We start from the raw sequence: 113,328 nt of genomic DNA, 5'->3' as shown, positions 1-113,328 counted from the left end.
GAGTCAGCCTTGATCCTCAAGCGGCGGACGTGCTGACTTTACAGCGGGTTGATCGATGAGTTGCGTGTTCTGCGCCATTGCAGCCGGTGAGTTGCCGGCTGAGCAGGTGTATGCCGACGAGCACTGTATCGCGCTGATGGATATTTACCCCTTACGCCCGGGTCATGTGTTGGTTATCAGTCGTGCTCACTACCCGTTTTTGGCACAGGCTCCGGATCAGGTCCGCGAGGCGCTGTTTCGCGTCACGCAAAAAGTGCAGCATGCCCAGCGGCAACTAGGTTGGGGCGTGCACGGCATCAATGTGTTGCTCAATGATGGTCCAGACTCGAATCAGCATGTGCCACACGTGCATTGGCATCAAATTCCCCGTGAACGCGGCGACACGCTGCGTCTGCTGTGGCAAGCGCTGATGCGTTTTGTGCCCTTGGGTCGAGCGGGGGTGATGCGTGATGTGCGTGTACGGGCGGAACAGTTGCGGCGCGTGCTGCAGGACTGAATGAGTGCTGGAGGTTAGCAAAACGCCCGACTGGCTGTGCCGAGTCGGGCGTTGTTGTTTTAGGGCGCCGTGGTGATGGGTAAATCGCCGTCGCCGGGTTGGGTCTCGGCGGTGGGCTCCTCACGTGGCGCGCCATTGCGTTCGTGGCGATAGGCGCTGACGGCCTCGTAAGCCGCACGGCGCAGACGGTTGATGCCGCCTAATGGCTGGTGCTCCGGCAGGCTATGCCATGGGGTAAAGGACAGGTTGTCGCAGAATAGATTTTGCTCGGGGCTATCAAAGTCCTGCGCTTCAATGCGTAAGTGGGCGATGGTTTCGAACGGCGCATCGCTTTCTAGCCATTCAATGCTGGTGTCTTCCAGCGGCATGAACTTGCTCGGATCTTGACGCTGTACTTGGATGGCAAAGCACGCGGGCACCTGATCAACACTGAGTTGTTGGTACAGGCTGCTGCGTAAAAAGTTTGGCAGGTTTTTGTTTTGCTCAGGCGCTGTGTAGCTGGGGCAGCGCTCGGGGTCTGGCACGGTGCGGTACTTGATGTTGTGCGGGCCGTACTTAAAGGGCGCAATGGAAAAGTACGAAGCAGTAAAAGGGCTTTCCGGCGGCGGGGACAGGGTTTTTAAGCCAATAATCAGGTGGCGAAATTGCCATGTGCGTGGGTCCCAACTGGGGAAGAAGGCTTTGATTTTTTGCCCTTCGGCTTGCGCGGCAAAGTTACTTTGGTATTCGGCTACATCGCTGACAAAAAACAGCGGCTGGTTAAACATCACCAAGTCTTGGGTTTGCGCGTCGGCTTCGCTGGGTAAGAGCTTCTTGCCTTCGACGTTCATCAGCTTAATCGCCATGCCACGCGCATCGCGGGCGCTATCAAATTGCGGATAAGCATTGCCGTTAGAGAAACGCACCCAAGCCGGATAGTGCTGGCCGGGTGTCTTGAACGCTCCTTGCTGCAGTGTTTCTGGTAGGTCTTCACGCACGGTGACATCGGCACGCACGCAGCCGTGGGCCTTGGCGTGGGCGTCACGCATGATGCGGGTGTTGTCTTTGTGTGACTCGATAATAAAAATCGCATCACTGATGATTTTTTGCGTCATCGCCGCTTCGCCAGGTGGGATTTCTTCCACGCTGGCCACCGGGCCGCGCCACGTGATGCTGTAATACAGCTCGGCAATCCCCCAGCCGGCCAGAACAATGAGCCCAAGAGCCAGTAGCAGTTTGGCGAACAAGGCGAGTATTTTGCCGAAAAAACGCTTAAGCATGATTACTGGGCCTCTACCAGTGGGATAAGTGCATCGCAGCTTGGGCCTTCGGTCCAAGGTTTAGCCGGCACGGGGGTGAGTTGTTGTTCAAGCTCGGCGTGGCCAAGTACCTTCAAGTACTCAATTAATGCCCAGCGTTCGCTAGGGCTGAGGTAACGACCGATGACCCCGCCTTGACGGCAGCCATCGCGGAACTCGTGACCGCGGTTGCTGTTGCCAGTAACGCTGGTGTCGAGCAAAAAGCTGCCGGGAAATTCTTGGGTTTCAAAGCCCACGTGTTTGGGGTCGAAGGCTAGGTTGCCGATGTGGAACTTGATCTCGCGCTCGGCTACGGGCGACAGCAGTTGGAACAGATTGGGCACCGATCCGTTGTGCAAGAACGGTGGCGTCGCCCAAATGCCGTCTAACGGCCTGGCTTTATAACCGCGCAGTTCGCGCACGCCGATTTTCAGGCCAAAGCCATCCATCCGCGCGCGTTCATCGCCGCGAATGCCAGCGTTTTTGTAAGCGCGATCTTCCACATAGGCGGTTAAATAGGCCAAGCCTTTGGCGGAAGACACCTCGGCTAAATCGACATCGGCTAAGGTGCCGTCACCGACGAGGGTCACGTCTTGTCCGGCTAGCTGGCCGCGCGTCCAGCCTAGGCGGCGCACGTCGTAACGGTTGTCGGCGATATTGTCAGCGGCGGTGGGGTCGGTGCCGATGATCCGTGTGGGGATAACTTTGAGCTTCCACTCAGGGTCGCGCTCTGGGGCCAAACGCTTGGCTTGTGGCTGCGGACGAGGGGCGTGGCAGTAGGCGCAGTTCTCTTCAAACAGGGCGCGACCTTTGCTGGCTTGTTTGAGGTTAATGGCGCCGAATAACTCTTCTGGCCATCTTGGCGGCTTGAGGGTTTTAAGGGTTTCTTCAATGCGGTACATGTCATGAATGCGCACGCTAGAGGCATAGCGCTCATTGATCGCCACCGGCTGACCGTTGTTGTTAAACAGCGTCAGGCTGGCGCCAACCCCTAAAGCCTCGCCGACATTGCGCGCCATGGGTTGCATGGCCGAGCCGTTCCACTGCACCCAGTCAAATTTCCAGATATCCCACAGGTGCGGGTAGTTCACCGGGCCGTTGGCGATGTGGTAGTTCTTTTCGTCGATCATGTCGCCGTACACGGTATTGGCAATCCGGCCAAAGGCGTCGGTGCGGCCGGGGCCTTCTTCGGTGGGGTACAGGCCACGTCGCCAGTCATTGAGTGCGGTCGCGGTAAAGCGATCGAGTACGGCTTTAAACTCAAAACGCAGCTTTTTGCGGTCGCGTTTCGCGTTAATGCCCAGCACCTTGTCGGCAAAGCGATCAAATTTGCTGGGGTTGTAATAGGTCAGTGCCATGGCAGCGCCTAGGGCTTGGCCAAAACTGCCGCCTTTAAGGGTGGGCACGGTGGAGGCCAAGGCATGCATGCCGGCACCGCCATCAATGCGCACCGCTTGTCCTTGGTAGCGCAGCTCGCCGGTATGGCAGGCAGCGCAGGTGATATCCACATACCACTGGCCCGTGTCAGCGTCTTGATGACGCGCCAAGCCCACCGGCAAGTTGCCCGGATTGGCATCGGATGGGGTTTGCTTGGGGTCAAACAGCAGGCCATAGCGGCCAAGGTTCTCTGGCGCGATAAAGCGCTTCTGATTAAACGGTTGCTCTAGGGCGACTAACCAGTCGTAGCGCAGCCCCTTCAGCGTGGTGCCTTGTGGGGTGTAGTAGTACAGCTGGCGAGCCGCCTCGTCCCACTGATTCAGGTAGAGCACCTGCTCTGGGGCTTGGTACGCAGGGACGTGCGGATTTTTTAGGTAATGCACGACAACCGCGATGGCTGTGCCAGCCAGTAGCAACACCAGCAAGAGCAAGCGAAGGACGAGGCGCATAGGACTTCCATGTTTATCTTATGGTGCGCACAGGGTAGGCAGCGCAAGGCAAGCTGACAAGCGCTGCGCGAAAAGCCATATGCATAATTATTCTGATTAATGGCTTTTTGATAGCCAAACAGTCAATGGCAGATAGTAGGGCTTGCTATCTTAGGGGGGCGCATAACTAATTGTTTTTTATTGGTTTTTCAAAAAAATGGCGTCAAGGAGTGGTCATGTCAGCCCAGTTGGATGGGGAAAGACGCTTGCTGGTGGTCAATCCCAGTGAAGCGTGCCGGCCGCTACTTTCCGGCCTAGAAGAATCAGGCTGGCTGTTGCAAACCTGTGGCTATGAACATGTCACCGCCAACGATAGCCAGATCGGCTTACTCGACTTAAACCACGAAGCTTGTTTACCGCCGGCGGCGCTTAAACCGATTTTGGAGCGCGGGGCCTGCGAGTGGATCGCTATTTTGCGTGCCGACATGCTGCATAACCGCGACATGGCTGATTTCGTCGGCGAATGGTTTTTTGACTATCACACCTTGCCGTGCGACCACGAACGCATGCACGTGGCTTTGGGCCGAGCTTACGGCATGGCGCGCTTGCGCAGTCGCCGCTTGGCTGAGCTGCAAGCCACGCCAGAGCTATTGGGAGACAGCCGCGTAATGCGCGAGTTGCGCGCGCTGCTGAGTAAGCTCGCGCCGACGGACTCATCGGTACTGATCACTGGCGAGTCGGGCACCGGTAAAGAGTTAGTCGCGCGCAGCCTACACCGTGGTTCGGTGCGGCGTGTTAAGCCCTTTGTAGCGATCAACTGCGGCGCCATTCCAGAGGCGTTGATCCAGTCAGAGCTGTTTGGTCACGAGCGCGGTGCCTTTACCGGCGCGGCGCAACGTAAGATTGGCCGTATCGAGCAAGCCAATGGCGGCACGCTGTTTTTGGATGAGATTGGCGATCTGCCGCACGAGATGCAGGTCAATTTGCTGCGCTTTTTACAGGAGCGCTGTATCGAGCGCGTTGGCGGCAATCAGATGATCCCTGTGGATGTGCGGGTGCTGGCCGCCACCCATGTCGATTTAGTCGCCGCCATGCGTGAAGGGCGCTTTCGCGAGGATTTGTATTACCGCCTCAATGTGCTGCCCGTGCATACCGCCGCCCTGCGCGAACGTACCCATGACATACCGCAGTTGGCGGAGTATTTTGGCCGGCTGTATAGCCAAGAAACCGGTCGCCGCCCACGCCGCTATTCGGCGGCGGCGCAGCTGGCGATGGCTCATCATGCGTGGCCCGGCAATGTTCGTGAGTTAGCCAATCGTGTGCGTCGCGGACAAGTGCTGGCCGAAGGTAAAGAAGTGCAGCCCGAGGATTTAGGGCTGGCAGATGCTGAGATCAATGTGTGCTTGCGCGGTAGTCTGACCGAATATCGTGAGCAGGCTGAGCGTCAGGCGTTAACTGATGCCTTGGCCTGTCATGCCAACAACCTCAGCGAGGCGGCGAGGGTGCTGGACGTCTCACGACCGACCCTCTACCGCCTGTTGGATAAACACGCCCTGCGCTAATCCGTGCGCAAGGCGAACCCCACTGTCGGGGGAAGTCGAAACTGACGCCAACCTTGCTATGAGTGTAGCTGTCTTACCAGCCGTAGATGCTCGACGCAGACGAGCTGCGTCTGGGCCATCAAAAGTAATAGGGAAACTTCAAACTAAAGGTGAAGTCCGGCGCATCGGGGGTTAAGCCGATGGCTAGGTTGGGCACTATGGTCAGGTCTTCGTCGTAGGCGAAGGTCATGCCGACATTGAAGTAACCGGCGCTGGCGTCGCTGCCGGTGATGGAGGTGAAGCTGCCGCCTTGCGCTTTGATTTTGCTTTTTTGGCTGATCAAGTGGGAAAACGAGAGTGACAAGCTCATGCGTTCATTCAAGGCGAAGGCGGTGCCTAAGCCGTATTGAATCCAGTCGCCTAAGCGCACCGTGCCCTTTTGTTTGACCCCGTCGGTGGGGCTGATGTCAGAGAAATCTTCTTCAAAGTTGTGGGTGTAGGCGATGTTGCCGAACAACACCGCAGGGTCGACGGTTTTGACCAGCGATAAGCCTGTGGTGAGTGCCCACACACCATTGCCGGTGGGCAGCTCGTCCGGCACAAACAAGTTGTTGTTGCCCGGTACTTGGCGCACTTTGATGCCGTAAGGGTCCCGACCGGTGGGCGCGCGCAAGCGCATGCTGACCACGGCGTCTGGGCTGCTGAGGGTCTCGTCGAGGAACTTGTACGACACGCCAAAACTGATGTCACCCAGCTCCGGGTCTTGCGTCACGCTTTGGTCGGATACCTGGGTGCTGGAGCCATTCGCGCCGGCAGATTCATAGGTGCTGGAGCGATAGACAAACGGCACGTTGATGTCGAACTGCCAGCGTTGATTCCAGTTGTAGCGCCCCGTGACGTCCATGGTCAGTAAGTCGGAGCCAATCTGATCGACACCCAGATTGCCTAAAAAGATCGAATCCAGCGCAAGAAAGCCGTTTAAAAACAGTTGGCGCGTATCGGCACGGCTGTAGGTGATGCCGGGTTCGAGGCTAAAGCTGCCGCCACCAAAAAAGCCGCTGGCTTCGTTGTAGAGATTTTCAACACTCTGTGGCGCTTCTTCGGTGCTTTTTAATGCGCTGCCGTAGCGCGTACTGTTGCTGGCCACCGCAGTGCCGCCTTGGCTGCTGGCAGCGTAGTTAGCAGGTGTGCGTGCTTCGACTTGGCGTAGGCGCTGCTCTAGCACCATCAACGCATTTTGCTGAGTCTGGTAGCGGTCTTGCATCGCTTTTAGCTCGGCGCGTAAGGCCGCTACTTCGGCATCGCTGGCCGCTTGTAAGGGCGCGCTAAAGGCGCAGCTGGCGGCAATCAGCAACAAGGTTGGGCGTTTTATCGGCATGGCAGGCATGGCAACGTCCTTGTGTTTTTATTGGTTGATTATTTTTTGATCAGTGTCAGCCTAGTTCAATAACCAGCCGGTCGCAGTGTTTGTAAGGTTTGCCACGCCTGTTGGCTGGCCGGTGAAGCACCTTGGGCGTCCTTTAGGGCAACGTTGAGTTGGGTCAGATTGCTGACGCGATTGAGTTGGCCGCTGATCGCCACGCCTTGATTGAGTCCGCCGCCGCCGAGGTTTTGCCACGCATTGCCTTGGCTGGCGGTATTCAGCGCTACGCGCAACCCGCCTTGGTCAATCGCTACCTGCACGGTGCCCAGTGCATTGGTGAGGCTGCGTTGCTCGCTGGCCGGCAGTGCGGCTGAGTTACTCGGCGCGGCGTTGCTGATGTTGAGGTGTAAACCATTGAGCGCGCTGTTGGCGCTACCGGCGACACGGGTGCTTTGTGCAATGCCTTGAACATCGGCCAGGGCGTTGCCGCCAATGATTTGCCCTTGCCCGGCCGGTAGCACGCCGTTACCCGCTTGGTCGATGAACTGAATGTTCAGTACCGGCTGAGCATTGCTTTGTAGATTAAGGCTCACCTGCGCGCCGAGCTGTTGGCCATTACTGGCGCTCCACAGGGTGGTCATGCTGATGCCGAAATGGACGATGCGGTCGGGCAGCACAAACTTGCCACGAATGTTGGCAAGGTCGGCGTCACTGACTTCGGCCGGGCTAAACAACTCTTGGGCCTGCACCATAGGCGCGAGGCTGAGGCTGGTGGCGAGTACAACGGTAATGACCTTCATGGTGAGACTCCCGAGGTATCCATGCCCCGTTGACTGGCCACACAAGGTGGCCATGTTAAAAAAGATCGCTGTGTAAAAAGCCGAACTCGACTAACTGGGCATCCTCGACCGGCTGAAAGCGGTTCAGCCGGTCGCGCGCGGTGAGCGGTTCGGGCGGGCTGAGCAGTGCGTTGTTGCGGTCATAACCTTGGCCGATGAGCGCAAACACAATGCCGTTCCAGCCTTTAGTAAACGTATCGAGGCTGTAGCGTTGATGGCCTAGTGCCGGGTCGCCGATGTAGACGTGCTCGCGACTGGCGCGTTGCAGCACCACAAAGTGTTTGTAGCCGCGAATCTCCATCAACACGATGGTAGGGATGCTGACTTGATGGAGCTGATCGGCGCGCAGCCGGTAGCCGCGTGCGCGCATTCCAAGGCTGGCGGCGTAGTGCTTCATGTCGAGCATGGAAAAGCCTTGCTGCTGCACCAGTTCAGCATCGGCCAACTTAAGCATGCCGTTGATGACTTCGGCCTCATCCACATCCCGCCCGTAGGCTTGTTGCAGCAGCGTTGCTACGGCGGCGGCGCCGCAGCTGAAATCAGTTTTTTGTTCAACCAAGTTGTGAAAGCGTCGTTCGCGCACGCTTTGCACTGGTTTAAAAATCAGTTGACCACCGGGTAGGGCAGCAAACGGTTTGTTGTCCGCAGCGCTGCTCAGGCCAGTAGAGGTCAGAAGCAGGCAGAGCAGTGACAGCATTAAATAGCGCATGGCGTTAGGCTCAAGGATCAAGGGGGCCGAACGGCTAGCCCCCTTTGATACTTAGCGGATCAATCGGCGCACACTTGGCAGCCCGCAGCAATCGCCAGCGAGTTGCTTTGCTGATTGCCACCGCCGGCAGCAATGTTGACGCCCACGTTGCCGCTGTTGCCATTAACCGAGTTGGTCAAGGTCGCACTGTTGGTGACGGGGGTGGCAAAGCCGTTGACCACGACGAGGCGACCAGAGGCGCTGCCAGCAAGCTCTAGCGTGCCTTGCTCAGCAAACTCAAACTTGTCGTTAGTGTCGCCTTGGTTGTCGTAGTCGATATGACCATAGAGGCCGCCACCATTGGGGTGGTCGCCGTCGAGATGAATATCCGGGTACACATCATTAGTTTGATTGGATGTTCCCTCGTAGCTGCCTTGCAGCCCCACATTGAGCGATACCCCAGCCACGCTGCGGTATTCCAAGGTGCCGTTGTTGTCGGTGCTATTGCCAGCAGAGGTCTGTGTGGCGGCACTCATCGCCGTAGCACCGCGTGCTGAACTGGAGACCGCAATGGCCGCATCGTTCTTTTGTTGGTTGTAGTTGCCCGCGGCAATGTTGGCGCCGACATTACCCGAGTTGCCGTTGATGGCATTGCTCAAGCTGGCGGTGTTGGGGTTGCTGTAGTTGTTGAGCGTGTTATTGCTGGCGCTTTGCTCGATGCCCACACCGGCAAAGACAAAGGCGGCATCCGCGCTCGACAGTGAGGCCGCATTGGCCTGTTGGTTGTTGTCACCGGCGGCCACGTTGGCGCCGACGTTACCTGAGTTGCTGTTGATGGCCTCAGTCAGGGTGGCATCGTTGATGGTGCCCTCGTTAGTCACTTCGTTATCACTGCTGCTCTGGCCATCGAGGACCACGGCCGCACTGGTGCGTTGAGGGTCAAACGGGTAAAGGTCAGCCCAAGCACCAGCCGAAAGGCCTAGTACCAGTGCTGCGGATAACGGCTTGAGGATGAATGAAGTTTTCATGGTCTGTCTCCTTGCGACAGTGGGTCGGTAATTCAGAGTCCTTCCAGGACTCTGATGCTGATGGTGTTGGCAGTACGGTTGCCGACACCGGCGCTCTGGTTGAGCTGCACCACGCCGCGACTGTTGACGAAGGCTTGCTCATCAAGCGCGACGCGATAGTCACCTTCAAGGGCGGGGGAGCTGGTATTGACTTGAGTTAAAGCGCTGGCGCTGGCGAGCTCTTGGTCATTCAGCGCGGTTTCAGCGCAGTGCAAAACAAACAGGTTGGCTTGCTGGTTGGCTGCTCCGGCACTCTGGTTAACGCTTAAAACTCCAGCGCTATTGGCAAAGGCGGCGCCTTCAATCTCGGCACTGGCTTGCCGTGCGGTATTGCTGATGGCATTGCTATTGAATTGATTGAGCTGGGCGCTAGGCCCTGCGCTGCCGCCTTGCTGAATCACCCGCTGGTTGCTTTGTTGGTTGTGCTCGCCAGCCGCTTGGTTGATCGAGACTAAGCCGCTGTTGAACTGACCGCTGTTGTGGATCAGGGCTTGGTCATTGATTGCGATTTCTTCAGCGCTAGCTAGCGCGGGCCAGAGTAAGGCGGCTAGCAGTGAGGTGCTGCACAAGCGTTTGTTCACTGTGCACCTCCGGCAAGGCCGCCCAAGTTGCGCAGTGGGCTAAGCCCTTGGCTTATGGCGCGATTAACGCTGCCGCTGATGTGATTGCCGCTGGCCGCATTGCCACTGCGTTGTTGTGTGCCTGTGCCGTGCTGCACCGTCTGCTGCAATGTGTTTAACGGCTGCTGGACTGTGCTGGGTTGTAGGCTGCGTTGGGTTTGGCTACTGACTTGGGCAAAGTCGGCATCGCTGACTTCTTGGCTATAGACCCCAGGGTTAACGGTGGTGGGGTTGGGGTCAGGGGTGAACCAATGTTGGCTGAGGGTGCGCGGTTGAACTTGGCGTTGAATCACTATGTCGCCGGGATCGGCTTGGCTGGGTGAGGTGCCAGCGATGAGCGTGGCAAACAGTGCGGTCAGGGTGAGCGCATGCCGATTCCTTGTGCGGGGGGTGTCCATGTTCCTGCTCGCCTTGCTGAGTGTGCGGGGTGTAGAGCAGGTGTTGTGCCGCTTTAATAAAGTCTTTTTAAATCAATTGGTTATGTTGCTAAAAGGGGTTAAAGAGACTGCCTTGGCGTAACGCGCGGCTATCACAACAGGGCTGGCAGTGAGCTTGTTGTGCGCGGAGCTGACTGTTTGTCGGGCGTGCACCGCGATAGCACAGCAAGCTGTTTCATCGATGAAACAGCTTGGGTACTTTTTTATGAACCTCAACGGCTGCGCGGACTGTAGCGGGCTGACCTGTAACGTCAGTGAGAATGGCCTGAGCAATGGTGGGCTAAAAACGCAACAAGCCGGCACAGGGCCGGCTTGTTGTCGAAGAGGCGAAAGCGTTATTGCGCTTTACTGTCTTCGGTCTTTTCAGCTTCAGCTTCAGTCTCAGCTTCTACGGCGGGCGCTTCGGCTGCTGCTTCGCTGTTGTTGACGGCTTCACTGGCTATGGGCGCAGCGACCTCAGCAGGCGCTGGGGCTGGCTCAGACTCAGTGGCAGGTGCCGCTGAGTCGTCAGCTTCGGCGGCAGGGGCGTCAACGGCAGCAGGTGCGGCTGCGGCAGCTTCGGCGGCCAGCTTGGCTTGACGCTCCGCTTCAAGGCGAAGACGACGACGCTCGCGCGGGTCGTTAGCCGCACGTGCGCCGGTGTTTTCTACCGCTGGTTCGGCGGCCACTGCTGGGGCTACTGCTGCGGTGGCTTGAGGCGCGTTGGCAACCGGTGCGGCTTCGGCAGTCACTGCTGCTGGCGCTTCGTGGCTGGCTTCTGTGGCGTTGTTTTCCGCAACCGGCACGGCAGTGCTTGGTGCGGGCACAGGCTCGTCACGATTGGCGGATGCTTCTGCTACGTTGCTAGTGGCAGTATCGGCGGGCGCTTCACTGCTGGTTTCATTGTTGAGCGCTTCTTTGCTAACGGCTTCGTCGCTCACGGCTTCATCGCTGGAGCGCGCTTCGCGCGGCTTGCGCTCACGACGCTCGCGGCGCTCACGTGGGGCGCGCGCAGGGCGTTCATTGCCTTCAGCAGCGGGTTCACTGCTCGCTGGCGTATTGTCGGCGTCAGTGTTGAGGGGCTCGCTGGTGGCAACAGCGGTCTCTGCGGCTGCGGCTGCGGCGATCGGTGCCGTGCTGTTGGCGCTTGCTTCGGCGTTGTTGCCATCGCTGTTGTCGCTGCCATCATCGTTGCCGTCTTCAATGCCGGCATCGCGCATGCGCTCGCGGCGGTTGCTGCGGCGACGCTGACCACGCGAGCGGCGACGTGGACGCTGTGAGTCGTTGTCATCGCTGTTGTTGTCGTTGTCTTGCGCATCATTTTGGCTGTCGCTAGCCGCTTGCTCGGTGCGCTCGTTGTCTTGCTCAGCTTTGCTTTGCTCGGCTTTGCGTTCGGCACGCTCAGCACGCTCGGCTTCGCGGCGCGCACGCTGCTCGGCACGGCGCTGCTCGTTGCGCTCACGACGCTCGCGACGTTCTGCTTCTTGCGCTTCGCTGTTGGCGTTGTTGCTGTTGTCCTGCTCGCGCGGCTCAGTGGTGTCGCGCTCGTTACGCTTGTCGTTGCGACGGTTACGGCCGCCACGCTCGCCGCGTTGCTCGTCACGGTTACGACGGTTGTTACGACCTTCGCGACGACGCTCGTTGCGCTCGCTTTGGCTGTCGTCTTGCTTGCTGGGCTTGGCTTCTGCTTGCGGCGCTTGTTCGCGGGCAAACAGACCAACCAGCGACTTGATCAAGCCTTTGAACATGCTCGGCTGCTCGGCAACCGCTGCCGCTGCCACAGGTGCTTCAGCTTGTGGTGTTGGTGGGGCGGTACGCGTTGGCGCCAAGCTTTTCACCGCCGCTTCTTGGCGAACCAAGGTGCGGGTGGCCGCCGGCGGCGCTTCTTGGGTGTGCTCATGCTCGTGCTCAGCCATTTCGTAGCTCAGCTGCAGGCTTTGCACTTCCGGGCTGTCGTCGCGCAGGCGCTGCACTTCAAAGTGCGGCGTTTCTAGCTGCTCGCTCGGCAGAATCACGATGCGCACTTTGGTGCGTAGCTCAGTGCGGGTAATGGCGTTGCGCTTCTCGTTGAGCAAGAACGCCGCTACTTGCAGTGGCACGTGGGCGCGAACTTCAGCTGTGCGCTCTTTCAGGGCCTCTTCTTCGATCAGGCGCAGAATCGCCAGTGACAGCGATTCAACGTCACGAATGATGCCTTGACCATTACAGCGTGGGCAGACGATGCCGCTGGTTTCACGCAGGGAGGGGCGCAGACGTTGGCGTGACATTTCCAGAAGGCCAAAGCGCGAAATGCGACCGACTTGCACGCGGGCGCGGTCGGCTTCGAGGCTTTCGCGGACTTTTTCTTCCACCGCGCGCTGGTTTTTTGCCGGCGTCATGTCGATGAAGTCGATCACGATCAAGCCGCCGATGTCGCGCAGGCGCAGTTGGCGGGCGATTTCTTCAGCGGCTTCAAGGTTGGTTTGCAGGGCGGTTTCTTCGATGTCGCCGCCTTTGGTGGCGCGTGCCGAGTTGATGTCGATGGACACCAAAGCTTCGGTCGGGTCGATCACCAACGAGCCACCAGAAGGCAGCTTCACTTCGCGGGCGAAGGCCGACTCAATCTGGCTTTCGATCTGGAAGCGGTTAAACAGCGGCACGCTGTCTTGGTACAGCTTGATCTTGCTTTGGTAATTCGGCATCACCTGCTGCACGAAAGCCAGTGCTTCTTCGTAGGCGGCGTGAGTGTCGACCAATACTTCGCCGATGTCCTGACGCAGATAGTCGCGGATGGCGCGGATGATGACGTTGCTTTCTTGGTAGATCAAAAACGGTGCGGCGCGCTGGGTGGATGCCTCACTGATGGCGCTCCACAGCTGCAGCAGGTAGTCCAAGTCCCACTGCAGCTCTTCGCTGGAGCGGCCGAGGCCGGCGGTACGGACGATCAGGCCCATATCGGCGGGGGTGTTCAGACCGTTCAAGGCCTCGCGCAGTTCGTTGCGCTCTTCGCCTTCAATGCGGCGCGAAATGCCACCGGCACGCGGGTTGTTGGGCATCAACACCATGTAGCGGCCGGCTAGCGAGATGAAGGTGGTCAGGGCCGCGCCCTTGTTGCCACGCTCTTCTTTCTCGACTTGCACGACGATTTCTTGGCCTTCGCTCAGCAATTCTTTAATGCTGGCACGACCGTCGACGCCTTTTTTGAAGTATTCGCGCGAAATTTCTTTGAGGGGGAGGAAGCCGTGGCGATCCGAGCCGTAGTCGACAAAAGCCGCTTCTAGGCTGGGTTCGACGCGAGTGATGCGCCCTTTGTAGATGTTGGCTTTTTTCTGCTCACGGGCACCGGATTCGATGTCCAAATCAAACAGACGCTGGCCGTCTACCAGTGCAACGCGCAACTCTTCGGGTTGAGTTGCGTTAATTAGCATTCTTTTCATGCGTTACCGTTGGGTTTCCAAGCTCGGGAAACCGCGACGGCACACACGATCCTTGCGGTCGCGTGTCAGGCGCGTTACTCAGCAGTCATGCTGCTTTGTGTCTAACCGTTTAACGTCAACGGCGACTACGTTCCTGCTTCTCTGTAGATCAGTACAGAAGCACTCATTTCAGGAGGAGGAATCAGTTGGCGGGCGGACGGAGAAACTCACGTCTTATTAATGCTTGAGTGCAACGCATGCCAACTGTGCATCTCCACCTGCACGAAACCTTTGAAGAATCGGGTGCCACTCACGGTTTGGGAGCGGTTAACAATCGCAAGCTGTGCCTGCGCGCTTTTTTTCATAACGTTTGGGGGCTTGGGTTGCAGGTGTCTCGGCGTTTGCCGGCTTTCCTGCGGGTCGAAGCCACGACCTATTGCATCAATAGTGTGTGCTAGTCGCTGTCATCAGCCAAATAACCACACAATAAAGCCCACTTTTGGCGGGTGTCGGCAGCTTAGCAGCTAATAGGAAGTGCTTCAATTACAAGAAAAAAGTATCATGCGTCGATGAATTCTAAGCCTACTAATGCGCAGTCAGTGCAGTTTCTTGAAGTCCCTGAAGAACTAGCCGGCCAGCGTATCGACAACTATTTGCGTACCCAGCTTAAGGGTGCCCCTAAAACATTGATTTACCGCATCTTGCGTAAAGGTGAAGTGCGGGTAAATAAAGGTCGGGTAAAACCTGAATACCGCATTCAAGGCGGCGATATTGTGCGCGTGCCGCCTATCCGCCTGCCTGAACCGAATGAAACGCCGGTGGTGGCTCAGCCTTTGCTGGAGCGGCTTGAACAGGCGATTGTGTATGAAGATAAAGGCTTGCTGGTGGTGAACAAGCCCGCTGGTATCGCGGTGCATGGCGGCAGCGGTTTGAGCTTTGGGGTGATTGAAGCCTTCCGCCAGTTGCGCCCTGAGGCCAAGGAACTGGAGTTGGTCCACCGCCTAGATCGCGACACGTCAGGTCTCTTGATGCTGGCGAAAAAACGCAGCATGTTGCGGCACTTGCACGCTGCACTGCGCGGTGATGGGGTGGATAAACGCTACTGGGCGTTGGTGCGCGGTCATTGGCCCACCGGCACGCGTAAGGTGCATGCGCCTTTACTGAAAAATACTCTGCGCTCTGGCGAGCGTATGGTGGACGTGAATCCCGAAGGCAAAGAAGCACTGACGTTGTTCAAAGTGCTGCGCCGTTTCGGCCGCTACGCCACGCTGGTCGAGGCAAGCCCGGTCACCGGTCGCACCCACCAGATTCGCGTGCATGCCAAGCATGCTGGGCATTCGATTGCGGGCGATGCTAAATATGGCGATGAAGGCTTCGACAAAGAAATCCGTGACTTGGGCGGCAAGCGGCTGTTCTTGCACGCGGTTTCACTGAACTTAACCCTGCCCGACGGCACGCCGCTGAGCCTCAATGCGCCGGTCGACGAGACATGGGAGCAGGTGATGGGGCAGTTGCAAGATGACTGAGCCCGTTCGCTTATTAATGCTCGACTGGGACGGCACCTTGGTTGACTCCATCGGCCGTATCGTTGAGTCCATGCACGTTGCCGCGACTGCCGTTGGGATCGCGCAGCAAAGTGATGCAGCGGTTAAAGGCATCATTGGTTTAGGGCTGCCAGAGGCGATTGCTGAGTTGTATCCGGAATTACTGAACGACTCGCGCTTTGAGCCATTTAAGCAGGCCTACGTGGGGCATTACTTGGCCTTAGAAGATGAGCCGTCGGCGTTTTTCCCTGGTGTTTTTGACATGCTGGAGTCGTTGCGTGAGCGCGGTATGCAGCTTGCGGTTGCCACGGGTAAGAGTCGTCGCGGCTTGGATCGCGTGCTGAGCAACAAAGGTCTGCAAGATTACTTTGTCACCACGCGCTGCGCAGACGAGACCGCCAGCAAGCCACATCCGCAGATGCTGCATGAAATCATGGCGCAGTGCGGTGTGGCGCCAAGCCAAGCCCTGATGGTGGGTGATTCTGTTTATGATTTGCGCATGGCGCGCCATGCTGGCGTTGGGGCTATCGCGGCTGCTTATGGGGCGATGCCTGCTGACACGTTGGCATTAGAAAAGCCCGATGCGTTACTGAACCAATTTGTTGATATCGACGTCTATCTCAAGCGTTTCCTCACCGAAAAGGCAGAACATGCACTCTGACGAATGGAATGAACCCACCCGTAACCCAGCAAAGGACGATGCTAAAGCGTGGCAGTTGCTGGAAAAGGTGTCCTTAGCTGGCTTGCAAGAACAAAAGCGCGCACGGCGCTGGGGCATCTTTTTTAAGTTTTTAACCTTTGCTTATTTGTTTATCGCCGTTGCCTTGTTTTCGCCTTTGGCCGGCTTGGGTGGTAAAGCGAGTCAAGGTGGCCCGCACACAGCCGTGATTGAAGTGCGCGGCGTGATTGCTGATCAAGAAGAAGCCAGTGCCGACAACGTGATCGGCAGCCTGCGTGCCGCGTTTGAAGACGAGAACACCAAAGGCGTGGTGTTGCGGATTAATAGCCCGGGCGGCAGCCCAGTGCAGTCCGGATATATCTACGATGAAATTCGTCGCCTGCGCAGCAAGCATGAGGACATCAAGGTCTATGCGGTTATTACCGACTTGGGCGCTTCGGGCGCGTATTACATTGCCAGCGCGGCCGATGCTATTTATGCCGATAAAGCCAGCTTGGTTGGCTCCATTGGTGTGACCGCGGCTAGCTTTGGTTTTGTCGAGGTGATGCAAAAGCTTGGCGTTGAGCGTCGTGTCTACACCTCGGGCGAGCACAAGGCGTTCTTGGATCCGTTCCAACCGCAAAAAGAAGTTGAGACGGAGTTTTGGCAGGGCGTGCTCAAAACCACCCATGAGCAGTTCATTAATAGTGTGAAACAAGGCCGCGGCGATCGCTTGAAAGCGGACGAGCATCCGGAGTTGTTTTCAGGTTTGGTGTGGTCAGGCGAGCAAGCGCTGAACTTGGGCTTGATTGATGCGCTGGGTAATACCAGTTACGTGGCTCGTGAAGTGGTGGGTGAAGAAAATATCGCCGACTTCACACTGCAAGACACGCCGCTAGATCGTTTCGCCAAGCGCTTAGGCGCCAGTATGGCCGAACACTTGGCGCTGTGGACGGGGATGACCGGCGCGCCTGCTTTGCGTTAATCCTGCTGTTATTGAGCCAATAAAAAACCGACGCATTGACCGTCGGTTTTTTATTGCGTGGCGTTGTTATTCGCTGGCGTGATGGCGCCGATACGGGAACACGTCTATCACGGTGCCGGCACGGATTTGTTCTTGCAGGCCTTGCCAGTAAGAGGCCTCAAACAGGTCTGCGTGCATCTTGCTAAACAAGCGCCTGAGCTTGATGTCGCTGAACAAGAACACCGGAAACTCTTCGGGGAATACGTCGTTGGGGCCGACGCTGTACCACGGCTCGCTGGCCATTTCGTCTTCGGGGTAGCGTGGCGGTGGAATTTTGCGGAAGTTTGCCTCGGTGAGGTAGCAAATCTCATCGTAGTCGTAGAACACCACACGGCCGTGACGCGTGACGCCAAAGTTTTTCAGCAGCATGTCGCCTGGGAAGATGTTGGCCGCGGCGAGCTGTTTGATCGCCATGCCGTAGTCGTCAATCGCGGCGAGGGTTTGGCTTTCGCTGGCGGTTTCAAGGTAGATGTTCAGCGGAATCATGCGCCGCTCGACCCACATGTGCTCAATCACAACGTGATCGCCATCCAGGCGGATGATTTCGCTGGCTACTTCGAGCAGTTCGGTTAAGCACTCGGTCTCGAATTTATCCTTGGGTACACGGATATGGCTGAACTGCTGGGTATCGGCCATGCGGCCAACGCGGTCGTGGCGTTTCACCAGATCGTATTTTTCTTTGACGATCTGTTTGTTCACCTCTTTAGGTGGGGCGAACTTATCTTTGATCACCTTAAACACGGTATTGAAGCCGGGCAGGGTAAACACACTCATCACCATGCCGCGCACGCCGGGGGCCATGATGAATTTGTCATCATGGTTGGCGAGATGGTTGAGCATGGCGCGATAAAACTCAGTCTTGCCGTGCTTATAAAAGCCTAGTGAGCTGTACAGCTCGGCAGGTTGCTTGCCCGGCAGAATCTGCTTTAAGAAAGCAACCAGCTCGGCAGGCACCGGTACATCGACCAAGAAGTAGGAGCGGGTGAAGGAGAAGATGATGGAGACTTCGGCCTCGTCGGTGATCACGGTGTCTAGGGCAATGCCGCGACCTTCGTGGTGCACCAACGGGATCACTAACGGCCACTGCTCGTCAGGGCTTTTGATGCGCCCGACCAAGTACGCACCTTTGTTGCGGTAAAACACCGGCCGCAAGAACTCAATGATCAGTTCGCTATCTTTTTGCACCCAATCTGGGAGCGCTTGCTGCAAGTGCGTCAGCAGCAAGTGGGTGTCGCGGGCGATGTCTTCATACGGCACGGCAAAGCGATAATCTTCGAGAATTTGCACCGCTACCCGGTCAAGCTCGCCACGGACTTGGTAGCGCCAGGTTTGTGGTAGACGGTTATGGCTGCGCATGGATGGGCGCGTGGTGTGCACAAACATGCAGCCATCGCTGATGTGATCGTGATGAAACACGCTACAGAAGATCGAGTTGAACCAGGTTTCTGACAGCTCATCGTCCATTCTGGGTTCGATCAACTGGATATAAGCATTCTTAACCAGTGGCCACTCTTCAAGGCTGTGCATGGCCTGATCGCCGTAGCGGGCGCTAAAGCGCTTAACCACTTCGTTGACCTTGGCTTCGTACAGGTTGATCCGCTCGGCGGAGGCTTGTTGCGCTTCTTGCCAGTGCGCTTGCTCGAAACGCTCGACAGCGCCGTGGGTGATCTCGCGAAAGCGCGCTCGGTAGGAATCAAAGCCATCCAGAATCAGCTGGGCAATATCGCTGGCTTGGTGCGGAGTAAGCATCAAAGGGGTCCTTCTAGCGCGGGCTATCGGCTAATTATTCGCCGCAGGCGGGTTCGCCGGCAATGTTGGGCATGGCGGCGGGCAGTTCGCGTGAGCGGCGTTGCGCGGCATGCAGTTGTTCGGTGCTGAGGTTGCTTTCAAGGCCATCGCGCAGGCTGATGACATCGGCATCACCGGCGCTGGCAGCTAAGTTCAACCAAGCGTAGGCCTGTTCGATGTCTTTGGGTAAGCCCAGCCCCACAACTTGCAGCGCGCCGAGGCGGGCTTGCGCTTGGCTACGCCCAGAGTGAGCCGCCAGTAGCCAGCATTGTGCAGCGCGCCGGTAAGCGGCGCGCTGGTAATACAGTTGCGCCAAGGACTCTGCTGCGGCGAGTGAGCCGCCACGCACGGCGCGGCGTAACCAGGGCTCGGCACGTTTGGCGGGCAGTTGTTTGGCCAGTTGCAGTTGTGCTTCTACCAGTCCGCCATTGGCGGCGAGTTCAAGCTCGCGCCGGGCGCGGTTATGGTCGCCGTTGCGCAGGGCTTGCTGTGCGCTCAGGTAGTGCTCTGCGGTGCCGGGCGCGAGCGTCGCCGCCCAAGCGGGTAGCGACACGAGCGTGGCGGTGAGGGCGACTATGGATAAAAGCCGTGGCAGCATTTAGGCGGTTAACTCTTGCTCGGTGAATAGGTCAGCAAACAGCATGCTCGACAAGTAGCGCTCGCCGGAATCCGGCAAAATCACCACGATAGTCTTGCCTTGCATGGCTGGCTCTTGCGCAACGCGCACTGCAGCTGCCATGGCGGCGCCACAGGAAATGCCGCACAGAATGCCTTCTTCACGCATTAAGCGCAGGGCCATGGTTTTGGCTTCGTCGTCGCTGACTTGCTCGACGCGGTCGACCAGTGACAAATCGAGGTTCTTCGGCACAAAACCGGCGCCGATGCCTTGGATTTTGTGCGGGGCAGGCTGCACCTCAGCGCCGGCGATGGTTTGGCTGATCACCGGTGACGTGATGGGCTCGACCGCAATTGAGGTTATTTTCTTGCCACAGGCTTGCTTGATATAACGCGAAACACCGGTGATGGTGCCGCCGGTGCCGACGCCTGAAACCAGCACATCAATGGCGCCGTCGGTGTCGTTCCAGATTTCTGGGCCGGTGGTTTTTTCATGGATAGCGGGGTTGGCCGGATTCTCAAACTGTTGCAGCAACAGGTATTGGCTCGGGTCGGCGGCGGCAATTTCAGCGGCTTTTTCGATAGCGCCTTTCATGCCCTTGGCGGCTTCAGTCAGGATCAGTTCTGCCCCCAGTGCCTTAAGTACCTTGCGGCGTTCCAAGCTCATTGACGCAGGCATGGTCAGAATCAGCGGGTAGCCGCGCGAAGCCGCAACAAAAGCCAGGCCGATGCCAGTGTTGCCGCTGGTGGGCTCGACTAAGGTCATGCCGGGCTTTAGGCGGCCGGAAGCTTCGGCGTCCCAGACCATGCTGGCACCAATGCGGCACTTGACTGAGTACGCCGGGTTGCGGCCCTCGTTCTTGGCCAGAATGGTTACGCCTTCGGGGCCTAAGCGATTGATGCGGATTAGCGGAGTGTTGCCGATGGCTTGCGAGTTGTCGGCGAAAATGCGGCTCATGGCTGGATTCCTTGCCTATCAAAAGGGTTAAGACTAAGTCGCTAACGCGCCAGCGTCCAGCGTCTATAGCGGGCCATCAGGCGATTGGATAAGGCTCTAATTGGCCCCTAGCCTATGGTCGGTCGGGTAGCCAAACGCTTGTTTGAAAGTGGGGTGGCGCATACCATGAAAGTCTTCCGTGAGTTCATGCCGAGAGCAAAAAGATGAAGTTTGAAGGTACTCAGTCCTACGTTGCCACCGACGACCTGAAGCTGGCTGTTAACGCGGCCATCACCCTAGAGCGCCCGCTGCTGGTAAAAGGCGAGCCAGGTACCGGTAAAACCATGCTGGCTGAACAGTTGGCCGAGGCCTTTGACGCCAAGCTGATCACGTGGCACATCAAGTCGACCACCAAGGCGCATCAAGGCCTGTATGAATACGATGCCGTGAGCCGCCTGCGTGACTCGCAACTCAACGCGGACAAAGTGCACGATGTGCGCAACTACATTAAGAAAGGCAAGTTGTGGGAAGCCTTTGAGTCAGAAGAGCGCGTCATTCTGCTGATTGACGAAATCGACAAGGCCGATATCGAGTTCCCCAACGACTTGCTGCAAGAACTCGACAAGATGGAGTTCTATGTTTACGAGACGGATGAAACCATCAAGGCCAGTAAGCGCCCGATCATCATCATCACCTCGAACAATGAAAAAGAACTGCCGGACGCCTTCTTGCGCCGTTGCTTCTTCCATTACATCGCCTTCCCAGATCGCTCGACGCTGAAGCAGATTGTCGATGTGCATTACCCGAAAATCAGCGGCGAGCTGGTCAACGAAGCCTTGGAAGTATTCTTCGATGTGCGCAAAGTGCCGGGCCTGAAGAAGAAGCCTTCCACCAGCGAGCTGGTCGACTGGTTGAAGCTGTTGATGGCCGACAACATTGGTGAAGCGGTGCTGCGTGAGCGCGACCCCACCAAAGCAATTCCGCCGTTGGCCGGTGCTTTGGTGAAGAACGAACAAGACGTGCAACTGCTTGAGCGTCTGGCCTTTATGAGCCGCCGTGCAGGCCGCTAAGGCCATCGTTAGCCTGATGCGCGGCGAGTTTGGCTTGGTAGGCTGCGCTCGCTGCGTTCAAGTATTGTCCAATACAAGAGGGCAAACCGATGTTGCTCAACCTGTTTAACGAAATGCGCTCGGCCAAAGTGCCAGTGTCAGTGCGTGAGTTGCTGGATTTAATCAATGCACTCAAACGCAATGTCGTGTTTGCCGATATGGACGAGTTTTATTACCTCTCGCGCGCCATCTTGGTAAAAGACGAACGTCATTTCGATAAGTTTGACCGTGCCTTTGGCGCTTACTTCAAGGGCCTCGAAAACCTCAATGAGCATATCGAAGCACTGATTCCCGATGAGTGGCTGCGCAAAGAATTTGAGCGCCAGTTAAGCGATGAAGAGCGTGCGCAGATCGAGAGTTTAGGGGGGCTGGATAAGCTCATCGAAGAGTTTAAAAAGCGCCTCGAAGAGCAAAAAGAGCGCCACGAAGGCGGCAATAAATGGATTGGCACCGGCGGCACCAGTCCGTTTGGTTCGGGCGGTTTTAACCCTGAAGGCATTCGTGTTGGCGATGCGGGCAAACGCCAAGGTAAAGCCGCCAAAGTGTGGGATCAGCGCGAGTATAAAAACCTCGATGATCAAGTCGAACTGGGCACGCGCAACATTAAAGTGGCCTTACGCCGACTGCGTAAGTTTGCCCGTGAAGGCGCCGCGGATGAGTTTGATCTCAACGGCACCATCGACCACACCGCCAAAGATGCGGGTTTGCTGAATATTCAAATGCGCCCCGAGCGGCGTAATACCGTCAAACTGCTGTTGCTGTTGGATATTGGCGGCTCGATGGATGCGCACGTGAAGGTCTGCGAAGAGCTGTTCTCAGCCTGTAAGACGGAGTTCAAGCATTTGGAGTACTTCTACTTTCATAACTTTGTTTATGAAAGTGTGTGGAAGAACAACCTGCGCCGCACCAGTGAGCGCACCTCAACGTTTGATCTGCTGCATAAATACGGTTCGGACTACAAAGTGGTGTTTGTGGGTGACGCGGCCATGGCGCCCTACGAAATCACCCAAGCCGGAGGCAGTGTTGAGCACTGGAACGAAGAAGCCGGCTACGTATGGATGCGCCGCTTTATGGATAAATTCAAAAAAGTGATTTGGATTAATCCGTACCCCAAACACACGTGGGACTACACCGCGTCCACCAGTTTGGTGCGTGAGCTGGTCAATGAGCAGATGTTCCCGCTGACCTTGCAGGGGCTAGAAGAAGGCATGCGCTTGTTGGCGAAGTAACAGCGCTTTAGTGGCATTAAGCCCGCAGCTTTGCTGCGGGCTTTTTGTTGCGCGACGAAAGGTCATTTGCTCATGGTATGGTGAAATCCACCTCACAATAACAACCACAGGTGCCTGTCTATGTTGCAACCCATGGTCTGGATAACACCACGCTGGCGGACACGCTGTTTCTTGGCTTTTGCGGCATTGGCTTTAGTGCTGGTGTATGTGATGGCGCAAGTCGGTGCACGGCTGATTAACGAGTCGGTGCCGCAGGGCATTATCTCTTTTGAGCTGGCTGAGTCGTTGGAGGCCAGCTTGGCCATTCAGGTGGCGTGGGGCGAGAAGGGACGGCAGTACGCTGCGCTGAGTTTGGGCTTGGATTATTTTTTCTTGCTGGTCTACGGCTTGGCGCTGTCGTTGGCGTGTGTGTGTTTTGCCGCATGGGGCGAGGACGACAGTCGCCTTGCGCGACTCATGCCTTGGCTACCGTTGGCGGCCGCGACCATGGACGCGTTAGAAAACTACGCCTTAATTCGCTTGTTGTTTGGCGAGGTGCGGGGTGGTTGGGTGCTCTTGGCGCGTGACAGTGCGTTGATCAAGTTTGCCTTGCTGGCCTTGGTGGCGCTGTATTTGCTGTATGCCTTGGCGTTGGTGCTGCGGGTGCGTTGGCTTTCTTTGAGATAAAAAAAACCCGGGTTCTGGGGGATGAATCCGGGTCAAGACCATTAGGAGTGAAACAACGGTACACGATCCACGGTACCTAAAACTGGTCGGGCACTTGGGGGGGTATGCCGCGCACCAGTGACTTTAAGTATTGGTGAGATGGTTCATTTTTCCAGCCGTTTTAGAACGGATTAGCAATAGATGCCGCCGCTTTTAGCGCGCTTTGCTCTAGTTTTGCGATTATTTGCGCGGCGCCAAACGCTGCAAAGTGGCCAGCGCACGCTCTAGCACAACGGCTGCTGTGTAAAAGTGCGGCGAAAAGCGAATCCCGCCACCGCGGTGCGCGCAAATCACGCCGGCCTGCATAAGCTGCTGCTGCAGTGCGGCGGTGTCGTGGCCGGCCAGCGTGAAGGTGACAATCCCCGCGCGGCGTTCGGTGGTGCTGGCGCTGAGGATTTGGCAGTCGCCACGGCGTGTAAGGCCTTCGAGCAAGAAGCTCACCTTCTGATCAATCAATGCGGCCACTGTGGGCATGCTGACTTCTTCGAGCAATGACAGGCTGGCTTCCAAGGCATAAGCACCAAGCATGTTCGGGCTGCCGCACTCAAATCGGCGGGCGCTAGCAGCAGGCTGCCAGTCAGGCCGGTTGTAATCGCCGACGTGTTCCACCATATGCCAGCCGTACTCATGCAGTTTCAGTTGCTCGCGCAGGGCGCTGCGACAATAAAACACGCCAAGGCCTTCTGGGCCGAGCAGCCACTTATGCCCGTCAGCCATGGCAAAGTCGATGTGGCAGGATTGCACGTCCATGGGTTGCGCACCGAGCTGTTGAATGGCATCGACACACAACAGTACGCCCGCTTGCCGGCAGCCTTGGCCCAAAGTGGCAAGGTCGAGGCGCAAGCCGCTGGCGTATTGCACCGCGCTGATGGCCATGAGGCGCGTGCGCGGCGTGCAGGCGGCGAGCAAGGCGGCTTCCGGATTGCTGTGGTTAAGGCTGACGATTTTAACCTGCACGCCTAAGGGGGCGAGGGCCTCCCAGACTATTCGGTTGGAGGGGAATTCTTGGTCGCTGATGACCACTTCATCGCCCGCTCGCCAGTCCAGCCCAAACGCGACAAAGGACAAAGCCTCCGAGGTGTTTTTGACCAGTGCGATATCGTCGCTGCTGGGGGCATTAAGTAGGCGTGTCAGGCGTTCACGTAAGCGTGACTCTACTTTGAGCCAGCTGGGGTAGTGGGTGGCGCCTTGCTGGCAGTTTTCTTGTGCAAAATGGCTCACCGCCTGTTGGCTGCGTCGTGGCCAAGGTGCAACGGCAGCGTGGTTGAGGTAGCTGATGTGGTCGTCCTGAGGGAATTCGTTCTCAAAGTGACCCATGGTCGCTGTCTCCGTGCATTTTGCGCAAAGGTTGGCATAATAGCGCGCTTTGTCTGCTCATAAGCCGTAACCATTACATGCAGAAAGAATCACGCAAGTTGCGCGAGTTTCGTCGTCGCGAACAAGAAATCCTCGATACCGCACTGCGCCTGTTCTTAGAACAAGGTGAAGACAGTGTCACCGTTGAAATGATTGCCGATGCCGTCGGGATCGGCAAAGGCACTATCTACAAGCATTTCCGCTCTAAGGCAGAGATTTATCTGCGTCTGCTGCTGGATTACGAGCGTGAATTGGCTGAGCTGTTCAGCTCGGAAGATATCTCCCGTGATCAAGAAGCCTTGTCGCGCGAGTACTTTGCATTTCGTATCCGTGATCCACAGCGTTCGCGTTTGTTTGACCGCTTTGAAGAGAAAGTGGTCAAGAGTAATCAAGTGCCGGAGATGTTGGCGGAGTTGCGTCAAGTGCGTAACGCCAACTTCGAGAAAGTGCACGAGCTGATCAAGCTGCGCATTTCAGACGGCAAACTAGAAGACGTACCGCCGTACTTCCATTACATGGCCGCGTGGGCTTTGGTGCAGGGCGCAGTGTCGTTGTATCACTCACCGCTATGGCGTGAAGGGATTGCTGATGAGGATGCCTTCTTCCGTTTCTTGATGGACATCGGTGTGCGCATGGGCAACCGCAGCAAGCGTCGTCGCGACGCAGACGCGGCGGAGCCTAAGCCAAGCAGCGACGGTCAATAAGTCATGCATCCTGCGATCCCTGTCAGTTATATCGAGCCGGTGTTTCGCCCACCGAGTGAGGCGCATTCGCTGATCCTGCCAGTAACCAACGGTTGCTCGTGGAATAAATGCACGTTTTGCGACATGTACACGGCGCCGCAGAAGAAATTCCGCGCTCGTGATGAAGCCCAAGTGCTGGATGAAATTCGCCGTTGTGGTGAGCAGCTGATCGTCAATCGTGTCTTTCTTGCCGATGGTGATGCGCTGGTGCTGCCGACGCGGCGTCTGCTGACGATTTTGCAGGCGATTAGCGAGCACATGCCGCAGGTGAATCGTGTGTCGAGCTATTGCTTGCCCCGTAACTTGCGCCGCAAATCGGTGGCGGAGTTAAAAGAGCTGGCCGATGCCGGTCTAAAAATGGCCTATGTTGGCGCTGAGTCAGGCGATGACGAAGTTTTGGCGCGGATTCACAAAGGGGAGACCTACGCCAGTACACTCGATGCCCTGCAAAAATTGGGTGAGGCCGGCATTAAGCGCTCGGTGATGATCCTCAACGGCATGGGTGGACAGGTGCTCAGTGAGCAGCACGCCCGCAACTCCGCCCGTTTGATGAATGAGGCGCAGCCTGAGTTTTTGTCGACCTTGGTCGTGAGCTTTCCGCTGGGTGATGTGCGCTTGCGCGAGCAGTTTGCCGATTTCGAACCCTTGACTCAGGCGCAGTTGTTCCGCGAAGTGGAGCTGTTGCTGGCGACACTTGAGTTAAACGATACGGTATTTCGCAGCGATCATGCGTCTAACTACTTAGTCCTCAAGGGCACTTTAGGCGCGGACAAAGCACGGTTGTTGGCGCAAGTGCGCGCCGCGATTGAGCATCCCGATCAGGCTCGCTTGCGCCAAGAATGGCAGCGTGGCTTGTAAAGAGTGGCCTAAAATCTGCATTGAGCTTCACGGTATGACGGAAACCTGACTCGGTGACACCCTATGGCCGCGCGCTGTTTATTGCTGCTTTGCTTAATGCTAAGCGGTTGCATGAAGCCCACAGACCTTTACGATCAAAACGTCTATTACCTGCGTGATGTGGGGCTGCTGGAGCACCACAAAACCCAGCGTCGCGCCAATTGGGTGCTGCAGCAAAGCTCGTTTATCTATATTGCCCAAGGCCATTTTCTGCCGGTTGGGCATCCGTATGCGCGACCGAACGTCGTGGCCGAAGAAGCCTTCAAGGGCTTTGTGGAATACTTTCCACAAGTGCGGCGCGCCAAACAGCCTGCTGGTTTAGATGAGGCGATGCAGCAAGCCCGCAGTGTTGGCGCGGATTATCTGCTGTATGGCCGCTTCGCCAGTGCTGAGGAAAACATCGGTAACTGGGAAGAGTGGGAAGACCGTGAGGAGTTCACGCATATCGGTCGCGATCATGCGATCGTGCAGCTGATGCTGCTTGAGGTCGGCACGGGCTATCTGGTGGATACAGCACGTATTAAAAGCCGTGGCGGCTTTTTAACCTTCTACGATAAAGAGGCAGAGGATCTGCTGCGCCGACCACTGACCGATTATGCGCGGCGTTTACTTGGCTTTGCAGAGGACTGACATGAGCGATACCCCCAAGACGGACTCATTACTGGCCAACATCCCCCGTGAGAAAAAGGGTTTGCCGCCGGTGCACCTGTGGAATCCCCCGTTTTGTGGCGATATCGACATGCGTATTGCGCGTGATGGCAGCTGGTTTTACCTCGGCACTCCGATTGGCCGGCCCGCGATGGTGCGTTTGTTCTCGACGGTTATGCGTCGCGATGAAGATGGCTGCTACTACTTGGTCACGCCGGTAGAAAAGGTGCGCATCCAAGTTGAAGATGCCCCGTTTGTCGCTGTGCAGCTAGAGGTTGAGGGGTTGGGCGAGCAGCAATGTTTGCGCTTTGTCACCAATGTGGATGATCAAGCGGAGGCCGGTCAGGAGCATCCCCTTCGCGTGGAGTTAGACCCAGCCACACAAGAGCCTGCACCTTACGTGCATGTGCGCGCCAATTTAGAAGCCAAAATTGCCCGCAGTGTGTTTTATCAGTTGGTTGAGCTGGCCGTACCGCGCGAAATTGACGGTGTCATCTGGTTGGGCGTTTGGAGTGGTGGCGTGTTTTTCCCCATCGGCCCGCAAGATTAACGGCTAAGTTGTGGTGGTCATAACTGTGGTGGTGATCACAAAACTGATCTGGCTAATGGCTATCGGTCGGCGCTGGGCGGTCGCCTGCTAACCTGATCACATTGTTGGTTTTGGGTTTTCCCCTAGACTGAAACCAAAGCGGTTGGCGTAAGCAGTGTTTGCCCAAAGAATACTGACAGCCACCGATAAGAGGGAGTTTAAGGCGGATGCAAAAGAAGCCGCACATGGTTGAGGCCGTCTTGTTCTTCAATGAACGCGGTGTCAGCAAAGAAATGCTCTACCCCGAGTTCGAAGCCTTGCTCGATGGGGTGGTGAATTTGCCCGAGTTTGCCGACCGGGAAATGTGCGCCGCTTATGTACTCATCAATCCGCGCTTGCTGGTACGTGCCGTGGTGACGTTTCTTATCGATTTCGATGAGAAGGGCGGTGCGGATAAAGGCTGGAATATTCCCTTGCGACACTTGGCTGAATCAGCCGGTCGCGGCCCTGATCTGGGCGCAGGCCCCATCCGCTTAGGCTGCAAGAGCCAGTGCCCTGTGTCATGGCATCAGATGCACCTGTGGGATCCGAGTCTTTCGCCACAAAAAAATGATCTAGCGCTGATTCGCGATGCGGTGAAACGTAACCATCTCGGTTTGTTGGTGGAGGAAGAAGTTCCGCCAGTGTTCACGCCTGACAATCTGCAAATGGCGGCTGAAGATCAGTGGCGTGCAGGGCAGGCCGACAGCGAGCAGCTTAAAGCGCAAGCCGAGCAAATGGAGCAGGAGTATCGGCAAAAATCGGCGCAAATGATTAAGCAGCAGCGCCTGCAGCTCACCTCGCTTAAGCAAAAATACGAAGAAGAAATTGCCCGCTACAAGCTGGCCCAAGGCGAGTTGCAGAAAGGTTTGCAGCACGAGTTGGCCGACTTGCAGCAAGCCTTGCAGCAGCAAGAGTCGCTGAATGCCAGTCTGAAAAAAAAGCTGCATGAACAAGCCGATCAATCGCAGCGTGTGCGCGAGCAAATGACGCAACAACTGCGCGATTTGCAAGACAGCGGTCAAAGTGAAGCCGGTGTGCTGCGCGCGCAGTTTGAGCAAGAGTTGGCGATCAAAATTGCTGCGGCCGTGGCCGATGTGCAAGAGCAAGTGGCGATTCGCGATGTCGAGTTGGCCTACCGGCATGAGCAAGAAGGCAAGCTGCAACAAGAGTTGCAGCAATTGCAGAAACGCTGCGATGAGCTATCAGCCGGCGGGCCAGGGCAGCTACTTAAGCGCTTAACCGATATGGGCGTGGTGTTTGTGGCGTATCACCCAGGCGCCGGGCATCTGACGATCTCTTTGGCGGATATGCCGCGCTATCAAGAAAATCCCATGGCCTTTGCGGCCGCTAAATGCTTTGTCAATGAAGGCGTCTATCGCCAGTGGCTAGCTCATTATCAGAGCCCTGCGTGCGATACGCGTTTGCCCGGCGGTGAACGCTGTGGGATTACGCTCGATCGCGTTGATCAGCCCAGTCGTTACGTACCGGGGCAGTCTAATTGTTGCTCGCGGCATCGTTCGCTCGAACAGCCGTTACGCACGGTCGGTTAATGCGCGAACTGGCCATACCCGCTACTTTGCCGTTACAGCCAGTATCGACGCCGTGGCTTATCGAAGCCGGCTGCGAGCTGGCGATATTGCGTTTGGATCAGCTGGATCTTCAAGTCTCCGGTAACAAGCTGTTTAAGCTGCAGCCCTATATTGAGCGCATGCAACAACAAGGCCTCCGTGGTCTGATTAGCTTGGGCGGTGCGCACTCCAACCATTTACACGCTATGGCTGCCGCGGCTCAGCGCATGGGTATCACTGCGGTGGGTTTGGTGCGTGGGCCGGCCGTGGACAGTCAGACCATGGCTGATGTGCAGCGCTGGGGAATGCAGCTGCATTGGCTAAGCCGTGAGGCGTATCGCGCGCGGCGTGAAGCGCACTTTGTCGAAGATTGGCAGCGCCGCCATCCCGATTTGCAGTGGGTGCCCGAAGGCGGCGATGGCGCGCTGGGGCAGCAGGGCGCGCAAGCCATATGGCAGGTGTTGCACGCCAGCTTGCCGGCGCTTGGCTGGGTCAGCTGCGATGCCGTTGTTTGTCCCGTTGGCACGGGTACCACGTGGCAAGGGGTGGCCCGTTTAGCCTCATGCCCAGTGTGGGGGATGTCGGCAGTGCCGAAGCACTATTTGCCACCTACACTCAGAGCTGACCCGTGCCTTATTCTTGCTTGTCGTCGTGGCTTTGCGCAGAGCGATACAGCGTTGGCTGCGTTTGCTGCCGAGTTTTTTGCGCAAACAGGCGTTGTGTTAGAGCCTGTCTACACGGCGAAGGCACTGCTAGCATTGCGCTATCAGTTGGCTGACGGTAAGTTTGCCCGCGGGAGCCGTTTGGTGATGTTGCATACCGGCGGATTGCAAGGAATACGTGCTACAGCAGACTGGCCAGTGTCCGCTGAGGTGGCCGCATGAGTAAGGCGATGGATGTGGATTTTCTCCAATCAGAGCAGTTGCGTGGGTTAGTGCCGCTGAATGCCTTGAGCGAGTCTCAGTGGCGTGAGCTGCGCCCATCGTTAAAGATTGAGAGCCTGCTCGCAGGGCAAGGGGTGTTACGCCGTGGCGACTGCGATCAACAGCATTACTATTTGCTGTCCGGCGAGGTGGAGCTAGCCGATGAGCAAGGTAATCGCGAGTTGGTCATGGCAGGCTCACTAACGGGCTGTCATCCATTGTCGCCGGCGGTGCCACGGCAACATGATGCGCGAGCGGTAACCGACATTACTTACTTACGTGTCGACAGTGCCTTGCTCGATCGCTTGGTGAGCTGGCGGCAGGCCTATCAAGACTTATTGTTAGAGCAGGCGGACAGCGAAGAAGAGCAAAGCTGGCTTGAGTCATTGTTGCAGTCGCCATTGTTTCGCCGTGTCCCTGTCGCCAACGTTCGGCCTTTGTTGGCAAGCTTGGCCCGCGTTGAGCAAGCCGCAGGCACGGATGTCATCACTCAAGGCGATCTTGGCGATTGTTGTTATTTTCTTTGTCGTGGACGTGCGCAGGTTATCCGCGACGTGGATTCAGACAAGCAAGTATTGGCTGAGCTAGAAGAAGGCGCGTGTTTTGGTGAGGAGGCCTTGCTCAGCGAGCAGCCACGTAACGCCAGCGTCACCTTACTGGAAGACAGCTTGTTGCTGCGCTTAGACAAACAAGCTTTTTACACCTACTTGCGCGCACCGTTGGTCGCCAGCGTTAGCTTTGGCGAGGCCGCTCGGCTGCTGGCGCAAAATGCGCAGTGGCTCGATGTGCGTTTGCAAGATGAGTACGAACAAGGCCACGCGCATCGAGCAGTGAACATGCCGCTGCACTTGTTGCGTTTAAAAGCGCGATTACTCAACCCAGAACTGACTTACCTGTGTTACTGCGATAGCGGCAAGCGCAGTGAGACGGCGGTGTTTTTGCTTGGTGAAATGGGCTTTAAAGCCTATGCCCTGCGTGGTGGGGTGAATGATTTGCCGGCGGTGCAGCGCGATGCCTTGGTCGGTGAGGTTGGGGCGGGCTATTTGCTACGCTCCGGGGGGCGGATTGAGGCCAGCCACTGAGATGTGGTACGTCTCACGCTTTGTGGGTTTTGTACATTCTTGACGCCTGACAAGAAATACGTCGCTTGACAAGCTTCTCAGCTGAAACGTATGTTTCAAACAAGTGTTTGTCAGGCGAAAAACCTCATGGCCCAGTCGGAAACCGTAGAGCGGATTCTAGATGCCGCAGAACTGCTCTTTGCTGAAAAGGGCTTTGCGGAAACCTCGTTGCGTATGATCACCAGTAAAGCAGGGGTTAACCTTGCGGCGGTGAATTATCATTTCGGCTCGAAAAAGGCGCTGATTCAGGCGGTTTTCTCGCGTTTTCTGACGCCGTTTTCACAAAATCTCGAGCGCGAATTAGATCGTCGGCAAAATCCGCGTAACAGCGGCGCCAAGCCGACTTTGGAAGACATGCTGGAGGTGTTGCTGGCGCAAGTGCTCGCGGTTAAGCCGCGCTCTGGCGATGATCTAGTGATTTTTATGCGCTTACTGGGTTTGGCCTTTAGTCAAAGCCAAGGGCATCTGCGTAAATACCTTGAAGAAGTCTATGGCCGCGTTTTCCGTCGCTACATGGAAATGCTGCTCGAAACCACGCCCACCCGCGTGCCGCCGTTAGAGTTGTTTTGGCGGATTCACTTTATGCTGGGTGCCGCGTCATTCAGCATGTCCAGCATCAAAGCGCTACGCGCGATGGCCGAGTCTGATTACGGTGTGGATACCTCGGTAGAGCAGGTTATGCGCTTGATGGTGCCGTTTTTGGCCGCCGGTGTGCGCGCGCCGCAGTCACTGACCGATGACAAACTGATCAGTGCAGAGTTAAAACCGCGCACACGCGGACACAAGTCGAGCTAAAACAGCCGCAAAGCGAGGCTCTCTCGCTTTTCCCTGTCGGGGCGCTGGGCTAAGCTTGGCGCCCATGACACCTCCCTTTGATTTTCTGCATATTTGCCTTGCTAGCCAGCAACTCACCGCCTATGCCGCGAACCAGCGTGTGTGGCAGTGCGCTATATCGAGCGGTGTGAACGGTATAGGTGAGCAGCAGGGCAGTGGTAAAACCCCGCGTGGCTGGCATCGCGTTCGCGCGCGCATTGGTGACGGTTTACCCGTAGCTGCCGTGCTGCGTGGCAGGCGTTGGACGGGTGAAGTGCTCGATGCCCGTCTTGAGCAAGCTGCGCCTGAGCGTGACTGGATTCTCACTCGCATCTTGTGGCTGGTGGGGTTGGAGTCAGGCTTCAATCGTGGCGGTCAGTGCGACACCTTTGCCCGTTATATCTACCTACACGGCACGCCGGATAGCCAACCCATGGGCGTGCCGCGCTCGCATGGCTGCGTACGGCTGCATAATCACGACATGCTGTATCTCTTTCAGCACACCCCCTACAACTGTTTGGTGTTTCTTGGTGAACACCCGCTTGATCAGCCAGCGCTAGAGGCGCTGCTTAAGGAAGCACAATGCAAGGCTCTTTGATGCTGGATATTGCCGGCACTTATTTGACGGCTGAAGACCGCGAATTATTGCGCCAGCCCGAAGTCGGCGGTCTGATTTTGTTCGCCCGTAACATTGCATCACCTGAGCAAGTGCGAGCCTTGTGCCGCGATATTCGCGCCGTGCGCCCAGAGCTGATTTTGGCGATTGACCAAGAGGGCGGTCGTGTACAGCGCTTGCGCAGTGGCGTCAGTCGTTTGCCGCCGATGCGCCGCTTTGATGCTTTAGCCGATGGCTGTGCACTGGCGCATGATTGTGGCTGGCTGATGGCGGTCGAAATGCTCGCCATTGGCTTGGATATCAGTTTTGCGCCGGTGTTGGATTTAGACTACGGGCGCAGCGAAGTGATCGGTGATCGTGCCTTTGCCAGCACCGGTGCGCGCGCAGCTGAATTGGCTGGTGCCTTTATCCAAGGCATGCGTGAGGCCGGTATGCCAACCACCGGCAAGCACTTCCCGGGGCACGGCTGGGCCGAAGCCGATAGCCATGTGGCGATCCCCACGGATGAGCGTTCGTTAGCGCAAATCCGTGAACAAGATTTAGTGCCGTTTGCCCAGCTAGCTGGTGAGCTGGACGGTGTCATGCCGGCGCATGTGATTTATCCGGCCGTTGATGCGCAGCCTGCAGGTTTTTCAACGCGCTGGCTGCAAGACATCCTGCGCCAAGAGTTGGGCTTTAGCGGAGTGATCTTTAGTGATGACTTGTGCATGGCCGGTGCGCATGTTGCTGGCAGCATGGCGCAGCGCGTGGATGCGGCCTTAGACGCTGGCTGCGATATGGTGTTGGTATGCAACGATCGTGGCGGTGCTCTACAAGCTCTGCAACACTTACAACAACGCCAAGTCAGTGAGCCGGCAGTATTGGCACGCATGCGCGCCAGCGCCTACGTTGAAGATTATCGCCAGACGCCGCGTTGGCAGGCCGTGCGCAACCGTTTGCGCGCCGCGCACTTAATTGATTAAGGAGAAGGTTATGACCACTTACGCCATTATCGGCGGCACAGGGCTGACCCAGCTGCCCAGTTTGATGATTCGCGAAGCAGTGAATATGGAAACGCCCTACGGCATGACCTCCGCCGACATCATCAAAGGCGAGTTTGCAGGCAGTGAAGTGCTGTTTTTAGCGAGGCACGGTCACCCGCATCGTATTCCACCGCATCAAGTCAACTACCGCGCCAACCTGTGGGCGCTCAAGCAGCTAGGCGCGCAAGCGGTGTTGGCGATTAATGCCGTTGGCGGTATTCATCGTGATATGCCCACCGGTCATTTAGTCGTGCCCAACCAAATCATTGATTACACGTGGGGGCGTGAGCACACCTTCTACGAGGGTGAGTTAGATCACGTTACGCATGTCGATTTTACCCAGCCGTACGATGAGACTCTGCGTGAGCGCTTGGTGGATGCCCTGCGTGAGTGTGGTTACAGCCACAGCGAGCATGGCGTCTACGGTTGCACCCAAGGGCCACGTTTAGAGACCGTGGCAGAAATCGCTCGGATGGAGCGTGATGGTTGCGACATCGTCGGCATGACCGGTATGCCGGAGACCGTATTAGCCCGCGAGCTGAGCTTGCCGTACGTTACGCTGGCTCTGGTGGTGAATGCCGCCGCCGGCAAGAGCGAGGGCGCGATCACCATGGCCATGATTGACCGTGCGTTAGAGCAAGGCATGGACAAGGTTAAGACGGTGATGGGCGAATTTTTATCGGCTTAAGCCGGGTATGAACAGCACAACGGGCGCCTTAGAGCGCCCGTTGTGCTGTGTGGTGTGGGCAATACACACGGCAAAAAGAGGTCTACTTGGCGAAATACGAAAACCTTACGCTTTAGTGGTTTAATTTATAAATGAGAACGATTAGCATGCGCGCCTGCAAAGTTATTGCAATTAGCGGAGCCATGCCATGTCTGTTTCTTCTCGCGTCAGCGATCTGCCAGCACCTCATACCAATGCCTACTTTCTGGCGCGCCAAGCGCGTTATGAGTCGGCGGTGCGCAGCTATCCTCGTAAGCTGCCTTTGGCCATTACCCAAGCGCAAGGTTGTTGGCTGACCGATGCCGACGGTCGCCGCTATCTCGATTGCTTGGCCGGTGCCGGCACACTGGCGCTGGGGCATAACCACCCGCTGATTATCCAAGCCATCCAAGACACTCTGCACTCTGGCTTGCCGCTGCATACCTTAGACCTCACTACGCCGCTTAAAGACGCCTTTTGCGAGCAAGTACGCAGCATTTTGCCGGGCGAGTTGGCTGAAGGGCGTTTGCAGTTTTGCGGCCCCTCTGGCGCTGACGCGGTAGAGGCTGCGATCAAGCTGGCCAAAACGGCGACTGGCCGCACCACGGTTTGCAGCTTTTCTGGCGGTTACCACGGCATGACGCAAGGCACCTTGGCCTTGACCGGCAACCTAGCGCCCAAGCAGGCGTTGGGCGCATTGCAGGCTGGCGTGCAGTTTTTACCTTATCCCTACAGCTATCGCTGCCCGTTTGGTTTGGGGGGCGAGGCCGGCACGCAGGCCGCATTGCACTATGTGGAGCACTTGCTGCAAGACCCTGAGAGTGGCGTGTGCCATCCAGCGGCGTTGATTCTTGAAGCGGTGCAAGGCGAGGGGGGCGTTATTCCAGCGCCGCCCGCTTGGCTGAAAGGGATTCGGGCCATCACCGAAAAGCTAGGCATTGTCTTGATCATCGACGAAGTGCAGGCGGGCATTGGCCGCACAGGGCAGTGGTTTGCCTGCGAAGAAGCCGGTGTCGTCCCTGATATTTTGGTGATGTCGAAGGCCATCGGCGGCAGTTTGCCCATGGCCTTGCTCGCGTACCGTGAGGCGTTGGATGTTTGGCAGCCGGCGGCGCACACCGGGACTTTTCGCGGCAATCAGCTCGGCATGGCCACAGGTTTGGCGACGCTTAAACACATCGCCAGCGAAGGCTTTTTAACCGAGGTACAGCGCAAGGGCCACGTGCTGAGCACACGCCTCAACGAGATCATGCAGTCGTGTGCGTGTATCGGTGAGGTGCGTGGTCGTGGCCTGATGTGGGGCCTTGAAGTGGTCGATAAGCGCGCGCCCGCCAATGCGCTGGGTAGCTACCGCGCGTGGGGAGAACTGGCGCGGCGTATCCAGCAAGAGTGTTTTAGCCGTGGCTTGATTCTGGAGCTAGGTGGGCGCCACGGCGCGGTGCTGCGCTTGTTGCCGCCGTTGGTCATCAGTTATGCCGAGCTTGAACAGCTGGGTGAGCGGTTGCACGCGGCCATTCGCGCGGCTGAAGCCGCTTTGCAGGTGGCGGCATGAGCGCACTCGCACCCCGTCCTGAGTGGGCGAGTTTGCTCTTGGGCGCCAGTCAGGCCAGTCGAGCGGCTTATCAGCAACACATGCAGGCGGCCGTCACCGCCGTGGATACGCACTTGCTGGCGCCTGCGGCGATTTATTCTGGCGTGTCGCCGCAAGAGTTGGCCCAGCGTTTGGCCGGCTTGCCAATTTGTCCGGAGCATGGCGTGGGCTTAGCGCAGGCGAGCGCCGAAGCCGCCGAGCAAGTGCTGGCGCATAGCGTACGTGTGCATCAGCCCACCTGCGTGGCGCACTTGCATTGCCCGACGTTACAGGCTGGGCAAGTGGCCGAAGTGATGCTGAGCGCGGCCAATCAATCGCTCGATTCTTGGGATCAGAGCCCTGCTGCCAGCGTGTTAGAGCAACAGTTATGTGACTTCTTGGTGCGTTTGGCCGGGCTGCCCGAGCAAGCCGATGGCGTGTTCACCTCAGGCGGCACGCAAAGCAATTTGATGGGCTTGTTGTTGGCGCGTGATCGTTATTGCGCCGAGCACTTTGCTTGCGATGTGCGCGTGGCGGGATTGCCGCCAGAAGCGCATACGTTACGGGTGTTGTGCTCCGAGAAGGCGCACTTTTCGGTGCAGCAGAGCCTGTCGTTATTAGGCCTTGGCGCGCAGGCCGCGATTGCCGTGGCGGTCGATGCCGACCAGCGCATCAACCTGCAGGCTTGTGAACAAGCGCTGGCAGACTGCAAGGCCCGCGGCGAGCGGCCTTTTGCCCTTTTCGCAACCGCCGGCACAACCGATGCCGGCGCCATTGACCCGCTGCCTGCGCTGGCCGACTTGGCCTGTGACCATCACCTTTGGCTGCATGTGGATGCGGCTTGGGCCGGTGCGGCGTTACTGAGTGAGCGCTTAAGCCCGCGCTTACAAGGCATAGCGCGGGCGGATTCGATCACCTTGGATTTCCACAAACAGTTCTTGCAGCCGATTAGCTGCGGCGCGTTTTTGTTAGGCGATCGCCAGCACTTTTCGTTGATGCGCCTGCACGCCGATTACTTGAATCCGCTGGAGGACGAGGCCGACGGCGTACCCAATCTGGTCTACAAGTCACTGTCTACTACGCGCCGATTTGATGCCTTGAAGTTGTGGCTCAGCTTGCGCGCGGTCGGACGGGCAGACATGGCGGCGATGTTTGAGTACGGCGTCGATCTGGCCCAAGCCATAGCACGCGAGATCGCCCAAGACGAGGCCTTAGAGCTGGGTTTTGCGCCGCAGCTTAATGCGGTGCTGTTCCGGCATCGTGGTCAGCCCGGGATGACGGCAGAGGCGTGCGATGCGCTTAACCGCCGGCTGGCGCAACAGCTGTTTGCGCGCGGCGTCGCCAACCTCAGCACGACCCGCCTTAAGCAGCGGCAGTTTCTCAAAATGACCTTATTAAACCCGCTGACCACATTGGCTGATTTGCGTGCGGTGCTAGAGGCATTGCGTGCGCTGGCGTCGGTTCCGGTGTCGGTATCGGCTCAGTCCCATAACGAGGTGCCTTGTGTTTAAAGATGCTGCCGAACGCCTGAGTGTGCAGGCGTTATTGAATTGTTATTGGCGCGAAACGGGCCTCGGCGAACATCGCCCGCGCACGGCGTTAGCGCCGGCACTGCAAGCGCTGTGCCCCTGTGCCGATGTACTGGAGCTGAGATTGCAGCCATTGGATCAGCTGATTTGGGTGCCGTTGGCGTATCACAGCCCCACAGGCCGACACCGCATCAGCGGCCCCATCGTGACGAGCAAGGCTGACGGCTATCAGCCGCTGCCCAGCGAGTTACTGGCGAGCTTGTTGCTGTGTGACTTGGCTGAGCGCTTTAAGGGTGGGCATTTGCCGGCCGATAGCGGCGATATTCTGGCTTTGTTTCTGCAAAGCATGGCCACGATGCGTGGTTTTTTGGCGCAGCGGCAGGCCGACTTGGCGGATTTGTTTGCAGCCCACGTGAACTTTTATCACGCAGAGCAGGCGCTGCTGGTCGGCCATCAAACCCATCCCGCGCCGAAAAGCCGGCAAGGCTTTAGTGCTGGCGAGAGTGAACACTTCTCGCCTGAGGCCGCAGCACGCTGTCGCTTGCACTGGTGGTTGTTGGCGCCAGGCTTGATCAAACAAAGTGCCAGCCAAGGGGCTAAGCCCACCGCCATGCTGCGTGAGTGGCTGTTAGCGCAAACGGCACTAAGCCAGCGGGCGCGTGACACGCTAGTGCAACAAGAGCGCTGGGAGTTACTGCCCCTGCATGCTTGGCAAGCGCGGCATTTGTTAGGCCGTGAGTCGATTCAAAAGCTGATCGCCGCTGGCCAGTTGCTCGACTTAGGTGAGCAGGGCGAGCCGTTGTGGCCCACCAGCTCCATTCGCACCCTTGCCGCGCCTAACGTGCCATGGATGTTTAAGTGCTCACTGTCGGTGGCCATCACTAACTCGGTCCGTATCAATCAGTTTCGTGAGTGCTTACGCGGCGAGCTGGGCTGCCTGTTGTGGCAAAGCAGCTTGGGCGATGAGCTTAAGCAACGTTTCCCGACCTTACGCCCGGTGAATGATCCGGCGTGGCTAACCCTTGAGGTCGAGGGGCAGGTGCTGGATGAGGCGACCTGCATCCTGCGCGACAACCCGTTCGCCGCCGATGCACCGGTGACCTGCATGGCGGCGCTGTGCCAAGACCATCCGCAGCAGCCGGGGAATCGTTTCACTGAGCTCTTAAGTGTGCTGGCAACGCGAGAAGGTATTAGCTCGCAACAGGCCGCCGAACGCTGGTTGGCGGGCTTCATTACGGTGGCGGTTGAGCCAATGCTGGCGCTGTATTTGGAATACGGCATGGCGTTTGAGGCGCACCAGCAAAACACCTTGATCGAGCTGGAAAACCTGTGGCCGGCCCGTTTTTGGGTGCGCGATAACCAAGGCTTTTACTACATCGAAGAGCGCGCCGGGCGCGTGTTGCAACAGGTGCCCGAGCTGGCCGGCGCGGCCGAGTCGGTGGGGCCGCAAGCCTTTGTGGATGAGCGTTTTCACTATTACTTCTTCCACAACACCTTGTTCGGGCTGATCAACGCGATGGGCCATAGCGGCTTGGTGGACGAGCGGCCGTTACTGCGCCAATTGCGCACGGCGCTTGAGGTGATTGATGCGCGTTATCCGCACAACAGCTTGTTAGCGCCGGTGCTGAACGCGGCCAGTCTGCCCTACAAGGGCAACCTGCTGACGCGTTTGGCCGGTATCGATGAATTGGTGGCGCCGCTGACCGAGCAGTCGGTGTACGTGCAATTGAATAATCCATTGTGGGAGGTGCGTGATGGCGCAAGTGCGTGATTTGATTGGTATTGGCATCGGGCCATTTAACCTGAGCCTGGCGGCCTTGCTGGATCAGCACGCAGAGCTGGATGCGTGTTTTTTTGAGCAAAAAGCCGCGTTTAACTGGCACCAAGGTTTGCTTTTGCCCGGCACGACCTTGCAAGTGCCGTTTATGGCCGATCTGGTCAGCATGGTGTGCCCAACCAGCCGCTATAGCTTTTTGAATTACCTGCAAGCGCAGGACCGGCTGTTCCATTTCTACTTCCATGAAAACTTTTTCACCCCACGGCGTGAATACAACCACTACTGCCAATGGGTGGCTGAGCAACTGGCGAGCCTGCACTTTGCCCATCACGTGGTGGATGTGCGAATCGAGCAAGACCTGTATCGCGTCGAGGTGCAAAGCCCAAGTGGCACGCGGGTGGAGTACGCGCGCCATGTGGTGCTGGGCACCGGCAGCGTGCCGAATCTGCCCGCTTGTTTGCGTGAACTGGCGCTGGCTCAGCCTAAGCAAGTGCTGCATAGCGCCGACTTTGCCACGCGCTTCTTGCCAGCGTTTGAGGCCGGCCAGCGGCCGCAGCGGGTGATGGTGCTCGGCAGTGGCCAGTCGGCGGCCGAGGTGTTCCAGCACCTGCTGAGTGAGCAAGAGGATCGCCACGGCCAACGGCATTACGCGCTGCACTGGCTAACGCGCGCGCAAGGCTTTTTGCCGATGGAGTACTCCAAGCTCGGGCTGGAGCATTTCACCCCCGACTACACCGAGTATTTCCAGCGGTTGCCGCAAAGCACCAAAGACCAACTGCTGCCTAACCAAGGGCTGTTTTACAAAGGCATTAGCTTCACCACGATCAGTGAGATCTTCGATTTGCTCTACCACCGTACCGTGGCTGGCGCTGAGTTGCCGGCCGAGTTGATGGGGCATTGCACGCTGACTGCGGCTGAGCGCGCGCACAACGGTAGCTTGCGTTTAACCTTCCGCCACAGTCAGCAAAACGTCACTTTTACCCGCGAGGTAGACACCTTAATTGCGGCGACCGGTTATGCGCATCGGCTGCCCAGTTGTTTGCGTGGGTTGCAGCAAGCCATTGCGTGGGACGGCCAAGAGCGCCTGCAAATTGATAGCGATTATCGGGTTAAGCACCAAGGCCCCGGTTGCTTGTTTGTGCAAAACGGTGAGCTACACACCCACGGCATGGGCGCGCCGGACTTAGGCCTGGGGGCGATTCGTGCCGGGCATATTGCCAATCAATTGCTGGGGCGAGAGGCGTTTAAGCTACCCAAGCGCAGCGCCTTCCAACGCTTTGGCGTGGCAGCGTGATGGCGGCAGGTCGTCAGGCGTGGGTGACGCGTTTGCTGCTGGTGTGTGGCTTTCTGTTTGTCTTCACCGAGACGCTGTTAGCGCCGTTTTACCCGCAGTTTTTTCAGCGTGTGTTTGCGGTTGCAGACTTAGAAATCACCGGTCAGTACATCGCCCTGTGCCGTTTTACCGTGTTGCTGGGGGCGCCGTTGTGGGGCTTGCTGGCGCGCCGGTTTGATCCGCTGAAGTTGTTGATCATCGGGCAGGGCGGTGCTGCGGTGTTTACCCTGCTGTGCGCCTTTGTCGACAACCTGCAGCAGTTTGTTGGCCTGTCGGTGCTTTTGTTGCTGTGTAAGAGCAGTTATCTGCTGTTTTACACCTTGCTGATTCAGCTCTGTGGCGGTCAGCGCCAAGCGCAAGTGGTGGGGAGTGTGCAGGCCGTCGTGCACTTGGCGTTGATCAGCTCGACCGCCGCCAGTGCTTGGTTGATTCAGTGGGATAACCCCTTGCAACTGTTCGTGCTGGCGGCAGGGCTGGACGTGTTGCAGATCGTGCTGTGCGTACTGGTCATGCACAAGCGTGGCGCGGCAGTGCCTGCGGTTAAGGCTGAACAAGCCGTTCGGGTGTGGTCATGGCGCGCTGTGTGGGCCTTCGCCGCCGCCATTTTGTTGTTCAATTTGGCGGCAAATGTGGTGCGCCCGTACTTCACCTTGTTTGGTCAACAAACGCTGGCATTAAGCGAGTGGCAGGCGGCGGTAGCGTTCTTTCTGCCTTCGTTGATGGTGTTGGCCTGCATGCCGCTGGTGCCGCGCTGGTGTCAGGTGGCGCAGCGCCAGCGCGTGTTCTCGCTCAGCGTGGGTTTGATGGCGTTGAGTTTGCTCGCGCAAGCGCTCAGCGACAGCTTCGTCAGTTTGCTGGTGGCGCGCTTGCTGTTTGGCGCCACCTTGCTACTGGCGCAAGCCAGTCTTGAGTTGCACCTGTTTGAAGGCGCTGGGGCTGATGTGCACTGGCAATACAGCTTGGCCAGCGTGGTGCAAAACCTTGCGCAGCTCATCGCCCCCTTGTTAGCCGCCAGTCTGGTGGCATGGCACAGCTTGAACTCGCCCTTTTTAGTGGCAGCGTTAGTGCTGCTGCTCACTCTATTAATCGCCCATTACTGGGTGTTTGCGGCCGCTAAGGCGCCGCAACCTGTTGGAGAACTTAACTGATGAATGCCCCCGTGGTGTGCGCAGCCGCACAGGCTGAGCTGGCGCTGAGCGCCGTCTTAACTCAAGAACATTGGCAGGCCGCAGGGCGTGCTCTGTTGGAAAAGTGTTTGGCTGAGTTTTTGTACGAAGAAGTGATCACGGCCCAAGCCAACAGTGCCGGTGCGTGGACCGTGCAACTGGGCGCTGTGTGTTATCAATTCAGTGCTCGCCAACGGTTGTTGGGGCACTGGGCGATTGTCAGCGGTAGCGTGCTGCGTGACGGTGAGCCAGCGTGGGACTTGCTGCAGTTTGTGCGTGAACTCGCGCAGGTCATCGCCATAACGCCCTTTACCTTGACCTACTTGCAGCGCGAGCTGAGTAACACGTGGCTGGCCGATGTGCACTTGCGCGCCTTGCCCAGACCCAGCAGCGATGAATTGCTGGACTTAAGCGACGCACAAGTGAGCCGCCACTTGCACGGGCATCCTTGGATTGTGATGAGCAAAGGGCGGATTGGTTTTTCCTACGACGATTACCGCCGCTACGCACCAGAAAGCGCCGCTGCATTACAGCTACCTTGGGTGGCGGTGTCCCGCGCGTTGGCGCATTGGCACGCGGTGGATGGCTTGAGCGAGCAAGCGATGCGCGATGCGCAACTCGATGCCGACACGCAAGCGCGCTTTACCCAGGTGCTCACGGCCCAAGACCTCGTGGCTCGGGACTATATTTGGCTGCCTGTACATCCGTGGCAGTGGGACCACTGGCTGATCAACGCCTTTGCCGGCGAAATCGCGGCGCGGCGCTTGGTTTGGCTGGGCTTCGCGCCCGAGGCGTATCAGCCGCTGCAGTCGATTCGTACCTTGGCCAACACGGTGCAGCCGCACAAGCCGCATATCAAATTGCCGCTATCGATCCTTAACACGGCGGTGTATCGCGGCTTGCCGGGTGAACGCACCGAACTGGCCCCCGCGCTAAGCCAATGGTTGGGGCAAACCTTAGGGCGTGATCCGGTACTGAAGGCGCAAGGTCTGCTGATGCTGCGCGAAATCGCCAGCGTTAATGTGCCTCATCAAGGCTACGAGAGCACGCAAGGCAGCCCGTATCAGTTCCGCGAGTTGTTTGGCTGCTTGTGGCGCGAAAGTGTCGATAGCTTGTTGGTCGAGGGTGAGCAAGCGGTGACTCAAGCGGCGCTGGTGCATGTGGATGCACACGGCAAGCCGCTGTTGGCGAGCCTGATCAAGCGTTCAGGGCTGACGCCTGAACAGTGGTTGGCGCGCTATTTTGCGGTGTGCTTGCCGCCTTTGCTGCACTGCTTGTATCGCTATGGCTTGGTGTTTTCTCCGCACGGTGAGAACACCTTGCTGGTCCACCAACAGGGTGTGCCGACGCGCTTGGTGGTCAAAGATTTCATCGACGATATCAACCTGATCGATCAGGACTTTGCCGAACTGGCGAGTCTGCCGGCCGCCTTGGCCAACGTCTTGTTGCGTCACCCGCCGCAGGTGCTCGGGCATTTTATCTTCACCGGCTTGTTTGTGGTGCATTACCGCTACATCAGCGAAATCGCTCAGCAGTTGGGGGTTGAAGAGCTGACCTTCTGGGCGTTGGCGCGCACAGCCATGGAGGATTATCACGCGGCTCATCCTGAACTGGCGGAGCGAATTGCGCTGTTTGATATGCAGCGCGCAGGCTTTGAAAAGGTTTGCCTGAACCGCGTACGCCTATTAACCCAAGGCTACGCCGATGATGCAGAGCGCCCCGTGCCGGATGTGCTGGCGCCGATCGGCAACCCGATCAGCGCGGCGGTGCAGCAGCATTGGCGCACACGGCCAAATCACGGGACCTTAGGCTTGTTAGACCAGCACGGCTATGACTACCAGCGCGCCGATTTGCCCAGCGGCTGCGTGGTGCGGCTACGACAGGTGCAACTAGCGCGCGATTTACCCGCCTTACACCGTTGGATGAACGCCGAGCATGTGATCGAGCAATGGCAGTTGAATCATTCCCTTGAAGCGCTGCAGCAACACTTCACCGCAGCGCTGGCTGATCCGCATCACCGCTTATGCATGGTGTCGGTCAATGGGCTGGAAATCGGTTATATGGAGCTGTACCACGCCGCGACGGATCGGTTAGGCCAGTTTTATCCGGCCGATGGCAATGACTGGGGTTGGCATCTGTTGATCGGCGAGGCTGGCAAGGTCGGCCAGGGTTACGCGGAAGCGATTATCCGTGTGGCGACCCAGCTGCTGTTTGCCGCAACCAACGCAAGCAAAGTGGTCGGCGAGCCGGACCATCGGGTTAAACCCTATGCCGTGCTGGCTGAGCGCTTGTGCTACGAGCCGCAGGGGTTGATTGAAATGCCGGAGAAGACCGCCATGCTGTATTTCTGCCCGCGCGAGCGCTTTATCGCTACGTGGGGCGCATAGCGTTTTATCGGCGGCAACCTGCAAGCGCGGTAAAGCCACCTATGCTCAAGTTAGTGTCTGCGCGCTGTTTGGCGTGCAGGGTCAGTGGCTGACGAGCAGGGTGGCCTGCTGTAGGAGTTGGCGATGTGGGTTTGGTTAGATGTGCTGAGTGTGACTGCCTGGCTCGCCGTAGCCTTGCTGATGTTGCAGCCGCTGTTATCTCGCGTGCAAAACCGCTGTGTGTTGGCGCTGTGTCAGCCAGTGCGTGGCATTAGCCCAACGACCAGCGAGGCAGAGCCTTTGTATTTTCAGCTGTATTGGCCCTTGGCAGGCCAAGCTGAACATGTGGTGCAAGGCCTAGATTGTGCGCGCTTGTGGCGTTATCCACGGGCCTACTGGCAATTGCTATTGCACAGCGAGCAGCACGATGACGCCGGCCTGATTGTCGCGGACTGTCTACAGCAGCCGGGCTTTCGCCAGCTGCCGGTGCGTTGGCTGAGTGCCGCGCAACGCCCCAGCGAAGGCTTGCACGATGACAGTGATATCTTATTGCTCAACCCACCGCAGTCACTCTGGGAGCCGCATTGGCTATCAGAGATCAGCCAGCATTTTGCCCGCGCCCCATTGGCCGGCTTGCAGCTATCGCCCAGCGGTTGGGCGGTGCGTGTGGGGTTGATCCGCCCTTGGCTGCAGCGCGGCGTCGAGCCCGCGCGGCTGCCAGCGTTGCTGGCGGCGCAAGGCTACGAGCTGCATAGCTTGATGCGTACCAGCGCGAACAACTCGCTGGCGCGTATCCAGCGGGCAGGGGGACGCGTGATGTTGCGCGCCTGTTTAGCCACCGCCAGTGTGCTGCGTTGGTTGCGGCCCAGCCTAGGCGTGGGTTTGCTCGCGTTGGTGCTGTTTTTGCTGCCTGCCGAGGCTTTAGGCGCTTTATGGCTGAGTGTGCCGTTGGCGCTATGGTTATTGCGGCCACAGTGGCGGCGCTGGCGACAAGCATGGCGGCGCTTTAATTTGCTGCCAATGCCCGCCAGCATGGCGCGGGTGAATTAAGAACTAGTGCGGGGTCTCTAAACGGTGACAACAAAAAAGGAGCGCGAGGCTCCTTTTTTGTTGTGCGTGTCGCGTGCGTTAAAGCGGGGTAACGCGAATCAATAAGCCGATGCTGCCGTGGTCAAAATAGTTGAGTTCTTTGTAGCTGATACGGCGCTCTTGCTTGAGACGCTCGCTGGCCATTAACAGGCCGTCTTCGCCGAAGTGGTTTACCCACAGGTCAACGCCGGCATCAATGTAATTTTGCTTGCGTAAGTCCAGCTTAAGTTCCACCGGCTGATGGCCGTCTTGGCTGTCGCCTTGGCCGATCGTCACACTGACGGGTTGCTCGGTCACGGTCTGCTTCCAGCTTTGTTGCATGAGCAGCTCATAGCCATTGGCAGGGCTACTTAGGCGCTCTGCTTCTTGCACCAGCATGGGGGTCATTGACGCCTCTGGCTGCACTGCTTGGGCGCCATCGGCCCACGCATCGTTGACCGGCTGGCTGGCCAGCAGCGGTTGGGCCTGCCGGAAGGCCAACACCTCAATTTGATACAGCGATTGCGCCATCGCAGGCGCACAGGTCAAGGTCAGTAACAGCAACAGGTTGCGCAGCAGCGGCATAACGGTGAGATCCTTCATGGGGTTAGGCTTTGCGAGCCAAGCGCTCTAGTAGCGCCTCGATCGCGTTAAAGCGTTCTTCGGCACGGCTCATGGGGGTGCTGAAGCGTAGCAAGGTCGCGCCTTCAAGACGATAGCGCGTTGGCTCGCCTTGAATCAGTTTCACAATCACCAGCGGGTCGACCGCGGTGGACGGGCCAAACTCGATGCGTCCACCTTGGGCGCTGGCGTCGATTTTGCTGATGCCCAGTGTTTCTGCTTGTTGCTTTAACAGTGTCAAACGCATCAGGTTTTTGCTGGGCTCGGGTAGCAAGCCAAAGCGGTCGATCATTTCTACCTGCAATTCACGCAGGGCGCGCTCATCTTCGGCATTACTGATGCGCTTGTACATGATCAGGCGGGTGTGCACATCCGGCAGATAATCTTCGGGGATCAACGCGGGAATACGCAGATTGATGTCAATGCCGGAGGCGAGCGGTTGCTCAAGGTTGGGCTGCTCGCCTTTGCGGATGGCTTTCACCGCGCGCTCGAGCATGTCCATGTACAGGCTAAAACCGACGGCGTGAATTTGTCCGCTTTGGCCGTCGCCCAAGAGCTCGCCAGCACCGCGAATTTCTAAATCGTGGGTGGCCAAGACAAAACCGGCGCCTAAGTCTTGCGCGTTGGCGATGGCCTCAAGGCGCTTCTCGGCGTCGGGGGTCATTTGCTTGCGGTCAGGCGTGAGTAGATAGGCATAAGCTTGGTGGTGGCTACGGCCCACGCGGCCGCGCAGCTGGTGCAGTTGGGCTAAGCCGAACTTGTCCGCCCGCTCGATCACGATGGTGTTGGCGCTGGGTACATCGATACCGGTTTCAATGATGGTGGTGGTCACCAGTACGTTGAAACGCTTGTGATAGAAGTCGCCCATGACTTGCTCGAGTTCACGCTCGCGCATCTGCCCATGACTGACGGCAATCCGCGCCTCAGGCACCAGCTCGGCCAGTTCTTGGGCGCATTTTTCGATGGTTTTGACTTCGTTGTGCAGGTAGTACACCTGCCCGCCGCGCAGTAACTCACGCAGCACGGCTTCTTTGATCACCGGCTTGTTCTGCTGCATGACAAAGGTACGCACCGACAGGCGTCGTGCCGGCGGAGTGGCAATGATAGACAGCTCGCGCAGTCCCGAGACCGCCATGTTCAATGTGCGTGGGATAGGCGTGGCGGTCAGCGTGAGGATGTCGACCTCACTGCGCAGTGCTTTGAGCTGCTCTTTTTGTCGCACACCAAAACGGTGTTCTTCGTCGATGATGACCAAGCCCAAATTGGCAAATTGCACATCACCTTGTAGCAATTTATGAGTGCCGATGATGATATCGACTTTGCCGTCGGCCAGCGCGCTGGCGGCGTCGGCCACCTCTTTGCTGGAACGAAAGCGCGACATCAGCTCAACTTTCACCGGCCAATCGGCAAAGCGGTCACGAAAGCTGTTGAAGTGTTGTTGCGCGAGCAGGGTGGTGGGCACCAGTACCGCCACTTGTTTGCCACTATGCACGGCGACAAAGGCTGCCCGCATGGCAACTTCGGTTTTACCAAAGCCAACGTCGCCGCAGACCAGTCGATCCATCGGCTGCGCGCGGGTCATGTCATTGATCACCGCGTCGATAGCGGCTTGTTGGTCGGGGGTTTCCTCAAAGGGGAAGCCTTCGGCAAAGCGCAGGTAATCCTGCTCCGGATTGCTAAAGGCAAAACCTTTACGCGCCGCCCGCCGCGCGTAGATGTCGAGCAGCTCGGCGGCGACGTCACGCACCTGTTCGGCGGCTTTGCGCCGTGCTTTTTGCCACTGCTCACTGCCGAGCCGGTGCAGTGGCGCGTGTTCATCGTCGGCACCGCTGTAGCGGGCGATCAGGTGCAGGTTGGCTACCGGTACATACAATTTGGCTTCGTCGGCGTACTCGAGCAGCAAAAACTCCGTGCTTTGCCCGTCAATCTCGATGGTGGTCAGCCCTTGATAGCGGCCGACACCGTGATCGATGTGCACCACCGGCGCGCCGATGCGCAGCTCGGTGAGGTTTTTGACCAGATTGTCGCCACTCTCGCCGCGTCGCTCGCGGCGGCGGCTTTGGGCGATGCGCTGGCCAAACAGCTGGCTTTCACAAATGATCGCCAGCGAGTCGGTGAGTAAGCCGTTTTGCAACGGCGCCAGGGTGATGGCGTGGCTCGGTGCTTGTTGGCAGAACGCGCTCCAGTCCTCGACCGTTTCCGGCTTGATTTGGATGCGTGCCAGTAGCTCCAGCAGCGCTTCACGGCGGCCGGCCGACTCGGCGACAAACAGCACGCGCCCCGTTTGCTGCTCTAGAAAGTGCGCCAAGGCAGCCAGCGGTTGCTCGGCTTTGGCATCGACCGGCAGCATCGGTGGTGCTTGGCAGGCAATGTGTTCGATGCCGACACCGGGTTCTTGTGCGCCGGCGTCAAGGGTGATGCGCGGCCAGCGTTTGATTTCGGCAAAGCAGTCTTCAACGGCGATGAACAGCTCGTTGGGCTGCAAAATCGGTCGCTCGATATCGTGGCGGCGCTCTTCATGACGATTACGCACGTCGCGCCAAAACTGTTCCGCGGCTTTCTCGACGCCGGGCAGGGTGAATAAACACGTCGCGGCCGGCAGGTAGTCGAACAGATTGGCAGTCTGCTCAAAAAATAACGGCAGGTAATATTCAATGCCGGCCGGGATCAGGTTGCTGGATAAGTCCTGATACAGCGGGCAGCGGCGAAAATCGACGTCAAAACGCTCACGAAAGCGCGCTCGAAACTGCAGTAACGCTTCTTTGCTGGCGGGAAACTCGCGGCCCGGCAACAGCCGCAAGCTGTCGATCTTATCGAGACTGCGCTGGGTTTCTGGATCAAAAGTGCGCAGGGTGTCGATTTCGTCGTCAAACAGATCCACCCGCAGTGGGGCATCGCTGCCCATGGGGTACAGGTCGAGCAGGGCGCCGCGCACGGCAAATTCGCCGTGTTCGTACACCGTATCCACGCAGCGGTAGCCGGCGGCTTCTAGCTGCTCGCGCATGCTGTCGAGGTTGAGTTTTTGCCCGGTTTTTAGCTCAAGACATTGGCCGCCGATGTAGTGCTGCGGGGGTAAGCGGTGGAGGGCGGTGCTGATCGGTACGATCAAGAGCGCATGCTCGACTTGTGGCAGGCGAAACAGCGTGCTCAAGCGTTGCGAGATGATGTCTTGGTGCGGTGAGAAGATGTCGTAAGGCAGCGTTTCCCAGTCGGGTAGGCGCAGCACGGGCAAGTGGGGGGCGAAAAACGCCACGTCTTGCTCAATGTTTTCTGCTTGCTGGCTGTCGCAAGTGAGCAGTAGATGGAAACGCTGCTCGCGCTGTGCGGCTTCGGCCAGTGCGAGTGCCAGCGCGGCACCTTGCAGGTTGCTCCAAGATTGCTTGCCCTGCGCGGGTAACGCAGGCAGATGCAATGGGCTCACGGCATCGACTCCATGACAAAAGCGCCGATTGTACCGACCTAAGGCTGGCTTGGCAGTACCTGCCCACTGGTGATTGCCCCAAGCTGGGTGGGTGGTCATAATATGCGCCCCTTATTTCCCCTGTACCTGACTGCAAAGGTGTCGCCGTGACTGATAAGCCTGAAGCCTGCCTCAACGACTGGGTCGAACGTGAAGAACTGGCTGAAGCCATGATTCCGTTGATTGGCCAGCTGTACCGCAACAACAACGTGGTGACGTCCATTTGTGGTCGTGGCCTGGTGAATCGTTCGGTGATCGCCATTCTGAAAGCGCATCGCTTTGCTCGTCGTCAAATCGACAACAGCGAAATCTCTGTGCGTGAGACCTTCCCGATCCTTAAAGCCATGGCAGATTTAAAGCTGGGCGCGGCGTCGGTTGATCTGGGTCGCATGGCGGCTAAGTACCAGAGTTCTGGTGCGGGCAAGTCGGTTGAGCAGTTTGTGGCTGACGAGCTGGCCTCGGTGGCTGGCAAGAAAGGCGCGGTGCCGAGCAAAGGCACTGACGTTGTGCTGTACGGCTTTGGCCGTATCGGTCGCCTGCTGGCGCGCATCATGATCGAAAAAGCCGGTGCTGGCGAAGGCCTGCGTCTGCGCGCCATCGTGGTGCGTAAAGGTGCCGACAATGACCTGGTCAAGCGTGCCAGCTTGCTGCGTCGTGACTCGGTACATGGCCCGTTCCAAGGCACCATCACCATTGATGAAGTCAACAACACTATTACCGCCAATGGCACCCAGATTCAGGTGATCTACTCCAACGATCCGTCGACTGTGGATTACACCCAGTACGGCATCCAAGACGCCATCGTGGTGGACAACACCGGTAAGTGGCGTGACGCCGAAGGCCTGGGCCTGCACCTGAAGTGCCCGGGCGCTGCACGCGTCGTCCTGACGGCGCCGGGTAAAGGCCTGAAGAACATCGTGCATGGCATCAACCATGACACCATCACCGCTGAAGATGCGATTGTGTCCGCCGCGTCCTGCACCACTAACGCCATCGTGCCGGTGCTGAAAGCCGTCAACGACAAATTCGGTATCGTTAATGGTCACGTGGAAACCGTGCACTCGTACACCAACGACCAGAACCTGATCGACAACTTCCACAAGGGCGATCGCCGTGGTCGTGGTGCACCGTTGAACATGGTGATCACCGAGACTGGCGCAGCTAAGGCCGTGGCTAAGGCGCTGCCTGAACTGGCTGGCAAGCTGACCGGCAACGCGATTCGCGTCCCGACGCCGAACGTGTCAATGGCCATTCTCAACCTGAACCTTGAGAAAGCCGCTGAGCGTGAAGAGCTGAACAACTACCTGCGCGAAATGTCGCTGGAGTCGCCGCTGCACAAGCAGATCGACTACACCGAGTCGCCGGAAGTGGTTTCTACGGACTTTGTGGGCAGCCGTCATGCTGGTGTGGTCGATGGTCAGGCCACTATCTGCCAAGACAATCGCGTTGTGCTGTACGTGTGGTACGACAACGAGTTTGGCTACAGCTGTCAGGTTGTGCGTATTCTGGAAGATATGGCTGGGGTTAACCCGCCGGCCTTCCCGGCGTAAGCCATCGGCTGTACAAACACAGGGAGCTTCGGCTCCCTGTGTTGTTTCTGCTGGGTTATTGGTGGCTTGTTATTCAGGGTTTGCCGATGAGTGCGGCGCGAAGGGCGTCGGATAAGCCCTCTGGTCCGAGCCAAATACCTAAATACACTTGGGCTAGCTCTGCATTGGCGCGGCTGAATACGACCTGCTGGTTAAAGCGTAGGGTCAGCGTTTGGTTGTTGGCGTTGTAGTCCAGGCTGTAATGATCGCCGGGCTTGATCGCGGTGAAAGCCTCGTGCAGTTGATCGATGTCGCTTTGCAGGCGCTTGAGCAGCGTTTGGCTGTGTTGGCGACGCAGCGTTTGCCAAGCGGCTTCAATCAAGTCGTCGCGTTTAAGGGCGTACAGGTAAGCCAACTCAAGGCGTTTGCTTAGGGCGGGGCTCAAAACGTCATCAGCCTGAGGCGTTGTGCTGGCGGGTAGGTACAGTGCTGCGCGGTACACATCGACCCACAGGTATTCCAACAGGTACTCACCGTTTAATCGTAAGCGCTGTTGATCTACCTCAATCTGCGGGGCAAAGGGTACCTCTTTGGTGGCATGCGCCGGGCCACTGATGGCAGTGATAATGCACGCCAACAGCAATAAATGATTAAAGCGTGACTTGATCATGCTCAGTCTCGACTTAGTGACTATGCTGGAGCATAGCGTGCTGTATCGAGATGTAATTATCGAGTCCTGCTCAAGGAAAACCTCAAAAAACCAAGCGCTTGAGTGGATGCTCGGGGGTATGGCCTTTATAATCTCCCCGATTTTTAACTGGGTTTGTGCCATCAATAAGGCTGATAAAGCAGTGTTGGCCACTGTTTAGAATCTTTAATGAAGGCTTGAACCCGATAATTTTTATAACCAGTGGTTAGGCTAGGCACATGATAAGAATCAAGCGCGGTTTAGATCTGCCTATCACCGGAGCGCCTGAACAGCGTATTGAGTCCGCAAGGCCAGTACGCAGCGTAGGTGTCGTGGGGTTCGACTACCACGGCATGAAGCCTACGATGCAGGTGCAAGTCGGTGATCGCGTCAAACTCGGGCAGGTACTGTTTGCCGATAAAAAAACACCAGGAGTGGTTTTTACTGCTCCGGCCAGCGGTGTGGTTAGCGCCATTCACCGTGGCGAGAAGCGGGTGCTGCAATCGGTAGTGATTGATGTTGAGGGCGATGAGCAAGAAACTTTTGCTCAGTTTGACGCCGCTCAACTGACCAAAGTGGACCCGCAAGCGGTTCGCGATAACTTGGTCAAATCCGGTCTGTGGACCGCCCTGCGGACTCGTCCTTACAGCAAGGTGCCGGCGATTGATGCCGTTCCTGCGTCCATCTTTGTTAACGCTATGGATACCAATCCGCTCGCAGCAGACCCTGCTGTAGTGCTGGCTGAGTATGCGGCTGACTTTGAGGCAGGCTTAAACGTGCTAGGGCGTTTGGCCAAGGTATTCCTCTGTCATGCGGACGGCGCCAAAGTGCCAGGTACGCAAGTGGCGGGTGTGACCAGTGAGTCTTTTGCGGGTCCACATCCGGCGGGCTTGTCAGGCACGCATGTGCACTTCCTTGATCCTGTTTCGGTGAATAAAATCGTTTGGACGATCAACTACCAAGAAGTGATCGCCATCGGCAAGCTCTTCACCACTGGTAGTCTCTGGACTGAGCGCGTGGTCGCTTTGGCAGGACCCGTTGTGACTAAGCCGCGTTTGCTGCGTACCCGTTTGGGCGCCAATCTTGATGAGCTAACCGCTGGCGAGTTGCAGGCGGGTGACAATCGCGTGATTTCAGGCTCCATCTTAGGTGGCCGTACCGCGCGTGGCGCGTTTGCTTTCTTGGGTCGTTACCACCAGCAGGTGTCTTGTCTGCAGGAAGGCCGCGAGCGCGAAATGCTGCACTACGTGCGTGCCGGCATTGAGAAGCACTCCGTGCTCAATATCTTCGTGTCCAAGTTGGCCGGCGGTAAGAAGTTCAACTTCAACACCTCAACCAACGGCTCACCCCGCGCGATGGTCTCGGTCGGTAACTACGAGTCCGTGATGCCGCTGGATGTGTTGCCGACTCAGTTGCTGCGTTACCTGATCGTGGGTGACACCGAGATGGCACAGAAGCTTGGCTGCTTAGAGCTTGAAGAAGAAGATCTAGCGCTGTGCAGTTATGTGTGTGCCGGTAAGTACGAGTACGGCCCAATCCTGCGGGATAATTTAACGCGCATTGAGAAGGAGGGTTGATCCATGGGGCTACGTTCCTATCTCGATAAGATCGAGCACAATTTTGAATCCGGTGGTAAGTACGAGAAGTGGTTCGCCCTCTATGAGGCCGTGGATACCTTCCTGTACCGCCCATCCAGCGTGACTAAATCCACAGCACACGTGCGTGACGGCTTAGACCTTAAGCGCATGATGATTTTGGTGTGGCTATGCACGTTCCCCGCCATGTTCTTCGGCATGTACAACATTGGTGCACAGGCCAACGGCATCTTTGCTGCGCAGCCTGACCTGTTGGCGGCGCAAGATGGATGGCGTTTTGGCTTGATTAGCCTGTTTGCAGGCTTTGATCCCAACAGCTTGTGGGATTGCTTCATCCACGGTGCAGCGTACTTCGTGCCGGTGTATGCGGTGACCTTCATCGTCGGCGGTTTCTGGGAAGTGCTGTTCGCTTCTATCCGTAAGCACGAAGTCAATGAAGGCTTCTTCGTCACTTCCGTGCTGTTTGCCTTGATTCTGCCGCCCAGCATCCCGCTGTGGCAGGTCGCGTTGGGTATCAGCTTTGGCGTGGTGTTAGGTAAAGAAGTGTTTGGCGGTACCGGCAAGAACTTCCTTAACCCAGCCCTGACCGGCCGCGCGTTCCTGTTCTTTGCTTATCCTGCACAAATGTCGGGTGATGCGGTCTGGACTGCCGTTGACGGTTACGCCGGTGCAACCGCGCTGAGCTTGGGCGCCGCAGGTGGCGTTGAGCACATCATCGCTAACGGCATCACTTGGATGGACGCTTTCTTGGGCAATATTCAAGGCTCAATGGGTGAGACCAGCACACTGGCGATCTTGATCGGTGGTGGCGTCTTGGTCATGACTCGGATTGCCGCGTGGCGCATTGTCGCCGGTGTCATGATCGGCATGGTGGCTACCAGTACGCTGTTCAATACCATCGGTTCGGACACTAACGCGCTGTTCGCCATGCCTTGGTACTGGCATTTGGTGGTCGGTGGCTTTGCCTTCGGCATGATGTTCATGGCGACTGACCCAGTGTCAGCGTCAATGACCAACACTGGTAAGTGGATTTTCGGCGCCTTGATTGGCCTGATGGTGGTCTTGATCCGTGTGGTTAACCCAGCCTTCCCTGAGGGCATGATGCTGGCCATTCTGTTCGCCAACCTGTTCTCACCGTTGATTGACCACTTTGTCATGCAGTCCAACATCAAGCGGAGGCTGGCACGTAATGTCTAACCAAAAGGAATCCACTGCGCGCACCCTCGTGGTGGCGTTGCTGGTGTGCTTGGTGTGCTCGGTCTTCGTGGCCGGTGCTGCTATTGCACTGAAACCGACGCAAATTGAAAACAAGCAGCTGGATAAGCAGCGCAGCATCTTGTCCATTGCTGGCCTAGATGGCGGCAAAGCGCTGTCGTCGAGCGAAATCAAAAAGCTTTATGGCGAAAAAATCACGGCCAAGATCGTTGATTTGCGCACTGGTCAATTCTCGGATGCCGTTGATGCTAAGAGCTACGACCAGTTCAAAGCCGCCAAAGATCCAAAGCAGTCACGTGTACTGACTGGCGAGCAAGATAAAGCCCAGATCAAGCGCCAAGAAAATTTGGCCACGGTCTATCTGGTTGAAGAGTCAGGTCAAATCACTACGGTTGTTTTGCCCGTGCGTGGCTATGGCTTGTGGTCAACCCTATATGGCTTTATCGCGCTGAAAGGCGATCTGAACACTGTGAAGGGTATGGGCTTCTACCAGCATGCGGAAACGCCAGGGCTGGGTGGTGAGGTGGATAACCCCAAGTGGAAAGGTCAATGGCCGGGTAAAACCCTGTTCGACGCTGACGGTAAGTTGTCAGTGGCTGTGGTTAAAGGCGGTGTTGATCCGCAAAGCGCTGAAGCGGTGCATCAAGTGGATGCGTTGGCCGGTGCTACTTTGACCAGTAACGGGGTCGATAGCCTGCTGAAATTCTGGTTAGGCGAGCAGGGCTTTGGTCCCTTCCTTGCCAAGCTACGTGCTGGGGAGGCTTGATCATGTCGAAAATGACAGCCAAAGAAGTACTGCTTAACCCTATTTTTAACAACAACCCGATTGGCTTGCAGATTCTGGGTATCTGTTCAGCGTTGGCGGTGACCTCAAACCTTAAGACTGCGCTGGTGATGTCTATCGCGCTGACTTTGGTAACCGGTTTCTCCAACCTGTTCATTTCCATGATTCGCAGCCAGATCCCTAGCTCCATTCGCATGATCGTGCAGATGGTGATCATCGCCTCGTTGGTGATCATGGTGGATCAGGTGCTCAAAGCCTTTGCTTACAGCCTGTCTAAACAGCTGTCGGTGTTTGTCGGCTTGATCATTACCAACTGTATCGTGATGGGCCGCGCTGAGGCTTTCGCCATGCAGAATCCGCCGTTCTTGTCGTTCGTTGACGGTATCGGTAACGGCCTTGGCTACAGCGTTATGCTGATTGCCTTGGGTGTTATTCGCGAGCTGTTCGGTGCAGGCAAGCTGATGGGTTACGAAATCCTGCCGGTGATCAATGACGGTGGTTGGTATCTGCCAAACGGTATGTTGTTGTTGCCACCGTCGGCGTTCTTCCTGATTGGCTTGTTCATCTGGGCGCTGCGCTCCTGGAAGAAAGACCAGCTTGAGAAGCCCGCCTTCAAAATGGCGCCACAAGTGTCTAACAAGGAGGCTTACTAATGGAGCATTACATTAGTTTGTTCGTGAAGGCCGTGTTCGTGGAGAACATGGCGCTGGCCTTCTTCCTTGGCATGTGTACCTTCATCGCCATTTCCAAGAAAGTCGAGACTGCGATTGGCTTGGGCATTGCGGTTGTTGTAGTGCAGGCCATCACCGTGCCGGCCAACAACTTGATCTACACCTACTTGTTAAAAGACGGCGCGCTGGCTTGGGCCGGCCTGCCAGAAGCAGACCTGTCGTTCTTAGGCTTGTTGAGCTACATCGGTGTGATCGCGGCTATCGTACAAATCCTTGAGATGACCTTGGATAAGTACGTGCCGAGCTTGTACAACGCGCTGGGGGTATTCCTACCGCTGATCACCGTGAACTGCGCCATCATGGGTGGCACCTTGTTCATGGTTGAGCGCGATTACAACCTGACTGAAAGCGTGGTCTACGGCGCGGGTTCAGGTCTGTCGTGGGCGCTTGCGATTGCCGCGTTGGCGGGTATTCGCGAGAAGCTCAAGTACAGCGATGTACCGGATGGCCTGCAAGGCTTGGGGATCACTTTCATCACGATCGGTTTGATGTCGCTGGGCTTTATGTCCTTCTCCGGCGTGCAGCTGTAAGCAAAGGATGAACCTATGATCAATTATGAGATTTTCCTTGCTATAGGCATGTTCACAGCCATCGTTTTGGCGTTGGTGGTGATCATCCTGATGGCGCGCGCCAAGTTGGTTTCCAGCGGTGATGTCACCATTGAAATCAACGGCGAGCGCACCATTACTGTGCCGGCCGGTGGCAAGTTGCTACAAACGCTGGCCAGCAATAACGTCTTTCTGTCATCGGCTTGTGGCGGCGGCGGTACCTGCGCGCAGTGCAAGTGTGTGGTCGAGTCCGGCGGTGGCGAAATGCTACCGACTGAAGAGTCGCACTTCACCAAGCGTGAGGCCCGTGAAGGCTGGCGCCTATCATGCCAGACGCCGGTTAAGGCCGACATGAAGATCGAAGTGCCGGAAGAAGTCTTTGGCGTGAAGAAGTGGGAGTGCACCGTAGAGTCCAATCCCAACGTGGCTACTTTCATTAAGGAACTGACCCTGCGTCTGCCTGATGGAGAAAGCGTCGACTTCCGCGCCGGTGGTTATGTGCAGCTGGAATGCCCGCCGCACACGGTTAACTATAAAGACTTCGAGATTGAGCCGCGCTTCCGTGAAGACTGGGATAAGTTTGACCTGTGGCGCTATGTGTCTAAGGTCGACGAAACCGTTATCCGCGCTTACTCCATGGCTAACTACCCAGAAGAGCGCGGTTTGGTGAAGTTCAATATTCGTATTGCTTCGCCGCCGCCGGGCAAAGACGTGCCGCCAGGTCAGATGTCTTCTTGGGTGTTTGGCCTTAAGCCGGGCGATAAAGTGACTGTGTACGGGCCCTTTGGTGAGTTCTTTGCCAAAGACACGGATGCCGAGATGGTCTTCATTGGTGGTGGTGCCGGCATGGCCCCCATGCGCTCGCACATTTTTGATCTGCTTAAGCGTTTAAATTCTAAGCGTAAGATCAGCTTCTGGTACGGCGCGCGCTCCCTGCGTGAAACCTTCTACGTAGACGAGTACGACACACTGCAAGCCGAGAATGAAAACTTTAAGTGGCACCTAGCCTTGTCTGATCCCCTACCGGAAGACAACTGGGAAGGCTACAAGGGCTTCATTCACAACGTACTGTTTGAGAACTATCTGAAGGACCATCCGGCTCCTGAAGATTGCGAGTTCTACATGTGCGGGCCGCCGATGATGAACGCGGCAGTGGTTAAGTTGCTGACTGATCTAGGCGTTGAAAAAGAGAACATCCTGCTTGATGACTTTGGTGGCTAAACGCTGCCGCGCCTATCTGCAACCCGTCTTGATGGCCAGCTTGCTGGTCGTCTTGACGGGTTGTTTGTTTGAGCGTGAGCAGATTGAGCGTTTTTCCGGTCCTACCATGGGCAGCACTTATACGGTGCAGTTCGTGGCGACTGCAGATACACCGGCCGCTGCTGACTTACAGTTGCTGGTCAATGAGTATTTGACGGAAGTCGATGCGGCGTTTTCGACTTATCGCGATGACTCATTGTTGTCACAGTTCAATGCATTGCCGGCGAATAGTTGCATGGCCATGCCAGACAGCGTTTTGCACGTCACAGCAACAGCGCTGAATTTGGCTGCATTAAGTGAAGGCGCTTTCGAGCCGACGATTAAGCCGTTGCTGCAAGCTTGGGGTTTTGGCCCTGGCGATGCTGGCTTGAAGCATCCTGATGAACAGGCATTGGCTGATGCGCGCGCCAACGTTGGTTTTCGCCATGTTCGTGTCGATCGCGCCGCTGGTGAGCTGTGTAAAGCAGCGGCCGTTCAGCTGGATTTTAATAGCGTGGTGGCAGGGTTTGTGGTCGACCAAATCGCCCAGCGCTTTGAGGCGCAGGGCGTGGATCGCTACTTGATTGAGGTCACCGGCGAGCTTAAAGCCAAAGGCTTAAAGCCCAAAGCACAGCCTTGGCGCATTGCCATTGAAGCCCCGCACGATAATGAACGGGTTGCCCAACAGGTGGTCGAACTGGATGGGATCGGTGTTTCTAGCTCGGGTGATTACCGGAATTATTACCAAGAAAACGGCGTACGCTTATCCCATACGCTGGACCCGCGTACGGCTAAACCGATCAGCCACAATCTGGCCTCGGTGACGGTTTTACACCCTTCGGCCGAGCAAGCTGATGGCCTATCAACCTTGTTGATGGTGCTAGGCCCTGATGAGGGCTACAGTTTTGCTAAGCAACACGCGTTAGCGGCGTTGTTTGTAACCCGCGACGCCAATGGTTTTACCGCGCGCAGTACGCCCGTGTTTGAACGTACCTATACAGCGCCTGCTGCGCAGAGTGAGGAGTAATACGATGATTTGGTTAGCAACGTTTGCAGTTTTTTTATTGGTTGTGGCTGGCATGGCAGTTGGCGTGATGATGGGGCGCAAGCCTATTGCTGGCTCCTGCGGTGGCATCGCTAATTTGGGCATTGAAAAAGAGTGCTCGATCTGCGGCGGCGATATGACCAAGTGCGAAGAAAGCAATCAAGACGTATCGGCCAAAGCAAACACACCCGCTCAAAGCTACGACGCGACCAAGGTCTAGTAGCTTGATTTCACGCGACGCGCACACTGCACCGGTTTACTAAGGAGTAATGGATGGCTGTTTATAACTACGATGTTGTGGTGTTGGGCTCGGGCCCAGCGGGAGAAGGGGCAGCGATGAACGCTGCCAAGTTGGGCCGCAAAGTCGCGATGGTCGAGTCGAGCTCGCTGATTGGTGGCAACTGCACACACTTAGGGACAATTCCCTCTAAGGCACTACGTCATTCGGTTAAGCAGATCATCCATTTCAACACTAACACTATGTTTCGCCAGATCGGTGAGCCGCGCTGGTTCTCGTTTCCTGACGTGCTGAAAAGCGCTGAACGGGTGATTGCCAAGCAGGTGTCGTCGCGCACTAACTTTTATGCGCGCAATCGCGTCGATGTGTTCTTTGGCAAAGGTAGCTTCGCCGATGAACATACCATTGAGGTGGTCTGTGCTAATGGTGTGGTGGAAAAGCTGATCGCCAAAGATGTGATTATCGCCACCGGCTCGCGGCCTTATCGCCCGATGGATGTTAACTTCCATCACCCGCGTATTTACGACAGCGACACTATTTTGAAGTTAGGCCACACCCCGCGTTCGCTGATTATTTATGGCGCGGGTGTTATCGGTTGCGAATACGCCTCCATCTTTAGTGGTTTGGGGGTGCGGGTTGATTTGGTGGATACCCGCGATCAGTTACTTAACTTCCTCGATGATGAAATCTCCGATGCGCTGAGTTACCACCTGCGCAATACCGGCGTGCTGATTCGCCATAACGAGGAATACGACAGCATCGAAGGGTTGGAGAACGGGGTGATTCTGCACCTCAAGTCCGGTAAAAAGCTCAAGGCCGATGCGCTGCTGTGGTGTAACGGTCGTACCGGTAATACGCAGAATTTGTGCCTAGAGAACATCGGCGTGCAGGCCAACGGTCGTGGCCAAGTCACAGTGGATGAGAATTACCGCACCAGCGTCAGCAATGTGTATGCAGCCGGAGATGTGATCGGCTGGCCAAGCCTTGCCAGTGCTGCGTTTGACCAAGGTCGCTCGGCGGCGGGTAATATCGTTAATGATGATGCGTGGCGCTTCGTAGATGACGTCCCGACGGGTATTTACACCATTCCAGAAATCAGCTCGTTGGGTAAAACCGAGCGTGAGCTGACCAATGAGAAAGTGCCGTACGAAGTCGGTAAGGCGTTTTTCAAAAATATGGCGCGCGCGCAAATTACCCGAGAACCGGTTGGCATGCTGAAAATGCTGTTCCATCGCGACACGTTTGAGGTGTTGGGTATTCACTGCTTCGGTGACCAAGCCTCAGAGATCGTGCACATCGGGCAGGCGATCATGAACCAAAAGGGCGAAGGCAACAGCATCAAGTACTTCGTTAACACAACGTTTAACTACCCGACGATGGCTGAGGCTTACCGTGTTGCCGCGCTGGATGGCTTGAACCGCATTTTTTAACCGGCACCGACCAGTCTCCCGGGCTGGTCGGGCAGGCCTCTGGGCATGCTTGGCTTAACGTGCGTGCAGGGTGGCGATGGCCAAACCGGGAAAGTCTGTGATCAGGCTATCAACACCCATGTCGGCCAAATGACGCATGTCGTGCGCTTGGTTGACGGTCCAAGTGGACACTTGCATTCCCGCCGCGTGCGCCTGGCGCAAGCGGGCGGGTGTGCAGAGCTTCCAATTCAAGACCAGTAATTCACAGTCGTAACGCTTGGCGACTTTCACGGGGTTTAACCATGCACGCTCAGCGACAAAGCCACGCGGTATTTCCGGGGCAAGTTGCTGGGCTGCGCGTAATACCGTGCGCGAGCTTGAGGTAATAGCGACCTTGCCGGTGAGCTGGTACTGCTGGTGCAGGCGCTGAATCTCTTCGACTAAGCGTCTGGCACGGCGCCGCGATGCGCTTTTAACTTCCCATTGCCAGTGCTCAAATTCACAGGCTTGCAGTAAGTGCTGCAGTGTCGGGATTGGGCAAGGTGAAGGGTGGGTTGGGCCACAGTGGCTGGCGTCTAGTTGCACTAAATCAGTGCTGTGCCAGCGATCGACTCGGCCATGCTGGCCGGTGGTGCGGCGCAAGTCCGGGTCGTGAATGACGATCAATTGCCCGTCGGCGCTGAGGTGTAAGTCCAACTCCACCTGACGAATGCCTAACTGTTGTGCATGTTGAAAGCTTGCGAGTGTGTTTTCAGGCACTTCGCCGCGTGCGCCGCGGTGGCCAACGATTTCAGTCATGATTAGTTTGCGAAGTCGGGTGACTGGGTTGGTGCTTTAACACGCTGTTAATGACGTGTTGATGCTCAAAATACACGCTGAAATGCGGGTAATCCCAGCGCGTAATCGGTGGAGAGCCAACAGCAGGGTGCTGCGCTTGCGGTAGGCCAAATTGCTCAAGTACTTGGCTTGGGCTTTGACCACGGCTGGGTGAATTAACGAGGGCATCGCCTTGTTGGCCTAGGGGGATGCTCAGGCTCTGCGCATGGGCGGCACTGCTGAGCAGAAACAGCACGAAGGCGTGTTTAAGCAAGTGTTTCACTGCTTGTTGCGCTCCAGCTCAACACGACGATCACTGGCCTGCTTTTGCAGAATATGGCGCGCCAGCAGCTGACGTTGTGCTTCGCTCAAGTCTTTAAATTCACAGCCAATGGTGAATTGCCCAGGGCTGGACTCGCTGCAATACACCACTTCACCTTGCAATAGCAGGCCGATCGCTTGCGGTTGCAGCAGTAGTTTGAGAGCGAGTAGCTGACCGCAAGTGATGGCTTCGCTTTGAATCCAGCCCATGCCGCCTTCGCTCAACGTGACTTCGTGCTGGTGGCCTTTGCCGCCCAAGAAGCTTTGCGCCAACGCTTGGCCAAGCAGTTCGATGCGTTTGTTGATGATCTTCAAATACGCCGCTAAGGTGCGGTCGCGCTCGTTGATGCTGCGGTAGAGGTGTTGCGAGTCAAAGTCGAGCAGATGCAGTTCGCCGAGCAAATGAAAGAGCGGCGAGGTCTTAAAAACTTCGTTGGCGTGCTCCATCGAATCGATGGGGGTGAACTCGAGTGCGATGGTGTCGGCGATCCGAAAAAAATCGCGTCGTTCATCTGGGGTCAATTTCGACATACAATCTCCCGCTGTTTTGTCACTGCATTTCAGTGTAATAGCCCAAGTTTAGGGCGTGCCACCGGAATATGCTCATAGGGATAGAAAACCCATGTTCAGACCGCTTCCGATTTTTATCGGAATCCGCTACACCGGCGCTAAGCGTCGTAACCATTTTATTTCGTTTATTTCCTTAAGTTCGATGATCGGTCTGGCACTGGGCGTGCTGGTGATGATTCTGGTGCTGTCGGTGATGAATGGATTCGATCGCGAGTTACGTGGCCGCATTCTGGGCATGGTCCCGCACGCCACGATTACATCTTTTACCCCAGTCGATGATTGGCAGGCGTTAGCGCAGGAGGTGAGCAAACATCCTGACGTGGTGGGTGTGGCGCCGTTTACCCAGCTGCAAGGCATGCTCACGCACAGTGGGCAAGTACAGCCGGTGTTGGTCACCGGTGTGCTGCCTGAGGCAGAAGATAAGGTGTCGATTATCAGCCAGCACATGCGCGCCGGTAGCTTGGACAACCTCAAAAGCGGCGACTTTGGCATTGTGATTGGTGATTTGGCGGCACGGCGTTTCAACGTCAAGCTCGGTGACAAGCTCACCTTCGTGCTGCCGGAAGCATCGGTGACCCCCGCGGGTGTTTTTCCGCGCTTAAAGCGCTTTACGGTGGCCGGTATTTTTAAAGTCGGTGCAGAACTCGATGGCTCGCTGGCGTTGGTGCACGTGGCGGATGCTGCGCGGATTCAGCGCTGGCTACCTAATCAAGTTGAAGGCGTGCGTATTCAGCTCGGCGATTTGTTTCAGGCGCCGCGCGTGGCTTGGGAGTTGTCGCGTAGCCTGACGGGGCAAGACTTCTACCCGCGTGACTGGACGCGCTCGCACGGCAACTTGTTCCAAGCGATTCGCATGGAAAAAACCATGATTGGTTTGCTGCTGTTTTTGATCATTGCGGTGGCCGCGTTCAACATCGTCTCAACCTTGGTCATGGTGGTGACTGATAAACAAGGTGATATCGCGATTTTGCGCACCTTGGGGATTACACCGGGGCAAGTGATGGGCATTTTCATGGTGCAAGGCACCGTCATTGGTGTGATTGGCACCACGATTGGCTGCTTGCTGGGGGTGTTGGCGGCGTTAAACATCACGGCGTGGATCGCTGCGCTGGAGAAATTAATCGGCCATCAGTTTTTGAGCAGCGATGTGTACTTCATCAATTACTTGCCATCCGAGCTGTTGTGGTCGGATGTGTTGATGATTTGCTCGGCAGGCTTGTTGTTGAGCTTCTGTGCCACCTTGTACCCCGCGTGGCGGGCTTCACGCGTGCAACCGGCGGAGGCCCTGCGCTATGAGTAATGTGGTGTTGAAGTGCGTGCAGTTACGCAAGTCCTATGAAGAAGGCCCCGAGGCCGTTGATGTTTTGCGCGGTGTCGAGCTGAGCCTTAGTGCTGGCGAGCGTGTGGCGATTGTGGGTAGCTCAGGCTCTGGTAAAACCACACTGCTGCATATGCTGGCTGGGCTGGATATCCCGAGCACCGGTGAAGTGTGGCTGGCTGGTGAGCAGCTCTCTGCGCTGAATGAGCGTCAGCGCGGCGTGTTGCGTAACAAGGCCTTGGGCTTTGTTTATCAATTTCATCATTTGCTGCCAGAGTTTACCGCCTTTGAAAACGTGGCCATGCCGCTGCTGATCAGCAAGACGCCTAAGGCGCAGATTGCCGAGCGTGTGACGCAGATGTTGACGCGAGTGGGGTTGGGGCACCGTTTGCAGCATAAGCCGGCAGAGTTGTCCGGCGGCGAGCGTCAACGCGTGGCCATTGCCCGTGCGCTGATTAATCAGCCGGCGTTGGTGCTGTTGGATGAGCCGACCGGTAATTTGGATCAGCACACGGCAAAGGGCATTCAAGAGCTGATGCTGGAGTTAAGTCAGTCTTTGCAAACTGCTTTTTTGGTGGTCACGCATGACGCGCAATTGGCTGCGCAAATGGATAAAGCCTGGCGCTTGCAAGACGGCTGTTTAGTGACGGCTTAGCCGGTTTGAGCAAGGCCTGGGGCGCGATTGTGTTGTGCGATCGCGCCTACAGGCCTTTTTATTGTCTGCAATTTACCAGCGGTAGTTGATCTCAAAGAGGCCACTGCTTAAATTACTGCCAGCGCCGATTTAAACAGCAACTTGCGGGGCGCTTAATAAAAACCGCTAAAGAGCTGGTCCGGTGACAGCCTTCACCGCTCCCAGCGGAATCACAGGCTCACAGGAATCCATCATGTTATCGCCGCGTTGCCGTTATCGTCTGTTGCATCACTCCCTTGGTCGTGTGCTGGTTGCTCCGCGCATGCTTGTCTGCAGTGAGTCATTGCTGGAGCTTGAGGCCGCTGCTTTGCGCTATCGCGCCCAGTGCAGTGTGCTGAGTACATCAGAATTGGCGGCCTGTGCTGATAACAGTTTTGATCATTTAGTGTGGGATGGGCGTGCCGCCCAAAGCGTGCTGCGTGACTTGCTGCGCGTGGCGCGCAGTGGGGTGATCGTGCGTCCTGCTGTAGCGTTGATCTAGCCGCTAGTAGTCGATGGCAATGATGTAGTAGTACCGCGCACCGCTGGGTGTTTCGACTTCGACTTCTGCATCCAATGCTTTGCCCAGCAAGGCACGCGCCATGGGCGAGTCGATGCTGATTAAGCCTGCTTTAAGGTCGAACTCATCGGGCCCTACGATGCGGTAACGGCTTTCATGCCCATCCTCATCTTCAAGCGTCACCCAAGCCGCAAAAAACACGCGCTGGGTGTCGCTGGGTGGCTGATCAACGACATCCAGTGCCTCCAAGCGCTTACGCAAAAAACGGACGCGCGCATCAATCTCGCGCAGCATCTTTTTGCCGTAGGTGTATTCGGCATTCTCGGAGCGGTCGCCTTGCGCGGCCGCTTCGCTAACCGATTGCGTCACCTTAGGGCGCTGCACATGCCACAGCTCATGCAGTTCGGCCTGCAGACGGGCTGCGCCTTGGGGCGTAATCAGTGCGGTGCCGGGGCGGCGAGGGGGGCGATAACGTGACATGCGCGTATTTCAGCGCTCAGTGAGGCATTTGGCAACTGTGAAATGACTGTACAGCTGAGATGATCTAAAACTGTAATGGTTACACTCATAGTTAATGCGATACTGTATTTTGCCGATCATGGAGGGGGTGCACGATGACGAACTTGCTGCTTTACCAACAAATTGCTCAACAGCTGGCTGATGACATTGCCCGTGGCGTCTATCAGGCCGGTGAGCGAGTACCGTCGATTCGTAAGATGAGCGTGCAGCTTGGGGTGAGTCACGCGACGGTCTTACAAGCCTATGCCTCCTTGGAAGATCAAGGCTTTATCCGTGCTCGGCCGCAATCCGGTTATTACGTGCACCCTAACGCCATGCTCACGGCGCCGACGCCGGATATCGGCCGTGTGGAGAAGCCGAGTAAGGTCACCCGTGGCAGCATCATTGCGCAGGTTCTGGCTGAATCACGGCGTGATGACAGCGTGATTGCACTCGGTGCGGCGGTACCGCACGTGGATTACTTGCCGCTGCGTCCGTTGCAGCAGCACTTGGCTAAGGTCACGCGCTTTAACAGCAAGCAAGCGTTCAGCTACATGTTCAGCCCAGGCTTTGAGCCTTTGCGTCGGCAGGTTGCCATCCGCATGCGTGATGCGGGCGTGGCGGTTGATCCGTCTCAAATCACCATCACACATGGCTGCGTAGAGGCCATGCAGTTGGCGCTGCGGGTGACCACCAAGCCGGGCGACTTGGTCGCAACGGAGTCGCCGATTTACTACGGTTTTTTACAGTTGGCGGAACTCTTGGGCCTTAAGGTCGTAGAAATCCCTACCGACCCTAGCACCGGCTTATGCCTTGACTCACTGCAAATGGCGCTCGAGCGCTGGCCGATTAAAGCCTTGGTGATGACCGCACGCTTGGGTAACCCGTTGGGTGCGGTGATGGCGACGGAGCGTCAGAAGCAGCTACTTAAGCTGATGCGTGAAAAAGCGGTGCCGGTCATCGAAGACGACATTTACGGCGAGTTGATGTTTGACGATGGCGCGCACAAGGCACTCAAAGCCTACGATCGGCATGGCCAAGTGATCTATTGCTCCAGCTTTTCTAAGACGTTGTCGCCGGGCGTGCGGGTAGGGTGGTTAGTGGCTGGCCCCTATCAGGAGGCAGTGCAGCGCCTGCAAACGTTCACGACGCATACCGCATGTAGCGTGACGCAAATGGCGGTGGCCTCCTATTTGGAAAATGGTGGTTACGATCGGCATTTGCGCCATGTGCGCGCCGAATACCGCAAGAACCTCACGGCTTATCAGTTGGCAGTGCAGCGCTACTTTCCTGAGTGTACGCAAATTACTCGGCCGCAAGGTGGCTTCATTTTGTGGATTAGCATGCCGGGCAAGATTAACGCGCAAGAGCTGCATCGGTTGGCGCTGGAGCAGGGTATTAGCATTGCGCCTGGGCTGATCTTCTCTAATACCGAGCAGTTCAATCACTGCATGCGCTTGAACTGCTCCATTCCATGGCGCTCGGAAACCGACTCGGCAATGGCGACGATCGGTCGACTGGCTTGCCAGTTGCTGCAAGAGAGTCATTGAGAGGTTTGTCGTCGGGGGCTAACAAGCCCCCGCGATAATCACTGCAAACGAAAACGTGCAGTATTGTTTTGTAAGGTTTGACTGCCTTGCTGCAGTTGGCCGCTGGCCTCGCTGACCGCTTGCGCGCCTTGCAGCAAGAGACCTGCGGCGGTGTCTACCTGCTGGATATTGCCGCTCACTTCGTCAGCCGTAGCGGCCTGTTGTTCGGCGGCCGCGGCGATTTGATTGATCTTGTCGGTCATGCGCAGCACCGCTTCGGCAATCTCGTGCAGGCTGCCGCCCATGTGTGTGACCGATTGCACGTCTTTTTCGGCTTGCTTACAGGCTTGTTCCATCACCTGTGAGGCGTCACTGACGATGCTTTGCAGGGCGGCAATGGTTTGGCCTATTTCTTGGGTAGATTCCTGCGTGCGCTGCGACAAGCTGCGAACTTCATCCGCTACCACGGCAAAGCCACGACCTTGCTCGCCCGCGCGCGCGGCTTCAATGGCCGCATTGAGCGCCAGTAAGTTGGTTTGCTCGGCGATGCCTTTGATCACGTCGACCACTTGGTCAATTTGCTGCGCTTGCTCGCGCAGTTGTTGCAACTTGCTGGCTGATTGCGTCAGGCGCTCGCCCAGCTCCTGCATGCTTTGGGTGGTTTTGGCGCTGTCGCTTGAGCCTTGTTCGGCGGCGTCTTTGGTTTGCATGGCTTCATGCGCGGCCAGCTCGCAGTTTTGCGCGACGTTTTGTGCGGTTGCGGCCAGCTGGTGCGAAGCGGCGGCTATTTGGCTGACTTGTTGTTGTTGAGCTTCGACCTGTTGCAGGGCCGTGTCAGATTGCTGTGACAGCGTGACTACCGTGCTGCTGAGGCGGTCGGCTTCTTGATTGACCGTCAACAAGGTTTCTTTGAGTTGCTGTTGTGCGCTTTTTAAGGAGGCAGCAATGCTGGCCAGTTCGTCGTGGCCATGGACACTGAGGCGCTGGGTGAGGTCGCCACGGCTGATTGCCTCGGTGGCTTCGGTAATGCGCAGGGTGCTGCGGCGAATCGAGCTGTTGAGGCAAATCAGGCTGTACAGGGCCAGCAAGCCTAAGCCTAAGAAAATACCCAGGCTGGTGGTGAGGGTGGCGACGGCGCGGTTACGGTAATGGCCGATACGCTCAATAAACCGCTCGCTCATGCGGGCGCTGAAGTGCTCAAGCTGAGCGGCGCTGAGGCTGCCTTTTTGCAGGTAATCAGGGCCGCTGATATCCAGCGTGTCGACCAACCGCTTATCGGTTAAGGCAATGAAGGCATCGAGTTCGGCGCGCATCTGCTCGATGGGTTGCTTGAGTTGTTCGCTGGTGATTGGGTAGTGCTTGAGTAAGCTGTCGATGGTTTTGTCTAGCTCAAGCCGTGCACGGGCAAAGTCCCGCAGCAAGCTGTTGAATTCGACCCGTTGCTTAAGACTGAAGTGGCCATTTTGAGCGATGGTAGCGCCTTGGTCGCGAATCTGGGTGAGCCCTTCATAAGTGTTAGGCAGCTGATTGACGACGATGTCTAGGATGAGCGACGTGTCTAGCCATGGGTCAAGGTTAAGGCGGGTGTCGTTAGTCAGGCTGTTACGCAAGTCGCCCAACTGCTCAACCCAAACGCTGAACTGCTCTTGAGCCTCTGGGCCTGGGGTTTGGGCTAGGTTGTTGGTCAATAGTTGCTGGCGGCTGGCTTCTAAGGCTTGCCATTGCTCGCTGGTGCTGTTGTCGAGCAGGCTGTTTTGTTCGATCAGTGCTTCGAGTTTGTTGGCGGCTTCTGTCCAGGCGGCTTCACTGTTTTTGGCGCTGTTCTGCATGGCGTCATTGCCGGCTTTCCACAGATTTACCGTGCCGCGCTGCAGTGCTGCTTGAGCGTGCAGAGGAGTCAGTTGGTTGGTCAGTTCAATCCCTGAAAGTTCACCGTCGATACTGTTCAGTTCATCCAGCACTCTGTCGCTGATTTGCCATAAGGCATAAAGCATTGGCGCAAGAAACATTAAAAACAAAAGTTGGAATTTGCGCGCAAAGTGAAAGCGTTCAAAAAGGCGAATGCCTGGCATCAACAACTTCATTGCGAAATCCTTGCTCATTTTTTTGGGTTATCGGACGGGCAGGGCAAAACCTGAAGCACAGAGTGTTTTAAGTGTGGCAGAAGAATCAGGGACTGCAGCAAAGGTGAGTCGGTCTGCGAATTGCGATGTCGACTCTGGTTAGGTAGACGAGCAAGGCTGAAGTTGTTCGGTGGGTGCTTTTGAGGGGTGCGTGTTGGGTTGAATGGCTCTAGATCGAACAGCAGGCGTTCAGTATTGGCCGTTGAAATACCGGTATTATCGGCGAGCTTTTGCTCAAGGGGGCGACTAAGCACTGCCCGGCTAGCCTTGGTTTGGCCAGGCGGGCAGTGAGTTCGGCTTAGATATTGAGTTTGTCGCGTAGGTCGTAGTAGAACGCGCCAATCGCCGAGAAGGGGATGCTGAACAAGCGACCACCGGGGAAGGGGTAGTGCGGCAAGCTGGCAAAGGCGTCGAACCGTTCGGCTTGGCCGCGGAGTGCTTCAGCCAGTACACGACCGGCGACGTGGGTGTAAGTCACGCCGTGGCCTGAGCAGCCTTGCGAGTAATAAATGTTGCCCCCCAGTCGCCCGACTTGAGGCAGGCGCGATAGGGTCAGCAAGAAGTTACCAGTCCATGTGTAGTCGACTTTGACATCTTTAAGCATGGGAAAGGTTTTGAGCATTTTGGGGCGAATGATGCGCTCAATGTCTTCGGGATCGCGGGCGCCATACACCACGCCGCCACCGTAAATCATGCGTTTCTCGCCGGTAAGGCGGTAATAGTCCAGCAGGTAGTTGCAGTCTTCGACGCAGTAATCTTGTGGCAGCAACTCTGCAGCTAATTCGGCATCCAGTGGCTCGGTAGCCAGTACTTGGGTGCCGCACGGCATGGTTTTGGCCGCGAGCTCCGGAACAAGGTTGCCCAGATAGGCGTTGCCGGCCACCACGACAAACTTGCAGCGCACGCGGCCTTGCTCGGTATGCACCACCGGGTTGGCGCCGCGCTCAATGCGCGTGGCGGGGGATTGCTCGTATATCACACCGCCTAGGCTTTCAAAGGCGGCCGCTTCGCCCAGCGCTAGATTTAATGGGTGGATGTGGCCGCCGCTCATGTCCAGCATACCGCCCACGTAGCGTTCGGTTTTGACCACGTTGCGAATGCCGGCATGGTCGAGCAGCTCGAGTTGCTGGTGGCCGTGCTTTTCCCAGAGTGCTTTTTGCGCGCGCAGGTGGCCCATTTGTTTGTCATTGAAGGCAGCAAAAACACCGCCTTCTTTGAGGTCGCATTGGATGTTGTATTTGGCAATGCGCTCACGAATGATTTGCCCGCCCTCAAAGGCCATTTTGGCCATCAACTCGGCACTGCGCTTGTCGGTTTGCTTCTCAACGTAATCAATGTCGCGGCTATAGCTGTTGACGATCTGGCCACCGTTGCGCCCTGACGCGCCCCAGCCGACGCGGGCCGCTTCAACAATCGCGACCTTGAAGCCGTTTTCCACCAGATGCAAACCGGTGGATAAGCCGGTATAGCCAGCCCCAATGATGCAGATATCAAACTCCACTTCGCCATTAAGCGCAGGACGCTCAGGGCTTGGGTTGGCGGAGGCGGCGTAAAACGAGGGGGCGTGCTGGGTGTTCGTCATTTTTTAAGCCTTGTTGATTATTTTAAACAATGGCGCCGATCATAACGCCCACGAAATAGGAAAGCCAAGCCTAGCAGTAGGCTTTTCGGTTGCCTTGCTGGGCGCTTTCTGAAACCATGCGCGGCTTACTTTCCAGTTCCTCGCTGGTGGGCAATGCAATCGTCAGGTATGCCGATCTGCTGCCCGCGGCGCCGCGTACTGGCTAATCCGTACCCCACGTGGCCTTTGGTAGGGGCCACCACTGAGATGAGGAGGCGCCACCATGCCCGTTATCACTCTTCCCGATGGCAGCCAGCGTAGCTTTGACAATGCTGTGACCGTGCACGATGTGGCACTCAATATTGGCGCAGGCCTAGCGAAAGCCGCGCTCGCCGGTAAAGTTGATGGCCAACTGGTTGATACCTCTTTTGTCATCGAAGCGGATGCCCAGCTAGCGATCATTACTGCGCGTGATGCCGAAGGTGTCGAAGTGCTGCGCCACAGTTGCGCGCACTTGATGGCTATGGCTGTACAGGCGTTGTTTCCTGGTGCCCAAGTCACCATTGGCCCTGTGATCGAAAACGGCTTCTATTACGATTTCGACTATGAGCGCCCGTTCACTCAAGACGATCTGAGTGCTATCGAGGCGAAAATGGCTGAGCTGGCCAAGCAAGACTTTGTCGTTTCGCGCTCATTGATGTCGCGCGAAGAGGCTATCGGTCACTTCGAGAAGCTTGGCGAGAAATATAAAGTCGAGATCATCGCCGCCATCCCCGGTGAGGAGCCTTTGTCCTTCTATCAGCAGGGTGAGTTCGTGGACTTGTGCCGCGGCCCGCACGTGCCCTCTACCGGCAAGCTGCAAGCCTTCAAGCTGATGAAGGTGGCGGGCGCTTACTGGCGTGGCGACTCAAAGAACAAAATGCTCCAGCGCATCTATGGGACTTGCTGGGGCAGCAAGCAAGACCTTAAGGACTACCTGCATCGCTTGGAAGAGGCGGAAAAGCGCGATCACCGCAAAATTGGTAAGCGCTTAGACCTGTTCCATACCCAAGAAGAAGCACCAGGCATGGTGTTCTGGCATGCCAACGGCTGGACTTTGTACCAAGCGCTTGAGCAGTACATGCGCCAAGTGCAGCGCCGTCATGGCTATCAAGAGATTAAAACGCCCCAGGTGGTTGATCGTCTGCTGTGGGAAAAGTCCGGTCACTGGGCAAACTACGGCGACATGATGTTCACCACCGAGTCGGAAAGTCGCGACTACGCGATCAAGCCGATGAACTGCCCCTGCCATATTCAAGTCTTTAACCAAGGGCTTAAAAGCTACCGCGATCTGCCGCTGCGTTTGGCTGAGTTTGGTGCTTGTCACCGCAATGAGCCTTCGGGTTCGTTGCACGGCATCATGCGGGTTCGTGGCTTTACGCAAGACGATGCGCACATCTTCTGTACTGAAGAGCAAATGCAATCCGAAGCGGCTGACTTTATTCGCCTAACGCTGGCGGTCTATGAGGACTTCGGCTTTGAGCAAATTCAGCTCAAGCTGTCCACTCGTCCGGAAAAGCGTGTGGGCTCGGATGAGCTATGGGATCGCGCCGAGCAGGCGCTACAGGCGGCGCTGGATAAGGCCGGCTTGCCCTATGATCTACAGCCGGGCGAGGGCGCTTTCTATGGCCCTAAAATCGAATTCTCACTGAAAGACTGCCTCGGTCGTGTTTGGCAGTGCGGTACCTTGCAGCTGGACTTCAATCTGCCGGTGCGCCTCGGCGCTGAATATGTGGCTGAAGACAACAGCCGCAAGCATCCGGTCATGCTGCACCGCGCGATTCTGGGTTCATTCGAGCGCTTCATCGGTATTTTGATCGAGCATTACGAGGGGGCCTTTCCCGCATGGTTGGCACCGACGCAAGCGGTGGTGCTGAATATCACGGATAATCAGGCTGAATTTGCCGCTGAAGTGGCGCAGTCGCTCGAAGAATCGGGCTTCCGCGCGAAAGCCGACTTGAGAAATGAGAAGATCGGCTTTAAAATCCGCGAGCATACTTTGCTCAAGGTTCCGTTCCAGCTAGTAATTGGCGATCGGGAAGTTGAGTCACAAACAGTAGCCGTGCGTACACGAGAGGGTCTGGATCTGGGTTCGATGACAATCGCTGAATTCCGTGATCACCTAGCCAACATCGTGGCTCAGCGCGGTCGTAAAATTACGGAAGGGACCCATTAAGGCCATATGAGACAAGACAGACGAGCTCCGCAACGCGCACCAATCAACGAAAACATCACCGCCCGAGAAGTACGCCTAATCGGAGCTGATGGCAGTCAGGTTGGTGTGGTTTCAATTCGTGAAGCCCTAGCCGCTGCTGAAGAAGCCAAGCTGGATTTGGTCGAAATTTCTGCCGATGCCCTGCCTCCCGTTTGCCGAATCATGGATTACGGCAAGCATTTGTTTGAAAAGAAAAAACAAGCGGCTATTGCTAAGAAAAATCAGCATCAGCAGCAGATTAAAGAAATTAAGTTTCGTCCAGGGACGGAAGAAGGGGACTACCAGGTAAAGCTACGCAACCTGACACGTTTCCTAAATGAAGGGGACAAGGCCAAGGTATCGCTTCGATTCCGCGGTCGTGAGATGGCCCACCAGGAGCTGGGTATGGAGCTGCTCAAGCGGGTTGAACAAGACCTGATTGAGATTGGCACCGTCGAACAGCATCCTAAAATGGAAGGACGCCAATTGATGATGGTCATCGCCCCCAAGAAGAAGAAGTAACACACAGGGCACTGCCAGGCCTTGCTGTTACATTGTTTTACCCAATGCGGAGTTACGAACATGGCAAAGATGAAAACCAAAAGCGGCGCTGCGAAGCGCTTTAAGAAGACTGCGAACGGCTTCAAGCACAAGCATGCCTTCAAGAGCCACATCCTGACCAAAATGACTACTAAGCGTAAGCGTCAGCTGCGCGGTTGCTCGCAAGTGCACCCGTCAGACGTTGCAAAAGTAGAGCGCATGCTGCGCGTTCGTTAATTCGGTCAAGATTTTAGAGGAAATTACTCATGGCTCGTGTAAAGCGTGGCGTTATCGCTCGTGCCCGTCACAAGAAAATTCTTAAGCTTGCAAAAGGCTACTACGGCGCGCGTTCGCGTGTATTCCGTGTTGCCAAGCAGGCGGTAATCAAGGCAGGCCAGTACGCCTACCGCGACCGCCGTCAGCGGAAGCGTCAGTTCCGCGCCCTGTGGATCGCTCGTATCAACGCTGGTGCTCGTCAGAACGGTCTGTCTTACAGCCGCCTGATCGCTGGCCTGAAGAAAGCGTCCATTGAGATCGACCGTAAGGTATTGGCCGATCTGGCAGTGAACGAAAAAGCGGCTTTTGCTGCGATTGTCGAAAAAGCAAAGGCTACTTTGGCCTAAGCCCTACGACAGTCACCGGATTCGTCTGGGGCAATCGTCATTAATAGGGGAAGGGCCTTGGTCCTTCCCCTATTTCGTATCTGGAGCAAGTACATGGAAAACCTAGATGCGCTGGTCAGCCAAGCCTTGGCAGCCGTGCAAGAAAGCGCTGAGGTCGCTGTCCTAGAGCAACTGCGAGTGCAGTACCTAGGCAAAAAGGGTGAAATCACCCAGTTGATGAAAAGTTTGGGTGGCTTGAGTGCTGAAGAGCGTCCTAAAGCGGGTGCCTTAATCAACGAGGCGCGCGATAAGGTGCAAGTGGCGATGAATGAGCGCCGCGCCATGCTCGACAATGCGGCATTAGCATCGCAATTAGCGGCGGAAAAGGTCGATGTAACCTTGCCGGGCCGTGGTCAGGTCAGCGGTGGCCTGCATCCGGTGACGCGTACGCTTGAGCGTATCGAACAGTTTTTTGCCCATATCGGCTACCAAGTAGCTGAAGGGCCTGAAGTTGAGGATGATTATCACAACTTCGAAGCGCTGAATATCCCAGGTCATCACCCTGCGCGGGCGATGCACGATACCTTTTATTTTAACGCCAATATGTTGTTGCGCACGCATACTTCGCCGGTGCAGGTGCGCACCATGGAGTCGCAAGAGCCGCCGATTCGTATTGTTTGCCCCGGCCGCGTCTACCGTTGTGATTCTGATTTAACCCATACCCCCATGTTCCACCAAGTGGAAGGCCTGTTGATTGATCGCGAAGTCAGCTTTGCTGATCTCAAGGGCACCATCGAAGAGTTCTTGCGCGTGTTCTTTGAAAAAGAGCTCGCGGTACGTTTCCGTCCGTCATTCTTCCCCTTCACTGAGCCTTCGGCGGAAGTGGATATCCAGTGCGTCATGTGTAACGGCAAAGGCTGTCGCGTGTGTAAACAAACGGGCTGGCTGGAAGTAATGGGTTGCGGCATGGTTCACCCTAATGTGTTCCGTGCGTCCAAGATCGATCCTGAGCAGTTCCAAGGCTTCGCCTTTGGTATGGGGGTCGAGCGTTTGGCGATGTTGCGTTATGGCGTCAATGATTTGCGTCTGTTCTTCGACAACGATCTACGGTTTCTCGGCCAGTTCCGCTAGCCGTGTACCCACTTGTGTGAATTGAGGAGAACAGAATGAAATTCAGTGAAAAGTGGCTGCGCAGCTTGGTCGATCCGGCGGCGAGTCGAGACGAGTTAGTCGCACGCTTATCCATGACCGGCCTTGAGGTTGACAGTGTGGCTGCGGCTGCAGGGCAATTTAGTGGCGTTGTGGTGGGTGAAATCGTTGCCGCCGAGCAGCATCCAGACGCAGATAAATTGCGCGTTTGCCGAGTAAGTAACGGCCCAGAAGAGTTTCAAGTGGTCTGCGGCGCGCCCAACGCTCGCGTTGGTATCAAGGTGCCGTTCGCTATGGTCGGCGCTGAGTTGCCAGGTGACTTCAAGATCAAGAAGGCCAAGCTGCGTGGTGTCGAGTCCTTCGGCATGTTGTGTGCCGAGGCTGAGCTGCAGATCAGTGAGGCCAGTGACGGTCTGATGGAGCTGCCACAAGATGCCTCGGTGGGCGCGTGCTTGCGTGAATACTTAAATCTTGATGACGCTATTATCGAGGTTGATCTAACCCCCAATCGCGGCGACTGCTTGTCATTGACCGGATTGGCGCGTGAAGTGGGCGCTAATTACGGCGCTGCGGTGACGCCTGTGACTATCACGGCCATAGCGCCTAGTCATGATGAGGTTCGCTCGGTTGAGCTGTTAGCGCCTGCAGCGTGCCCGCGTTACGTTGGTCGCGTTATCCGTGGTGTGGACTTAACTCGTCCCACGCCGTTATGGATGGTTGAGCGCCTGCGTCGCTCTGATATTCGTTCGATTGATGCGGCAGTGGATATCACTAACTACATCATGCTCGAACTCGGTCAGCCAATGCATGCCTTTGATTTGCAGCAAGTGCGCGGCGGTATTCGTGTGCGTATGGCTGAAGAGGGTGAAAAGCTGACCTTGCTGGATGGCCAAGAGATTGCTCTGCGTAGCGACACACTGGTTATTGCTGACCATGAGCGAGCTCTCGCTATGGCGGGCATCATGGGCGGCGAAGGCAGCGGTGTGTCTGAAAGCAGCTGTGATCTGTTCTTGGAAAGTGCGTTCTTTGATCCGATTGCAGTTGCCGGTAAAGCACGCTCTTATGGTTTGCATACGGACTCATCGCATCGCTTTGAGCGTGGTGTCGATTGGCGCTTGCAGCGTGATGCGATTGAGCGCGCGACGGAGCTCTTGTTGGCTATCGTCGGAGGTGAAGCTGGCCCCGTTATCGAGGCAGTAGAGCCTGCGCAATTGCCCGTGGCGGCAAAAATTTTACTTCGCCCGCAGCGTATCAGTCAGATGCTGGGGATGCAGCTAGAGGCCAGCCAGATCGAGGCCTACCTGTTAGGCTTGGGGCTGACTGTTGAAGCTGTTGCTGAGGGCTGGCAGGTTGAGGTGCCATCGCATCGCTTTGATTTGACGTTAGAAATCGATCTGATCGAAGAGCTTGCGCGTTTGTATGGCTACAACCGTTTGCCGGTCAATTACCCGCAAGCACGCTTGGCGCCACAAGCCAAAGCAGAAGCGCGCGCCGAGTTGCCGGTTTTGCGTCGCTTGCTGGTGGCGCGGGGTTATCAAGAGGCAATCACTTATAGCTTTATTGATCCCAAATGGTTTGCAGCTTTCCATCCCGAGCAAAAGCCTCTGACACTGGCTAATCCGATCTCGGCAGATATGTCGGCCATGCGCGCTTCGCTATGGCCGGGCTTGGTGAAAGCCTTGCAACACAACTTAAACCGTCAACAAAACCGCATTCGTCTGTTTGAAAGTGGTTTGCGCTTTGTTGGGCAGTTACCAGAGCTGCAGCAAGAATCAATGCTCGCTGGCGTACTTTGTGGCCCGCGTTTGCCTGAATCCTGGGCTCACGGGCGTGAGTCGGTTGACTTCTTCGATGTTAAAGCCGATGTCGAGGCGTTGCTGGCACAGGCGGGGGCGGGTGCAACGTTTGAGTTTGTGCCAGCTGAGCATTCATCGCTGCATCCGGGGCAATGTGCGCGCATCGAACGGCATGGCGAAGAGATTGGCTATATCGGCAAGTTGCATCCGCAACTGGCTAAGTCGCTGGATATTGACGTGCCGGTGTATGTTTTTGAGTTGCGTTTGCAAGCGATGGCAGCAGGGCAGTTGCCTGCGTTTGCCGAGTTATCGCGCTTCCCCGAAGTGCGTCGTGACTTGGCATTGGTGGTCAATCAGGCCGTTTGTGCTGGGGCAGTGCTAAAAACGATTCGTGAGCAAGCCGGTGAACATCTGACAGACCTCAGGTTATTTGATGTCTATCACGGCAAGGGTATTGATCCAGAAGGAAAAAGCCTTGCCGTCGGCTTGACCTGGCAGCATCCATCGCGCACTCTTAATGATGATGAGGTAAGTGATATAACTCAAAAAATCCTTGCCTCCCTAGCAGAAAGGTATCAAGCCACGTTAAGGAAGTAGCCTATGGGGGCTCTGACGAAAGCCGAAATGGCAGAGCGTCTCTTCGAAGAGTTAGGCCTGAACAAACGCGAAGCGAAAGAGCTGGTCGAAATGTTCTTCGAAGAGATTCGTCATGCGTTAGAAGTTAACGAACAAGTCAAACTGTCTGGTTTCGGTAATTTTGACCTGCGCGACAAGCGTCAGCGCCCTGGGCGCAACCCAAAAACAGGGGAGGAAATCCCAATCACAGCGCGTCGTGTTGTGACTTTCCGCCCCGGCCAAAAACTTAAGGCACGAGTCGAAGCATATGCTGGAACCAAGCCATAACGACGAACTGCCTGCGATTCCTGGTAAGCGTTACTTCACCATCGGTGAGGTGAGTGATCTGTGTGCCGTCAAGCCACATGTCCTGCGTTACTGGGAACAAGAGTTTCCGCAGCTAAACCCCGTTAAGCGTCGTGGTAATCGCCGTTATTATCAGCGCCAAGACGTGCTGATGATTCGACAAATTCGTGCTCTTTTGTACGAGCAAGGATTCACCATCGGTGGCGCAAGACAGCGTTTGTCTGGTGATGAAGCTAAAGAAGATACGACACAGTATCGACAATTGATTCGCCAAATGATTGTCGAGCTTGAAGAGCTTTTGTTGGTGCTGCGTAAGTAACTTTTGAGCAAAAAACTATTCACTTATCAGTGGGTTAGTGTATAGTTCACCCGCTTTCCGCGATGCGGCAAGCATCGTCGGGGCGTAGCGCAGCCTGGTAGCGCACTTGCATGGGGTGCAAGGGGTCGAGTGTTCGAATCACTCCGTCCCGACCAAAAAACCCTAGAAAATCCAATCACTTAACGGTGGTTGGATTTTTTTATTGGCGATAGTTTTTTGCGAGCCCGTCACAGGGGTAAACAAAGGGGTAAACAGGTTTTTTATGGGGCCTGCTCGGCGCTTCGGTTTCGCAATGCATGCAATCGGCGATGGGCTAATGCTCGTTGGCCCTGTGCACAGCCTAGAGGCTGATCATAGGAGGGAGGGCAGGTGGTCGCGGTGGATTACGGTCATGGCCTTGCCTCGGTATTGGGAGTCGGCTCCGAAGAGGGACTAAATGTTCTCCTGTGCTCACACAGCCTAGCGTTGGTAGCGCCACAAGTGCTGTGATAACGAACTGCGATCCAAGCGGTTGCTGGAATAGCAATGGTCTTGGCTACAACAGAGGTGCCGCCGCGACTCACATCCCTGCTAATTTTGGCTATGCCTGCCAGCTCGTTGGCGGGAAAGTGATCTGCCCTTGAGGGGCTACCGGCCCTCGCGCGTGCGCGCGTATTTGTCGCATAGACTCCATACGACCGTTCTAAACCCGTCTTAAGAAAGCACGCGTTTCAATGGATACCGAGCTGGATACCAATCCTGGATACTGACGTTCAGCCCGTAACCTTGCCCGCAACCACGCAACGACCTCAAATCGAAGAAAATGCATTTTCCATGTTAACCAGCCTGGTAACCGGCTTCTGTTAACCCGAGGTTTTGGTGCTAACCAAGCCGCTAACCAAGCTCTTCCGTGCGTACCAGCCTGCGTACCACTCTGCTGCGTAGCTGCTGAGTGCAATGGCTAAAGACAAAGAAGCAGGTTCAACCCTGGTACAGGTACTGCTGAAAGCCTACAAACGCTTTCCGGATGCTATCGGGAGTCCCAAGGTCAGCAAACGCATCCGCAATCGCGTTGTTGTACTTGAGCTTCAGTAGTGGCCCCAGCTTAACTTCGTCGAGCTCATCCACTCCGGCGCTGACGTAGTGCGCGAGTACAAAAGTCAAAAATGCCTGTTGCTTGTCGCCAAACTCTTTGCTGATCACAACCTTCGCCCGCTCAGCTCGCTGCTCACGGGTGAGCGGGGTGTCGGCATAGGCAACAAAGGCCAGCACATCGAAGATGTCGCTGTTCTCAGCGTCGATAATCCGCTGCATTTCGGCAAGCTGATCTTTCCCAAACCCTTTTTCCGCGAGCCCGTCCAGCAACTTGCGCCGGGTGTCCGGAGCGCTCCAGAGGGCTCGTAACTCATCCTCGTCCTTGAAGAACTCAGGCAGCTTACCGAATAGCGCTTCCATGAACTGCGCGGCGGACATGGGGGTGCCATCCGGATGCCAGAAACTGGTCGCAGTCATGAATTGAATCTGGCGCTCCTTGCCATCTGCGAGCTTCACCTTCGCCTTTTTCTTACAGGTACAGGGTCGGTTACCGCATTTCTGGCAGGGTTCCTTCGGGCATGTGCAGGGCTGATTACCGCAGGTCGCACAGGGCTGAGGCGGTGTCTTCTCGCAGGTGCAAGGTGTATTGCCGCATTTCTTACAGGCTTCAGGCTCTACCGGCTCGCCATCCCACTCCGGGTCACTGAAGTGGTGATGAGCCTTAACGAAGTCGTAGATCGTGAAGTAGTCCTTGCCGTCGTAAAGCCGGGTGCCACGCCCGATGATCTGCTTGAACTCAATCATCGAATTCACCGGCCTCATCAGCACGATGTTGCGTACGTTACGCGCATCCACGCCGGTCGAGAGTTTCTGAGAGGTGGTCAGAATGGTCGGGATGTTCTTTTCGTTGTCCTGAAAGTCGCGTAGCCATTGCTCGCCCAGCGCACCGTCATGTGCAGTCACCCGCTGGCAGTAGTTGGGATCAGTGCTCTTCTTGATCTGGTTGATCAAGTCGCGTACGGCCAGCGCATGGGTCTGCGTAGCACAAAAGACGATGGTTTTTTCTTTCTGGTCGATCTCGTTCATGAAGATCTCGACGCGCTTCTTCTCGCGCTCCTTGATCTCGATGATCTTGTTGAAATCCTTCTCTTCGTAGCGCTTTCCGGCCTCGATCTCACCCTCCACCACGGTGTCGTCCGAGGTGAATACATAGTCATCCAGCGTGGTAGCGATCTGCTTCAGGCGGAAGGGCGTCAGGAAGCCATCGTTGATGCCATCCTTGAGCGAATAGATGAACACCGGCTCACCGAAGTAGGCATAGGTATCGGCGTTGTCCTTGCGCTTAGGCGTAGCGGTCAGGCCCAACTGCACGGCGGGCGAGAAGTATTCGAGGATGCCGCGCCAGTTGCTTTCGTCGTTAGCACCGCCCCGGTGGCATTCGTCGATGATGATGAAATCGAAGAAATCCGGCGGGTACTCGCCAAAGTACGGCGTATCGCCCTGACCACTCATAAAGGTCTGGAAGATCGTGAAGAAAATGCTGCCGTTCTTCGGCACCTTGCCTTTTTTCTTGATCTCGTCCGGAGCGATGCGAACGAGCGCATCTTCGGGAAAGGCTGAAAAGGCGTTGTAAGCCTGGTCAGCAAGAATATTGCGGTCGGCAAGGAACAGAATGCGCGGTCGGCGTGACGGGTCTGTCTCAGACTTCCAGTCAGTCAAATTCCAGCGACTCTGGAACAGCTTCCATGCCAGCTGGAAAGCAATGAAGGTCTTGCCCGTACCGGTTGCCAGTGTCAGCAGGATGCGCTCTTGCCCTTCAGCCAGCGCAGCCAACACCCGCTCGATAGCGATGTCCTGGTAGTAGCGGCCTTGCCAGTAGCCACCCTTATCTTCAAAGGGCACAGCGGCAAAACGGTCACGCCAGGCATTCTCGGCCGCGAAGGTGGCGTGCCATAACTCTTCAGGCGAAGGGAAGGCAGCCAGCTCACCTTCCTTACCCGTGTGCATATCGATGCTGTAGATACCCTGACCATTGCTGGCGTAGGTAAAGCGAATTGAGAGCTTGCCCGCGTAATCCTTTGCCTGCCCAACACCCTCAGTCAACGGCTTCTGCCAGGCCTTAGCCTCTACCACCGCCAGTTTGGTGTTGCGGTATTCCAACACATAGTCAGCGGTGAGTGCCTTGCCGCGCTTGCCATTGCCCTCGATGCGTCCCAAGGTGATCGGGTACTCGCGGCGAATTCGGCTACCTTCAACCACACCCCAGCCTGCAGCAGCCAGCGCGGGGTCAATATATTCGGCTCTCGTTTCGGCTTCGTTCATGCTTAATCCTTCGCTTCGACCGGATTGGCTGCCATTGCTGCAGGCACAATCTCGCCTTCCATATCGACAACTACCTTTTCTTCAGGCGGTTGCGGCTGCAAGAAAAACTGAAAATTGATGCCTTTCAGATCCGCTAGGAAGCCTTGGCCATTCCCTTTCAGGTCCTTTATTGACCATACCTGATAGATCAGCAGCCACTGCTTGTCCTTTTCTCGCTGATCGGCACTTTTAAGCTCGTTTGCTCTCGCAATGACCGCCTTCTTCACTTTTTGCCGGTCATGTCGCTTGGCGTATTCGAGTAGGAGCACATTGGCTACACAATCATCCAGCGCCACGACCTCGATGAGCTCCTTGTCTTCCAGCCCCAAGGCAAAGTCATATTTGAGAGCGAGGAAAATGGCGTGGGCTAGCGCGTCCGGGTAAAGCTTCCGCAATCCAAGCTGGATCAGAGACGTCGCAAAAACACCGATCATGTTCTTCAGATCGGCATGCCAGTATGGAGTAAAGACATACTCGTCCAGGATTGGAACAAGATACGGATAGGCCAGAGCTAGGTTAATGGCCTCTTGCGCATACATCCGTTTAGCTCGCAAGCTGAGCTTACGGGGTTGTGGATCGACTATGTCGCTTGACTGGCTATGCACATGCGACTTGGCCAACACCTTGATTGCATAGTTCAGCGGGGTCGATTTACCGATGGACTGGGCACAGGTCAGAGCACGGTCAAGGAACGAGCGGATATCAGTGAACTTGAGTTCCTGATCCCTCGGCAAAGGGTGCCGATTCAACACAAGTACCCAATTCGCCTCACTCGGACAGGGCAGGGGCAGGATCTTGGTTTTCTTTTCGTTTAAGGATATTTCGTAGGCGCGGAGAGCCATGCCTAGGTCTTTTATGAAGCGCTCAGCCTCTTCGAAACTAGCAGCATAAAAGCGGTAGTCATCCACGTGCCGCTTGACCTTGCTGTGGCCTTTCGCCTGAAGGTCCGTATCGATCTGCGTCAGGATGATTTCAGAGATGATGTTCGAGGCATGCGGACCGATCAGCAGCCCATTCGTCTGGCGATCACGGGTGTTCTGCGTGCATTTGTCCAACAGGTTGCCAGCCAACCCTGTAAGGCTGCTGCTCTTCTTAGCCTCTGTTTTGCCATGCAGCGCCCATGGAATAGAGTGCGTATAGATGCTTGGGAAGCAAGTGGCAATGTCAGCCTCGACCACAAACTGCGCACCCGACATCCACCTCTGCTCATCCTCTTCAAAGCGATAGCGCTCGTTACCCTTGTAGTTCATCTCGAAAATGCGGCCATCACCGATGTGCCGAACATGAATGCGACTGATCGCCGGCTGAGGCTGATTGCAATGGGTAGCGATGGTTTCCCAGTGTTTTGTAATCGCAAGCGTCTGAACGGCATAAGCCTCGGGATGCGGCACGCCCATGTGCCTTGGGACATTACTGTCACGCAAGGCGTCGTAACGCATATAGTCATGGGCGCATTTATCGAGGGAAGCTTTTAGCTTTGAGTCGTCAGCCTCATTCAGCATCTCCCCCATTTTTTCAGCAACGAAGTCGGCCAGTCCTTGGCTTGTAAAGCATGGAGGGATTTTCTCCGCGAACAGACCATGATCTAGCAAACCAATGAAAACATCGAAAGGACTCAACTGTTCCTTGGTCGAGTAGTACCAGTCGATCTCTAGGTCAGCAAGCAAATCATCAACGTTATTGGTTTCAGCAGCATCCATGCTTAATTTCCTAATAGTTGTCCGCTGAAAGCCTGATGCAGCAGGGATTGCTTTAGCTCGTCCAGTGCTTCGAGCTTGCGCTGGTAGAGGGCTTCGAGACGTTGGGCTTCTTGTTGTACTGCCTCAAGCTGTTCAACCAGCGCAACCTGATTGCTTGTATCTGGAAATGGGATCACCAAGCGAGAAAGCGTACCCTGATTCAAATTTTTGATATTTGCACCGTTCCCGCCATCAATCATTTCCCTGCGAGCCTTGTTAGATTTCAGGAAGTGACAAAGGTACTGCGGGACGACGTCTTGCGTGTGCAAACGTGCACGGATGGTGAAACCAGAGTAAGTAATCCTTTCGGAAACAGCTCCGATCAGCAGGCAGCGGCCAATCAGCTCAGGGTTTCCATTTGATCTTACAAATAGCAAGTCATTCTCTTCGAGCGTGTCGGAGTCTGAAAGCATGCCGTCAGGAATAACTGTCTCAAGCTCGTTCAATGGAGCCCAAAAGTTGTTCTGGAAATTCTTCACTCCCAGAATTCTGATCGATTGACCACGGCTTGATTTGGTGAAGTTAATTCCATTCCGGAATGTTGCCAGCTCACCAAATGGCATCTCCACCCACCCCTCACCTCGCTGGCTGAAGACTGACTGGAGGTGGCTTTCGAACAGGGCTCGGGCGTTCTGGCGGTTTTGCTCGGCAGCGGCGCGGGCATTGGCGATGCCGGCAAAGGCTTCGTCGAGAATGGCGACGATGCGTTGTTGTTCGGGGAGGGGTGGTAGCGGTATGTCTTTATATAGCTTTCGAATGGTACTTGGATGCGCTTTCAAGACCCAATCAAAAGCAATTTCTGCATGGCGAATCGTGAGAGCGTAATACAGATAGCGGTAGCTAAGAACTGACGTGTCCAAAATCCGCATTGTCCCGCCAACATTCGTTACCGAGAACTTGTGATGAGGACGGTGGAACAGTCTTCCTCCACCGTCAACCGACCATGTGATGAGCTCTTCATTGAACATGAATTTTCCGTACTCACCGAACTTGCCGTCATTTTCTTTTGCTGACGAGTAGACTGGGTAGGTGCCTGGGCATGCAGCTATATCTTTCTTGGAAATGATGTTGCCACGCCCAAGCTCAATCAAGCCGCAGTCAATTAACTCATCCAGGGATTTCACCGGGACTGCCTTCATAGCATCGCCCTGATATTCGCCAACACCTCGACGCTCTCGGCATCGAGCGCGGCGATTTCGTCCAAGATGTCTTGCGGGCTGCGGTGGGTGATTTCCTCACCACCATTTGGGTTCTTGACCGAAAGGTCGTAGCTCGCGGCGTCGATGCTGGCTGCGTCCACGCTCCAACTCTTGTCCGAGTCGGCAAAGGTTTTCTGCAGCTCGATAAATTCCAGCAAATCTGCATCGTTGAGTGGGTTGGTCTTACCCATATTGCGGCCGGGGTCGAGCTTGTAGTACCAGACCTTGCGGGTAGGCGAGCCTTTCTCAAAGAACAGCACAACGGTTTTTACGCCTGCGCCCTGAAAGGTGCCGCCAGGGCAATCGAGGACAGTGTGAAGATTGCAGCTTTCCAGTAGAAGCTTTCTCAAGCTGGCCGCGTCACCATTGCTGAGGAAGGTGTTCTTGATGACGATGGCCGCACGGCCACCTGCCTTGAGCATCTTGATGAAGTGCTGCAGGAACAGGAAGGCGGTCTCTCCCGTGCGAATCGGGAAGTTCTGCTGCACCTCGGGCCGCTCTTTTCCGCCGAAGGGAGGGTTGGCGAGGATCACATCGAAACGGTCTTTCTCCTGCACGTCAGCGAGGTTTTCGGTCAGGGTGTTGGTGTGCTGGATATTGGGCGCTTCGATGCCGTGCAGGATCATGTTCATGATCGCGATCACATAGGCGAGGCTTTTCTTTTCCTTGCCGTAGAAGGTACGCGTCTGCAGGGTTTCGAGGTCTTTCGTGCTCAGATTGGGGGTGGCACGGAGGAAGTCGTGCGCTTCGCACAGGAAGCCTGCCGAGCCACAGGCGCCATCGTAGATACGCTCACCAATCTTCGGCGCAGTCACCTGGATCATGGCGCGGATCAGCGGGCGCGGGGTGTAGTACTCACCGCCGTTGCGCCCGGCGTTGCCCATGCGCTTGATTTTTTCTTCGTAGAGCGCCGAAAGCTCATGCTTCTCAACCTGTGAGCCAAAGCGCAGCTCATCGACGTGATCGATGATGTCGCGCAGCGTATAGCCGCTGCGGATCTTGTTTTTGATCTCACCGAAGATTTCGCCGATCTTGTATTCGATGGTGTCCGGCCCCGCTGCGCGCTGCTTAAAGCCATGCAGATAGGGGAAGAGCTTGCGATCCACAAAATCGATCAGATCGTCGCCCGTCAGTGCGCTGTTGTGGTCGAGTTGGCCATTCGCGTCCTTGGGCGCGGCCCAGGCACTCCAGCGGTAGGCGGGATCCAGAATGTAGTAGTAGTACCTACCCTCAAGCGCGGCCTCGTTGGCCTTGTCCTGCTCAAGCCCATCGAGGTACTTGAGGAAAAGCAGCCAGGAGGTTTGCTCGGTGTAATCGAGCTCGGTGGTACAGCCACTCTCTTTCCAGAGGGCGTCGTCGATATTCTTGAAGGCTTGTTCAAACATTAACTGTCAGCATCCTGGCAATGTTGCGCGGGGCAAAACCGGTAATCTACCCGCTAACGTCTGAACATCAAAACTCGAACTGCCTGATCAATCCGCATCAATCCGCTGGCCCAGAGCCAAAGCCGGGCAGCTGCTGTCAGTGTGTTCCATGGTTTTGGAGGGTGTTTCACCCTCACGCAAAGTCACTTTTGGATTTTCGGTTATTCGACCATATTCTGTGCGGAAACGTCGTTGTAGTTCTGGCGCAGGTCGCTGCCGATGGGGCAGTAGCGCTTGGCCTGCGCATAACAGGCACGGCAAACCATCAGGTGGTTGATGTAGTAATCCCTTGCTTCACGCCATGCGGGTGTTGCCGTAGCAGCGGTGTGGGTGAAGCGTTGCTCCTCGGGCTTTTCCTCGACGATGTGCTCAGCCAGTTGCTCGACCGGACGCGGACGGTTGATCCATGCCGGGCTGTTCAGGAGCGTCTTAGCCACTTGGGCCGCATCGCTGCCAGCCAGCTCGACAAGATCGTGCTGTTCCAGATGCCGGCCAGCCAGCAGCTCGGCCGGCCTGGCGCCGAGCAAGCGGGCGACACGGGCCAGCCAGGCGCCCGACGGCGGCGGCAGAGCTGCCGGCGAAGCGAGAGTGCCGGCCAGCGCCTTGGCGATCTCTTCCTCGGTCAGCGGTCGCTCGTAGCCTGAAACAGCCACCACGTCTTGCAGATGGTCACCGAACCGAAGTCGGGCCTCCTTATCGACAAGTACGGTGGCCTGTTCGCCGCAACGCTGAATCACACTGCCATCGTCCAGCACCAGCAAATGAAGCCAGATGGTTTTATGCGGATCGTTGGTGGCGCCCAGTTCGGTCAATCGCTCGACCAACTCGGCCTTGTTCGCAGTCAGGTCAGCAAGCAGATCGGCAGACGGCTCCCGCTTTGCCCGCAACAGCAGCCGCCCATCACGTCCAACCTGCATCTCGACACCGGCGTCGGTCGCGCGGCGGATCAATTCGGCGGCGCTCATAGCGCCACCTGCCAATGCTCTTCGGCATCTGCGAGCGGATGCGGATGCTGCGGATTCTGCGGAAAGCCGCGTGATTGCTGAGTTTCAGCTTGCTGAAGTTCTGCGGAAGTTTGCGGAGACGCTGCGGATGCCAGGCTCTCGGCGGGGATGACTCGCTTTGGGGCCGCAACTTTCCGCAAAGCCTCCGCAACCGCAAGTCCGCGTGATTGCTGGCTTTCCGCAGAATCCGCAGGTTCCGCAAGAAGGTTGAGTCTGAATTGCTTGCCGTCGCTGGTCAGCAGGTGGTTATACCGAATCAGAATGGCGAGCACCCTGTCGCGAACCTTGGCCGAACGCATCGCGGCCGGCCCCGACTTGCCCAGATCATTGACGTGGAACTCTTGCCATTTCTCTATGCGTTTTGGATCGCGCAGCCAGTTCATCAGGTCGGCAGCTTTTTGCAGATCAGGATTAACCGCGCCAGCATCGGTATAGCGCAGCCACTCCGACAGCGAGTAGCGCACCAGCATGCAGGCCCGGCGCATACAGTCGTCGTCGATTTGCTCGATACCCTCGAAGCATCCCAGCACGGTAGCCAGGCGCAGCGCCTGCTCGGCTCCGCGGTTGGCAAACGGCTTGATTCCCGCAAACTTCCCGAGCAGCCCGAGGTGGCTTTCGATCTCGTTGCGAAAGTCCACCCAAACCTCAACCGCCTTAGCATCGAGCTGCAGCACCGGCGGCCTGACTTCACCTGTTTCCAGGTCGATATGCTCGGGGCTGGCGGCGATCTCTTGGCAGCGCCCCCAATAGCGTTGCAGGCGTGAATCAGCGTAGGAGCTACGCTTCAGTGCCTCGACAGTGGTGAAACGTTGCCCGGCCAAACTATCCGGCGCAGCCAGTAGAAACCGCGCAAGAAAGCCTTGGCCTGCCATCAGAGGGTTACTTAGCGCCTCGGCGACCGTTACCGGCTGTGCCAGCAGGTGAATGCTCAGGCGGCGGTTGTAGGCCACGCCCGAGCCTTCCAGGTTGCCCTTGGAACGGGTGCGCTCGAAGCGTCCATCATCGAAACCCTTGGTCAGCCCGCCCAGGGTCGCGGCCACGGTGTCCGCCTTCAGCGATGAACCACCAAGCATTTGCCCGCCTTCATCCGTGTCCCAGCTCGCCGCCGGCTTACCCCGGATAAACTCGCCGGCTAACGGCTCAAAGGTCGCATCACTGAACTGGGTTTGCGGATCAGGCGGCAGCGGATTTGCGGCGAGGAACTCCGTACGTGCCTTACCCTTCAGGCCGGCGGCCATAGCCTCGATATCTGCGCTGACCTGGCGGTAGCGGGTACGGGCCTCCTTTTCCGCCTCGTCGATTGTTTTGAAGGCCAGTTTTCTCGCGCTCGATTTACCTTCTCCGCTGCCGAACAAAGACAATGAAAACAGTGAGCAGGGCGATCCTCCGGGCTTACCCTTTGGGTGCCAGGCGTTGACACGGGTCTGCGCGAGGTGGGTGGTAGCCCCGATAACACACTGCCCTGCAATGGCGGCGGGAACCAGCTCGTGCTCGACAATCGCCTCGACCGCTTCACGCATTACATGAGGCAGTGCATCAACCGGGTAGGGTGTCGGTGGTGTGGTATCCGGCAGCAGCGGTTGAGGCGCCAGCCCACTCGGGATCTGAACATCTGTCATCAGCGGCGCACTCATACCCCGCCCTCCAGCCACGCGGCCAGATCATTGAAGTCGCTCAAACTCTGCGGCGCATCCTCCGGCCAGGCCGGCAGGACGTACCCGCAACCGAGCCGGCCAGCCGCATGGATCGCCGCCAGCTTGCCCGCATTGGGTTTGCCCTCGGCTTCCTTGGCGCGGTCATCGTCGCCAGCGATGACCAGCACCGCATCGGGATAGCGGTGCTTCAGCTCCTCGCCGACCGCCAGCAGATTGCCGGCGCTCAGTGCTACGGCTACTGGCTTGCCGGTCTGCTCATGCAGGCTGGCAGCGGTGGCGATGCCCTCGACGATCAGCAGCTCGACGCCGGCCTCGATACGTCCGAACGGGCAATAGCAGCCGGTGATCCTGCCGCCAGGCAAGAAACGCTTGGAGCCATCGGCGGCGATGCGCTGCAGGTTCACCACTTCCCCGCGCCAGCAAATCGGGGCGAGCAGCATGTCGCCGAGCTGGCGCAGGTGGTGCGGCTTGATGCGCTTGCGGCTCAGGTACGGGTGGTCGGGATCAGGCGCGTCAGCAAGGGCGAAATCACAACGTGCTCGGGCGGCTGCACGATCCCACCCGGCCTGGCGCTCTGCATCGGCTTTGCGCTGGCGCTGTTCACGCTGGCGGGCGATGCGCTGGCGCTCGACTTCCTCGGCGAGCAGGTCGGGCTTAGAACGCTCGCCGCCGCACGGAAGTCCGAGCTGCTGGGCAATTATGCGGGCGGCATCCATTTGCCGGCAGCCGCGAAGGTAGGCCATCAGCGATACAAGGTCGCCGCCTTTATCGCCGCTGGCGAAGTCGTGCCAGGTGCCGGTGCTCGTGTTGATGCTGAAGCTGCCCGGTCGACGGTCGCCGCGTACCGGATTGGTCGGCCAGTACTCCACACCCTTGCGGGTGCCATCCGGCAGCCAGTCGGCGAGCAGCGTGTCGGCCTGCGGCAAGGCGGCATCGGCGATGCGCTGAATCTCGAAGTGAAAGGGCTTCATTGCAGTTCCTCCGGCGCGTCGTGGATCGGCAGGCGTGCGCCGTTGATGCACTGGCGCAGCGATTCACGACTCAGGCCCTTGGCTTGCAGTATCGTCGCCAGACTCAGGCAACAGGCCATGGCAACCACCTCGCTCGGAGTACTACTGGCGCGGGCATAGCCGATGATGTGAGGCAGCAGTTCGTCCAGAATGAAGGCTTCGTGATCCTCAATCCGGTGTTTGGCGTAGGTAGTCATGCCAGCACCTCCGCCAGCCAGACACAGCCGAACACAGTAAGCGCGATCAGCAGGCCGAAGGTGCAATCGAGTGCGAACGTGTGCAGTACGGAACTGATAGACTCGGCCTTGCGCGGGCGGCTTTGTTCTACGGGACGGGTCGCCTTTTTCATGCGCGCCCCTCCAGACGATCAGTCACCCACTGCTCGACCTCCAGCGAGTCCCAGCCGACAGCACGGGCGCCGATTTTTCGGGCCTTCGGGAATTCGCCCTTGCTCATCAATTCGTAAATCCAGGCGCGACCGAAGCCGGTCGCGTCCATGACTTGTTGCAGCCGGTAGATACGGCGATCTGGGCGGGTAAAGCGTTTGGGCGGGTGGGTAGTGATGACAGGCATAGCCAAATCTCCTTTGCGCTCGCTGGCGCTTAGCGGATGAAGTGGCCGAAACTTATCTAGCAGGGCAGGGCGGGAAAATTCCCCAGCCGTAACGGATATGGGGTTAACCGTTATAGTTATGGGGTTATCCGATACGCTCAGGAGGTTTTGCGGGAGCGACCAGCTTGGCTGGCGTATTTCGGTGCGACGGGCTTTATCCATTGTTTGAGGCGGTCGGGAGTGTCTGGCAGTGACTCTTTAAAGCCTTCATCAACGAGCGCCCTGTAAACTCGGTCAGCCATATTCCCTATGCGGATTTCCTTCGCGGCGTCGGCCTGCCATTGTTGTTTGGCGATGACTTGGGCGCGCTCGATAGCGGCAGATTTGTCTTCGTTAAATTGATCAAGACCTGACATCCTTTTTTTAGTGGTCTTGTTTTTCCATGCTTCCAGCACGATCTTCGAGATTCTGGCTGTGTTTCTTGATAAATCTTCGTTTTTCAAGATTTCATGTTGAATCTGCACATTCTTGGCTTGGATGATTTCATTCGCGCGTTGGATAGACTCCTTTGCCTTGCCACTGCCGCTCTTGAGCCCATCCACATAGATCAGATGCTGCGCCGTTATTACAGCCAACTGCTCCGGTGTGTATGCCTGCAAAAGCTCTCTGGCCAGCCGCTCCGTTACTTCGTGATACTGGGCTTCGGAGCTGATTTCCATGCCAGGCTCCCAGGCTGATTGTTTTGCCTGCTTGTCCATGATTCGCCCTCCCAGGCTCTTCCGCTTCTGAATAGATCGGCTGGCCGGGGCAGGTGGGATGCCCGCATTTCGGGGGCGACCCTAGGCCAGCCGGTAACTCGTTTAGGCGCGGCGGAACTCCAGCACGTTGTCAGCCGTCAACAACGCCTCGATTCGCTCGCCGAGCAGCCGCCAGGCTTCGGCCTTTTCCCTGGCGTAGTCGTAATGTTGGTAGGCGCCGCGAACCTTGGGCGCTTCGACTGCGTGGCCCTGGCACAGGTCGATAATGTCGGGCACTACCCCAAGCGATTGCATCATTGTCGAGCCAGTGCGGCGCAGGTCGTGCGGCGTCCACTCGCCATTGGCCCCGCCTGCCAATACCAGTGTGTCGTTATGCTGGCGGCCTGACAGTGGCTTGCTGCGGTTCTTGAACTTGCATTGCCGGTCGCCTACCAGCTTGCTGACTGTCTTGGTGCAGACGTGGCCGTCGCCTTTCGTGTTGGGGAACACATAGGGCGTTGCGCCGGTCAACTTGTGCAGCACTTCGAACTGGCGCCGGGCAAAGGGTGACAGGGTGACGTTGTTGTCCTTGCGCTTGCGGTGCCGGCCTTTGGTGTTGGCCGCAGGAATGAACCACGTCCCGGCCTCCAGATCGATATGCTGCCACTCGGACATGAGCAGCTCACCAATACGGCAAAGGGTACTCAGGCAGATCCAGACGGCGCATTGCACACGCTGATTTACCGGGCGAATGCCCGAATACTTTTGCCCCTCGGGCAGGGCGTCGTAATCGCTCTCCAACTTGGCGAATATGTCGCGCAGCTCTCGAACTTCAGCGGGCGATAACGTGCGGTCGCGCACTTCGTTGTAGTCCGCGTCCAGCAGCTTGAGGTCATCCAATACCTTGGGTGTCATAAGGTCGGCGGGGTTGCCGTCCGACATCAGGCCGCGCCAGGGCTTGTGCTTTTCAGCCCAGCGCAACATCTGGCGCATGTCGTTGTTCAGGATTACCAACGTTCTATTCAGCCCGCGCTTCTTCGCGGCGCGCAGAACCGCTAGCAAGTCTTGCTTGGACAGCTCTCGGATCATCTTCTTACCGACAACGGGCAGCACGTCCTTGGCGAAGCTCCGGCGCAACTCTGCATTGCCGTCCTCGCGTCGCACGCCATCTATTAGCCAGGCTTCGAACAAATCAGCGACGGTTAGGTTTTCGGCTGCTTGACGTTCGGCCGCGGCAATGGTTGCAGCTATGGCGGCCTGCGCTTCGATTCTGGCGGCTTTCTTAGCGTCTGTCGGGTTTATCCCTTCGGCCACCTGTTGTCGCGCTTTATCCCGTTCTGCACGTATCTCTGCTATGCCGGTATCCGGGTAGGTTCCGCATTGGTGCCATACAGTCTTGCCTTGCCAGCGGAATCCATACTTGAACCGAATACTCACCGAGCCATCTTGTCTGGTGCGGATCTCCCCGGATAGGCCGCCGCTGTCGCTTATGGTGTCACCCTTCCATTCGGCAGGAATCGCCGCCAGTTCTTTGACCTTCCATGGCGAGCCTTTTCCTGCTTTAGGGTATCTGGTCATATCGCCTCAGGGGTAAACAGAGGGGTAAACAGAAAGGCCGGCTTTGCCTGTATCTCTCTGTACTTCAATGGACGATAAGATAGCCTGCAGGCATTGTAATTACTAGGTTTTAGCCTTTCTTTTGAGGTTTTCCAACGTCCAGTGAGATACGGTTATTAACCGCATGGGGTGCAAGGGGTCGAGTGTTCGAATCACTCCGTCCCGACCAAAAAACCCTAGAAAATCCAGCCACTTAACGGTGACTGGATTTTTTTATGCCTGTAGGTTTTTGATGCTAGTGCTATTTTTATCTTTCTGGTTGCCAATTGGTTGCCAATTGAGATTGGCTAGGCTGTGAGGGCTTCCGGCAACCTGACGTGCTTGGCGCTACTGGAGCGGGGGACGCCATTCGAGTATTGGATTGGCTTGGTGAAGCAAGCGTGGGTGATGCCGTTTCCAAACTTCATAAGCTACTACCCGAGAACGAATGGGGGGCTCTAGTGTCAGCTCACCGCTCGTTGCCTATCTGGATGGCGAATGCAATCTGCGCTCAGTCGAGTTGCACCTGCACCCACCCTGTCAAGTTGGGCTAGCGGTTAGCTGTAGCCTACTTACCGCCAGACCGGCATCATCTGGAATGGGGCAATTCGATGTGAAAGCCCGTGAGGCCAGCGGCTGAGGTGCACCAGATGCGGCCTTTGTGAGCCTCAATGATGGATCGGGTGATTGCAAGCCCGAGCCCGGCGTTGCTCGGGCTGCCCTCCCGCCGAGCGGGGTCAACCCGGTAAAAGCGGTCGAAGAGCTTCTCTAGATGCTCTGAGCTGATTGTGTCCCCTGGGTTCTCGATACTGAAGGTAGTGGAGTCCTCTGTCTCGCGGATCAGAACCGAAATTGTCTGTCCCGCCGGCGTGTAGCGCAGCGCATTGGACAGCAAGTTGGAGAGTGCACGATCAAGCATCAGCCGATCTCCCAGCACTTGGCCTGTGCCTGTGAGCGATAGTTCAATGCCGCGCTCTTCGGCCAGAAGGTGGTAGTAGTCAAACAGCTTGAAGACTACGTCAGCCAGTTCGATCCTGGCCTGCTCGGGGATGATCAGGCCATTATCAGCCTTGGCCAAGAACAGCATGTCATCAATCATCCGAGACATGCGCTTCAAGTCCTCCAGGTTGGAGTACAGATTATCCTCATAGGCATTGATATCGCGTTTTTTACTCAGCACGACCTCGGTGTGGGTCATCAGATTGCTGACTGGAGTTCGTAGCTCGTGGGCAATGTCGGCCGAAAAATTGGAGAGCCTAACGAAGGCATCCTCTAGCCGAGCCAACATCGCATTGAAGGAGAGAACCAGTTGCTGAAGTTCCCGCGGCACTGGTTCGAGAGGGATTCGCTCCTGTAACGAGCGAGCGGACATCCCGGAGGCCACATGAGTGACTTGCCGCAGAGGCCTAAGGCCGCTGCGAGCAACCACCCAGCCGAGTGCGGCACTGAACAGGGCGCTGATGACCAATCCAATCCAAAACCATCGTTGCAGCGTGTCGAAAAAGTGTGTGTGATTGGTGACGTCAAGAATCAGCAAAGCTGTGAGCGGCTCAGCCTGATCGGCTACCGAGATTTGCTCCGTCATGCCACGGTACATGTGTTGGCCGTTCTGCCACTCCCACATGCTCTGCTCATTTGCACGTCTGAAACGCTCAGGTACTTCGACTGCTCTGGGGTCGGAAAACAGTACAGAACCGTCACTGGCCAGGATAGTGGCGGCCAGATCCTGATGGGCTCCCAGCAAAGCTCGCAACTGCGGTAATTCTTCCGAAAGGCTCGCTTCACCGCGAGCATTGTTGAGGATATGTTTGGCGGATTCGAGTTTCTCCACCAGGGCCTGCCGATCCAGCATCTTGAAGTGGTGCTGGCTGAGCATATTGAAACTCAGCCCTGCTACCGTCAGGACTGCAATTACCGCGGACATGAACATCAGGCTCATGCGTGCGGTCAGCGAAAGGTGCTTCATATTCACTCCGGAGCATCCATCATGTATCCCATGCCGCGGGCGGTATGAATCAGCTTGAGATCGAAATCGTCATCGATTTTTGCGCGTAGCCGGCGTACCGCAACCTCAATGACATTGGTGTCGCTGTCGAAATTCATGTCCCAAACCTGAGAGGCAATCAGCGACTTCGGGAGCACCTCGCCGCGCCGGCGCAGTAGCAGTTCCAGCAGTGAAAACTCCTTCGCGGTCAGGTCAATTCTTTTCCCGCCACGGATCGCACGCCGCTTCATCAGATCGACTTCCAGATCGGCAATTTTCATGGTGGTCTGCGTCGGCGAACCATTACCTCTGCGCAACAGCGTTCTGACCCTGGCCAGAAGCTCTGAGAAAGCAAATGGCTTGATCAGGTAGTCGTCCGCACCCAGCTCCAACCCTTTAACGCGGTCTTCCACACCATCGCGTGCCGTCAAGAACAGTACGGGGACGTCTTTTCCTGCTGCGCGCAACATGCGCAGCACTTCCCAACCGTCCAGCCCAGGCATCATTACATCCAGAATTAGCAGGTCATAGGCTTCGCTAAGTGCATGCTGAAGGGCATCTGTACCGGTCATAACCCGGTCGACATTGAACCCAGCCTCGGTGAGACCTTGCTGGAGGTACGTACCTGTTTTGGGTTCGTCTTCAGCTACCAGTAGTTTCATGTGTGCAGACTCCAAATATCGGGTGGCCTGAGTTTGCAGGCAAACCGCGGCCCCAACCAGAAGCTTACGAAAATGTAATTCTGGCTTCAGCTCGCTGACAGGGTGGCTTGTCTAAGGTGCAAGCATGAGCACTAGGTTGTGCTCTCGGCCCTCGACAGACCAAAAGCAGAGGTGCCGCCCATGGTTTGCACTGATGGAGACTGTCCCATGAAATCGCTGAAACCTTTGCTTCTGGTAGGCTCGCTACTGCTCTCTTCTATGGCTTGGGCCGAAGGGGGCAGCGACCGTGTACTCGAGCGCATCCAGCAGATGCGCGACAAAGCGGAAGCCGTGCTGATCCAGGCAGAGAAGGCCCCAGTCGGCGAGCGGCATGTGCATATGAAGGAGCACATGAACATGCTCGAAGACCTCATGAGCCAGCTGCACAATGAACATCCCGCGCCAGACATGTCTGCCGAAGAGCATCTGGCCTGGATGGAGAAGCATGACAAGCTGGTAGACGACGTGCTGGGTCAAATGATTCGAGAGCACAAGCTGATGATGGCCGACAAGGAATGCCATCAGTAAAGATTTCCCCCATCTTCCAGGCCTTTCGTGATTGCTCCTTTGGCCTAGCGGCGCCTTTGTGGCGCCGTGCTTTTTCCCAGCTGACGCAATTGTAGTTCTGGGGTCAGCGGCCTGGCAGCAAGCGAGTAATAGCATGAGATTTCCAGCATCCCTGCGAGGTCTAACCATGAAACGCCTACCCCTCAAATCCCTTTCTTTGATCACCACCGTGGGTTTGCTATTCAGCGCAGCCAACGCGATGGCCAGCCCGGGCCACAACAAAGACAGCATCGGCCAGTCGGGAGATAGTCAGGCAGTAGATCGCACCATCGAGGTACGGATGGGGGACATCTTCTTTGAACCCAAGGCAATGGAAATCAAGGCGGGCGAGACGGTTCGCTTCGTACTGCTGAACGAGGGAGCCCTGCTGCACGAGTTCAACCTTGGCAAAGCGGCATCCCATGCTGCGCATCAGAAAGAGATGGCTGCGATGTTTCAGAACGGCACGCTGTCCCCGACTGCAGCGCATGACATGAGCAAAATGGACCACGCCATGGGCGGCATGAAGATGGTCGGCATGGAGCACGACGATCCCAACAGCGTTCTGGTCGAGCCAGGTGCACGCGAAGAGCTGATCTGGACCTTCTCCGACGCTACTGATCTGGAGTTCGCCTGCAATGTTCCTGGACATTATCAGTCGGGAATGGTCTGTAAGGTGACCGTACGCTGAACTCTATTGATACGCGTCAGCTCTGCCTGGCCAGAGCAACCTATGCTAATTCTATGGTCATTGAACCGAGGCTATTGTCATGGATCACACGCACCACACTGGCACTACGGAACCACCTTTTTGGAAGAGCAAGATTGGCATTGCGCTGATCATGCTGGCCGTAATCGGCATCTTCTATGTAGCGCGTGAGCATTACGGTCATCTTTCGCAGGCCCTGCCGTACCTCATCCTGCTGCTATGCCCGCTGATGCATCTGTTTGGCCACAATCACGGCGGGCACTCCCACTCCAGCAGCACCGCTGTTTCCAAGGACGAAGAAAGGACATAGATCGCATGCAAAAGACCTCCTGCCATCATGACCAGGATCATTCACATAACTCGCACGCCCACTCCGAGAGCCAGCGCGACCCGGTGTGTGGCATGGAGGTCAAACCTGATGGCCCTTATCGCGAGAGCTTTGAAGGGAAGGCCTATCATTTCTGCAGTGCGAAGTGCCTAGAGAAATTCCAAGCAGATCCTCATCAGTACATGAGCCATCAGTCTCATGGGGAGCATCACCAGCACGCGACTCCAGCACCCACATCGACACCTGTAGGTGCTGAATACACCTGCCCGATGCATCCAGAAATCCGTCAACCGGCTCCCGGAAACTGCCCGATCTGCGGGATGACGCTGGAACCTGTCATCCCGGAGCTGGAAGAGGAGGAAAATCCAGAGCTGAAGGACTTCTCGCTGCGGTTCTGGTGGACCCTACCGTTGACCGTCATCGTGACCGTATTGGCGATGGCCGGCCATTCCTTGCAACTGTTTCATGGCACGACCCAGAACTGGGTCGAGCTGGCTCTGGCGACGCCCGTGACGCTATGGGGTGGCTGGGTATTCTTCACCCGCGGCATTGACTCCATCCGCCACCGCAGCCCCAACATGTGGACCCTGATCGGTTTGGGAACGGCCGCTGCCTACCTCTACAGCGTGGCCGCTACCTTGGTTCCGCAGTGGTTTCCGGCGGCTTTTGCCCAGGACGGACGTATCGGCGTCTATTTTGAAGCAGCCGCGGTGATTATCTCACTCACGCTGTTGGGCCAAATGCTCGAACTCAAGGCCCGCTCGCAGACTTCGGCAGCCATCAAGTCACTGCTGAGGCTGGCACCAAAGACTGCGCGTCGCATCAAGCCCGATGGCCAGGAAGAAGATATTCCGCTGACACATGTCCATCAGGGCGACCACCTACGTGTCCGGCCGGGAGAGAAAGTCCCGGTGGACGGTACGGTTCTAGAGGGTGAGAGCGCCGTCGACGAGTCGATGCTTACCGGAGAACCGTTACCCGTGACCAAGCGGGTAGGGGATGCCCTTATCGGTGCCACCATGAACACCCATGGAAGCCTGGTGATGGAGGCGCAGAAGGTCGGTGCCGAGACCATGCTGTCGCAGATCGTTCAGATGGTGGCCAGAGCCCAACGTTCCAAGGCCCCCATGCAGCGTATGGCTGATGCGGTGGCAGGGTATTTCGTGGTCGGGGTGATCCTGATCGCGATTCTGACCTTCTTCGGCTGGGGGCTATTAGGGCCGGAATCAGGCTGGGTATTTGGCCTGATCAATGCGGTGGCGGTGCTAATCATTGCGTGTCCCTGCGCTCTGGGTCTGGCAACCCCGATGTCCGTCATGGTTGCGACTGGCAAGGCCGCTAGCAGCGGTGTGTTGTTCCGCGATGCCAGCGCCATCGAAAATCTATGCAAGATCGACACGCTCATCGTCGACAAGACTGGAACCCTGACTGAGGGGCGTCCCGTATTCCATAGTGCGGAAGGGACAGGCGGTTACGACTCCAATGAAGTGCTGCGCCTGGCTGCTAGTCTCGACCAGGGTAGTGAGCACCCGCTGGCTCATGCCATAGTCGATCATGCGCGCGGTCAGGGCATTGCACTGGTCAAACCGGACACTTTCGAATCTGGCTCGGGTATTGGTGTGCGCGGCCAGGTCGATGACTATCAGCTGCAGCTCGGCAACACCGCACTGATGGACGAGGCGGGCGTCGATATTACCCCGCTACGCAATCGCGCCGAGCAACTGCGTCTGGGAGGCATCAGCATCATCTATTTGGCCGTTGATGGCCGCCTGGCGGGACTACTGGCCGTTTCCGATCCAATCAAACCGACCTCCCAACAGGCTGTCTCCAAGCTTCAAAGCGAAGACGTAAAGGTCATCATGGCCACTGGTGATGGCCTCACCACAGCAAGAGCCGTGGCGCAGCAGCTCGGAATCGAGGAAGTGCATGGTGAGGTCAAACCGCAGGATAAGGAGAAACTGGTCGCCGATTTGCAGGGCTATGGCCGTCGTGTCGCCATGGCGGGTGACGGCATCAACGATGCGCCCGCCCTGGCCAGGTCTGACGTAGGTATCGCCATGGGCACCGGTACCGATGTGGCGATGAACAGCGCCCAAGTGACGCTGGTCAAGGGAGATCTGATCGGCATCCTGCGAGCGCGCACCCTGTCAGTGGCAACCGTGAAAAACATGAGGCAGAACCTCGCCTTTGCGTTCATCTACAACGCGATGGGAATCCCGCTAGCAGCGGGGCTGCTGTACCCGCTGACGGGGCATCTTCTGTCGCCCTTGATTGCTGCGCTGGCGATGAGTGTCAGCTCGGCGTCGGTGGTCTTCAATGCTCTGAGGTTGAAATCAACGGACATCGGATAGGCTTCCATACCACCGACCAGGTGATTATTCAGAAGCGCATCTGACCGGAAAATGCCGTACGGTAGTTTCCGGTCCGACCTATCTGTCGCAACACATAGTGACGAGGTGACGTTCTATGGACTGTTGCCGCTGCGGGTAGGAGACTGGTCGTCGTTAACCCATGAGGACTCTCCGTGGCCCGCATTCGCAGACTGATTATCAGCAACTTCCGATCTATCCAGGCGCTCGACTGGGTGCCGGCCCCAGGAATTAACTGCCTCATAGGTCCTGGCGATAGTGGAAAGTCCAGCATTCTAGATGCGATTGACCTTTGCGTCGGTGCCCGCCGGGGCGGCACGTTCGGCGACATGGACTTCTTCGCTCTGAACGTCGAAACACCCATCACCATCAGTGTGACGCTTGGCGATTTGCCGGTATCGCTGATGGATATCGATGTTTACGGCGAGTTCTTGCGTGGATTCAATCCAGGAACGGGAGAAGTCGAAGACGAACCGCGAGCGGGGCTGGAGACCGTTATCACCTTGCTTCTGCAAGTTGGTGCCGATTTGGAACCTACCTGGACACTTTTTTCTGAGCGTGCGGAGCAGCAGCAACTCTAACGCACTCTTCCCTGGAAGGAACGAGCGGCACTAGCACCCGCCCGTATCGGCAGCTTTGCGAGTTCGAACTTGTCGTGGAGTCGTGGCTCAGTGCTCAATCGACTTACTGACGAGCGTGCAGAGCTAGGTGCCGAACTTGCGCGCGCCGCGAGGCAAGCAAGAGCGAACTTTGGCAATCAAGCCGCCGGACATCTAACTCAGACGCTTGAGGTGGTGCAACGCACGGCTCAGCATCTTGGGGTTTCGGTTGGAGCGATGCCACAAGCACTCCTTGACGCACATTCTGTGTCGATTGGCGAGGGTGCGATCGCGCTGCACAGCGACACAGGCATTCCCCTTCGCTCCCTTGGCACGGGCTCGTCGCGATTGCTAGTGGCAGGGTTGCAAAGAGCTGCAGCTAGCGCCGCGCCAATTGCTCTTGTCGATGAGGTGGAATATGGGCTTGAACCTCATCGGCTCATGCGATTCCTGGACTCCCTGGGCGCAAAGGACGCTGCCGCTCCGCTGCAGGTCTTCATGACGACTCACTCACCGGTCGCGCTGCGCGAATTGTCCGGCAGCCAGTTATTCGTTGTTCGGTCTGGGCCTCAACGCCACAGCGTTATGGCGGCAGGGGAGGCCAACGAAGTACAAAGTACCCTTCGGAAGGACCCAGAGGCATTCCTCGCCAAATCCATTATCGTTTGCGAGGGTGCCAGCGAGGTTGGCTTCGCGCGTGGCCTTGACCAATGGTGGGGCAGCCTTGGCGCTACCTCATTCCTGGCTCATGGTGGCGCTTATGTGGACGTCGGCGGGGGAAGTCCCGATAACAGTCTTATCCGCGGAACGGCACTTCAGAACCTAGGCTATCGCGTGATGGTTTTTGTAGACGCCGACAAACCTTCGACCGCAGGGCTACCTGAAGCATTCTTGGCCGCAGGCGGACAAATTCTGACATGGCGACCAGGTCTCACTCTGGAGGACGAGATCTTCCGCCATCTCAGTGACCAAGCACTCGATGCACTTCTGGCGAAAGCAGAAACAATAGTGGGTGCAGAGCTGATGAATGCGCACATCCAGACGAAGTCCCAAGGACGTGTGACACTACATGACATCAAAGCTGAAAGACTTATTCAGGGCTACTTGCCCGCGACGCGAGAGCTTTTGGGAGCTGCATCTCGTATCCGCAACAGCGGGTGGTTCAAGTCGTTGACAACCTATCAGGAGGTTGCAAGGGACATCGTCGGCCCGTCTCTACAGAACGCCGACCCGGGCTTCATGGCAGTCACGAATCAGCTCTGGACGTTTACAAGTGCCCCTTGAGATCGATCTTTTCGCTATTGAGCGTGGCTCCATAACAGCCCCCGCAGGTTGTGGAAAAACGCAATTGATTGCCGAGACGCTCATCGCGCATAGGCAGAGCAAACCCATACTCGTACTAACGCACACGAACGCAGGCGTTGCGGCCTTACGGGCACGCCTGAGGCGAGCCGGCGTTCCTAACTCCGCATATCGAGTCTCCACCATTGATGGATTCTCGATGCGCCTCATCGCTAAGTTCCCAGCGCGAAGCGGCCATAACCCACAGATCTTACAGCTCCACCAGCCCAACACCGACTACCCGGCAATTCGGCACGCCGCCATGCTGTTACTGCAGGCAGGCCACCTTGCTCAGCCTCTCCGTGCCACTTACGCGCACTTGCTTGTCGACGAATACCAGGACTGCAACGTCGTCCAGCACGCCATCGTGTCAGGTTTGGCCCAGGTGCTACCAACCTGCGTGCTCGGTGACCCAATGCAAGCGATCTTCGACTTCCGTGGCAATCGACTAGTGCATTGGGCGAATGAGGTGCAGCCCCTGTTCCCCGCGGCGGGAGAGCTGAGGATACCCTGGCGCTGGCGGCTGGCCGGAGCTGAGAACCTTGGGCAGTGGCTGCTCGCCATACGGCAACAACTTCAAGCTGGCCAGCCGGTGGACCTGCGCACGGCTCCGGCAGAAGTGCGCTGGGTGCAGCTCAACGCCGGGACCGAAGTCCAGCAGCGGCTGGTGGCCGCGAGAACCGAGTCACCCAACGCTCGGGGCAGCGTCCTCATCATCGGGGACTCCATCAACGTGCAAGGTCGCCATCAGCTCACGAGCCAGACACCCGGCGCCATGGCCGTCGAAGCCGTCGACCTAAGGGACCTCGTCAACTTCGCCAGGAACTTTAACCTGCAGGGTGCCAATGCTCTGGCACAACTTGCGGAATTTGCTTCAAGCGTGATGACGGGGGTAGGTGCAGCAAACCTGCGAACGCGTGTGGAGTCTCTGCGCACAGGACGTGCCCGAACGCCACCGACCCCGGCCGAGGCCGAGGCCGTCGCATTCGTCGGGGAGCCAACACCGCAGCGAGCACTCCTTGTGCTCAACGCCCTCGCCGAACAGCCGGGGGCACGGGTGTACCGACCGGAAGTTCTGCACTGCTGCCGGTCCGCTATGCAAGCTGTGGCGGGAGGTACAGCCGACTTTCTGAGTGCAGCCATTCAAGCGCGAGAACGCAATCGACACCTTGCCCGCTCCATCGCAAGACGCTCGGTAGGCAGCACATTACTTCTCAAGGGGCTCGAGGCGGATGTCTCGGTTGTTCTGCATCCTGAACTTATGACCGCTCAGAATCTGTATGTCGCCCTGACGAGGGGCGCAAGGCACGTAGTGGTGTGTTCATCGAACCCCATCCTGATGCCTGTGAACAACGGCTGAGCCTTATTGTTGCGTTTGCGCACTTGACCTTGCCATCGTGTCAAGGTCGATGCTGTCTGTGCGGTAACTTGAGCCGCGGACGAAATGAGGTGAGAGAGATGTTCAGCCTGAATGTTTCGGGTATGGGTTGTGGCAGTTGCGTCAGCAAAATCACGAAGGCCATTCAAGCTCTGGATCAGGATGCACGAGTAGAAGTGGATCGAGCGGCCGGCAAGGTCACCGTTGAGAGCACAGAAAGTGCCGAATCGATCCGCGAGCTGATCCAGGAGCTTGGTTATGCGGCCCAGGTCAGCGCTTGAGCGCTGGCCTGCCGACCGACTAAATCTCCAGTTCTGAGAGCTCTTTCAGCCCGTGAATACTGGTGACCTCGTTGGTCATACCTTCTGAACCATCTCGGCCGCGAAGCCAGTTTGAGTGATCGCCCGGCTCGCGCATTTCCAGCGTGTCATAGGAGTAGCGCTTTCGCTTGAACAGGCTTTTCAATGCGGCGAACTCGTGGCTTTTTTCGTCTTCTATGCCGACGACTTCTCCTGCAAGCCGCTCCCAGTGACCAACGCCGTCGGCCAGCATTGCCTGATAGGTCTCCGGGTCAAGCAAGGCTTGCTGTTTGAAATGAATGATGCGGTGAGTCATAGAAGCGCTCGGAGTGGCCAAAGAGAGAGCGCTAGCCTAAAGGTTCCGGGTCATTCGTGTAATAGCTGGCCGCGCTTTAGCAAACCGTCGTTGACCCACAACTTCAACCAGGTCGCGGCTTGCAAGGGAGCTTGCTCGCCATGCGTGGCGCTCAACGACTAGCAGAGTTCAGCGAACGACCCGCCCTCGATGAGAAACTGCAATGCCGAAGCCTCCGCTGGCTCCAGGCTCCGGTACTGGCAGACGAGTTCATGACGCCAAACAAGACAGGCTAGGTTCGTTGGCAGGCGGGTAATATCAGGCAGCAAGCTGCCGGACTTGGCGGCTTTCCACAACTCCAGCGTGTTGTACTGCAGCTGCAACCACCGGGCAGATGCAGTCAGGGAAACCCTGAGTGAAATCCAGTCTTCAGCCGAAAAATCACTCATGGTCTCCAGCGAAAGCGCTTCGACATCCTGAGCGTCGAAGGCCAGTGTAAAGGCCCATTCCAGTTCCGCGAGTTCGCGCATCGGCGATAGTTGGGGTTCTTCGACGTAGCTGCTAATGAACTCGGGCAGCTTCTCGCCCAGCCAGCGAATGCTGAAATGTCGTGGTGGCCAGGCGGCCAAGTAGGCCAGTGCGAGCTGCTCGAATGATTCGTTGCCGATCCAGTGAAGCAGGGCAGGGAAGTCTTCTCGCAAGACCGCAAGCAGGCGCGAACGGTAAGCGTTGTGGTAGATCTGCAGGCCTTCGAGAGCACTCAGCGCTGTGCTACCTCGGATCTGCTCCAAAAGCTCGTTGGAGGGCAGGGCACTGTCACCTGTCAGGTAAGTTTCAAATGCAGTCTGTAGGGCGATCAGGCTCAAGGGGTGGCCCCCGATATCACAGATTTGGCGATAGCACGGGCATGTGCTAATTCGGACAACAGCTCTTCCAGCGGCGGAAACTGGTCATCCCGCTCGATCAAGGTCGATGTCGGGCCCAAGTAGCTCAAAGTTTTGCTGTAGAGAGACCAAACCGGATCAGCGATGGGCTGGTCATGGGTGTCGATGAGGTACTGCCCGTAATCGCTGTGCCCGGCCAGGTGAATTTGCCGAATCCGCTCGTGCGGCAATTCCATGATGAACTGCCAAGGGTCGAAACCCTGGTTGCGCGAACTGACGTAGACGTTGTTCACGTCGAGAAGCAGCTCGCACCCGGTCAGGTAACTGAGCTCCGAGAGGAACTGAGACTCGCTCATGCTGGATGTTGTCCACTGCACGTAGGAGGAAACGTTCTCCAGCACGATGGGACGTTCCAAAACATCCTGCACCAAGCGCACCCGGGCCGCGACATGCAGCAGGCTCTCCTGGGTAAACGGCAGCAGTAGCAGATCGTGAAGTTGATGGGCGTTGCCTCGACTCCAGCACAGGTGATCAGACACCCACTGAGGCTGCACCCGATCCGCCAGCTGCTTGAGCTGTCGTAGGTAGTCTATGTCCAAGGCATGTGAGCCGCCAATCGAAAGAGATACTCCGTGCATCACCAGGGGGTAGTGCTCGCCGATCGCATCAAGGAAGTAGAGAGCCTTGCCGCCCTCCACCAGGTAATTCTCGGAAATGATCTCGAACCAGTCGACCGCAGGCCGTTCCTCCAGGATCTGCCGGTAATACTCGTTACGAAGGCCAAGACCGAAACCCAGAGTTTTGCGCTTACTCATTCGAGACTCCAGCAGGGGAGTGGCATGCACTCCCCTGAACCGCCTTATTCGCTGGTTTTGCCACCGGCTTCGTCACATTTGGTCTGGGTCATCAACTTGAACCCTTGGCCTTTGCATTCGCCTTGGCCTTTGCAGTCGTTTTTCGCGGTCATGCAGTCGTTCTGCCCTTTGCAACCATTGATCCCGAAGCACTTCACTTCTGCTGCTTTGGTTTCCTGAGCAGCCTGGACGGGCAGGGTGGAGAACAGGCTGGCGGCCACCAGAGCCAAGGCGGCACCGGTAGCTACGTTGGATTTGTTCGACATAGTGGCTATCTCTCTTGATTGTTGGTGGTCTTATCCGCGGGTGCGAATGACCCTGAGTAGCTTAGGCATCGCTGCCGAGCATGCCCTCTCAAGAAATTCGCAAGGCTTTATGAGGGCATGAAAGACAGTACCGAGCCTTCTGGATGGGCTACAAGAAAGAAATAGCAACCTGACAGAACTGTAATGTTCGGCTCAGGTTGCTGACAGGCCCTCTTTGTTAACGTGACATCGAGCCTAAAGCTCGGCCTCTGCAGTTGCAGGGACCACTTAACTTACGAGGAATACCCAAAATGAAATCGATCAAAGCTCTGCTTGTAGTTACTGCTCTGAGCATCTCCAGCTTGGCAATGGCTGAAGGTGGTGCTGACCGAACCTTCGCGCGCATGGAGCAGGCACGCCAGACGTCTCTGGAGGCCTACCGGGTGGCCCAGCAGCAGAAAGTTGAGGCTCCTGTAGCCAGCAGTCCAACCGAGCATGCAGAGCACACCAACTGCTGAAGTCATCTACCTTACAGAAATGTAATCACCCGGATGGTTGGGATATGGCAGTTTCATACTGCTCATCGTCGGTAAGGCTTGTGCAATGCACCGACGTGGAAAGTTGAGGGGTAAATCCCCGACATTGAAGCAGCCATGAACCCGAGACCGGGCACACCATCACCGGCTCATTTGACGGATTGGACAAAACGGCATGCAAAGCAAAACCACAAGGCGCACCTTCGTCAAAGGCCTGGCAGCCACCGGTATTATCGGCGGACTTGGCCTGTGGCGCACGCCGGTCTGGGCGGTGAACAGCCCCGGCCAGCCCAACGTACTGACTGGTAACGAATTCGACCTATTCATCGGTGAAACCCCGGTGAACATCACCGGCGCAGCGCGCACGGCCATGACCATCAACGGCTCGCTCCCTGGGCCGATTCTTCGTTGGCGCGAAGGCGATACCGTCACATTGCGCGTGCGCAACCGCCTCAAGGAGGACACCTCCATCCATTGGCACGGCATCATCCTGCCGGCGAACATGGATGGTGTTCCTGGCCTGAGCTTCCATGGCATCGCCCCTGACGGCATGTATGAGTACAAGTTCAAGGTCAACCAGAACGGTACCTACTGGTATCACAGTCACTCGGGGCTGCAGGAGCAGGTCGGCGTATACGGCGCGCTGGTCATCGATGCCAAGGAGCCCGAGCCCTTCAGTTACGACCGTGATTACGTCGTGTTGCTGAGCGACTGGACGGATGAAAATCCAACGCGGGTACTGGCCAAGCTCAAGAAACAGTCGGACTACTACAACCAGCACAAACGCACCGTTGGTGACTTCATCGATGACGTAAGCGAGATGGGTTGGTCCGCCGCCGTAGCCGATCGCAAGATGTGGGCCGAGATGAAGATGAGCCCGACGGATCTCGCTGACGTCAGTGGCTACACCTACACCTACCTGATGAATGGCCAGGCACCTGATGGCAACTGGACCGGCATATTCAAACCGGGCGAGAAGATTCGTCTGCGTTTCATCAATGCCTCGGCTATGACGTACTTCGATGTGCGTATCCCCGGCCTGAAGATGACGGTAGTCGCGGCCGATGGCCAGCACGTCAAACCGGTCAGCGTCGACGAGTTCCGTATCGCCGTGGCCGAGACCTACGACGTGATCATCGAACCAGACAGCGAACAGGCCTATACCGTGTTTGCCCAATCCATGGACCGCACTGGCTATGCGCGCGGCACCCTTGCTGTACAGGAGGGGTTGAGTGCACCAGTACCCAGCCCCGACCCGCGTCCGCTGATTGCCATGGGCGACATGGGTATGGATCACGGCAGCATGGGCGGTATGGATCACGGGAACATGGCCGGAATGGACCACGGCAGTATGGCGGGCATGGATCATGGGAGCATGCAGGGTGGCATGGCCGGCATGGATCACAGCCAGATGGCTGGAATGGATCATTCGGGCATGGCTGGCATGGCTGGCAACATGCAGGCACACCCGGCCTCAGAGACCAACAATCCTTTGGTCGACATGCAGACCATGACGCCGACGCACAAGCTGGACGACCCAGGTATCGGCCTGCGTGATAACGGCCGGCGCGTCCTGACTTACTCTGACCTGCGCAGCACCTTCCCTGATCCGGACGGGCGTGAGCCAAGTCGCACCATCGAGCTGCACCTCACCGGGCATATGGAGAAATTCTCCTGGTCCTTCGATGGAATCAAGTTCTCTGACGCCGAGCCTCTGCGCCTCAAGTACGGCGAGCGTGTTCGCATCACGCTGGTCAACGACACCATGATGACTCACCCGATCCATCTTCATGGCATGTGGAGTGATCTGGAGGATGCGAACGGCAATTTCCTGGTGCGTAAACACACCATCGACATGCCGCCAGGTTCCAAGCGCAGCTATCGGGTGACCGCCGATGCGTTGGGACGTTGGGCCTATCACTGCCATCTGTTGCTCCACATGGAAATGGGCATGTTCCGTGAAGTCCGTGTGGATGAGTAAAGGAGATTTCTGATGAGTACTTTTATGAAGCGTAATGCCCTGTTTGGCAGCGCAGCGATGTTCAGTCTTTTGGCTGTTCTGCACGCGCCGACGTCATTGGCAGGTGAGGGGCACAGCGAGCACGAACAACATGCTGCCGAGTCGGCTGCGCCCGACGCCAGTGACAAGCCTGCAGATCAATCGAAAGGCAAGGCCGCTGGCCATCAGATGGATCATGGCGCCATGGATCATGAGGGTATGAACCATGACGATATGGGGCACGAGAAGATGATGGATAAGCATGGCGGCACCGAAGCCGAAGCAGGTTCGAACCATGACCACTAGGTTTTCACGTCCATCTCTCTTGGCGCTGGCTGTGTCGCTGAGTGCGTTCAGCGGCGGCGTTACTTTGGCTGCGGAAGAAATGGATCATTCGGCAATGGGGCACGGCACCATGTCGATGGACCATAGCCAGATGAGCCACGGCGCTACCAAAGCGCCGATGGAGGGCATGGATCACAGCAAGATGGATCATGGTGCCATGCAGAGCGAATCGGGCAGCATGGACCATAGCCAGATGGGCCACAGCCAGAGCCAAGAGAAGGCCCCAGCCATGGACCACAGCAAGATGGGACACGGCACCATGCAGGGACAGATGGAGGGCATGGATCATTCGAAGATGAACCATGGCTCCGCTGAAGCCCCGAGAACTATCAGTCGTACGCCGATTCCCGTTCTGACGGATGCTGATCGCCAAGCGGCTTTCCCGCCACTGCCTGGCCACAAGGTGCATGACAGCGCCATCAACAGCTTTTTCCTGCTCGATCAGCTCGAATACCAAGACGCAGATGAGGGCAGCACCCTGGCCTGGGATGCGTCGGGTTGGGTAGGCGGTGATATCAACCGGGTCTGGTTCCGCTCCGAAGGCGAGCGTACCAACGGCGTTACCGAGGACGCTGAATTACAGCTGCTGTACGGCCGCTCGATCGGCCCTTGGTGGGATGTCGTCGCGGGCGTCCGCCAGGACTTCAAACCGGAGTCGCCGCAGACTTGGGCCGCCTTCGGTATCCAGGGCATGGCGCTTTACGCCTTTGAGGCCGAAGCCACGGCCTTCGTCGGCGAGAATGGCCAAACTGCTGCCCGACTGGAGGGCGAGTACGACATTCTGCTGACCAACCGGCTGATTCTCCAGCCAACTGCCGAAATGAACTTCTACGGCAAGAACGATCCTGAGCGAGGTGTGGGGTCCGGGTTGGCCAATACCGAGCTCGGTTTACGTCTGCGTTACGAGATTGTCCGGCAGTTTGCCCCCTATATCGGGGTTTCTTGGAGCCGCTCCTATGGCAACACGGCAGACATGGTGCGCGACGAGGGCGGTGATGTAGACGAGGCGCGTTTTGTCGCCGGTATCCGGATGTGGTTTTGAGAACCTGACATGAAAAGAACAATTAAAACTTTGGTGGCGGCCGGCGTGGTCGGTAGCACAGCTGTCCTGGCCGGTGCCTACTTTGGCGTGGTCAACGTGGGGGCCGACGATCCCCATTTTCCTGCAGTGCATGCGTTTCTCACGATGGCCCGTGACCGCTCTATCGAAGTCCGTTCGCGGAACATCGAGGTTCCCAACCTGGATGATCAAGCTCTTATTCGCGCCGGTGCGGGCAACTACAACTCCATGTGTATCGGCTGTCATTTGGCGCCAGGTGTGGCGGAGACCGAGCTAAGCCAATCGCTTTATCCTGCGCCCCCCAACCTCGCCAAGATCGGTGTCGATGGCAATCCGTCAGCAGCGTTCTGGGTGATCAAGCATGGCATCAAGGCAACGGGTATGCCTGCGTGGGGCAAGAGCATGGGAGACGAGTACATCTGGGGCATGGTTGCCTTCCTCAACCAACTGCCGACGATGGATGCCAAGCAATACCAAACACTCGTCGCATCCAGTGGCGGCCATCAGCACGGTGGTGGGGAAACGCAGATGCATAACCATGAAGGACAGCACGGCGACAACAAGCCTGGCCATCATGACAATAGTGGCGGTGGCGATGACCATCATGGATCAGGTGATGCTGGAGAGCCTGGTCATCACGATGCCGCGGCTACGGATAGCGAGGGTGGCTCCGCACCTAAGGCAGGTCACCATTCGGATATGAGTGGCGATGACCACCATGCTGGGGATGAGGCGTCGTCCAACGGAGGTGATCATCACGCCGAGCAGGCTCCGAACGCCTCGCCCAAGACCCACACCCACGCCGATGGCAAAGAGCACGTGCATGAAAGCTAAATATCTGGCCTTGCTGGCCGCTCTCTCCGTCACATCTGCAGTTCAAGCAGCTGATGCCCTGACGATTGATGTCCATCGTGATGCCAATTGCGGATGTTGCAAGAAGTGGATTTCACACCTCGAAGCGAATGGCTTCAAAGTCGTCGACCATGTTGAAAGCAACATGACAGCAGTGAAGCAAAGACTGGGCGTCGCGCCACGGTTAGCGTCTTGCCACACCGCGGTGATTGACGGCAAGTTCGTCGAAGGTCATGTGCCGGCGGCTCAGGTCATCGAACTCACCAAGCGCGATGATCTGCTGGGCATCGCTGTTCCCGGGATGCCGGCGGGCTCCCCCGGCATGGAAGTCGATGGCGTACAGCATGCCTACCAGGTCATTGGCTTGACCAAGACGGGTTCTGATCAGGTCGTTGCAGAATATCCCGCCCAGTAGTACTGCCTGCCAGCACGGCCGCTTGTGTGTAGTGGCCGACTCATTTTCATACGTCCTTTAACCTAAGTAAAAAAGGCGCCCGAGGGCGCCAAGGGCTGTCTCCAAACCAAAGGAGCACTACGAGGGGACAGCAGGACCAAGGCGCGAGCGGGCAATCAACCCGCCCGCTTGCCAGGGTTAGAGAACTTCCAGTGGGTACTCGACAATCAGGCGGACTTCATCCAGATCCGACTCGTAATCGGTCGCGCGAGTGGTCATTTGGCGAACACGGAAAGACATATCCTTCAGTGATCCAGTCTGCACAACGTACTTGGCCTCGATGTCCCGCTCCCAGCGCTTCTGGTTGGTCAACGGATCGCCGTTGTCATCACGGCGCATATAGACTTCGTTGGCCTTGCTGTAGTCGGCATCCCAGCCCTGGGCATATCGAGTCATGAAGCTCAACCCAGGCACACCGAAAGACTCCATATCCAGGTCGTAGCGCACTTGCCATGACTTCTCCTTCGGCGAGTTGAAGTCGCTGTACTGGATGGAGTTGTCGAGGTAGATGGAGTCCGATTGGCGCAAGTAATCGAAGTCATCATCGCCATTGTTGCGCTGGAGACCCACCAGTACTGTGTGAGCGCCGAATTGGATGCCGACCTTGCCGCTCCAGATGTTGTTATCGAAGCTCCCGAGGAGCTGCCTCCCTTCATCGACCGCCTTGTAGTAGTTCAGCCCGCCGATCAAGGCGACATCGTCCGCAAGCGGGTAGCTCAGCGTGGTGCCCGCGTAATATTGATTCCAGGCATCCTTGAGGCGGCTGGTGTAGAGACTAAAGCCGACGTTGTCATTAAGCGTGTAATCACCACCGAAATAGGCGATCCATGGCGAGTCCACTTCGCCCGCGTAGAAGGTAGCGAAGCCGTCGCGCATGCTGCTGGTATTGGGTTGGCTCATCGAGTGGAGGCGACCGCCCTGAAGCGACAGTCCTTCCACGCTGCTGTTGACCACGGTGACACCTCGGAAACTCTCCGGTAAAAGCCGTGCATCACCGTATTGGACGACCGGGCTGACGGGAAAGACGTCGCCTACCTTGATCTCGGTATCCATGAACCGAGTTTTCACCGCGCCCCCCAGTTTGGAGTAGTTGTCCTCAGCCTGCCCGAGGCTGTTGTAAGGCATCACGTCGACTGAGCCGCCCGCTCCAGAACGGCCGTCGCCGGTGTCAAGCTTGAGCCCTAGCATGGCAAAGGCATCGACACCAAAGCCTATGGTGCCCTCGGTGAAACCAGACTCGAATCTGCCTATCACGCCATGCGCCCACTCTTCCGAATAGCCATTACCCGAGCTGCTGGACTGGCCTTTACGGAAATCGCGGTTGAAGTAGAGATTTCGATTGAGAATGGTCAGGCTGCTGCCTTCGATAAATCCCTCGCCTTTCTCGCCGGCGGCCATTGCAGCTTGCCCGGTACTGACGTTCAGAGTGAGCAGAGAAAGTCCTAACAGGGTTCTGTTATTCATAAATGCTCCTGATGTTATTGGCAGTTGTCATTGTGTGGTCGCATATATGTGCCAAGCGCGCCGGGCATAGCCAGGCACGCCTTGGTCATATTTCCACATGCCAAATAACGTCAGGGTGACTTGGAAATTACATTTCAGTCAGCGCGATGTCATTTATCTAGTTTTGATTACGGCAACCTGTCCCGGCTGCCCGGTATTCAAGAATATTCAGATCGCCATTGGAGTCCTCGTAGGTCATCTGGGCCGGCATCACACCGCAGCTAGAGTCCGTCGGGGTAGTGGCCACGACCCTGGCGATATCGAGTTTCATGCCGTAGCGGTAATGAATAACTTCAGGCGGATTCTTTCCGTTAGCGGCAGCATACTCTTGCATGGCCTGCTCATTGGCCTGAATCATCCGACCATAAACACGATCAGCGCCGCCTTCTGCCAGAGTGGCAGAGGAAACAACCATAGCGGCAAGGGCTGCAATAACTTTGAGGCTTTTCATGTTTAATCACTCCTTCAAGGTGGTGATTAAAATATATCCGCTCAACCTGTCATAAAAATGAAGTCAAAGTTACATCGCCGTAATGCTTCCTGCCGCGTTACCCGGGCGAGTCAGCTTGGCGCGTGGCTTGCCCGGGTTTGTAAAGCTATAGCTCCTGCGGTGCGCGAACCTTCTGTGTACGCTGCCTTCGCATCAGCCAGTACGCGGCCGGCAAAACCAATATGGACATCAGCGGCGCGGTAATCATGCCGCCGACCATGGGCGCGGCGATGCGCTTCATCACCTCAGATCCGGCACCTCCGCCCCAGAGGATTGGCAACAGGCCGGCGATGATCACGGCCACCGTCATCACCTTGGGCCGCACACGCAGCACCGCGCCTTCACGAATTGCCTCCAGTAGGGCCGGATCACCGCTGCGCCCGGTATCCACACGCGCATGCCAGGCGTTCTTCAGGTACAGCAGCATGATCACCCCGAACTCGGCCGAGACGCCGGCCAGGGCGATGAAGCCCACGCCGGTGGCCACCGACAGGTTGAAGCCGAACCAGTAGAGCAGCCAGATGCCGCCCGACAGGGCAAAGGGCAGGGTGGCCATGATCAGCAGGGCCTCGCCGAAGCGGCTGAAAGTCAGGTAGAGCAGCACGAAGATAATCAACAGAGTCGCCGGCACCACCCAGGCCAGCCGCGCATTGGCGCGCTCGAGGAATTCGAACTGACCGGAGTAGGAGACGGTCATGCCGGCGTCGAGTTGTACCCGCTCGGCGACGCGCTGCTGCAGCTCGCGCACGGTCGAGGCCAGGTCGCGCCCGCGGACATCGACATAGACCCAGCCGGACAGTCGCCCGTTCTCGCTGCGCAGCATCGGCGGCCCTTCGGTCAGACTAACCTGGGCGACGGTGCCCAAGGTGATCTGCTGGCCGGCTGGGGTGAGGATCGGCATACGCCGTAGTGCCTGCGGACTGTCTCGCCACTCCTTGGGATAGCGCAGGTTGATCGGGAAGCGGGCCAGTCCTTCAACCGTCTCGCCAATATTTCTGCCGCCGATTGCGCCCGATACCACCGTCTGCAGATCGGCGATGCTCAGGCCATAGCGCGCCGCGGCCAGTCGATCGATCTGGATATCCACATAGCGACCTCCGGTCAGGCGTTCTGCCAAGGCCGAACTCACCCCAGGCACCTCTTTGGCCACGGCCTCGATATCGCGCGTTATGCGCTCGATGTCGACCAAGGAGGTTCCGGACACTTTCACCCCAATGGGGCTCTTGATCCCCGTCGCCAGCATGTCGATGCGGTTGCGGATGGGCGGCACCCAGATATTGGACAGCCCCGGAACTTTTACCGCGCGATCCAGTTCCTCGATCAGCTTTTCGGGTGTCATCCCCGCGCGCCATTGATCGCGTGGTTTGAACTGCACCGTGGTCTCGAACATTTCCAGCGGTGCTGGATCGGTGGCGGTCTCTGCTCGCCCGGCCTTGCCGAATACCCGTGCCACTTCGGGCACCGTGAGGATCATCCGGTTGGTTTGCTGCAGCAGCTGGGTGGCCTTGCTGGCCGGCAAGCCGGGCAGGGCTGATGGCATGTACAACAAGTCGCCCTCGTCCATCGGCGGCAGAAACTCTCCTCTGATCTTGCCCAGCTTTAGTGGACACGCTGTTAAGCACTTATCCAGGCCTCGAAGGCTTCCGGGCTGATGTAGCCGAGCGTGCTGTGACGCCGCTGGCGGTTATAGTCGGTTTCGATGTATT

103 protein-coding genes, 1 tRNA gene and 3 pseudogenes (1 of these 107 only partly in view) are annotated in these 113,328 nt (G+C 56.9%); 63 read left to right on the top strand and 44 right to left on the bottom strand.

All coding sequences use genetic code 11. The annotated features are described in order from the left end of the window. Together MKI83_RS00530 and MKI83_RS00525 are read left to right on the top strand one after the other, a co-directional pair. Positions 1-59 carry the final stretch of a DUF4892 domain-containing protein gene (locus MKI83_RS00530; protein WP_241582688.1) on the top strand. It extends 739 nt beyond the left edge of the window, so 59 of the gene's 798 nt are visible here — the last part of the coding sequence; the start codon falls outside the window, past its left edge; it ends in the stop codon at positions 57-59. Continuing rightward, positions 56-496, top strand: coding sequence for an HIT family protein (locus MKI83_RS00525; protein WP_241582686.1), 441 nt, complete (start codon positions 56-58; stop codon positions 494-496). The genes MKI83_RS00530 and MKI83_RS00525 overlap by 4 nt, the downstream gene beginning before the upstream one ends. Positions 497-555: 59 nt before the next feature. Here MKI83_RS00525 and MKI83_RS00520 read toward each other — a convergent pair whose 3' ends face one another. Further along, a complete protein-coding gene (locus MKI83_RS00520; RefSeq protein ID WP_241582684.1) occupies positions 556-1,755 on the bottom strand; it encodes a catalase family protein in 1,200 nt (399 codons plus the stop codon). 2 nt (positions 1,756-1,757) lie between these two features. Beyond that, positions 1,758-3,659 (bottom strand): di-heme-cytochrome C peroxidase, encoded by a 1,902-nt coding sequence (locus tag MKI83_RS00515; protein WP_241582682.1) that lies wholly within the window; start codon positions 3,657-3,659, stop codon positions 1,758-1,760. A 215-nt stretch (positions 3,660-3,874) separates the two neighbouring features. On the opposite strand from MKI83_RS00515, the gene MKI83_RS00510 reads away from it, so the two are divergent. Continuing rightward, the gene (locus tag MKI83_RS00510) at positions 3,875-5,200 is read left to right on the top strand and encodes a sigma-54 dependent transcriptional regulator (protein ID WP_241582680.1); all 1,326 of its coding nucleotides are present in this window, start codon (positions 3,875-3,877) and stop codon (positions 5,198-5,200) included. 118 nt (positions 5,201-5,318) lie between these two features. Here MKI83_RS00510 and MKI83_RS00505 read toward each other — a convergent pair whose 3' ends face one another. The 7 genes from MKI83_RS00505 to rne all read right to left on the bottom strand — a co-directional run bounded on the left by MKI83_RS00505 (position 5,319) and on the right by rne (position 13,588). Further along, complete coding sequence (locus MKI83_RS00505) at positions 5,319-6,557, bottom strand: transporter family protein (protein WP_241583135.1); 1,239 nt, start codon at positions 6,555-6,557, stop codon at positions 5,319-5,321. 65 nt (positions 6,558-6,622) lie between these two features. Then, positions 6,623-7,342 carry a hypothetical protein gene (locus MKI83_RS00500; protein WP_241582679.1) on the bottom strand — a complete coding sequence of 240 codons (720 nt, stop codon included), beginning with the start codon at positions 7,340-7,342 and terminating at the stop codon, positions 6,623-6,625. A gap of 55 nt (positions 7,343-7,397) precedes the next feature. Then, on the bottom strand, positions 7,398-8,090 hold the full coding sequence (gene fapD / locus MKI83_RS00495) for a fibril amyloid maturation endopeptidase FapD (RefSeq protein ID WP_241582678.1): 693 nt from the start codon (positions 8,088-8,090) through the stop codon (positions 7,398-7,400). A gap of 59 nt (positions 8,091-8,149) precedes the next feature. Further along, a complete protein-coding gene (fapC, locus tag MKI83_RS00490; RefSeq protein ID WP_241582677.1) occupies positions 8,150-9,097 on the bottom strand; it encodes an amyloid-like fimbrin subunit FapC in 948 nt (315 codons plus the stop codon). Positions 9,098-9,129: 32 nt separating this feature from the next. Next, a complete protein-coding gene (locus MKI83_RS00485) occupies positions 9,130-9,717 on the bottom strand; it encodes a FapB/FapC family functional amyloid domain-containing protein (RefSeq protein WP_241582676.1) in 588 nt (195 codons plus the stop codon). Then, positions 9,714-10,154: a FapA family amyloid fibril periplasmic chaperone gene (locus MKI83_RS00480; protein ID WP_241582675.1), complete on the bottom strand. Its 441-nt coding sequence runs from the start codon at positions 10,152-10,154 to the stop codon at positions 9,714-9,716. Before MKI83_RS00480 ends, MKI83_RS00485 begins: the two co-directional genes overlap by 4 nt. 374 nt (positions 10,155-10,528) lie before the next feature. Then, entirely contained in the window at positions 10,529-13,588 is a 3,060-nt protein-coding gene (gene rne / locus MKI83_RS00475) for a ribonuclease E (protein ID WP_241582674.1), read from the bottom strand. Positions 13,589-14,136: 548 nt separating this feature from the next. Here rne and rluC point away from each other — a divergent pair. Genes rluC through sppA form a run of 3 tightly spaced genes read left to right on the top strand, consistent with a single transcriptional unit; the run spans position 14,137 to position 16,754 of the window. Next, entirely contained in the window at positions 14,137-15,093 is a 957-nt protein-coding gene (rluC, locus tag MKI83_RS00470) for a 23S rRNA pseudouridine(955/2504/2580) synthase RluC (protein WP_241582673.1), read from the top strand. Beyond that, complete coding sequence (locus MKI83_RS00465; RefSeq protein WP_241582672.1) at positions 15,086-15,772, top strand: HAD-IA family hydrolase; 687 nt, start codon at positions 15,086-15,088, stop codon at positions 15,770-15,772. The genes rluC and MKI83_RS00465 overlap by 8 nt, the downstream gene beginning before the upstream one ends. After that, the gene (sppA, locus tag MKI83_RS00460) at positions 15,762-16,754 is read left to right on the top strand and encodes a signal peptide peptidase SppA (protein ID WP_241582671.1); all 993 of its coding nucleotides are present in this window, start codon (positions 15,762-15,764) and stop codon (positions 16,752-16,754) included. The genes MKI83_RS00465 and sppA overlap by 11 nt, the downstream gene beginning before the upstream one ends. A gap of 66 nt (positions 16,755-16,820) precedes the next feature. On the opposite strand, the gene aceK is transcribed toward sppA, so the two are convergent. The 3 genes from aceK to cysK are packed head-to-tail and all read right to left on the bottom strand — an operon-like array spanning position 16,821 to position 20,154. Beyond that, on the bottom strand, positions 16,821-18,542 hold the full coding sequence (gene aceK / locus MKI83_RS00455; RefSeq protein ID WP_241582670.1) for a bifunctional isocitrate dehydrogenase kinase/phosphatase: 1,722 nt from the start codon (positions 18,540-18,542) through the stop codon (positions 16,821-16,823). 34 nt (positions 18,543-18,576) lie between these two features. Further along, positions 18,577-19,179, bottom strand: a complete 603-nt coding sequence (locus MKI83_RS00450; RefSeq protein WP_241582669.1) for a tetratricopeptide repeat protein — start codon at positions 19,177-19,179, stop codon at positions 18,577-18,579. Next, entirely contained in the window at positions 19,180-20,154 is a 975-nt protein-coding gene (cysK, locus tag MKI83_RS00445) for a cysteine synthase A (protein WP_241582668.1), read from the bottom strand. It lies immediately after the preceding gene. A gap of 203 nt (positions 20,155-20,357) precedes the next feature. Here cysK and MKI83_RS00440 point away from each other — a divergent pair, with 203 nt between their 5' ends. From MKI83_RS00440 to MKI83_RS00430, 3 genes are all read left to right on the top strand, one after another. Beyond that, complete coding sequence (locus MKI83_RS00440) at positions 20,358-21,203, top strand: AAA family ATPase (RefSeq protein ID WP_241582667.1); 846 nt, start codon at positions 20,358-20,360, stop codon at positions 21,201-21,203. Between the two features lie 89 nt (positions 21,204-21,292). Next, entirely contained in the window at positions 21,293-22,471 is a 1,179-nt protein-coding gene (locus MKI83_RS00435) for a vWA domain-containing protein (RefSeq protein WP_241582666.1), read from the top strand. A gap of 120 nt (positions 22,472-22,591) precedes the next feature. Then, positions 22,592-23,137 (top strand): hypothetical protein, encoded by a 546-nt coding sequence (locus tag MKI83_RS00430; protein WP_241582665.1) that lies wholly within the window; start codon positions 22,592-22,594, stop codon positions 23,135-23,137. Positions 23,138-23,356: 219 nt separating this feature from the next. Here the strand turns inward: MKI83_RS00430 and MKI83_RS00425 are convergent, their stop codons facing one another. Further along, positions 23,357-24,493: an aminotransferase class V-fold PLP-dependent enzyme gene (locus MKI83_RS00425; RefSeq protein ID WP_241582664.1), complete on the bottom strand. Its 1,137-nt coding sequence runs from the start codon at positions 24,491-24,493 to the stop codon at positions 23,357-23,359. 77 nt (positions 24,494-24,570) lie between these two features. Here MKI83_RS00425 and MKI83_RS00420 point away from each other — a divergent pair, with 77 nt between their 5' ends. The 18 genes from MKI83_RS00420 to MKI83_RS00335 all read left to right on the top strand — a co-directional run bounded on the left by MKI83_RS00420 (position 24,571) and on the right by MKI83_RS00335 (position 44,951). Further along, the gene (locus MKI83_RS00420; protein WP_241582663.1) at positions 24,571-25,236 is read left to right on the top strand and encodes a TetR/AcrR family transcriptional regulator; all 666 of its coding nucleotides are present in this window, start codon (positions 24,571-24,573) and stop codon (positions 25,234-25,236) included. Between the two features lie 3 nt (positions 25,237-25,239). Next, positions 25,240-26,133: a radical SAM protein gene (locus tag MKI83_RS00415; RefSeq protein WP_241582662.1), complete on the top strand. Its 894-nt coding sequence runs from the start codon at positions 25,240-25,242 to the stop codon at positions 26,131-26,133. 63 nt (positions 26,134-26,196) lie between these two features. After that, a complete protein-coding gene (locus MKI83_RS00410; protein ID WP_241582661.1) occupies positions 26,197-26,802 on the top strand; it encodes a DUF4823 domain-containing protein in 606 nt (201 codons plus the stop codon). A gap of 1 nt (position 26,803) precedes the next feature. Next, positions 26,804-27,370: a DUF1285 domain-containing protein gene (locus MKI83_RS00405; protein ID WP_241582660.1), complete on the top strand. Its 567-nt coding sequence runs from the start codon at positions 26,804-26,806 to the stop codon at positions 27,368-27,370. A gap of 206 nt (positions 27,371-27,576) precedes the next feature. Then, positions 27,577-28,941 carry a chromosome partitioning protein ParA gene (locus MKI83_RS00400; RefSeq protein WP_241582659.1) on the top strand — a complete coding sequence of 455 codons (1,365 nt, stop codon included), beginning with the start codon at positions 27,577-27,579 and terminating at the stop codon, positions 28,939-28,941. Further along, positions 28,941-29,843 (top strand): 1-aminocyclopropane-1-carboxylate deaminase/D-cysteine desulfhydrase, encoded by a 903-nt coding sequence (locus MKI83_RS00395; protein WP_241582658.1) that lies wholly within the window; start codon positions 28,941-28,943, stop codon positions 29,841-29,843. The genes MKI83_RS00400 and MKI83_RS00395 overlap by 1 nt, the downstream gene beginning before the upstream one ends. Then, positions 29,840-30,964, top strand: a complete 1,125-nt coding sequence (locus MKI83_RS00390) for a cyclic nucleotide-binding domain-containing protein (RefSeq protein WP_241582657.1) — start codon at positions 29,840-29,842, stop codon at positions 30,962-30,964. Before MKI83_RS00395 ends, MKI83_RS00390 begins: the two co-directional genes overlap by 4 nt. 126 nt (positions 30,965-31,090) lie before the next feature. Then, positions 31,091-31,798: a TetR/AcrR family transcriptional regulator gene (locus tag MKI83_RS00385; protein WP_241582656.1), complete on the top strand. Its 708-nt coding sequence runs from the start codon at positions 31,091-31,093 to the stop codon at positions 31,796-31,798. A 64-nt stretch (positions 31,799-31,862) separates the two neighbouring features. Next, entirely contained in the window at positions 31,863-32,414 is a 552-nt protein-coding gene (locus MKI83_RS00380; protein ID WP_241582655.1) for a L,D-transpeptidase, read from the top strand. Next, positions 32,399-33,394, top strand: a complete 996-nt coding sequence (nagZ, locus tag MKI83_RS00375) for a beta-N-acetylhexosaminidase (RefSeq protein WP_241582654.1) — start codon at positions 32,399-32,401, stop codon at positions 33,392-33,394. Before MKI83_RS00380 ends, nagZ begins: the two co-directional genes overlap by 16 nt. 10 nt (positions 33,395-33,404) lie before the next feature. Then, positions 33,405-34,142: an S-methyl-5'-thioinosine phosphorylase gene (locus MKI83_RS00370; RefSeq protein ID WP_241582653.1), complete on the top strand. Its 738-nt coding sequence runs from the start codon at positions 33,405-33,407 to the stop codon at positions 34,140-34,142. Between the two features lie 187 nt (positions 34,143-34,329). Continuing rightward, complete coding sequence (locus MKI83_RS00365) at positions 34,330-35,712, top strand: diaminobutyrate--2-oxoglutarate transaminase (protein WP_241582652.1); 1,383 nt, start codon at positions 34,330-34,332, stop codon at positions 35,710-35,712. Further along, a complete protein-coding gene (locus MKI83_RS00360; RefSeq protein ID WP_241582651.1) occupies positions 35,709-37,241 on the top strand; it encodes a pyridoxal phosphate-dependent decarboxylase family protein in 1,533 nt (510 codons plus the stop codon). Before MKI83_RS00365 ends, MKI83_RS00360 begins: the two co-directional genes overlap by 4 nt. After that, positions 37,234-39,030 carry an IucA/IucC family protein gene (locus tag MKI83_RS00355; RefSeq protein WP_241582650.1) on the top strand — a complete coding sequence of 599 codons (1,797 nt, stop codon included), beginning with the start codon at positions 37,234-37,236 and terminating at the stop codon, positions 39,028-39,030. The genes MKI83_RS00360 and MKI83_RS00355 overlap by 8 nt, the downstream gene beginning before the upstream one ends. Continuing rightward, complete coding sequence (locus MKI83_RS00350) at positions 39,014-40,330, top strand: lysine N(6)-hydroxylase/L-ornithine N(5)-oxygenase family protein (protein ID WP_241582649.1); 1,317 nt, start codon at positions 39,014-39,016, stop codon at positions 40,328-40,330. Before MKI83_RS00355 ends, MKI83_RS00350 begins: the two co-directional genes overlap by 17 nt. Next, on the top strand, positions 40,330-41,517 hold the full coding sequence (locus tag MKI83_RS00345; protein ID WP_241582648.1) for an MFS transporter: 1,188 nt from the start codon (positions 40,330-40,332) through the stop codon (positions 41,515-41,517). The genes MKI83_RS00350 and MKI83_RS00345 overlap by 1 nt, the downstream gene beginning before the upstream one ends. Beyond that, the gene (locus MKI83_RS00340) at positions 41,517-43,922 is read left to right on the top strand and encodes a GNAT family N-acetyltransferase (protein ID WP_241582647.1); all 2,406 of its coding nucleotides are present in this window, start codon (positions 41,517-41,519) and stop codon (positions 43,920-43,922) included. The genes MKI83_RS00345 and MKI83_RS00340 overlap by 1 nt, the downstream gene beginning before the upstream one ends. Before the next feature lie 123 nt (positions 43,923-44,045). After that, positions 44,046-44,951 carry a hypothetical protein gene (locus MKI83_RS00335; protein ID WP_241582646.1) on the top strand — a complete coding sequence of 302 codons (906 nt, stop codon included), beginning with the start codon at positions 44,046-44,048 and terminating at the stop codon, positions 44,949-44,951. Positions 44,952-45,029: 78 nt separating this feature from the next. On the opposite strand, the gene MKI83_RS00330 is transcribed toward MKI83_RS00335, so the two are convergent. Further along, positions 45,030-45,572, bottom strand: coding sequence for a CsiV family protein (locus tag MKI83_RS00330; RefSeq protein WP_241582645.1), 543 nt, complete (start codon positions 45,570-45,572; stop codon positions 45,030-45,032). Between the two features lie 4 nt (positions 45,573-45,576). Then, positions 45,577-49,011, bottom strand: coding sequence for a transcription-repair coupling factor (mfd, locus tag MKI83_RS00325; RefSeq protein ID WP_241582643.1), 3,435 nt, complete (start codon positions 49,009-49,011; stop codon positions 45,577-45,579). A 146-nt stretch (positions 49,012-49,157) separates the two neighbouring features. Here mfd and MKI83_RS00320 point away from each other — a divergent pair, with 146 nt between their 5' ends. Next, positions 49,158-50,600, top strand: coding sequence for a glyceraldehyde-3-phosphate dehydrogenase (locus tag MKI83_RS00320; protein ID WP_241582642.1), 1,443 nt, complete (start codon positions 49,158-49,160; stop codon positions 50,598-50,600). Positions 50,601-50,673: 73 nt separating this feature from the next. Here the strand turns inward: MKI83_RS00320 and MKI83_RS00315 are convergent, their stop codons facing one another. Then, positions 50,674-51,249, bottom strand: a complete 576-nt coding sequence (locus tag MKI83_RS00315) for a chalcone isomerase family protein (protein WP_241582640.1) — start codon at positions 51,247-51,249, stop codon at positions 50,674-50,676. Positions 51,250-51,506: 257 nt separating this feature from the next. Here MKI83_RS00315 and MKI83_RS00310 point away from each other — a divergent pair, with 257 nt between their 5' ends. Genes MKI83_RS00310 through sthA form a run of 9 tightly spaced genes read left to right on the top strand, consistent with a single transcriptional unit; the run spans position 51,507 to position 60,092 of the window. Beyond that, a complete protein-coding gene (locus MKI83_RS00310) occupies positions 51,507-52,844 on the top strand; it encodes a Na(+)-translocating NADH-quinone reductase subunit A (protein ID WP_241582638.1) in 1,338 nt (445 codons plus the stop codon). 3 nt (positions 52,845-52,847) lie between these two features. Further along, complete coding sequence (locus tag MKI83_RS00305) at positions 52,848-54,059, top strand: NADH:ubiquinone reductase (Na(+)-transporting) subunit B (RefSeq protein WP_241582637.1); 1,212 nt, start codon at positions 52,848-52,850, stop codon at positions 54,057-54,059. Continuing rightward, positions 54,052-54,843 (top strand): Na(+)-translocating NADH-quinone reductase subunit C, encoded by a 792-nt coding sequence (locus MKI83_RS00300; RefSeq protein ID WP_241582636.1) that lies wholly within the window; start codon positions 54,052-54,054, stop codon positions 54,841-54,843. Before MKI83_RS00305 ends, MKI83_RS00300 begins: the two co-directional genes overlap by 8 nt. A 2-nt stretch (positions 54,844-54,845) precedes the next feature. Beyond that, positions 54,846-55,514 carry an NADH:ubiquinone reductase (Na(+)-transporting) subunit D gene (locus MKI83_RS00295; protein WP_370867318.1) on the top strand — a complete coding sequence of 223 codons (669 nt, stop codon included), beginning with the start codon at positions 54,846-54,848 and terminating at the stop codon, positions 55,512-55,514. Then, entirely contained in the window at positions 55,514-56,122 is a 609-nt protein-coding gene (gene nqrE / locus MKI83_RS00290) for an NADH:ubiquinone reductase (Na(+)-transporting) subunit E (protein WP_241582632.1), read from the top strand. The genes MKI83_RS00295 and nqrE overlap by 1 nt, the downstream gene beginning before the upstream one ends. A gap of 15 nt (positions 56,123-56,137) precedes the next feature. Further along, positions 56,138-57,361, top strand: a complete 1,224-nt coding sequence (gene nqrF / locus MKI83_RS00285) for an NADH:ubiquinone reductase (Na(+)-transporting) subunit F (protein ID WP_241582631.1) — start codon at positions 56,138-56,140, stop codon at positions 57,359-57,361. Further along, complete coding sequence (locus MKI83_RS00280) at positions 57,354-58,406, top strand: FAD:protein FMN transferase (RefSeq protein ID WP_370867328.1); 1,053 nt, start codon at positions 57,354-57,356, stop codon at positions 58,404-58,406. The genes nqrF and MKI83_RS00280 overlap by 8 nt, the downstream gene beginning before the upstream one ends. A gap of 4 nt (positions 58,407-58,410) precedes the next feature. Further along, complete coding sequence (gene nqrM / locus MKI83_RS00275; RefSeq protein ID WP_241582628.1) at positions 58,411-58,644, top strand: (Na+)-NQR maturation NqrM; 234 nt, start codon at positions 58,411-58,413, stop codon at positions 58,642-58,644. 53 nt (positions 58,645-58,697) lie between these two features. Then, complete coding sequence (gene sthA, locus MKI83_RS00270) at positions 58,698-60,092, top strand: Si-specific NAD(P)(+) transhydrogenase (RefSeq protein WP_241582627.1); 1,395 nt, start codon at positions 58,698-58,700, stop codon at positions 60,090-60,092. Between the two features lie 54 nt (positions 60,093-60,146). Here the strand turns inward: sthA and MKI83_RS00265 are convergent, their stop codons facing one another. From MKI83_RS00265 to MKI83_RS00255, 3 genes are read right to left on the bottom strand one after another with little or no spacing between them, the layout of a single operon-like run. Beyond that, a complete protein-coding gene (locus MKI83_RS00265) occupies positions 60,147-60,869 on the bottom strand; it encodes a glycerophosphodiester phosphodiesterase (RefSeq protein WP_241582626.1) in 723 nt (240 codons plus the stop codon). Further along, the gene (locus tag MKI83_RS00260; protein ID WP_241583133.1) at positions 60,862-61,161 is read right to left on the bottom strand and encodes a phosphodiesterase; all 300 of its coding nucleotides are present in this window, start codon (positions 61,159-61,161) and stop codon (positions 60,862-60,864) included. The genes MKI83_RS00265 and MKI83_RS00260 overlap by 8 nt, the downstream gene beginning before the upstream one ends. A 5-nt stretch (positions 61,162-61,166) precedes the next feature. After that, positions 61,167-61,739, bottom strand: coding sequence for a PilZ domain-containing protein (locus MKI83_RS00255; RefSeq protein ID WP_241582625.1), 573 nt, complete (start codon positions 61,737-61,739; stop codon positions 61,167-61,169). A 91-nt stretch (positions 61,740-61,830) separates the two neighbouring features. Between MKI83_RS00255 and MKI83_RS00250 the strand changes: the two genes are divergently transcribed. The 3 genes from MKI83_RS00250 (at position 61,831) to MKI83_RS00240 (ending at position 64,271) form a co-directional block, all read left to right on the top strand. Next, a complete protein-coding gene (locus MKI83_RS00250) occupies positions 61,831-63,078 on the top strand; it encodes a lipoprotein-releasing ABC transporter permease subunit (protein ID WP_241582624.1) in 1,248 nt (415 codons plus the stop codon). Beyond that, the gene (gene lolD / locus MKI83_RS00245; protein ID WP_241582623.1) at positions 63,071-63,751 is read left to right on the top strand and encodes a lipoprotein-releasing ABC transporter ATP-binding protein LolD; all 681 of its coding nucleotides are present in this window, start codon (positions 63,071-63,073) and stop codon (positions 63,749-63,751) included. Before MKI83_RS00250 ends, lolD begins: the two co-directional genes overlap by 8 nt. Before the next feature lie 232 nt (positions 63,752-63,983). Then, the gene (locus tag MKI83_RS00240) at positions 63,984-64,271 is read left to right on the top strand and encodes a hypothetical protein (RefSeq protein ID WP_241582621.1); all 288 of its coding nucleotides are present in this window, start codon (positions 63,984-63,986) and stop codon (positions 64,269-64,271) included. A 3-nt stretch (positions 64,272-64,274) separates the two neighbouring features. Here the strand turns inward: MKI83_RS00240 and greB are convergent, their stop codons facing one another. Beyond that, positions 64,275-64,769: a transcription elongation factor GreB gene (gene greB, locus MKI83_RS00235; protein WP_241582619.1), complete on the bottom strand. Its 495-nt coding sequence runs from the start codon at positions 64,767-64,769 to the stop codon at positions 64,275-64,277. Between the two features lie 134 nt (positions 64,770-64,903). Between greB and MKI83_RS00230 the strand changes: the two genes are divergently transcribed. Further along, complete coding sequence (locus MKI83_RS00230) at positions 64,904-66,337, top strand: aminotransferase-like domain-containing protein (protein ID WP_241582618.1); 1,434 nt, start codon at positions 64,904-64,906, stop codon at positions 66,335-66,337. A gap of 38 nt (positions 66,338-66,375) precedes the next feature. Here the strand turns inward: MKI83_RS00230 and MKI83_RS00225 are convergent, their stop codons facing one another. Both MKI83_RS00225 and MKI83_RS00220 read right to left on the bottom strand, forming a co-directional pair. Then, on the bottom strand, positions 66,376-68,400 hold the full coding sequence (locus MKI83_RS00225; protein ID WP_241582616.1) for a methyl-accepting chemotaxis protein: 2,025 nt from the start codon (positions 68,398-68,400) through the stop codon (positions 66,376-66,378). A gap of 337 nt (positions 68,401-68,737) precedes the next feature. After that, positions 68,738-70,021 (bottom strand): NAD(P)/FAD-dependent oxidoreductase, encoded by a 1,284-nt coding sequence (locus tag MKI83_RS00220; protein ID WP_241582615.1) that lies wholly within the window; start codon positions 70,019-70,021, stop codon positions 68,738-68,740. A gap of 262 nt (positions 70,022-70,283) precedes the next feature. Here MKI83_RS00220 and thrS point away from each other — a divergent pair, with 262 nt between their 5' ends. From thrS to MKI83_RS00175, 9 genes are all read left to right on the top strand, one after another. Then, on the top strand, positions 70,284-72,215 hold the full coding sequence (thrS, locus tag MKI83_RS00215; protein ID WP_241582614.1) for a threonine--tRNA ligase: 1,932 nt from the start codon (positions 70,284-70,286) through the stop codon (positions 72,213-72,215). A 6-nt stretch (positions 72,216-72,221) separates the two neighbouring features. Then, the gene (gene infC, locus MKI83_RS00210) at positions 72,222-72,755 is read left to right on the top strand and encodes a translation initiation factor IF-3 (RefSeq protein WP_241582613.1); all 534 of its coding nucleotides are present in this window, start codon (positions 72,222-72,224) and stop codon (positions 72,753-72,755) included. A gap of 60 nt (positions 72,756-72,815) precedes the next feature. Then, entirely contained in the window at positions 72,816-73,010 is a 195-nt protein-coding gene (gene rpmI, locus MKI83_RS00205; RefSeq protein ID WP_241582612.1) for a 50S ribosomal protein L35, read from the top strand. Positions 73,011-73,039: 29 nt separating this feature from the next. Further along, positions 73,040-73,396 (top strand): 50S ribosomal protein L20, encoded by a 357-nt coding sequence (gene rplT / locus MKI83_RS00200; RefSeq protein WP_241582611.1) that lies wholly within the window; start codon positions 73,040-73,042, stop codon positions 73,394-73,396. 93 nt (positions 73,397-73,489) lie between these two features. Then, positions 73,490-74,506, top strand: a complete 1,017-nt coding sequence (pheS, locus tag MKI83_RS00195) for a phenylalanine--tRNA ligase subunit alpha (protein ID WP_241582610.1) — start codon at positions 73,490-73,492, stop codon at positions 74,504-74,506. Between the two features lie 35 nt (positions 74,507-74,541). Next, positions 74,542-76,917 (top strand): phenylalanine--tRNA ligase subunit beta, encoded by a 2,376-nt coding sequence (pheT, locus tag MKI83_RS00190; RefSeq protein ID WP_241582609.1) that lies wholly within the window; start codon positions 74,542-74,544, stop codon positions 76,915-76,917. A gap of 3 nt (positions 76,918-76,920) precedes the next feature. Further along, positions 76,921-77,223 carry an integration host factor subunit alpha gene (gene ihfA / locus MKI83_RS00185; protein ID WP_241582608.1) on the top strand — a complete coding sequence of 101 codons (303 nt, stop codon included), beginning with the start codon at positions 76,921-76,923 and terminating at the stop codon, positions 77,221-77,223. Next, on the top strand, positions 77,204-77,560 hold the full coding sequence (locus MKI83_RS00180) for a MerR family transcriptional regulator (RefSeq protein WP_241582607.1): 357 nt from the start codon (positions 77,204-77,206) through the stop codon (positions 77,558-77,560). The genes ihfA and MKI83_RS00180 overlap by 20 nt, the downstream gene beginning before the upstream one ends. A 78-nt stretch (positions 77,561-77,638) precedes the next feature. Beyond that, positions 77,639-77,715, top strand: a tRNA-Pro gene (locus MKI83_RS00175). A gap of 805 nt (positions 77,716-78,520) precedes the next feature. On the opposite strand, the gene hsdR is transcribed toward MKI83_RS00175, so the two are convergent. From hsdR to MKI83_RS00105, 14 genes are all read right to left on the bottom strand, one after another. After that, positions 78,521-80,896: an EcoAI/FtnUII family type I restriction enzme subunit R gene (hsdR, locus tag MKI83_RS00170; protein WP_241582606.1), complete on the bottom strand. Its 2,376-nt coding sequence runs from the start codon at positions 80,894-80,896 to the stop codon at positions 78,521-78,523. Between the two features lie 2 nt (positions 80,897-80,898). Further along, a complete protein-coding gene (gene drt4, locus MKI83_RS00165; protein WP_241582605.1) occupies positions 80,899-82,635 on the bottom strand; it encodes an antiviral reverse transcriptase Drt4 in 1,737 nt (578 codons plus the stop codon). A gap of 2 nt (positions 82,636-82,637) precedes the next feature. Beyond that, the gene (locus tag MKI83_RS00160) at positions 82,638-83,813 is read right to left on the bottom strand and encodes a restriction endonuclease subunit S (protein WP_241582604.1); all 1,176 of its coding nucleotides are present in this window, start codon (positions 83,811-83,813) and stop codon (positions 82,638-82,640) included. Continuing rightward, positions 83,810-85,258 (bottom strand): class I SAM-dependent DNA methyltransferase, encoded by a 1,449-nt coding sequence (locus MKI83_RS00155; RefSeq protein ID WP_241582603.1) that lies wholly within the window; start codon positions 85,256-85,258, stop codon positions 83,810-83,812. The genes MKI83_RS00160 and MKI83_RS00155 overlap by 4 nt, the downstream gene beginning before the upstream one ends. Before the next feature lie 200 nt (positions 85,259-85,458). Next, the gene (locus MKI83_RS00150; protein ID WP_241582602.1) at positions 85,459-86,262 is read right to left on the bottom strand and encodes a hypothetical protein; all 804 of its coding nucleotides are present in this window, start codon (positions 86,260-86,262) and stop codon (positions 85,459-85,461) included. Beyond that, on the bottom strand, positions 86,259-87,935 hold the full coding sequence (locus tag MKI83_RS00145) for a DUF3987 domain-containing protein (RefSeq protein ID WP_241582601.1): 1,677 nt from the start codon (positions 87,933-87,935) through the stop codon (positions 86,259-86,261). Before MKI83_RS00145 ends, MKI83_RS00150 begins: the two co-directional genes overlap by 4 nt. Then, positions 87,932-88,927, bottom strand: a complete 996-nt coding sequence (locus MKI83_RS00140) for a toprim domain-containing protein (RefSeq protein WP_241582600.1) — start codon at positions 88,925-88,927, stop codon at positions 87,932-87,934. Before MKI83_RS00140 ends, MKI83_RS00145 begins: the two co-directional genes overlap by 4 nt. Continuing rightward, positions 88,924-89,163 (bottom strand): hypothetical protein, encoded by a 240-nt coding sequence (locus MKI83_RS00135; RefSeq protein ID WP_241582599.1) that lies wholly within the window; start codon positions 89,161-89,163, stop codon positions 88,924-88,926. Before MKI83_RS00135 ends, MKI83_RS00140 begins: the two co-directional genes overlap by 4 nt. Next, a complete protein-coding gene (locus MKI83_RS00130) occupies positions 89,160-89,315 on the bottom strand; it encodes a hypothetical protein (protein WP_241582598.1) in 156 nt (51 codons plus the stop codon). Before MKI83_RS00130 ends, MKI83_RS00135 begins: the two co-directional genes overlap by 4 nt. Then, entirely contained in the window at positions 89,312-89,539 is a 228-nt protein-coding gene (locus MKI83_RS00125) for a helix-turn-helix transcriptional regulator (RefSeq protein WP_241582596.1), read from the bottom strand. Before MKI83_RS00125 ends, MKI83_RS00130 begins: the two co-directional genes overlap by 4 nt. A gap of 137 nt (positions 89,540-89,676) precedes the next feature. Beyond that, positions 89,677-90,276, bottom strand: a complete 600-nt coding sequence (locus MKI83_RS00120; protein WP_241582595.1) for a hypothetical protein — start codon at positions 90,274-90,276, stop codon at positions 89,677-89,679. Positions 90,277-90,378: 102 nt separating this feature from the next. Next, entirely contained in the window at positions 90,379-91,833 is a 1,455-nt protein-coding gene (locus MKI83_RS00115) for a tyrosine-type recombinase/integrase (RefSeq protein ID WP_241582593.1), read from the bottom strand. Between the two features lie 607 nt (positions 91,834-92,440). Further along, positions 92,441-93,817 (bottom strand): heavy metal sensor histidine kinase, encoded by a 1,377-nt coding sequence (locus MKI83_RS00110; protein WP_241582592.1) that lies wholly within the window; start codon positions 93,815-93,817, stop codon positions 92,441-92,443. Positions 93,818-93,819: 2 nt separating this feature from the next. Continuing rightward, positions 93,820-94,497, bottom strand: a complete 678-nt coding sequence (locus MKI83_RS00105) for a heavy metal response regulator transcription factor (protein ID WP_004374688.1) — start codon at positions 94,495-94,497, stop codon at positions 93,820-93,822. A 207-nt stretch (positions 94,498-94,704) separates the two neighbouring features. On the opposite strand from MKI83_RS00105, the gene MKI83_RS00100 reads away from it, so the two are divergent. The 7 genes and pseudogenes from MKI83_RS00100 to MKI83_RS00070 all read left to right on the top strand — a co-directional run bounded on the left by MKI83_RS00100 (position 94,705) and on the right by MKI83_RS00070 (position 102,087). Next, positions 94,705-95,064 carry a co-regulatory protein PtrA N-terminal domain-containing protein gene (locus MKI83_RS00100; protein ID WP_241582591.1) on the top strand — a complete coding sequence of 120 codons (360 nt, stop codon included), beginning with the start codon at positions 94,705-94,707 and terminating at the stop codon, positions 95,062-95,064. A 166-nt stretch (positions 95,065-95,230) separates the two neighbouring features. Further along, entirely contained in the window at positions 95,231-95,773 is a 543-nt protein-coding gene (locus tag MKI83_RS00095) for a cupredoxin domain-containing protein (protein WP_241582590.1), read from the top strand. A 79-nt stretch (positions 95,774-95,852) separates the two neighbouring features. After that, positions 95,853-96,101, top strand: coding sequence for a DUF2933 domain-containing protein (locus tag MKI83_RS00090; protein ID WP_092375367.1), 249 nt, complete (start codon positions 95,853-95,855; stop codon positions 96,099-96,101). A gap of 5 nt (positions 96,102-96,106) precedes the next feature. After that, positions 96,107-98,470: a heavy metal translocating P-type ATPase gene (locus MKI83_RS00085; protein WP_241582589.1), complete on the top strand. Its 2,364-nt coding sequence runs from the start codon at positions 96,107-96,109 to the stop codon at positions 98,468-98,470. Between the two features lie 173 nt (positions 98,471-98,643). Next, positions 98,644-100,371, top strand: a pseudogene (locus tag MKI83_RS00080) (ATP-dependent nuclease). Next, entirely contained in the window at positions 100,361-101,788 is a 1,428-nt protein-coding gene (locus MKI83_RS00075) for a UvrD-helicase domain-containing protein (RefSeq protein WP_241582588.1), read from the top strand. Before MKI83_RS00080 ends, MKI83_RS00075 begins: the two are co-directional and overlap by 11 nt. A 98-nt stretch (positions 101,789-101,886) precedes the next feature. Beyond that, on the top strand, positions 101,887-102,087 hold the full coding sequence (locus MKI83_RS00070; protein ID WP_241582587.1) for a heavy-metal-associated domain-containing protein: 201 nt from the start codon (positions 101,887-101,889) through the stop codon (positions 102,085-102,087). A gap of 19 nt (positions 102,088-102,106) precedes the next feature. Here MKI83_RS00070 and MKI83_RS00065 read toward each other — a convergent pair whose 3' ends face one another. From MKI83_RS00065 to bufA2, 4 genes and pseudogenes are all read right to left on the bottom strand, one after another. Then, the gene (locus MKI83_RS00065) at positions 102,107-102,421 is read right to left on the bottom strand and encodes a hypothetical protein (protein ID WP_241582586.1); all 315 of its coding nucleotides are present in this window, start codon (positions 102,419-102,421) and stop codon (positions 102,107-102,109) included. A 50-nt stretch (positions 102,422-102,471) separates the two neighbouring features. Beyond that, positions 102,472-103,266: pseudogene (locus MKI83_RS00060) on the bottom strand (HvfC/BufC family peptide modification chaperone). After that, positions 103,263-104,099, bottom strand: a complete 837-nt coding sequence (gene bufB, locus MKI83_RS00055; RefSeq protein ID WP_241582584.1) for an MNIO family bufferin maturase — start codon at positions 104,097-104,099, stop codon at positions 103,263-103,265. Before bufB ends, MKI83_RS00060 begins: the two are co-directional and overlap by 4 nt. A 44-nt stretch (positions 104,100-104,143) precedes the next feature. Next, positions 104,144-104,404: a BufA2 family periplasmic bufferin-type metallophore gene (gene bufA2 / locus MKI83_RS00050; protein WP_003460126.1), complete on the bottom strand. Its 261-nt coding sequence runs from the start codon at positions 104,402-104,404 to the stop codon at positions 104,144-104,146. 290 nt (positions 104,405-104,694) lie between these two features. Between bufA2 and MKI83_RS00045 the strand changes: the two genes are divergently transcribed. From MKI83_RS00045 to MKI83_RS00020, 6 genes are all read left to right on the top strand, one after another. Then, the gene (locus MKI83_RS00045; protein ID WP_241582583.1) at positions 104,695-104,901 is read left to right on the top strand and encodes a co-regulatory protein PtrA N-terminal domain-containing protein; all 207 of its coding nucleotides are present in this window, start codon (positions 104,695-104,697) and stop codon (positions 104,899-104,901) included. A gap of 193 nt (positions 104,902-105,094) precedes the next feature. Then, positions 105,095-106,900: a copper resistance system multicopper oxidase gene (locus MKI83_RS00040; protein WP_241582582.1), complete on the top strand. Its 1,806-nt coding sequence runs from the start codon at positions 105,095-105,097 to the stop codon at positions 106,898-106,900. A gap of 12 nt (positions 106,901-106,912) precedes the next feature. After that, positions 106,913-107,224, top strand: a complete 312-nt coding sequence (locus MKI83_RS00035) for a hypothetical protein (RefSeq protein ID WP_003246749.1) — start codon at positions 106,913-106,915, stop codon at positions 107,222-107,224. Beyond that, positions 107,214-108,305: a copper resistance protein B gene (locus MKI83_RS00030; protein WP_241583131.1), complete on the top strand. Its 1,092-nt coding sequence runs from the start codon at positions 107,214-107,216 to the stop codon at positions 108,303-108,305. The genes MKI83_RS00035 and MKI83_RS00030 overlap by 11 nt, the downstream gene beginning before the upstream one ends. 9 nt (positions 108,306-108,314) lie before the next feature. After that, entirely contained in the window at positions 108,315-109,157 is an 843-nt protein-coding gene (locus MKI83_RS00025; protein WP_241582581.1) for a c-type cytochrome, read from the top strand. Further along, positions 109,147-109,590 carry a DUF411 domain-containing protein gene (locus MKI83_RS00020; protein ID WP_003246746.1) on the top strand — a complete coding sequence of 148 codons (444 nt, stop codon included), beginning with the start codon at positions 109,147-109,149 and terminating at the stop codon, positions 109,588-109,590. Before MKI83_RS00025 ends, MKI83_RS00020 begins: the two co-directional genes overlap by 11 nt. 177 nt (positions 109,591-109,767) lie before the next feature. Here MKI83_RS00020 and MKI83_RS00015 read toward each other — a convergent pair whose 3' ends face one another. The 4 genes and pseudogenes from MKI83_RS00015 to MKI83_RS16960 form a co-directional block, all read right to left on the bottom strand. Further along, the gene (locus MKI83_RS00015) at positions 109,768-111,093 is read right to left on the bottom strand and encodes an OprD family porin (RefSeq protein ID WP_241582579.1); all 1,326 of its coding nucleotides are present in this window, start codon (positions 111,091-111,093) and stop codon (positions 109,768-109,770) included. Positions 111,094-111,250: 157 nt separating this feature from the next. Beyond that, on the bottom strand, positions 111,251-111,583 hold the full coding sequence (locus tag MKI83_RS00010; RefSeq protein WP_004574339.1) for a DUF2790 domain-containing protein: 333 nt from the start codon (positions 111,581-111,583) through the stop codon (positions 111,251-111,253). A gap of 145 nt (positions 111,584-111,728) precedes the next feature. Continuing rightward, positions 111,729-113,219, bottom strand: a pseudogene (locus MKI83_RS00005) (efflux RND transporter permease subunit); the annotation flags it as partial. 17 nt (positions 113,220-113,236) lie between these two features. Further along, positions 113,237-113,328, bottom strand: a 92-nt coding sequence (locus MKI83_RS16960; RefSeq protein ID WP_370867327.1) for an IS3 family transposase, incomplete at its 5' end; no start/stop codon positions are given.

It is taken from the genome of Atopomonas sediminilitoris (genome assembly GCF_022601735.1).
Lineage (GTDB): Bacteria > Pseudomonadota > Gammaproteobacteria > Pseudomonadales > Pseudomonadaceae > Atopomonas > Atopomonas sediminilitoris.
This window is presented reverse-complemented; position numbering and strand designations above follow the sequence as displayed.

What these genes read in the sequence shown, in the direction of transcription:
- MKI83_RS00525 (WP_241582686.1), top strand. Translation starts at nt 56, where the DNA reads ATGAGTTGCGTGTTCTGCGCCATTGCAGCCGGTGAGTTGCCGGCTGAG.
- MKI83_RS00520 (WP_241582684.1), bottom strand. Translation starts at nt 1,755, where the DNA reads ATGCTTAAGCGTTTTTTCGGCAAAATACTCGCCTTGTTCGCCAAACTG.
- MKI83_RS00515 (WP_241582682.1), bottom strand. Translation starts at nt 3,659, where the DNA reads ATGCGCCTCGTCCTTCGCTTGCTCTTGCTGGTGTTGCTACTGGCTGGC.
- MKI83_RS00510 (WP_241582680.1), top strand. Translation starts at nt 3,875, where the DNA reads ATGTCAGCCCAGTTGGATGGGGAAAGACGCTTGCTGGTGGTCAATCCC.
- MKI83_RS00505 (WP_241583135.1), bottom strand. Translation starts at nt 6,557, where the DNA reads ATGCCGATAAAACGCCCAACCTTGTTGCTGATTGCCGCCAGCTGCGCC.
- MKI83_RS00500 (WP_241582679.1), bottom strand. Translation starts at nt 7,342, where the DNA reads ATGAAGGTCATTACCGTTGTACTCGCCACCAGCCTCAGCCTCGCGCCT.
- fapD (WP_241582678.1), bottom strand. Translation starts at nt 8,090, where the DNA reads ATGCGCTATTTAATGCTGTCACTGCTCTGCCTGCTTCTGACCTCTACT.
- fapC (WP_241582677.1), bottom strand. Translation starts at nt 9,097, where the DNA reads ATGAAAACTTCATTCATCCTCAAGCCGTTATCCGCAGCACTGGTACTA.
- MKI83_RS00480 (WP_241582675.1), bottom strand. Translation starts at nt 10,154, where the DNA reads ATGGACACCCCCCGCACAAGGAATCGGCATGCGCTCACCCTGACCGCA.
- rne (WP_241582674.1), bottom strand. Translation starts at nt 13,588, where the DNA reads ATGAAAAGAATGCTAATTAACGCAACTCAACCCGAAGAGTTGCGCGTT.
- rluC (WP_241582673.1), top strand. Translation starts at nt 14,137, where the DNA reads ATGAATTCTAAGCCTACTAATGCGCAGTCAGTGCAGTTTCTTGAAGTC.
- MKI83_RS00465 (WP_241582672.1), top strand. Translation starts at nt 15,086, where the DNA reads ATGACTGAGCCCGTTCGCTTATTAATGCTCGACTGGGACGGCACCTTG.
- sppA (WP_241582671.1), top strand. Translation starts at nt 15,762, where the DNA reads ATGCACTCTGACGAATGGAATGAACCCACCCGTAACCCAGCAAAGGAC.
- aceK (WP_241582670.1), bottom strand. Translation starts at nt 18,542, where the DNA reads ATGCTTACTCCGCACCAAGCCAGCGATATTGCCCAGCTGATTCTGGAT.
- MKI83_RS00450 (WP_241582669.1), bottom strand. Translation starts at nt 19,179, where the DNA reads ATGCTGCCACGGCTTTTATCCATAGTCGCCCTCACCGCCACGCTCGTG.
- cysK (WP_241582668.1), bottom strand. Translation starts at nt 20,154, where the DNA reads ATGAGCCGCATTTTCGCCGACAACTCGCAAGCCATCGGCAACACTCCG.
- MKI83_RS00440 (WP_241582667.1), top strand. Translation starts at nt 20,358, where the DNA reads ATGAAGTTTGAAGGTACTCAGTCCTACGTTGCCACCGACGACCTGAAG.
- MKI83_RS00435 (WP_241582666.1), top strand. Translation starts at nt 21,293, where the DNA reads ATGTTGCTCAACCTGTTTAACGAAATGCGCTCGGCCAAAGTGCCAGTG.
- MKI83_RS00430 (WP_241582665.1), top strand. Translation starts at nt 22,592, where the DNA reads ATGTTGCAACCCATGGTCTGGATAACACCACGCTGGCGGACACGCTGT.
- MKI83_RS00425 (WP_241582664.1), bottom strand. Translation starts at nt 24,493, where the DNA reads ATGGGTCACTTTGAGAACGAATTCCCTCAGGACGACCACATCAGCTAC.
- MKI83_RS00420 (WP_241582663.1), top strand. Translation starts at nt 24,571, where the DNA reads ATGCAGAAAGAATCACGCAAGTTGCGCGAGTTTCGTCGTCGCGAACAA.
- MKI83_RS00415 (WP_241582662.1), top strand. Translation starts at nt 25,240, where the DNA reads ATGCATCCTGCGATCCCTGTCAGTTATATCGAGCCGGTGTTTCGCCCA.
- MKI83_RS00410 (WP_241582661.1), top strand. Translation starts at nt 26,197, where the DNA reads ATGGCCGCGCGCTGTTTATTGCTGCTTTGCTTAATGCTAAGCGGTTGC.
- MKI83_RS00405 (WP_241582660.1), top strand. Translation starts at nt 26,804, where the DNA reads ATGAGCGATACCCCCAAGACGGACTCATTACTGGCCAACATCCCCCGT.
- MKI83_RS00400 (WP_241582659.1), top strand. Translation starts at nt 27,577, where the DNA reads ATGCAAAAGAAGCCGCACATGGTTGAGGCCGTCTTGTTCTTCAATGAA.
- MKI83_RS00395 (WP_241582658.1), top strand. Translation starts at nt 28,941, where the DNA reads ATGCGCGAACTGGCCATACCCGCTACTTTGCCGTTACAGCCAGTATCG.
- MKI83_RS00390 (WP_241582657.1), top strand. Translation starts at nt 29,840, where the DNA reads ATGAGTAAGGCGATGGATGTGGATTTTCTCCAATCAGAGCAGTTGCGT.
- MKI83_RS00385 (WP_241582656.1), top strand. Translation starts at nt 31,091, where the DNA reads ATGGCCCAGTCGGAAACCGTAGAGCGGATTCTAGATGCCGCAGAACTG.
- MKI83_RS00380 (WP_241582655.1), top strand. Translation starts at nt 31,863, where the DNA reads ATGACACCTCCCTTTGATTTTCTGCATATTTGCCTTGCTAGCCAGCAA.
- nagZ (WP_241582654.1), top strand. Translation starts at nt 32,399, where the DNA reads ATGCAAGGCTCTTTGATGCTGGATATTGCCGGCACTTATTTGACGGCT.
- MKI83_RS00370 (WP_241582653.1), top strand. Translation starts at nt 33,405, where the DNA reads ATGACCACTTACGCCATTATCGGCGGCACAGGGCTGACCCAGCTGCCC.
- MKI83_RS00365 (WP_241582652.1), top strand. Translation starts at nt 34,330, where the DNA reads ATGTCTGTTTCTTCTCGCGTCAGCGATCTGCCAGCACCTCATACCAAT.
- MKI83_RS00360 (WP_241582651.1), top strand. Translation starts at nt 35,709, where the DNA reads ATGAGCGCACTCGCACCCCGTCCTGAGTGGGCGAGTTTGCTCTTGGGC.
- MKI83_RS00350 (WP_241582649.1), top strand. Translation starts at nt 39,014, where the DNA reads ATGGCGCAAGTGCGTGATTTGATTGGTATTGGCATCGGGCCATTTAAC.
- MKI83_RS00345 (WP_241582648.1), top strand. Translation starts at nt 40,330, where the DNA reads ATGGCGGCAGGTCGTCAGGCGTGGGTGACGCGTTTGCTGCTGGTGTGT.
- MKI83_RS00340 (WP_241582647.1), top strand. Translation starts at nt 41,517, where the DNA reads ATGAATGCCCCCGTGGTGTGCGCAGCCGCACAGGCTGAGCTGGCGCTG.
- MKI83_RS00335 (WP_241582646.1), top strand. Translation starts at nt 44,046, where the DNA reads ATGTGGGTTTGGTTAGATGTGCTGAGTGTGACTGCCTGGCTCGCCGTA.
- MKI83_RS00330 (WP_241582645.1), bottom strand. Translation starts at nt 45,572, where the DNA reads ATGAAGGATCTCACCGTTATGCCGCTGCTGCGCAACCTGTTGCTGTTA.
- MKI83_RS00315 (WP_241582640.1), bottom strand. Translation starts at nt 51,249, where the DNA reads ATGATCAAGTCACGCTTTAATCATTTATTGCTGTTGGCGTGCATTATC.
- MKI83_RS00310 (WP_241582638.1), top strand. Translation starts at nt 51,507, where the DNA reads ATGATAAGAATCAAGCGCGGTTTAGATCTGCCTATCACCGGAGCGCCT.
- MKI83_RS00305 (WP_241582637.1), top strand. Translation starts at nt 52,848, where the DNA reads ATGGGGCTACGTTCCTATCTCGATAAGATCGAGCACAATTTTGAATCC.
- MKI83_RS00300 (WP_241582636.1), top strand. Translation starts at nt 54,052, where the DNA reads ATGTCTAACCAAAAGGAATCCACTGCGCGCACCCTCGTGGTGGCGTTG.
- MKI83_RS00295 (WP_370867318.1), top strand. Translation starts at nt 54,846, where the DNA reads ATGTCGAAAATGACAGCCAAAGAAGTACTGCTTAACCCTATTTTTAAC.
- nqrE (WP_241582632.1), top strand. Translation starts at nt 55,514, where the DNA reads ATGGAGCATTACATTAGTTTGTTCGTGAAGGCCGTGTTCGTGGAGAAC.
- nqrF (WP_241582631.1), top strand. Translation starts at nt 56,138, where the DNA reads ATGATCAATTATGAGATTTTCCTTGCTATAGGCATGTTCACAGCCATC.
- nqrM (WP_241582628.1), top strand. Translation starts at nt 58,411, where the DNA reads ATGATTTGGTTAGCAACGTTTGCAGTTTTTTTATTGGTTGTGGCTGGC.
- sthA (WP_241582627.1), top strand. Translation starts at nt 58,698, where the DNA reads ATGGCTGTTTATAACTACGATGTTGTGGTGTTGGGCTCGGGCCCAGCG.
- MKI83_RS00265 (WP_241582626.1), bottom strand. Translation starts at nt 60,869, where the DNA reads ATGACTGAAATCGTTGGCCACCGCGGCGCACGCGGCGAAGTGCCTGAA.
- MKI83_RS00255 (WP_241582625.1), bottom strand. Translation starts at nt 61,739, where the DNA reads ATGTCGAAATTGACCCCAGATGAACGACGCGATTTTTTTCGGATCGCC.
- MKI83_RS00250 (WP_241582624.1), top strand. Translation starts at nt 61,831, where the DNA reads ATGTTCAGACCGCTTCCGATTTTTATCGGAATCCGCTACACCGGCGCT.
- lolD (WP_241582623.1), top strand. Translation starts at nt 63,071, where the DNA reads ATGAGTAATGTGGTGTTGAAGTGCGTGCAGTTACGCAAGTCCTATGAA.
- MKI83_RS00240 (WP_241582621.1), top strand. Translation starts at nt 63,984, where the DNA reads ATGTTATCGCCGCGTTGCCGTTATCGTCTGTTGCATCACTCCCTTGGT.
- greB (WP_241582619.1), bottom strand. Translation starts at nt 64,769, where the DNA reads ATGTCACGTTATCGCCCCCCTCGCCGCCCCGGCACCGCACTGATTACG.
- MKI83_RS00230 (WP_241582618.1), top strand. Translation starts at nt 64,904, where the DNA reads ATGACGAACTTGCTGCTTTACCAACAAATTGCTCAACAGCTGGCTGAT.
- MKI83_RS00225 (WP_241582616.1), bottom strand. Translation starts at nt 68,400, where the DNA reads ATGAAGTTGTTGATGCCAGGCATTCGCCTTTTTGAACGCTTTCACTTT.
- MKI83_RS00220 (WP_241582615.1), bottom strand. Translation starts at nt 70,021, where the DNA reads ATGACGAACACCCAGCACGCCCCCTCGTTTTACGCCGCCTCCGCCAAC.
- thrS (WP_241582614.1), top strand. Translation starts at nt 70,284, where the DNA reads ATGCCCGTTATCACTCTTCCCGATGGCAGCCAGCGTAGCTTTGACAAT.
- infC (WP_241582613.1), top strand. Translation starts at nt 72,222, where the DNA reads ATGAGACAAGACAGACGAGCTCCGCAACGCGCACCAATCAACGAAAAC.
- rpmI (WP_241582612.1), top strand. Translation starts at nt 72,816, where the DNA reads ATGGCAAAGATGAAAACCAAAAGCGGCGCTGCGAAGCGCTTTAAGAAG.
- rplT (WP_241582611.1), top strand. Translation starts at nt 73,040, where the DNA reads ATGGCTCGTGTAAAGCGTGGCGTTATCGCTCGTGCCCGTCACAAGAAA.
- pheS (WP_241582610.1), top strand. Translation starts at nt 73,490, where the DNA reads ATGGAAAACCTAGATGCGCTGGTCAGCCAAGCCTTGGCAGCCGTGCAA.
- pheT (WP_241582609.1), top strand. Translation starts at nt 74,542, where the DNA reads ATGAAATTCAGTGAAAAGTGGCTGCGCAGCTTGGTCGATCCGGCGGCG.
- ihfA (WP_241582608.1), top strand. Translation starts at nt 76,921, where the DNA reads ATGGGGGCTCTGACGAAAGCCGAAATGGCAGAGCGTCTCTTCGAAGAG.
- MKI83_RS00180 (WP_241582607.1), top strand. Translation starts at nt 77,204, where the DNA reads ATGCTGGAACCAAGCCATAACGACGAACTGCCTGCGATTCCTGGTAAG.
- hsdR (WP_241582606.1), bottom strand. Translation starts at nt 80,896, where the DNA reads ATGAACGAAGCCGAAACGAGAGCCGAATATATTGACCCCGCGCTGGCT.
- drt4 (WP_241582605.1), bottom strand. Translation starts at nt 82,635, where the DNA reads ATGGATGCTGCTGAAACCAATAACGTTGATGATTTGCTTGCTGACCTA.
- MKI83_RS00160 (WP_241582604.1), bottom strand. Translation starts at nt 83,813, where the DNA reads ATGAAGGCAGTCCCGGTGAAATCCCTGGATGAGTTAATTGACTGCGGC.
- MKI83_RS00155 (WP_241582603.1), bottom strand. Translation starts at nt 85,258, where the DNA reads ATGTTTGAACAAGCCTTCAAGAATATCGACGACGCCCTCTGGAAAGAG.
- MKI83_RS00150 (WP_241582602.1), bottom strand. Translation starts at nt 86,262, where the DNA reads ATGAGCGCCGCCGAATTGATCCGCCGCGCGACCGACGCCGGTGTCGAG.
- MKI83_RS00145 (WP_241582601.1), bottom strand. Translation starts at nt 87,935, where the DNA reads ATGAGTGCGCCGCTGATGACAGATGTTCAGATCCCGAGTGGGCTGGCG.
- MKI83_RS00140 (WP_241582600.1), bottom strand. Translation starts at nt 88,927, where the DNA reads ATGAAGCCCTTTCACTTCGAGATTCAGCGCATCGCCGATGCCGCCTTG.
- MKI83_RS00135 (WP_241582599.1), bottom strand. Translation starts at nt 89,163, where the DNA reads ATGACTACCTACGCCAAACACCGGATTGAGGATCACGAAGCCTTCATT.
- MKI83_RS00130 (WP_241582598.1), bottom strand. Translation starts at nt 89,315, where the DNA reads ATGAAAAAGGCGACCCGTCCCGTAGAACAAAGCCGCCCGCGCAAGGCC.
- MKI83_RS00125 (WP_241582596.1), bottom strand. Translation starts at nt 89,539, where the DNA reads ATGCCTGTCATCACTACCCACCCGCCCAAACGCTTTACCCGCCCAGAT.
- MKI83_RS00120 (WP_241582595.1), bottom strand. Translation starts at nt 90,276, where the DNA reads ATGGACAAGCAGGCAAAACAATCAGCCTGGGAGCCTGGCATGGAAATC.
- MKI83_RS00115 (WP_241582593.1), bottom strand. Translation starts at nt 91,833, where the DNA reads ATGACCAGATACCCTAAAGCAGGAAAAGGCTCGCCATGGAAGGTCAAA.
- MKI83_RS00110 (WP_241582592.1), bottom strand. Translation starts at nt 93,817, where the DNA reads ATGAAGCACCTTTCGCTGACCGCACGCATGAGCCTGATGTTCATGTCC.
- MKI83_RS00105 (WP_004374688.1), bottom strand. Translation starts at nt 94,497, where the DNA reads ATGAAACTACTGGTAGCTGAAGACGAACCCAAAACAGGTACGTACCTC.
- MKI83_RS00100 (WP_241582591.1), top strand. Translation starts at nt 94,705, where the DNA reads ATGAAATCGCTGAAACCTTTGCTTCTGGTAGGCTCGCTACTGCTCTCT.
- MKI83_RS00095 (WP_241582590.1), top strand. Translation starts at nt 95,231, where the DNA reads ATGAAACGCCTACCCCTCAAATCCCTTTCTTTGATCACCACCGTGGGT.
- MKI83_RS00090 (WP_092375367.1), top strand. Translation starts at nt 95,853, where the DNA reads ATGGATCACACGCACCACACTGGCACTACGGAACCACCTTTTTGGAAG.
- MKI83_RS00085 (WP_241582589.1), top strand. Translation starts at nt 96,107, where the DNA reads ATGCAAAAGACCTCCTGCCATCATGACCAGGATCATTCACATAACTCG.
- MKI83_RS00070 (WP_241582587.1), top strand. Translation starts at nt 101,887, where the DNA reads ATGTTCAGCCTGAATGTTTCGGGTATGGGTTGTGGCAGTTGCGTCAGC.
- MKI83_RS00065 (WP_241582586.1), bottom strand. Translation starts at nt 102,421, where the DNA reads ATGACTCACCGCATCATTCATTTCAAACAGCAAGCCTTGCTTGACCCG.
- bufB (WP_241582584.1), bottom strand. Translation starts at nt 104,099, where the DNA reads ATGAGTAAGCGCAAAACTCTGGGTTTCGGTCTTGGCCTTCGTAACGAG.
- bufA2 (WP_003460126.1), bottom strand. Translation starts at nt 104,404, where the DNA reads ATGTCGAACAAATCCAACGTAGCTACCGGTGCCGCCTTGGCTCTGGTG.
- MKI83_RS00045 (WP_241582583.1), top strand. Translation starts at nt 104,695, where the DNA reads ATGAAATCGATCAAAGCTCTGCTTGTAGTTACTGCTCTGAGCATCTCC.
- MKI83_RS00040 (WP_241582582.1), top strand. Translation starts at nt 105,095, where the DNA reads ATGCAAAGCAAAACCACAAGGCGCACCTTCGTCAAAGGCCTGGCAGCC.
- MKI83_RS00035 (WP_003246749.1), top strand. Translation starts at nt 106,913, where the DNA reads ATGAGTACTTTTATGAAGCGTAATGCCCTGTTTGGCAGCGCAGCGATG.
- MKI83_RS00030 (WP_241583131.1), top strand. Translation starts at nt 107,214, where the DNA reads ATGACCACTAGGTTTTCACGTCCATCTCTCTTGGCGCTGGCTGTGTCG.
- MKI83_RS00025 (WP_241582581.1), top strand. Translation starts at nt 108,315, where the DNA reads ATGAAAAGAACAATTAAAACTTTGGTGGCGGCCGGCGTGGTCGGTAGC.
- MKI83_RS00020 (WP_003246746.1), top strand. Translation starts at nt 109,147, where the DNA reads ATGAAAGCTAAATATCTGGCCTTGCTGGCCGCTCTCTCCGTCACATCT.
- MKI83_RS00015 (WP_241582579.1), bottom strand. Translation starts at nt 111,093, where the DNA reads ATGAATAACAGAACCCTGTTAGGACTTTCTCTGCTCACTCTGAACGTC.
- MKI83_RS00010 (WP_004574339.1), bottom strand. Translation starts at nt 111,583, where the DNA reads ATGAAAAGCCTCAAAGTTATTGCAGCCCTTGCCGCTATGGTTGTTTCC.